Origin of the sequence: Pseudomonas sp. DY-1 (genome assembly GCF_003626975.1) — a bacterium.
Lineage (GTDB): Bacteria > Pseudomonadota > Gammaproteobacteria > Pseudomonadales > Pseudomonadaceae > Metapseudomonas.
On the sequence record NZ_CP032616.1, the window covers coordinates 952,850 to 1,065,678 of the forward strand.

Below are 112,829 nucleotides of genomic sequence, written 5' to 3' on the forward strand. Positions count from 1 at the left end.
GAGAACCCGGTCTACCAGGCCGCCTACAGCGAAATGACCGTGCCTGCCGGCCCGGCCTGGGTCGAGGAACACCTCAAGCGCCTGATGGCCAACGGCATCCAGCCGCACTTCCAGCTCACCGGCATGCATGCTCTGGAAACCCTCGAGCGCCTGGTGCGCAAGGGTGTCTACAAGGGTCCGCTGAACCTGACCTGGATCGGCATTGGTGGCGGCTTCGATGGCCCCAACCCGTTCAACTTCTTCAACTTCATTCACCGCGCCCCGAACGGTGGCACCCTCACCGCCGAGTCGCTGCTGAAGAACGTCCTGCCGTTCAACACCATGGCGCTCGCGATGGGCCTGCACCCGCGTGTCGGCATCGAGGACACCATCATCGACCAGCACGGCAAGCGCTTCTCGTCCGTGCAGCAGATCCAGCAGACCGTGCGCATCGCCCACGAACTGGGTCGCGAAATCGCGTCCGGCAAGGAAGCGCGCGAGATCTACAAGATCGGCGTCGAGTACAAGGACGTGGAAGAGACCCTGCGCATGAACGGTATGGCACCGAACCGCCAGCCGGGTCAGAAACACGTGCCCATGCGTACCTGACCGGCGTAGCCAGAAGGGCCGGCCCACAAAGTCGGCCCCGGCGGGGCGCTAACCGCGCTTCCGCCAGCTAGCGTGACAAAAACAACTACACGCACAGATTCAAGGTAACCGCGATGGCCTTTCATTCCGCTGCCACCGCCGATTTCGATCAATCGGCCGTGCACGTCCCCCGCACCTACGCCTGGGTAGTCTTCGCCCTGACGTTCGGCCTGCTGATTTCCGACTACATGTCGCGGCAGGTGCTCAACGCAGTATTCCCGCTGCTCAAATCCGAATGGACGCTCACCGATTCCCAGCTTGGCCTGCTCAGCGGCATCGTCGCGCTGATGGTGGGGCTGCTGACTTTCCCGCTATCGCTTCTGGCGGACCGCTGGGGGCGAGTGAAGAGCCTGGTGTTGATGGCCATGCTCTGGAGCCTGGCAACTCTGGGTTGCGGCCTGGCGAAGAACTACGAGCATATGTTCATCGCCCGCTTCCTGGTGGGCGTGGGCGAGGCGGCCTATGGCAGTGTCGGCATCGCAGTGGTGCTGTCGGTGTTCCCCCGCGAGATGCGCGCCACCATCACTGGCGCCTTCATGGCCGGTGGCATGTTCGGCTCGGTACTGGGCATGGCCCTGGGCGGCGTCCTGGCACAACACCTGGGTTGGCGCTGGTCCTTCGCCGGCATGGCGGTCTTCGGCCTGGCGCTGGCGCTGGTCTATCCGCTGGTGGTCAAGCAGTCGCGCATCGGTAGTCCGCTGCCGGCGCCGAGCGCAACGGACGAGTTCCCTTGCCGCCGCCCACTGAAAACCCTGTTCGCCAGCCGCTCGGTGATCGCCGCCTACGTCGGCAGCGGCTTGCAGCTGTTCGTCGGTGCAGCGGTGATGGTGTGGTTCCCCAGCTACCTCAATCGCTACTACCAGATGGGCACCGACAAGGCCGGTGCTGTCGCGGCCATCATCGTGCTCACCGGCGGTGCCGGCATGATCGTCTGCGGCATTCTCAGTGATCGCCTGTGCCGCAATGCCCCGGACCGCAAGATCGCCCTGGCCATCGCCTACTGCCTGATCAGTTGCGTGCTGCTGTCGGTGGCCTTCCAGATGGCACCCGGCGTACCACAGTTGGTAACCATCGCCCTGGCCATGCTGGTGGCGACCGGCACGTCCGGCCCAGCCGGCGCCATGGTCGCCAACCTGACCCACTACTCGATCCATGGCACCGCGTTCGCCACCCTGACTTTGGCCAACAACCTGCTTGGCCTGGCGCCCGGACCCTATGTCACTGGCGTACTGGCCGACCACTTCGGCCTGGATCGCGCCTTCCAGTTGATTCCGTTGATCAGCATCGCAGCGGCCCTGGTGTTCTGGTACGGCAAGCGCCACTACCAGAAGGACATTCAGAAGCTCTCGCCGCTGATGGCAAGTGAGGAACGTTAATGAAACCGCTGTTGGTCGAAATGACTTTCGACTTTATCTGTCCCTGGTGCCTGATCGGCAAGCGCAACCTGGAGAAGGCTCTGGGCCAACTCTCCGCGACGCGGCTGGATGTCGCCGTCGAGCTTCGCTGGAAAGGCGTACAACTGCTGCCTGACCTGCCGGCCCAGGGTGTGCCCTTCATGGAGTTCTACCTGCAGCGGCTCGGCAGTGAGGAGATGGTGCGCGCGCGCCAGGAACAGGTACGGGAAGCCGCCTACCACGCTGACGTGGATGTGGATCTGCAACGCATCGCGACCATGCCCAACACCGCCAACGCGCACCGCCTGCTGGCGCTGGCCACGGAGCAGGGCAGTGCGCGTCAGGTCGACGCATTGCTGGAGCGCCTGTTCGCCAGCTACTTCCAGAACGGCGAGGACATTGGCAGCAGCGAGCTGTTGCTGCGCCTGGCCAGGCAATGCGGCTTCGATCCGCGTCGCCTCGAAGCGGTGCTGTTCGACGATGGTCGTCCCTTTGTCGGGCGTGAGGTGGTTCCGGCGAACCAGGCCGTGCCGTCCTTCACGATCGACGAGCGCCCGTCCCTGGCCGGTGCCCAGCCGCCATGGTTGATGCTGGCCCAGTTGCAACGGGCACTGGAGCTGCGTCCGCTGGCGGAGGCCCGTCGGGCATGAGCCAGTGTGTGGAAGTACCCGCGGAAAAGTTGCCGCCCGTGGGTGGGCGCAGTCTGTTTCGCCATGACGGCAAGTCGCTGGTGCTGTTCAACCAGAACGGCGAGATCTACGCCATCGACGAAGGCTGCCCACACAACGGCGCCTCGTTGTTCAGCGGTCGGCTGGAGGGGCGTCTGCTGCGCTGCCCGGCCCACGGCCTGCGCTTTGACCTGGCCACCGGGTGCGTCCCTGGCGTGAGCGGTTTTGGTGTTGCCACCTATGCGGTGGAGCTGCAGCAGGGCCGTTGTTTCATCGATCTATCGCGGCCGCGTCCGCAGGAATCAATCGTATGTCTGCAACAGCAATAACCGCGCTGGGATCGCGCACACGGGTTCTGATGCCCGGTGTGATCGTCAGCGCCGTGGTCGCCGCGGCGGCCACCTTCCTTTCCGAGCACTACGGTGCTCCGGTGATGCTCTTCGCCCTCTTGCTGGGTCTCGCGGTGAACTTCCTGGCGACCGACGGCGCATGCAAGCCCGGCATCGAGTTCACCGCCCGCGAAGTACTGCGGGTTGGCGTGGCACTGTTGGGCATCCGCATCACCCTGGAACAGATCGCGTCGCTCGGCTGGCAACCAGTCGCCATGGTGGTGGCACTGGTGGTGGTTACCATCCTCGTGTCAGTCGCAGTGGCGCGTCTGCTTGGCTTCAATAGCCTGTTCGGCCTGCTCACCGGCGGCGCCACTGCCATCTGTGGCGCTTCGGCAGCCCTGGCCCTGGCGGCGGCACTGCCCAGCCACCCGCAGAAGGAACGCGCGACGCTGTTCACCGTGATTGGCGTATCGGCACTGTCCACCCTGGCGATGATCCTCTACCCGATGATTGCCGAGGTCCTTGGGCTCTCGCCATTGCATGCCGGTTTCTTCATCGGCGGCACCATTCACGACGTGGCCCAGGTAGTGGGCGCTGGCTACAGCATGTCCCACGAAACCGGCGACAGCGCCACCGTGGTCAAGCTGATGCGCGTAGCGATGCTGCTGCCGGTGATTGTCTGCGCCGCCATGATCACTCGCATGCGCGGCGCCGAGCCGGGCAGCAAGCGGCCGCCGCTGCTGCCCTGGTTCGCGGTGGGTTTCGTGATCCTGGCCGCGATCAACAGCACGGGTGTGATTCCGCCGATGGTGCAAGAAGCCGGCAACGAACTGTCGCGCTGGTGCCTGGTGATCGCCATCAGTGCCCTGGGCATGAAAACCCAACTCAAGGACCTGGCCTCGGTAGGCATCAAGCCAATCCTGCTGATGGTCGGGGAAACCGCGTTCCTCGCCGCCCTGGTGCTGGCAATGCTGCACTGGGGGTTCTGAAGCTTTACTCCTGCTCCCGTGAGGGGGTCATCGATGCCTGCCACAGCGGGCTTTCACCGCGCCGAAGTCTTTTGCGACGGACTTCGTAGCGCGGTTTTTTTTTGGCGTGAAGGGGTGAATGCAGGGAGGCATTCGCCCCTTTTTTTCATTGGGCGGCTGGGGCAGTTGGCGTGGGAGCGAGCGCCGCTCGCGAAGTCCAATACGGGGCTCTCGGGAAACGTTGGGCTTCGCTGCGCTCTGCGCCAACCTACAGAAGCGGACTACTCCTCCGCCTTCACCTGATGCTCACGCCGCCACGCCGCCGGTGCCATGCCGAACTGGGTGGTGAACCAGCGGGTAAAGGAGCTGGCCACCGAGTAGCCGAGCAAGTCGGCGATGCGTGAGAGGGAATAGCGCGGATTCTCCATGTAGCGCAGCACCAGGTCGCGGCGCACTTCGTTGATCAGGTCGGAGAAGGTTACTTCGCTGTCTTCCAGGCGACGCTGGAGCGTACGCACGTTCATCCCCAGCGATTGGGCGATCTGTTCGATGGTGGCGCGGCCCATCGGCAGCAGCAGATAGATGGCCTTGCGCACGTCGTTCAGGGTCGATTGCTGGGCCGCGCCGGGCAGGGTTTCCACCAGGCGCCGGGCGTGGCGGGCCATGGCCGGGTCTGCCAGGGGGTTGGCTTTGTCGAGGTCGGCGGCCTGGCAGACGATGCCATTGAACTCGCTGCCGAACTCCAGCTTGCAGCCGAACACCCGTCGATGCAGCTGCAGGTCCGGCGGGGCGTCGTGGCTGAAGTTCACCGCCAGCGGGCGCCAGCCCGAGCCGAGCAGGGCGCTGCACATGCGGAACAGCACGCCGATGGCCAGCTCCATGCCCTGGCGGATGGGCACCGGCGGGTCGGTGATGATCTCTTCGCGCAGCACCACCGTCTTGCCGACCTCGTCTACGAACAGGGCCAGTGATTCGTTGAGCAGGTGACGGTACTGCACGATGGTTTCCAGGGCGTCGCGCAGGGTCGGCTGGTGGGATAGCAGCAGGCTGATGACGCCAAAGTCCGAGAGCTGGCGGGACTCGGCCATGCGCAGGCCGAAGGTAGGGCAATTGCAGGCGCGAGCGGATGCTTCCAGCAGGTTGGCAACGGCCGCAGTAGGCAAGCGTTGTTCGGGGTTGTCCACCAGCGCCTGGCTCAGGCCGACCTGGCGCAACATCTGTTGCGGGTTGAGGCCCAGGTGCTGGGCAACTTCGATGTAGTTGGTCAGGGCCGCTGCGCGAACCATTGGGGTCATGTCGATCGCCACGCTGTCGTTGTGCCAGGGCTGCGCTGGTAGGCGCGCGCCAGCTGTTCTTGTCGTTTAAAGCGAAGTGAGTCTGTCGTCGACGATGGTCTTCGAATTTCTCTTTGATGACAACGCCGGTCCCGTTCCTCGTTTGCGGCAGATGAAAGTAAAGCCAATTCCTGGAAAACAGCGCGCGCCACGGATGACGGGCGTGGCCGCCGGGCGGGACAGCAAAGGGGGTAGGGCGGCCCTGTCATGAAATGCGAAGAGGCTGACGTTCTATGAGAAGCGACCACCCCCCCGCATCTCTACTGTTTGCATCACCAAGTTCCTCCAGTCGCGATTGCGGCAACAGGGTGATGACGTGAATAACAACGACAGCGCAACCATCCTTATCGTCCCCGGCCTGCGGGATCACGTGCCAGAACACTGGCAGACCCTGCTGGCCGCACAACTGCCCAAAGTTCGCAGCGTACCTCCACTGGAGCAGGACAAGCTGAGCCTGTCGGCCCGCGTCGAAGCCATCCAGCGTGAGCTGGAGCAGATCGACGGCCCTGTGATCCTTGTGGCCCACAGTGCCGGCGTGCTCATGGTGGCGCACTGGGCGGCTCGCTACAGCCGACCGATCAAGGGTGCCCTGCTGGCCACGCCGCCGGACCTCGACGCCACCTGGCCGGCGAACTACCCGAGCCCCGAGTCCCTGCACGCCAATGGCTGGACCCCGCTGCCGCGTCAGCCGCTGCCGTTCCCCACCCTTGTGTGTGCCAGTGACGACGACCACCTGGCCAGCCTGGACGCCGTCCGCGAGCTGGCCAGCGACTGGGAAGCCAGCCTGGTCGAACTGGGCAAGGTCGGCCATCTCAATCCTGCCACCGGTTACGGCGAATGGCCTGATGCCCATGAGCTGATCGAGATACTGGATCGCTGATACGCAAACCAGATGAGTTCGGCCGGGGAGTCCGGCGAAAGCGGCGCGCGGCCATGCAACCGGCTGCGCACTGACCAGGCAAGGAGCACAGCAGCGGTTGCGGTAGCCATTACAACAAAAAGCGGAGCCAACGCATGAAAGACAAGAACAATCACAACCTGAACCTGCGCAGGTGCCTGCTCGCGTCGGCGATCGCCGCCGGAATCGGCGCGCCAGCCGCGGTACAGGCCATGGAAGTCGACACCGGCAATCCGGACTGGTCGGTGCGTTTCGACAACACCGTGAAGTACAACTACGGCGTTCGCACCGAAAGCGCAGACAAGCGCATGCTGGCTACGCCGAACAACAACGACGGCGACTACAACTTCCGTCGTTCCGGCACCAACATCACCAACCGCGTCGACCTGTTGACCGAACTGGACGTGATCCACCAAGGCAACAAGGGCTTCCGCGTCAGTGCCGCCAGCTGGTACGACAAGGCCTACGACAACACCGGTTCCAACTCCAACCCGTTCGTCAACGGCAACGAGGCGTTCTCTCGCATCGCCGGCCAGCCTGGCACTAACAATGCCGTGCTCGGTAGCCCGCACCTGTCCAACTACGCCCAGCGTTACTACAGCGGCCCGTCTGGCGAAATCCTCGACGCCTTCGTGTTCTACAGCACCGAAATCGGCGACGAGTCGATGTTCAGCGTCAAGGCCGGTCAGCACAACGTGTACTGGGGCGAAACCATCCTCAACCCGGTGCATGCCATCAGCTACGGCCAGTCCGGCCTGGACCTGGCGAAGCTCGCCGCCGCGCCGGGCACGGAGGCGAAGGAACTGTTCGTTCCGCGCAACCAGATTTCCGCGTCCTTCACCATCAACCCCGAACTGACCGTCGCTGCCCAGTATTTCCTCGATTGGGACGCCGCACGCCTGCCTGAGGCCGGCACCTACTACGGCAGTTCCGACGTGGTGGGTTTCGGCGCCCAGTCCTTCATCCTCGGCCACACGGGCGGCCCAGGCCTGGCCGGAGCGAATGGCACCCTGACCAACATTCGCCGTGGCCACGACATCACCCCGGATAAACGCGGTGACTGGGGCCTGATGCTCAAGTGGTCCCCTGAATGGCTGGACGGTACGGTCGGCGCCTATTACCGCCAGACCGCGGAAATCCTGCCGCAGGCTGTACTCGACGGCACCGGTCTGACCGCCAGGGGCACGGCTGGCCCCATCGCCAACGTGCAGCGGTCCATCAGCACCACCAACTACAAGCTCGCATACGGCGACGACATCGACATCTTTGGCCTGAGCCTGTCCAAGGAGTTCGGCGGCATCAGCGTCGCCAGCGACCTGAACATCCGCCACAACATGCCGTTGGCGAGCATCCCGGCCATTGTCAGTGCCTCCGGCCCCGGCGGCCTCGCAGCGGGCCTCGGCCTGCTGCCGGCGCGTATTCCGGGCTCCGGCGTGGTCACTGATCTGCCGAGCAGCGGCGACAGCATGAGCGCCACCGGCGACACGCTGCACTGGACCCTGAACGGCTTGATGACCATCGGTGACACGCCGCTGTTCGACGCGGCCAGCCTGCTGGGCGAGCTCTACTACAGCAACCTGCTGAAACTCGATAGCCACAACGAGGCGCTCTACAAGGGCAAGGACACCTACCGTGGCATCGACAAACCAACCCGCGACAACTGGGGCGTCGCAGTGAACTTCACGCCCACCTGGTACCAGGTGTTCCCGGGCGTGGACATGACCGCGCCGATGTCGGTGAACGTCGGCCTGGACGGCGTCTCTCCGGTCCAGGGTGGTGGTGCCGAAGACACCGGCAACTACTCCGTGGGGATCGGCGCGGCTATCTACAACCAGTACTTCGTCGACCTGAAGTACGTGGACTCATTCGGCGATGCCAAGAAGTGCACCAACGGTGCCACCGACGGCTCGACTCCTAACGCATTGGATGCCACGCAGCGCTACACCTGCTATGCCGGGGGTTACTCCTCCTTCTCCGGCGGCGGAGCTACCACGGAAGACCGTGGCGCGGTTTACCTGACTTTGAAGACCACCTTCTGACATTCCGCACCGCTCGTGACCCGAGCAGGAGAACAACGAGATGAAATTCGTGAAAACTCTGATGGCGGCTTCCCTCGCGGTGGCCTTCTCCAGCACTTCCCTTGCCGCCGTATCGCCTGATGAAGCGGCCAAGCTGGGCAACAACCTGACCCTGGTCGGCGCCGAAAAGGCCGCCAGCGCCGATGGCTCGATCCCGGCCTATGAGGGTGGCCTGACCACCGCGCCGGCCGGCTTCAAGGCTGGCGACAGCATGCGTCCGGATCCCTTCGCCAGCGAGAAACCGCTGCTGGTGATCGATGGCAAGAACGTCGACCAGTACAAGAACCAGCTCAGTGCCACCACCGTGGAACTGGCCAAGCGCTACCCGGATTTCCGCGTGGATGTCTACCCGACCCACCGGACCGTGGCCATGCCCCAGGCGGTGCTGGACAACGCGGTCAAGAATGCCACCGGCGCCAAGACCGGCAATGGCGGCCTGGCCCTCGACAACGTACTCCCGGGCGTACCCTTCCCGATTCCGCAGTCGGGCGCTGAAGCCATGTGGAACCACCTGCTGCGCTACCAGGGTGTGACCATCAACTCCAAGTACGATTCCTGGAACGTCGACTCTGCCGGCGTGGCGACCCTCGCCACCACCGGCCAGGCCTTCATCAACTACCCGATCTACGAAAACCTGAACAAGCCCATCGCCAACACCGACGTCTATTACCAGATGAAGCTGTATTACTCGGGCCCGGCACGCCGCGCTGGCGAGGCGATCATGCTCAAGGACGCCGCCAACGCTGTCGAGCAACCGCGCCGCGCCTGGCAGTACCTGCCCGGTCAGCGCCGCGTGAAGCTGGCACCGAGCCTGGCCTACGACACCCCGAACCCGGGTACCGCCGGTGCTGGCACCTACGACGACGTGTTCGTCTTCAACGGTGCGCTGGACCGCTATGACTGGAAACTGGTGGGCAAGCAGGAACTGATCGTTCCCTACAACACCTACAAGCTGACCTACGCCCAGGACCCGAAGACCCTGACCACCCCCAACCACCTGGCACCTGACTACGTGCGCTGGGAGAAGCACCGCGTCTGGGTCGTCGAAGGCACGCTGAAGGACGGCGCCCGCCATATCTATGCCAAGCGCCGCTTCTACCTCGACGAAGACAGCTGGGTGGCCCTGGCCTCCGACCAGTACGACGCCCGTGGGCAGATCTACCGTGGCTCCTTCGCCTTCCTCAGCCAGAGCTACGACAAGCAAGTACCGGATACCACGCCGTTCGTGATCTACGACCTGGTGGGTAACTCCTACAACATCAACGGCATCGTTGGCCCGTACGGCGGCATCCGTTATATCGACCCGCTGACCAAGGCTCAGTGGGCAGCCGAGTCCCTGGCTGGCGCTGGCATTCGCTAAGCCAGGCTGGTTGTCGCTCCCTTTGAGTGTGGGGGAGCGACAACCCCTTTTTTTCAGAGGACGTCCCGATGATTTCTTTCAAGTTCATCGCCCTGGGCATAGCCCTGATGGCGGGTAATGCCCACGCCGCATCTTTGGTGGATGTGCTCGAACTGCCGGCGCAGCACAGCGAACTGGCGCTACGCAGTCCCTTGCTCGACCTGGTGCAGGCCGGCCAGCGCCTGGTCGCGGTAGGCCAGCGTGGTCACATTCTCTACTCCGATGACCAGGGCCAAAGCTGGACCCAGGCCAGCGTGCCGGTCAGCTCCGACCTTAATGCCGTGCAGTTCCCCACGGAGAAGCAGGGCTGGGCCGTAGGCCATGACGGCGTCGTACTGCACAGCAGCGATGGTGGTGCCAGTTGGGTAAAGCAGCTCGATGGTCGCCAGCTCGGTCGCCTCATGCAGGACTACTACAGCGCCCGGCCTGATGCCGGGCAATGGCTGGAAGAGGGCAAGCGCATCGAGACCGAAGGCGCCGACAAGCCCTTCCTCGATCTCTGGTTCAGCGATGAACGCAATGGTTTCGTCGTGGGTGCCTTCAACCTGATCTTCCGCACCCGCGATGGCGGGCAGAGCTGGGAGCCCTGGACCGACCGTACCGACAACCCGTCCGGCTACCACCTCAACGCCATCACCAGCGACGGCGAGCATCTCTACATTGTCGGGGAGCAAGGCCTGCTGTTGCGCCTCGACGACGGTGGTGAGCGCTTCCAGGCCCTGCAGTCGCCCTATCAGGGCAGCTTCTTCGGTATCAGCGCCCAGCCTGGCGCGGTACTGGCGTACGGCCTGCGCGGACACGCCTACCGAAGCACCGATGCCGGCGCCAGCTGGACAGCGGTGAAGACCGGGCTGAACAGCAGCATCACCGCGTCCACGCGCGACGCCCAAGGCACGCTCTACCTGTTCGGCCAGACTGGTCAGGCCTTGGCCAGCAGTGATCAGGGCGCCAGCTTCCAGCCCCTGGACATCGGCCAGCCAGTGCCTGTCTACGGCGCCCTGGCGTCAAGCGACAACGGCCTGCTGCTGGTTGGCGCGCGCGGCATCAGCCAGCGCCCCGTGGTTTCTGGAAAACAAGAATAAATGCGAGGCATACCCACATGGGTGGCATGAAACAAGAGGCGATGCCGGTTATCCGGGATCTGAAAGACTTCGATGCGCGCGGCGGCAATCTGCTGGAGCGCATGGTGTTCAACCACCGTTTGCCGTTCGTGATCGGCATTCTGCTGGTGACAGTGCTGCTGGGCTACATGGCTTTCACGCGGCTGGAACTCAAGCCCAGCTTCGAGAAGATGATTCCCCAGGGCCATCCCTACATCCAGAACTTCCTGGAAAACCGCAAGGCCCTGCGCGGGCTGGGCAACAGTGTGCGTATCGTGGTGGAGAACACCGAGGGCGACATCTATGACCCGGCTTACCTCGACGCGCTGAAAAAGGTGCATGACGAGCTGTTCCTCACTGCCGGTGTCGATCGCGCCTGGATGAAATCCCTTTGGGCACCCGGCGTACGCTGGACCGAAGTGACCGAGGAAGGCTTCCAGGGTGGTCCGGTCATGCCTGATGGCTATGACGGCTCGCCTGCGAGCATCGAGCAACTGCGGCAGAACATCGCCCGCGCCGGCATCGTCGGCAGCCTGGTGGCCAATGATTTCAAGTCCACCATGCTGGTGGTGCCGTTGCTGGACCAGGCTACCGCTGGCAGCCAGGGTGTGGACTATCACCAGTTCTCGCGCAACCTGGAAGAAAAGCTGCGGCTGCACTTCGAATACGGAGGCGACCGCAAGGCGCAAGCTTCGGGTGAAGAAGGGCAGGGCCCGATCAAGGTCCGCGTGATCGGCTTCGCCAAGCTGGTGGGCGACCTGATCGATGGCCTGATGCGAGTCATGGCCTTCTTCGGCCTGGCCGTGGTTACCACCTTCTTCATCATCCTGGCTTACACCCGCTGCCTGCGCAGCAGCCTGCTGGTGATCGTCTGCTCACTGCTGGCCGTGGTCTGGCAGCTTGGGATCGTGGCCTGGCTGGGTTACGCGCTGGACCCGTACTCGATTCTGGTGCCGTTCCTGATCTTCGCCATCGGCGTGTCCCACGCGGCGCAGAAGATGAACGGGATCATGCAGGACATCGCCCTCGGTACTCACCGCCTGGTGGCGGCGCGCTACACCTTCCGCCGGCTGTTCCTTGCCGGGGTCACCGCGCTGCTGGCCGACGCCGTCGGCTTTGCCGTGCTGATGCTGATCGATATCCCGGTGATCCAGGACCTGGCGATCACCGCGAGCATCGGCGTTGCGGTGCTGATCCTCACCACCTTGCTGATGATGCCGGTGGCGCTGTCCTACGTTGGTGTGGGCAAGAAGGCCGCCGAACGTGCACTGCGTATCGACACCAATGCCGCAGCGCACAAAGGCTTCGGCCATATCTGGGACTTCCTGGACCGTTTCACCGAGAAGCGCTGGGCCCTGACCACCATTTGTCTCGCCTTCGCCCTGGGCGTAGGCGGCTTCATGGTCAGCCAGCACCTGCAGATCGGCGACCTGGACGCCGGCGCACCGGAATTGCGCCCGGAGTCGCGATACAACCGCGACAACGCCTACATCACCAGCCATTACGCGCTGTCCAGCGACCTGTTCGCGGTGATGGTGAAGACGGCGCCGGAAGGTTGCCTGAACTACCAGACCCTGATCCAGGCGGACCGCATGGCCTGGGCCCTGCAGCAACATCCGAACGTGCAGGCGACCTCTTCGCTGGCCAACGCGGTACGGCAGATCACCGCCGGCACCTATGAGGGCAACCCGAAGTTCCTCAGCCTGCAACGCAATCAGGATGTGCTGAACTACGCCGCCCAGCAGGCTTCGGTGAACACGCCTGAGCTGTTCAATACCGACTGCTCGCTGATGCCGGTAATCGCCTTCCTCAAGGACCACAAGGCTCAGACCCTGGATGAAGTGGTGGCGATCGCCGAACGCTTTGCCACCGAGAACAGCACCGAGGATCGCCAGTTCCTGCTGGCGGCGGGCAGTGCGGGCATCGAAGCGGCGACCAACATCGTCGTGCGCGAAGCCAACCGCACCATGCTGTTCTATGTCTACCTGGCTGTGACGCTGTTCTGCCTGATCACCTTCCGCAGCTGGCGCGCGACCCTGGTGGCGCTGCTGCCGCTGGTACTCACCTCGGTGCTCTGCGAGGCACTGATGGTGTGGATGGGCATAGGCGTGAAGGTTGCCACGCTGCCGGTCATCGCCCTGGGGGTTGGCATCGGCGTCGACTACGCGCTGTATCTACTCAGCGTGCAGCTGCAATTCCAACGCCAGGGCCTGTCGCTGTCGGCCTCGTACAAGAAGGCAGTGTCCTTTACCGGACGAGTGGTGGCGCTGGTGGGAATCACCCTGGCCGCTGGTGTGGTGTGCTGGGCCTGGTCGCCCATCAAGTTCCAGGCCGATATGGGCATCCTGCTGACCTTCATGTTCCTCTGGAACATGATCGGCGCCCTGATCCTGATCCCGGCGTTGTCCTACTTCCTGCTGCGCGAGCACGGCGAAGCGGCACGGCCGGTGAGCCCGGTCGACGAGCCGGTCGCGCGCCCCGTCAGCGAGACGGTGCAGAGCGGCCAGATGGAGTCCGTGCAGCCCTGACCATCAAGCGAAGGAAGTTGGACTAATCTGGAAACGGGGGATCGCCGCCCGCCGCTTTGCGGCCGGCGGCGATGCCGTTTCGGATTTACCGACGCCCTGTTTCCATGTTGTAAGGGGCGTCATTCAGGACACAACAACATGCTTGATTACTTCGCGCTGGGCATTCTCTTCTTCGTGGGGATCGTGCTGTTCTACGGCATCATCGTTCTCCACGACATTCCCTATGAAATTGCCGTACACCGTAACCATCCGCACCAGGACGCCATCCACGCCGCCGGCTGGGTGAGTCTGTTCACCCTCCACGCGCTGTGGCCGTTCCTGTGGATCTGGGCCATGTTGTACCGCGAGGACCGTGGCTGGGGCTTCGACCACGGCAAGTCGGGCTCCTCCCAGGATGTCGACCTGGCGAAGGAACTGGCGGATTTGCGTCAGCGCATCGAGCATCTCGAAGGACGCGCCCCGGCCCCGCAAGCCGAGCGGAAGGAGGGCTGAGCCATGGATCTGTTGCTGATTCTCACCTACACGGCGTTCTGCGTTGCCATCTTCAAGATATTCAAGATTCCTCTGAACAAGTGGAGCGTGCCCACCGCCGTGCTGGGTGGCATCGTGCTGATAGGCGCGCTGATCTTCCTGATGAACTACAACCACCCCTATTCGGAGGTGGCGCGGACCTACTTCGTTTCGGTGCCCATCGTGCCCGAGGTGTCCGGCCTGGTAACCGAAGTGCCGGTGAGGGCCAACCAGCCACTGGAGAAGGGTGATGTGCTGTTTCGCATCGACCCGACGCCATTCGAGAACAAGGTCAAATCCATCCAGGCGCAGCTGGTGTCGGCCCGTGCCGACCAGTCCCGCGCCCGTGAGCTGGCCGCGCGCAATGTCGGCAACCGCCGCGACGTGGATCTCACCACGGCACGCGTGGATGACCTGCAGGCCCAACTCAATATCGCCAAATTCAACCTTGAAAGCACCGTGGTCCGGGCGCCGAGCAAGGGCTTCGTCACCCACGTGTCATTGCGGGCGGGTGTGCGTGCGGTGAAGTTACCGCTGCGTCCGTCAATGGTCTTCATCCCGGACGAAGGCTTCTACTTCATCGCCTGGATGCGCCAGAACAGCCAGTTGCGCCTGAGTGTGGGTGACGAGGCGGAAGTCGCCTTCGACGGCATCCCCGGAAAGGTGTTCTCGGGCACGGTGAAGCAGGTGATCGGGGTGATCGGCGAAGGTCAGGTGCAACCATCCGGGACCCTGATCAGCTACACCGGTTCGCCACCTCCGGGCAGGGTGCCGGTATTCATCGAGATCACCGATCCGGCCTACGCCGAGTACGCTGCGCAGATGCCCGGTGGCGCCTATGGCCAGGCTGCGCTCTACAGCAAGCACTTCCACCATGTGGCGATCATGCGCAAGATCCTCCTGCGCATGGCGGCCTGGATGAACTACATCTTCCCGTTCCACTGATGCGCTATGGCGGGCTGCCCCCGGGGCTTCCCGCCTGATAGCCATGCTCGGCGATCCAGTGCCTGGCGATGTCTTCCCGCCGACATACCCAGACCCCGTCATGTCCCTGCACATGCTCAAGAAAGCGCGCCAGGGCCATGGCACGGGCCGGGTGGCCGCTGATCCGGCCATGCAGGCCGATGCTCATCAGCTTTGGCTGCCGCGCACCTTCCCGCCACAGGCAGTCGAAGGCGTCCTTGAGCAATTGGAAGAAGTCCTGCCCCGAAGCGAAGCCGTGGGGCATCAGGTAACGGGCGTCGTTGTTGACCAGCGTGTAGGGGATCACCAGGTGCGGCGGCGAGCCGGGCAGCCAGTAGGGCAGGTCGTCGTTGTAGGCGTCGGAGCTGTAAAGGAAGCCGCCTTCCTCGCGCAGCAGCCGGCGGGTGTTGGCGCTCACGCGGCCGGTGTACCAGCCCAGCGGGCGTCGGCCGCAAATGCGCTCGATCAGTTCGATGGTGCGCTGGATGTGACGGCGTTCCTCGTCTTCAGCGACCTCGCGATAGTCCAGCCAGCGATAGCCGTGTCCGGCCACCTCGTGGCCGCCGTTGTGCAAGGCATGGCCGATCTGTGGCACCAGTTCCAGGGCGCGACCGACGGCAAAGGCAGTCAGCGGCAACCCGCGCTCGTTGAACAGGTCGAGGATGCGCCAAACACCCGCGCGGGAGCCGTACTCGTAAAGGCCTTCGACGCTGAGGTCGCGCTCGCCGACGCGCACGGGGCGGCCCGGCAGTTCGTGCAGGTAGGCCTCCGACTGGACATCGCCGTTGAGCATGCAGGATTCGGCACCTTCTTCGACGTTCAGGACGAACTGTACCGCCACCCGCGCATTACCCGGCCAATGCGGATGAGGCGGCTTGCCGCCGTAGCCGAGCAGATCGCGCTCCACCGTCAGCCCAGCTCGAAGGTGGTGACGCCGAAAACCCGTTCCTGGGCAACCGAAGGAAGCGGGCCGAGGTACATCCGGGCGCAACCGAAGACTTCCTCCATGCCATGCCGTTGCACCAGGGCCATGGCGTCTGGATTGTTTTCCGGCGCATCCAGGAACAGCGGACCGTCTATGGCGAATCCAGCCAGTTGCGCGTAGAGCGCTTCGGCTGCGTTAGTGTCATTGGCAAACAGCGGGCCGATCTTGCAGCCTTGCTGACAACGCCTGACGACCCCGAAACCGGCCAGGCGGCCATTGCGCCGGCAGCCCAGGGCCAGGGCGTCGGGTTGGGCGATCCAGTCCTGCAGGAAACGGGGGCGAGGTGCCGGAAAGCAGAGGCGGTCGTAAGCCAGAACTTCCTCCAGCTTGAAGTCGGCCAGTGGCAGGATTTCTTCGTCGGGCGCCCATTCCGGTGGTTCGGCGACCTCTGTCCGGAAACGCAGGTTTCGATGGGAAAAGACGAAGCCGCCCTTGGCGTAGTAATTCTGCATGGCGAACACGCCGTCCATGCCGATGACCGCACCGGGATGCAGTCGGGCGAGCAGTCGGTCACGGCGTGCGTGCCAAAGGATGTCGCCGAGACCGCGCCCACGGAACTCCGGGCGGATGATGAAAAAGCCCATGAAACCGAATTCGCCCGCGTAAGAGGTGATGGCGCCACCACCGATCAGCTCGCCGTCCAGGTCCGCGGCTATGTAGGCCTCGGGGTCATTCAGCCAGAACAGCTCGGCGTCGTGCAGGCCGGGGTTCCAGCCTTCGCGCGCGGCCCAGCTGACCAGCTCGTCCAGCTCTGGGCGGAGCATGTTGCGGATGACCAACGGGATGGGCATGACGGGAACTCCTCGCCGACGGGGACGCTTTCGGTATAGCGCCAAGCGGGGAGGGCGGCCAGGCCGCCGGGCGGACGTCAGGCGTCACGCAGCAGGTCGTGGGAGTCCAGCAGGCGGTAGGCAATTTCCGGGTGCAGCTCCAGGCCCCGGCGAATGGCCGCCGGAATCGACTGGCGGGTCTTGCGGCAGAGGCCGGGCAGCTCGTCGATGAGGATCTCGATGCCACGCATGCTGCGTACTTCGTTGAAGCCGGGGGCGATATGCAGTCGCACGCCGAGCTGCTCGTAAATGCGCCGTTGCATATGCTCGAGGTCTTCCAGGCTGCGGATGTTCTCCAGCCGCTCCAGCAGGCGCTTCTCCTCCTGGCGGGTCAGCAGCAGGATGCGTACATCGGCGCCGGGCAAATCCAGCAACTCCTCACGCCCGCAGTTGCAGGCGCCAGGAGGGCAGGGTTGGCGAGTCGGGAGAGTAGGCGTCATGGCTTCCGATCATAGTCAGCCGATTGCCGGGGTGCCAACAGCGCCCCGAGCCGGTTCAACGCAGCAGTCCGGCAACGGCCTGGAGCACTGTCTCCGGTTTTTCGCGATGGGGAACATGGCCGCAGTTTTCGATGAGCAGCACCCGCGACGGGCCGTCGGTCAGGTGCGCGATCTGCTGAGGATGCAGGTCGGAGCCGAACTCGTCCTGGTCGCCATGGATGGCCAGCACGGGGCAGTCCAGCCGTTCGACTTCGGCTTCCAGTGTCCAGTCGGCGAATTCAGGCGAGAGCCAGGTTTCGGTCCAGGCGTCGAGCACCCAGCGTGCTTTGGCGCCGTGGTACTTCGCCAGTCGCTCGATCTGCCCATCCTGCTGGAAACCGGCCTTGGCTTCGCGGATGCCTTGCAGGGTGCGGTCCTCGACGAAGGCCTGGGCCGATTCGGTGATCAGCGCCAGGCAGTCTTCGCGGTGGCGCGCGGCGCAGTGGGTTGCCATGCCGCCGCCGACACTATGGCCGAAGGCAATGAACTGGCCGATGCCGAGGTGATCCTTCAGGGTGGGGAAGGCCTGGTCGGCTTCGTCGCCAACGAAACCGAGCGACAGTTCGCGCGGATTCGCATCCGAACGACCGAAACCCAGCCGGTCGTAAGCCACTACCGTCTTGCCGGTAATGGCGGCCAGCTTGGTGGGGAACTCGCGCCATAGCTCGACGCAGCCGAGGGAATCATGGAACAGGACAATAGGCGGCTCGTCGAAGGACGGGCTGAGGTGGGCGGGACTCCAGATGCGAACGAACAGACGGCCGTGCAGGCTGTCGATGTGCAGGTCCTGTGTGTGGTGGCTGGGGCTTGGCACGGGTGACTCCAACGCAAGGGACAGGCTACAGGCTGCCAGAAAATTCCGTGGTCGTAACGAGCTAGGGTGCGCTGTGCGCATGGCGCACCCTACGACGAGTGCGTGAGGCGGGTTGACGGGCCAGCCGCTGGTATCGATTGCCGCCCCGTCTTAAGCTTCGTCTTTCACCTCTGCAGGGACCGCTGCCCATGAAAACCGCTCTCCTGATCATCGACGTCCAGCGCGCCATCAGCGTCGGCCAGTACGCTGCTTTCGAAATCGACCGTGTGATCCCCACCATCAACGGCCTGAGCGCCAAGGTCCGAGCCGCGGGACTGCCCGTGGTGGTGATCCAGCATGAAGAGCTCGAAGCCTATTTCCTCTACGGCAGCGAGACCTGGCAACTGGCGGACGACCTGGTCGTGGCAGCCAGCGACATCCGCGTCCGCAAGACTACTCCCGACTCCTTCCACCGGACCGAACTGCAGGAAGTACTTCAGCAACGTGGTATCCAGCGCCTGATCATCTGTGGCCTGCAGACGGACTATTGCGTGGATACCACCGTGCGGCGCGCCCTTTCGCTGGGCTACGAGGTGGTTTTGCCGGCGGATGCCCACTCCACCCTGGACAACGCCGCCATCAGCGCCGCGCAGATCATCGCCCACCACAACGCAGTGCTCGGCAGCATGTCGAGCTTTGGCGTACGGGCAACTGTGGTTCCCGCAGAAACCGTGCAAATCGAGGGCTGAAACCTTCGCCGGGGCGCTATTGCCTACTGGCCGTCGACGATGCGCGGCAGATGCAACGGATTGGCCTCGCGCAGAGCTTCGGGCAGCAGTTCGTCCGGGAAGCCCTGGTAGCACACCGGCCTCAGGAAGCGTTCGATCGCCGTCATGCCCACCGACGTGAAACGACTGTCGGATGTGGCCGGGAACGGGCCGCCATGCACGGAAGCGAAGGACACTTCCTGAGGATGCGCAAAAGCGTTGACCACGATGCGCCCGGTGCGTCTTTCCAGGATGGGGAGCAAACGGCGGGCCAGCATCGTGTCGCTGTCTTCGAGGTGCATGGTGGCCGAGAGCTGACCGCGAAGCGAACGAGCCACGGCAAGCATTTCGTCGGAATCGCCAACCTTCACCAGCAGCGCCACTGGCCCGAATACCTCTCCCGCGAGCCGAGGCTCGGCGAGAAACTCCTGGCCATCGACCTCAAAGAGGGTGGCGCGGCCATCCAGGTCGGCTTTGGCTGCCGTCCCTTCGGCAAGGCGTTGGGCGCCGACGGCTATCAGCTCGGCGAGGCCGCTGACGTAAGCAGCATGGATGGCCGGAGTGAGCAGGGTGCGCGCAGGGGCCGTGCCGAGGCGATCCAGCATGGCCTGGCGCAGCGAGGTGAAGCCCGCGCCGTCGATGGCGATGAGAATCGCCGGTTTCAGGCAAGCCTGGCCCACATTGGCCAGCATGCGCTCGATGAAACCATCGCCGATCGCGCCGCCGCGTTCGGCCATAGCGCCCGGCAGGATGAAGGTCGGGTTGACGCTGGTCATCTCGGTGAAGACAGGGATGGGGTCAGGGCGCTGCTGCGCGCGACGATAAAGCGCCATGCCGCCTGCTTCCGATCCGGTGAAAGTCACGGCCTTGATCAGGGGGTGATCCACCAGGGCCTCACCAATGGTGTTGCCGCTGCCGCGCAGCATCGAGAAGACACCTTCGTGCAGGCCGCTCTCACGCACCGCCTTGCGAACGGCCCGAGCCATGATTTCGGAGGCTCCGGGGTGGGCGTTGTGGGCCTTCACGACGACCGTTGCACCGGCCGCCAGCGCCGAGGCGGTATCGCCACCGGCGACCGAGTACGAAATGGGGAAGTTGCTCGCGCCGAAAATGGCAACCGGACCTGTCGCGATTTTCTGCAGCCGGTGATCCATGCGCGGGCGGGGTTGGCGCTCCGGCTGAGCTGGATCGATCGACAGCTGAAGGAAGCGCCCTTTGCGTACCACATCGGCGAACTGGCGGAACTGCGTTGAGGCCCTGCTAGCCTCGCCTTGCAGCTGGGCTTCGGGCAAACCGGTTTCCAGTGCGGCACGGGCAGCGAGGTCCTCGCGGACCTGATCCAGGTTGTCGGCGATGCGTTCGAGGAAGGCCGCCCGCACGGCAAGGGAACTGTGGCTGTAACTGTCGAATGCTTCGTCGGCCAAGGTCGCTGCCTTGTCCACCTCCAGCGCGCCGCCGAAGGCGAAGTCCGGCTCGATGAGCTGGTTGGAGGCGGGGTTGAGTGCCTTCATGGTCCCCCGGCGGGCGGGGACGTCACTGGCGCCGATGATGAGGTTTCCGGTCAATTCCATCTCTTTGTCACCTGAGTAAGCGGGGAGTGGCGTCGTTTCGACGCACGGGGCCGCCACCTGGAACGGCGGCGACCAGGCTGGACGGTCAGTTGGCGAGATTCGCGATGAGCTCGCTCGTCGTCACGATGGAGTGAGCGAAGGTGGGGCCGTTCAGCTCGTGGGCGGCGTGCATCATGTCGTGTCGGAAGGCGGCGGTCGCATCACGCACCAGCGTGACGTGGTAGCCGAGTTCCGACGCGAAGCGGGCGGTTGCCTCGATGCAGGTGTTGGCCAACAGGCCGACGATGATCACGTGGCTGATGCCGCGCTGCTTGAGGCGGAAGTCCAGGTCGGTGTTGGCGAACCCGCTGGAGCCCCAGTGCTCGGCGATGATGGTGTCGCCTTCGCGGGGTGCGAAGTCAGGGTGCCACTCGCCACCCCATTCGCCGCGGGCGAAGTGGTGGCCGTGCATGATCTTGCACTGGGTGGGCGTCGGGTGGTCCCAGCTCTCGTAGTCGCCCGGTTCCCAGCGCCGGTGCGGCACGATGAAGACGGGGATACCGCGCTCGCGAATCGCACGATCAAGCGTACGCAGGTTGTCCAGCAACCCGACTTCCGAGGCGATGGGTTCGATCAGGGGGTAGATGCGCCCGCCTTCAGAGAGAAAGTCGTTGTACGGGTCGACTAGCAGGTAGGCCGTTCTGGCGATGGGATAGGGGGTGTTCGACATCAGTGATTCCTCGCGGTTAGGGGATGTCCATTGCTTCCCGAATTGACTTTGTTCGTTGTTACTATGTAAATCATATTTACAAAATCAGCCTCGGGAGACGCCATGTCAAGCCCCAAAAAAACTGCTGAGACCCTGTGCCCGGTTTCCCGCGCCGAAGACCTTGTGGGCGACCGTTGGACGGTGTTGGTCCTGCGTGAACTGTTCATGGGAAACTGCCGATTCGACGAAATCCAGGCGCAGACGGGCGGTACGCCACAGATGGTTGCCACGCGCCTGAAACAGATGGAAGCGGATGATCTGGTACTGCGCACGCGCTACAACGAGCGTCCGGTGCGCTACGAGTACCAGCTCACCGCCAAGGGAGAGGCCTTCTATCCGGTGATCCTCGCCCTGCGCGCCTGGGGCGAGCAGTGGTGCAAGGCGCCGGAGGAGGGCATTGCCGTGCACTTCACGCACCGGACCTGCGGGCAGGCCGCCGGACTTGGGCCGTTGTGTGATGGCTGTGGGGAGGTCCTGCGGCGCGAAGACCTGATAGGCGAGCAGAACCCCGTCTATGCCGAGGAGCGCAATGGCCGACGCGAGTCCTTCCGGGCTGCGCGGGGCGCGGCGTCGAAGGACGACTGACGATCAGACCCGCTGCCGCTTCGCCAGAAGGAGCACCGCCAGTACGCCACACAGCAAGCCAAGGGACACTGGCATCCCCGGATGTCCCATCAGTTGCATCACCAGTCCGGTAGCGGGCGAACCCAGCATGCCCCCCACACCCCACACCAAGGCGAAGGCCGCGTTACCCGCCATCAGGGTTCGACCGCTGAAGCGCTCGCCGAGCTGGATCAACGACATGGTGTAGATCCCGAACGCGAATCCGCCCCAGACGAACACGAACGGCCAGATGAGCCACGTGTTCAGGGCCCATGGCAGCAGTACGCAACCGATGAGCGAAGCCAGGGCGCAGACCAGCATGGTTCGTTTCGAACCGGCCTTTTCAGCCACGCGGCCGAGCACGACCTGCAGACCGGCATTGCCCGCGATGTAGCAGGTGATGAGCGACGCGATTCGCTCCTCGGAGCTACCGAGCGCGGCGCCGTAGACTGCGAACAGGGAAAGCAGGATCTGCTCGAAGGCGGCCGCAGCGAACACCGCGAACAACAGGAGCGGCGCCAATGCGATGAATCCGCCAACCGATTTTGCCTCGCCTTCTTGGGGCATCTTTGGCAGGCGCGGCACGACCGCCAGCACGATCATCCCGCAGATGAGAAAGGCCGTGATGCCGATCAGGAAGGGCGGCCAACCCTGGGTGCCGACAATCCCAAGGGACAGCGGGCCGAGGGCGAAACCGGCCGAAACGATCGATGAATAAAGACCCAGGATGCGGCCACGGCGGGATGCGGGCGTGATCGCCATCAGCCAGGTTTCGCTGATCACGTAGAGCGGATTGGCGAAGAAACCGAGCAGAAAACGCAGCGGCATCCAGGCCCAGATGTGCTGCGTCCAGGCGATTGCGATCAAGGCGAACGCGGCGAGTATCGAACACAGGATCGCCAGCCGCCCTCCGCCCATGCGCTGTACCAGGGCCGGAATGAAGGGCGAGGACACGATGAAACCCAATGGGGTCATCGCCGCCGACAAGCCGATCAGGACGGGCGCCGTGCCCTGTCGTTCGAGAATGAAGCTGAGCAGCGGATAGGTCAGCCCTTGCGCCATTGCGAACACTGAGACGGTTGCGATGATGCCGGCCAACGCGGCCCATGGAATCCGGCCCTTTGGTGCTGATGCCGCACTTTCAGCCGTCATGCGGACCTCGTAATGGGACGATCCGGTGTCATTGCAGCTTTCACCTCATTCCTGCCAGAAGGGTTTGGCGATTTCTCTCTCGGCCTGACGCCGGGTCAGGCCGATATCCTCGATCAGATGGGGATTGGCCTTCGCCATTCGCTCAAGCTCAAGCCGAAAGCGTTTCCGCTCGCTCCAGGTCGCGATCATGCGGCGAGGGTGCGCCAGGTTGTAGCGCCGGTGCCACACTTCCGCCGGCCACGGGTGGGGAGTATCGTTCATGGCAGCCTCCTTGGGGTGTGAGGACCCGGAGGCCCTCGACCTGTCAGAGGTTGAATTCTGCGAAATGCGCGCAGCAGCGTAATTAAGCTCTTCCTAATAGTTCTCAAATCTTCCAAATGGGGTGCAGGTGCGTCGTATGCAGGGATCGCGCTTTGCATTTGGTCCGTTCGTTCTGGATTCCGCCGCGGGAACGCTTCTGCGGAATGAGGTTCCCGTTGCCATTGGCTACCGCGCGCTGCAACTGCTGGCAGCGCTCGTCGCGCGCCCCGGTGAAATCCTCGGCAAGGCCGAGTTGATGGATGCGGCGTGGCCCGGCGCGGTCGTCGAGGAAGGCAATCTCACCGTCCAGATCGCGCTGCTGCGTAAGTTGCTCGGTCCGGCCGCCGACGGTAGTCAGTGGATCGCCACCGTGCCGCGTGTCGGCTACCGCTTCGTCGGGGCTGTCCAGCAGCTTGGCAGCGCACGAAGACCCTTGCCCCTGCCCGACAAGCCATCGATCGCCGTGCTGCCATTCATCAATCTCAGCAACGATCCCGAGCAGGAAACCTTTGCGGATGGGCTGACCGAGGACCTGATCACTGATCTGTCCAGAAATTCCGGCCTGTTCGTCATCGCGCGCAACTCGGCCTTTGTCTACAAGGGCAAGGCCATGGATGTGCGCGGGATTGCCCAGGACCTTGGCGTGCGCTACCTGCTGGAGGGGAGCGCAAGGCGCGCCGCAGGGCGTGTGCGCATCAATGCACAGCTGGTGGATGCGACCAATGGCGATCATCTCTGGGCGGAGCGCTTCGACCGCAGCCTGGAAGACATCTTCGCCGTACAGGACGAGGTCACCGGCAAGATCGTGCAAGCATTGCTCGGTCGGCTACGCGAACCCGCTTCGCGCCGGCGGCCGGCGAATATCGAGGCTTATGACCTCTGCGTGCGGGCGCGCAAGCTGATGGATGACTCACCGCAGACGGCGCAGGAAGCGCACCTGATGCTCACGCGCGCCGTCGCACTCGATCCGGGGTATGCCGAGGCCTATCGCTGGCTCGCCATGAACCACTGGATGGGCTGGGTGCATAGCGGCGGACCTACGGAACCAGACCGAGATGCCGCCCTGGAGCTGGCGCGCAAGGCGGTCTCACTCGACCCCGACGATGCCGGTTGTCGCTGGGTCCTGGCCTACCTGCTGGCCTATGGACGCAGCTTCACCGAGGCGGATGCCGAATTCGCCAGGGCGATCGCGCTGGACCCCAACGAGGCCGACACCTGGGCGGCGCTGTCCGATATCGCGGTCCTGGCCGGGCGGATCGAGGAGGGCCTTGAGTACATCCGCAAGGCATTCCGCCTCAACCCCTTCCCGGCGAGCTGGTACTACCTGGCGCTCGGCCAGGCGCAATACGCCGCCGGCGATTACGAAGCCGCCATCGAGACTCTGCGCCGGGATGAGACCTATCGCACCAGCTCACGCCGCTTCCTGGCCGCAAGCCTTGCCCAACTCGGCCGGCTCGACGAGGCGCGCGCGGAGGTCGAGCTGTTCCTCGTCGGCAACCCGCTTTTCACCATTGGCCACTGGGCCTCGAGCGAGCCATTACGTGATGCTGCGACGCTCGAGCATTTCGTTGACGGCTACCGCAAGGCCGGCCTTCCGGAGTGACCGGTCCTCAGCGCCCGCCAGCGCCGCCGCGAGAGCGCTCGGAACTTTCCACCAGCACCGCTTCAGCGAGGCTGTTGAGGCGTTGCCAGAGCGCTGGAGAAATCTCCATGCCGTTTTCCAGGGCCTGTTCGCGGGCGAGGGCGAAGTTATCAGGGCTGACGAACCGCTCGCTCCGTTTGGCCACGACCTCACCGACCGGCTGCGGCTGGGCAGCCGTACCGAGCATCAGGCTCAGCGATTGCCGTGTCGCCTGAGGTGAGTGTTCCGAAAGCGTGCAAGTCAGGTAGCTAGGGTGAGAGGCGCCAGCTTCGATCCAGGCGAGGTGGCGCTGCACCGGTGAGTGGCCGTTGTCCCAACTGGCCTGGGCCCAGAGGCCCCTTTGGGCGCAATCCGCCAGCAGTTTGAGCACGAACTTACGGTTATGGCAGTTCTGCACCTCAACGCGAAAAGCGGGCTGCTCCACAGCCTGGACGTAGGCCAGTTCCAACAGTGCCGGCAAGCAGTTCAAGGCGCTGCGTCCGTGGCAGTCAGCGTTCAGGCTACCCGGTTCGTCGGTAACGAGTTCGGTCGCGGCGCGATCACGGTCGGCGACCAGTTCCAGTGCTCGCTCCAGTTCGCCCAGACCATCCTCGCCGTGCAATTGCAGCCAACCAACCAGGGCGGCCGCGTCTTCATAGTGGCCCGGCGTATAACCCATGCCCTCGAACACCCGCTTGAGCAGGGAAGTCAGTTCATTGGCGGAAATCAGCATGGATTTTTCTCCTGGGTAGGGGCCAGTGGCAGGAACCAGTCATCGTCGAACGGCTGGCCGATGTCTTCCAGCACGGGAGCACCCTGGAACATGGTGTTGCGGACCCACAGGCGCGAACGTGGGTCGAACTTGCTCACTCCGAAGAACGACAGCTTGCAGCGCAGCAGGTGCATGGGCAGGACGTCTCGGTCCAACAGGTTGGCGCGGATTTCGCCGTAGTGGGTGATGGCCATGCCCTGGATGCGGCGGACGATGCTGCGTTGTTCCGGGTGGCAGAGCAGGAAGCGCGCGACCTTGTGCTGCGGGTATTGCGCGAGGTAATTCGTCAGTTGCCGATGGCATTGCTGGACCAGGTAACCGATACCCAGCGGCATCTGCTTTTCCCGGCCCTCGTCGAGGCTGCAATTGCCCAGGCGCGGTTCCTGCTTTTCCTCGGAGCGGTACCAGAAGGTTTCCTGTGCACCGTCTGCGTCGAAGTCGATGGCCAGGGCCCAGTCGTATTTCGTCTCGATCAGCGCTTGCAACTGCTGTGCGGACATCTCCGGTTGCAACTGGAATTGCTCGGGCAAGGCGAGGCGATCTTCCAGCTCATCCACGAGCTCAGGGTACAGTTCCAGCAAAATGCAGTTGATCAGCTCCTGCCCCTGCAGGCTGGCGTGGCCAAGGGCCCAGTCCTGCAACACTTGCCAGTTCTCCAGCGGATGCGCGCCGAGCCAATCGTGGAGGGCGCGCAGATCCGCCAGTACGCGCTGGTTGTTGCCGGTCTGCCACTCGTCCTCCGTAAAGGTTTCCTCGATATGGCGGATGGCCCGGTCAACCAGTTTCGGGACGCGCGCCAGCTCTGCCGGTGCCGCCGGGCTGGCGAGAATACGGGCCAGCGCCAGTTCGCGCATTTCGATCCAGCGGCTGATCAGTTGCGGGTGGTTGATCAGGTAGGGTGCCATGCCGAGGCCCGTGGAGTTGCCGATGCCGAAGTAGCGCTTGATCGTCGGCTCGAAGGGTACGGCGGTGGTTGGCGAGCGGCGCCGGGCAATGTGCTCGGCCTGTTGCAGGCTGAAGTTGCGCAGCATGAAGCAGGTGAACATCTCGGCTGAAAAAGGACGGGCAAAATCCGGGTGTTTGCGGCGGACCTTCTCCCAATCGGCCATGCCCAGTTTGCCGCTGCCGTAGACGGCGGTTGTGCGATACAGGTAGCCGACCTGGGCAATCCTGGCGATTTCCGGCTGCTCGCCACGGGCCAGGGCATCCACCACGCTGTCAAAGTTGCGCATGCTGCGGTTGGCGCGGGACAGCACCATCACCTTGGCGTCGAGCCGGCCTGCCTCTTGCAGTGGCACGTTCTGGCGCAAGTAGTCGACGTAGGCGTTATCCACGTCGCCCTCGCAGAGGGCCATGGTCAGGTCCCATTCGCTGGCGATGACGCGGTCATTGCGTTTCTCCGGGGCCAGGTACTGCGAGAACAGAACAAAGCTGAACAGGTCGCCGCGGGTGCGGATGCGGTAGATCACCGTGCCGTAGCCGTCGGCATCCAGTTCGAAGCGTTGCGCCTCGATCTGCCAGCGCTCACGCATGATCCGGCGGACCAGGCTGCGCATGAAGCTCAAGCGGCTCTGATGCAGGCTGCCAAGCCGTTCCAGGTCCATGACCAGGCTGGCAGGGCGCATCTGCAGGATCGCGGCTTCGGGCAAGCCCGATTCCATCATTGAAGGGGTGCTCATTCTGGGGCCCTCAACTGGCGTGTCCGCATTCCCGGGCCAGTTGGCAACCGGAAGCGGCTTGTTATTGATCTGCCGTCGATGGTGGGACAGGAGGCTCCCCGGAGCAATTCAGATCGCCCTATCGTCCGATAAGGAATCCTTATTCAAATGGCATGCTCGATCAGCATGGCTATCGCCACTCGTCCGGGTCGAGTTCGTTGTCCCGCAGGATGAATTCGTACAGGGCCTGGGCCGCTACCGGCAACGACCGGTTGGCCAGGCGGACGATTCCGATGTCGCGGGTTACCAGCGGGTCCGCCAGGGGGATGAAGCACAGTTGGCCGGGTTCGGCGGGGAAGGCGAAACGGGGCAGGGTGGTGATGCCCATGCCTGCTTCGATCATGGCCAGCAGGGAGATCATGTTGGAGATGTAGAACTGCGAATCGGCCACCAGCTCCTCGGCGCGGGTTCCGCTGAGCAGGCGCGAGGTGCCGTTGGCGATCAGGCGTTCGCCGCGCAATTGTTGCCAGCCGACCTCTGTTTCGGCAGCCAGCGCATGGTCCTGATGGCAGACCACGCCGATGCTGTCTTCCCAGATGGGGATGAAGCGAATGTCGCTCTCGGTTTCCCAGAGGCTGGAGATGCCGAAGTCCACCTGCTGGTTCTCCACCATGGTCAGGACCGCCTCGGAGTTGTCGTCGAACAGGCTGACATGCAGGTCGGTGGCGTCGCCTATGAAGCGCGCGAGGATGTCCGGCAGAAGTCGACTGGCAATCGACGGTACGGACGCGATGCGCAAGTGGCCGGACTTGTACTGCGCGATCAGGTTCATGTCGCGCACCACGCGGTCGTGGTGTTCGATCAGTTCCTTGGCGTAGGCGAGGAACTGGATGCCAAAGGGCGTCAGCTCCGGCTTTGTGACCCGCGCATTGCGTTTCTCGAACACGGGTTGGCCCAGCTTGCCTTCGAGGTCGCGGATGGACAGCGAAATGGCTGGCTGGGTTCGGTGTGCCCGCTCGGCCGCCGCATGGAACCCCTGGAGCTCGGCAACCCAGACGAAGTGACGCAGTTGCACGATCTTCAGGTCCGGCAGCATGGTAAGTTTTCCTTATCAACCAATATTCACAACTAATTTTAGTTTATCTGAGACGGCACCTACCATGCGCTCAAAGCGAGAACGGAGGTGCACATGTCCAGCAAGATTTTCAGCAACTACATCGGCGGCGTCTGGGTTGAAGGCGGCTCGAGTATTGCGAACCGAAGCCCTGCCAATGTCGAGGACGTCGTGGGTCACTACGCCCAGGCCAATGCCTCGCAGGTGGATCAGGCGATTCGCGCCGCCACCGCCGCTCAGCAGGTCTGGGCACGCAGCGGACTGGAGGAGCGTTACCAGGTGCTCATGGCGATCGGCAACGAGCTGATCGCACGCAAGGCCGAACTCGGCGAACAGCTGTCGAGGGAGGAGGGCAAGACCCTCGCCGAGGGCGTCGGCGAGGTCTATCGCTCCGGGCAGTTCTTCCACTATTACGCCGCCGAGGTGTTGCGGCAGCTGGGCGAGACAGCGGATTCCGTTCGTCCTGGCGTGGAGATCGAAGTCCGTCGTGAGCCGGTTGGCGTGGTCGCCATCATCACCCCGTGGAATTTCCCGATGGCCACGGCCGCCTGGAAGATCGCCCCGGCCCTGGCCTTCGGCAACGCAGTAGTGTTCAAACCGGCCAATGCAGTGCCGGCGAGCGCCTGGGCGCTGACCGAAATCATCGCCCGCCAGGCCCTGCCGGCCGGGACCTTCAACCTGGTCATGGGCAGCGGAGCCGAGGTCGGCGAGCGCCTGATCCAGTCCACCGGGATCAATGCCCTGAGTTTCACCGGCTCGGTGGAAACCGGGCGCCGGGTCGCCGCCGCCACAGCCGCCAATTTCGTGCGCTGCCAGCTGGAAATGGGCAGCAAGAACGCCTTGGTAGTGCTCGATGACGCGGACCTGGCGCTGGCCGTGGAATGCGCGGTGAACGGCGCCTTCTTCGGCACCGGACAGAAGTGCACGGCATCGTCCCGACTCATCGTCACCGAAGGCGTGCACGACCGCTTCGTCGAAGCGCTGATCGAACGCATGGGACAGCTCAAGGTCGGCCATCCGATGCGTGAAGGCGTGCAGATCGGCCCGGTGATCGACGAGCGCCAGCTCGCGCAGAACCTCCGTTACATCGAGGACGCCAAGGCCGAAGGCGCGCGCCTGGTCTGCGGTGGCGAGCGCATTACCGAGGAGCATGAGGGCTACTACCTGCGCCCGGCGCTGTTCGTCGACACCCGAAACGATATGCGCATCAACCGCGATGAGGTCTTCGGCCCAATCGCCTGTGTCATCAAGGCGCGGGATTACGAGGAGGCGCTGGCCATCCTCAACGACACGCGCTTCGGGCTCACGGCCGGGATCATGACCCAGTCGCTCAAGCACGCCAGCGACTTCAAGCGCCGCGCCAACACCGGCTGCGTGATGGTCAACCTGCCCACCGCCGGCACCGACTATCACGTGCCCTTCGGCGGTCGCAAGGATTCCAGCTTCGGCCCCCGCGAGCAGGGGCAGTACGCCCGCGACTTCTACACCGTGGTCAAGACCGTCTACGTGCGTCCCTGAGGGAGAGAGCGCCATGCAAGAGCTTTTGATGATCGACGGCCTGCAGTATTCCAACTGGAGCCCCGAGCTGTTCCGGCAGATGCAGGAGGGCGGGCTGAGTGCCGTCCACGCCACCATCGCCTACCACGAGACCGCCCGTGAAACCCTGTCGCGCATTGGCGAATGGAATCGCCGCTTCGAGGCCTTCCCGGAACTGATCCGTCCGGTGCGGCAGGCTTCGGATATCCGCCTGGCCCACCAGGAAGGACGGGTCGGGATCTTCTTCGGCTTCCAGAATTGCTCGCCCATCGAGGATGACATCGACCTGGTGGAAATCTTCCGCCAGCTCGGCGTCTTCATCATGCAGCTGACCTACAACAACCAGAGCCTGCTGGCCTCGGGATGCTACGAGAGAGAAGACAACGGCATCAGTCGCTTCGGCCGCCAGGTGATCGAGGAAATGAACCGTGTCGGCATGATCATCGACATGTCCCACAGTGCCGAGCGCAGCACCCTGGAGGCCATAGAACTGTCGACGCGGCCGGTGATCATCTCCCATGCCAACCCCACCAGCTTCCATGCAGCCAAGCGCAACAAATCCGACGCGGTGCTGCGCGGAATCGCCGAGTCGGGCGGCCTGCTCGGCTTCAGCACCTATCCCTTCCACCTGCGCGGCGGCTCGGCGTGCCGGCTTGAAGACTTCTGCGACATGGTCGCGCGCACGGCAGACCTGATGGGTGTGGAGCACATCGGCATTGGTACCGACCTCTGCCAGCAGCAGCCGCTGCAGGTGCTGGAGTGGATGCGTAACGGCCGCTGGAGCAAAGCCAAGGACTACGGCGAAGGTTCCGCAGATAACGCCGACTGGCCAGCGCCACTGCAATGGTTCCGCGACAGCCGTGACTTTCCCGTCATCGCCCGCGGGCTGCGCGAGCGCGGCTTCGTCGAGGACGAGGTGCGCAAGATCATGGGCCTGAACTGGCTCGACCTGCTGGAGCGCGGTACCGCGCCGCAGCAGTGATTTCCTGACTCCCCCCAACGTGAGGACGCCATGAACAAGAACAAGAAAAGAGCCTCGACCTTCTCCCACCCTGGAGTTGGCCTGCGCCTGACGACACATCACCTTGATCCGTTGCCTCCGGAAGGCAGGAGCGAAACGCGTCCACCGTGCTGACGTTGAGTTCCGCTCCATTCCTGAACCCATGGTCATTCGCTCTGCCGAGTTCGATTCGGTAGAGCCAGCGCAACAACCTGGAGGCATCATGAAATTGTTCCCGACCCAGACCGTAGGCAGCGAACCGATGAAGTGCACGGCACTGCAAGGCGTCGATTTGCCCCTGTTCGTCATCACTGGCGGCTTCCTGCTCGCCTTCCTGATTGCGGCCCTGGTGGATATCGACGCGGTTTCCGCAATGGTCAACACGCTGTTCGCCTGGTCGACGAAAGCCTTCGGGCTCTATTGGCAGGTGCTGATGCTGGCAACGTTCCTGGTCAGCCTGGGCATTGGCTTCAGCAAATGTGGCCGCGTCCGCCTGGGTGGCATCAACCACAAGCCTGAGACCAGTACGTTCAATTGGATCGCCGTGATCATGTGCGCGCTGCTCGCCGGTGGTGGTGCCTTCTGGGCCGCCGCCGAGCCCCTGATGCATTTCGCCAGCCCGCCGCCCCTGTTCGCTGGCGTTCAGCCGAACACTGAGCAGGCGGCCCATGTGGCCCTGGCGCAGTCGTTCGTGCACTGGGGGTTCCTGGCCTGGGCTGTGCTCGGCAGCCTGCTGGCGATCGTCCTGATGCACCTGCACTACGACAAGGGCCTGCCGCTGGCGCCCCGTACGCTGCTGTACCCGTTGCTGGGTGAGCGTGCGCTTAAAGGACCGATCGGCAACCTGGCCGACGCCACCTCGATCATCGCGGTGGTTGCCGGCACCATCGGCCCGATCGGTTTCCTCGGCCTGCAGATCAGCAACGCGCTGAATGCTGTGTGGGGTCTGCCGAATGACCTGCTGACCCAGTCCATCACCATCATCCTGGTGACGGTCATGTACACCACGTCCTGCCTGGTGGGGCTAAATGGCATCCGCATGGTCAGCGAAATCAACGTCTGGCTGATGATCGGCCTGGCTTTGTTCATGATCGTGGCGGGGCCGACCCTGTTCATCCTGTCCGGTTTCCCGGTGGCTTTCGGCCTGCAACTGGAACACTTCCTGCCGATGACCCTGTACCGTGCCGATCCGAAATGGCTCGACTGGTGGACGGTCTTCTACTGGGGCTGGTTCATCGGTTATGCGCCGATGATGGGGCTGTACGTGGCCAAGATTTCCCGAGGCCGCAGTATCCGCCAGATCATCCTGACCCTTTCGATCATCGCTCCGCTGGTCACCATGTTCTGGTTCACCGTGGTCGGTGGCACCGGTATCGGCCTGGAGTTGCAGACCCCCGGTATCGTCACCAGCCACGGCACCCAGCCGGAGGCCATGCTGCTGGGCGTTACCCAGAGCCTGCCGCTGGCGGGACTGGTCTCGGCGCTGTTCCTGTTCCTCAGCTTCATCTCGGTGGCCACCAACGGCGATGCCATGGCCTACACCGTGGCCATGGCGATGACCGGCAACGATTCGCCGAAGAAGTGGCTGCGTGCCTTCTGGTGCATCGGTATGGGGCTGGCGGCGGTGGTGCTGATCACCATCGGCTCGGGCGGAGTCTCGGCGCTGCAATCCTTCATCGTCATCACCGCTGTTCCCGTCTCCCTGCTGATCCTCCCTGCGCTCTGGAACGCCCCGCAGATCGCCCGTCGACTGGCCCGGGAACAGCAGGTCTAGTCCCTTGGGAGGGCGCGATGCCCGTCGCCCCTCCATTTTTTCTTCCCATGCTGGAGAGCTAAATGAAACAGTCCGTGAGTACCCGTTTGTTCCCGTCCAACGCCCCACTGGAGTGGGCCGTGATCGGCAACGGGACTTTGTACACGGCGCAGATCCCCATTGATGTCGAAGGGCGCGTGGTGGATGGGGGGATCGAAGCCCAGACACGACAGACCCTGGACAACCTCAAGCACACCCTGGCCTGCGCCGGGCTTGGTCTGGATGCCGTGACCCAGGTGCTGATCTACGTGACCGACCGCAGCTACCTGGCGACCGTGAATGCGGTCTATGCCGAGTATTTCTCTGCTCCCTATCCGAACCGTGCCGCCATGGTGGTGGCCGGGTTGGCCCGTGAGGAAATGCTCGTGGAGCTGGTGGTCTACGCGGTGGCCTGAGCGGCCGCAGTCTCCAGTCCGCTCTGGTGATCCCGGACGACTGGTTTTCCGCTCGCCGATTGTCCCGGCGGCGACTCCAACTACGCTTGAACCTTGTACGTGCGCTTTTCCGTCACAAGCGGACAGGCGCCCGTACCCTTTTCGCCGTATGGCCTGACCTGGGAGCTTGGGATGGAATGGTTGCTCGACCCGGAAATATGGGTGGCCTTCTTTACGTTGACCGCACTGGAAATCGTCCTCGGTATCGACAACATCATCATGATCGCCATCCTCGTGGGTCGAATGCCGCCCCACATGCAGGCGCGCACCCGCTTCTTCGGCCTGGCCCTGGCGATGGTGACGCGCATCCTGTTGCTGCTTTCCATTTCCTGGATCATGCGGCTCACCGCCGACCTGTTCCAGGTGGCTGGGCAGGGGATATCCGGGCGTGATCTGATTCTCTTCTTCGGCGGCCTGTTCCTCCTCTGGAAGAGCAGCTCCGAGATGTACCAGGGCCTGGAGGGCGACGAGGAAGACTTCGACGAACCCAGGAGCCTTGCCGGCGGGCTCGTCGGCACCATCATCCAGATCGCCCTGATCGACATCGTCTTCTCGCTGGACTCGGTGATTACCGCTGTCGGCATGGTTTCCAACGTGCCGGTGATGGTTGCTGCCATCGTGGTCGCCGTGTTGGTGATGATGCTCGCTGCCGGAACCATCAGCGCCTTCATCGACAGGCACCCGAGCCTGAAGATGCTGGCGCTCTCGTTCCTGGTGGTGGTCGGCACGGTGCTGATTGCCGAGTCGTTCGATGTTCATGTGCCCAAGGGCTACGTCTACTTCGCCATGGCCTTCTCCCTGGCCGTGGAAGCACTCAACATCCGTGCCCGCACGGCCCGCGGCCGCAAGGCGGCGGAACCGGTGAAGCTGCACAGGGAGATGAAGGGGGAGTGAGTGTTGGCCGTCTTGAGTCGAGTGCGTCTCGTGCACTAGGGGCCTTACGGCTGCCGAGTCCTACTGTGGGGCGTGCAGCGAGGGCAAAGGCAAGTCGCGAATAAAAAAGCCCGCCAAAACAGGTGTTGGCGGGCGAATCAGGCGGGAACTAGAGCCAGCGTCCCCGCCCGGGGAGTATTCAGCTGAGCAACATCCCCGTACTTGCCTTGAGGCGGTATTGCGCCTGCAGGCGCAGTACGTAGCCGAGCTTGATCGAGGTCGGTCCGAGGATGGTCAGCAAGTGCGCCAGTACCAGCCAGCCCATGGACAGGTAGGCGTCGAAGCCATAGGCCAGCAGGGCCCCGATCACCAGCATGGCCATGCCACTGATCAGCAAGTGGCTGGAAAGCTTGTGGACGCGTTGGGGGGATTCGAAAAAGGCGAACATATCCATTGCTCCAGCAGAGGTTGCGGTCTGCTTGGCAGGCGTCCGTGACGGGGTCACGGACGCCTGGTCCATTCAGGGTGCTTAGGCCACCGGAATCATTGGGTCGGCTGCGGCCAGGGCGGTTGCTCGATCAGCTGCCGGGGGATAGATCCAGATGGTGTTGATCTGGGTCTTGAGCTGCTTGGCTTCATCCTTCACCAGCTTCAGCTGACGGTCCCAGCCCTCGGTGAACACCGCTCCCCAGGCACCGAGGTCCAGGCAGGTCACGTACTTGGGCTGGCTGTAGGGAATGGGCTGCACGCCCAGCAAGTCGGCGGCTACGTTGTTACCCGCATGGCGACCCAGTCCATCGCGCACGCTGGTCAGTTGCTCGGTCAGCGGGCTGGCACGGAAGCCGACCGTCCAGATCACCGTGTTGCTCTCGATATGGCGACCGTCGGAGAGGGTCACACCATTGGCGTCCACGGCCGCCACGCTGGTACCGAGTACCCACTCGATGCCGAGGTGATCGGATGCTTCGACGATCGACGGGCGGATTCCGTCGCCCAGGGCAGCGCCGATCTGTGGAGCACGGTCGATGACGATCACGCGAATATCCTGGTCTTCGCCGAGCACCTCGCGCAGACGCGCCGGCATCTCGGTGGCAGTTTCGATGCCGGTGAAGCCGCCGCCGGCGACCACCACAGTGTTGCGGGCAAGGCTGTACGGGCGGTCCTTGAGCGACTTCAGGTGGTTCTCCAGACGCGCCGCGGATTCGATCTGGTCGACGTCGAAGGCATGGGCCTCCAGGCCGCCCTCCGGCTGGAGGACACCCGACTGGCCAGCAGGCTGCTGGTGGCCAGGGTGCGTCATGTGCTGGCGCCGTAGGTGTCGCACGTCATGCCGCAGTGCGGCCAATTCAGGCACGTCGTCTCGTTTGGGCGCACCAGGGCCGAAGGTTGGCGCAGCGTGCAACGAGGTCCGACAGGGTGTCGGGATCAAACCGCACGCTCAGCGCCATCATGCGAAAACGCTCAGCCCTTGGCTGCGATTGCAGTGACTTCCACACGCATGCCTTCCACCGCCAGCGCAGCCACGCCAACGGCGGCGCGAACCGGCCAGGGCTTGGCGAAGAAGCGCTGGTAGACCTCGTTGAAGGCGGGGCGGTCGGCCATATCGGTGAGATAGATGGTCAGGTGCATGACGCGGTCCATGGAGCTGCCGGCGCGCTCCAGCGCGACCTTCAGTGCCTGTAGGGTGCATTCGCTTTGCGCGACGATGTCGCCCAGCTCCAGGCTGCCGTCGGCGCGGGTAGGGATCTGGGTGGACACCAGCAAGCCGCCGAAGCTGGCGACGTCCGAAGAAATGGATTCCGGGTCTGGATCTGGGAGGAAAGTGAGGTCGTGGTTTGCCATGGCAGCTCTGCTCGAGTGGTAGGAAGGCGGCTTGTACATCACCCCCGGTGGCTCGGCCAGCCGGGGCGTCCGCTGGGGCGACGCCGTTTTCGCGGCCAGTTTATAGCGCCATGGGTGGCTCCAGAAGCCGCAAGTCAGAATCGGTCGAGCCGATAGGCTTCCAATGCCGCTAACCCGTGCTGGCCATCGGTTGTTGCCGGCAAGGCCGCCAACTGGGCGATGTGTTCTGCAGTCACCGCAGCCTGGGTCAAGCCGAGATGCTGGTGGCCGAAGGCGAGCAGTACCTTGCCGTCGCACACCCGGTCGATGATCGGCAGGGAGTCCGGCAGGGATGGACGAAAGCCCATCCATGGCGTGGCTGCTTCGACACTCAGGTCACGGCGGAACAGGCCTTTGCTCAGTCGATGCAGCTGCCAGGCGCGCTCCATGTTCGGCGGCTGCTCGAGGCCGGCGAACTCGACGGTACCCGCCAACCTCAAGCCGTCAGCCATTGGCGTCATGATGAACTTGCGCTCCAGCGAGGTGACTGCGAATGGCAGGCGCTCATGCTCATTGGGCAGCATCAGGTGATAGCCGCGTTCGGTATCCAGTGGCACCTTCCTGCCGGTTAGCGCCGCGGTGATCCTGGCCGAGTGGGCGCCGCAGGCGATCAGCACCTGGCGGGCATGCAGGCCGCCGTCATGGGTGGTCAGCACGATGCCGTCCTGGCGCAAATGGCCACCCTGAACGCTTTGCCTGCGGAACTGCACACCCAGGGATTTCGCAGCTGCAACCAGTTCACAGACCACCCGGTAGGGATCGAGGAAATGCCCGGTGCGCGGAAAGAACAGCCCACCCTGAATCCACTCGCTCAACTGCGGAGCCGCTGCATGGACGGCCTCGGCCCGCCAGAAATCGACCGCCACGTCCTGGCCGCGCATCCGTGCCTGCAGGGCTTCGAGCGCCCGGCGCGATTCGGCGCGTTCGAACACCAGCAATGAGCCGTCTTCCTTCAGCAGGCCCGGCCGGTCAATCGTCTTCAGCAGCCGCTGCCAGGCACCGAGGCTGCCTTCGTTGAGCGCGCGTATGCCGGCGACGGTTCGCCGGAACGGCGTTGGGTGCAGGTTCAGCAGTAGCCGCGTGAACCAGGGCAGGGCGCGTGGCATGTATTTCCAGTCCAGGCGCAACGGACCCATGGGATCCATGAGCATGGACGGCAGTCGTTTCAGGATCGACAGGTCCGCAATCGGGAACACCTGTTCGGTGGCCAGGTGCCCGGCATTGCCGAACGAGGCGCCCTGGCCAGGGTCATGCCGGTCGATGACCACTACACGCTTGCCCTGGCGCGCCAGCTGCAGGGCGCAGGCCACGCCGACGATACCGGCGCCGACCACGGCGATGTCCGCGTGAGTCTGTGGCGCGTTTGATGGATTGGCGTTGACCATGTTCCTAGGCCTCTCTCTGGCCATCGAGCAGGCGGCGCAGCCGCAAAGGGTTGCTGTGCCGGAGTGCGGACGGCAGCAGGCCGTCGGGGAAGTCCTGGTAGCAGACCGGCCGCAGGAAACGCAGGATTGCGGCGGTGCCGACCGATGTCGTGCGTGCATCCGACGTGGCCGGGAACGGACCGCCGTGGACCATCGCATCGCAGACTTCGACGCCAGTTGGCCAGCCATTGACCAGCAAGCGGCCAGCCTTGCGCTCCAACGTGGGCAGCAATGCCCGGGATTGCTCCAGATCGGCCTCGTCCAGATGCAGGGTCGCGGTCAACTGGCCTTCCAGGTGTTCGGCAACCTCGCGGACCTGCTCATCGTCGGCACACTGCACGATCAACGACGCAGCGCCAAATACCTCGCCCTGCAGGGCCGAATCGGCAAGGAACGCCTCTGCCCGGGTCACGAACAGGCGAGCCTGGCATTGGTTGGGGCCTTCGCCCGGCAGACCGGTCGCCGCTGTTTGCGCTTGGCTGTGCTCGGCCAGCTTGGCAACGCCGGCGGCGAAGGCCTGGAAGATCCCCGGGGTGAGCATGGTCTGCGCCGGGCTACGCCCGACGTGCTCGCTAGCCGCGACGATGAAGCGATCCAGTGCCGGGCCCTGACGGGCAATCACCAGGCCGGGGTTGGTGCAGAACTGACCTGCGCCCTGGGTCAGTGAGGCGACGAAGCCTTGTGCCAGCGCCTCGCTGCGTGCCTGCAGGGCTGCGGGGAAGAGGAACACCGGATTGATCGAACTCATTTCGGCGTACACCGGGATTGGCTCGGGGCGCGCTTGCGCGGCATTGCACAAGGCGACTCCGCCGCTGCGCGACCCGGTGAAACCTACCGCCTTGATACGCCTGTCGCTGACCAGGGCGATGCCCACTTCGCGACCGGAGCCATACAGCAGCGAAAACACGCCTTGCGGCAGCGCGCATTTTTCCACGGCGCGGGCGACGGCCCGACCTACCAGCTCGCTGGTGCCAGGGTGGGCACTGTGGGCCTTGACCACCACAGGGCAGCCGGCCGCCAACGCCGAAGCGGTGTCGCCACCGGCCACCGAGAAGGCCAGGGGGAAATTGCTGGCGCCGAACACGGCCACCGGGCCGAGCGGCACCTGGCGCTGGCGCAGGTCCGGGCGCGCAATGGGATTGCGCTCCGGCAGAGCCGTATCGATCCGCGCATCGAGCCATCCACCGGCACGCACGGTGCGGGCGAAGAGTCGCAGTTGCTGGCAGGTGCGACCCCGTTCGCCCTGAATGCGCGCGCGCGGCAGGCCGGTCTCGGCCATGGCCCGTTCGACCAGCGCATCGCCAAGGCTTTCGATCTCGTCGGCAATGGATTCGAGGAATTCGGCGCGTGCCGCCAGTGGCGTCTCGCGATAAGTGTCGAAAGCTGCCCAGGCCAGGGCACACGCCTGGTCCACATGCTCGCCTGTGCCGCCCGGATAGGGCGGGTCGAGCGGTATGTCAGTGGCCGGGTCGATAGCCCGGATCGCTTCCCGGCTGCCAGTCACGCTGTGCCGGCCTATGAGCATGTTGCCTGTCAGGGTCATGGTGCTTCCTGGAGAATTGAGTGGGTCCGTCTGCGGAACAGCGATGTTCCGCAGGGGCGCGATTAGCAGCGGGTCGTCAGGCGACATTCTGCTCGGCTGACCAGTTGGCGTACCACTGGCGGAACAGCGCGTACTGGTTCTCGGCATAGCGACGCTGGGCATCGCTGAGCGCATCGCTCTCGTTGAAGTGCAGGGTGTATTCCGTGTCGCCGTTGAGCACCATCAGGTGTTTGTAGTAGAGCACCAGGTCGCAGCCTTCGTCGAAGGAGGAGAGCACCGCCAGCGCGGACTCCAGCTCCCGTGCCAGTCGGCGCGCCCTGGCATCGCCCTTGGCTGCCTGCTTGCTCAGCGCCACCAGGTGCAGCACTTCGCGGGGCAGGGCATTGCCGATACCGGTGATGGCGCCCGTGGCGTTGCAATTGACGAAACCGTGGACCACCTGGGTATCGACACCGACCATGAGGGTGACCTCATCGTCCTTGGAGGTGATGTTCTCGGCCGCGTAGCGCAGGTCGGCGGCGCCACCGAACTCCTTGAAGCCGATCAGGTTCGGGTAGTCGCGGCGCAGTTCGAAGAACAGGTCGGCGCGGGTGGCGAAGCCGTAGTAAGGGCTGTTGTAGATCACCGCCGGCAGGCCCGGAGCCGCCGTGAGGATGGCGGCGAAGTGTGCCTTCTGCGCAGCAGGGGAGGCACCGCGGGAGAGAACGCGAGGGATCACCATCAACCCGTGGGCGCCAACCTTGGCGGCGTGTGCAGCGTGGGAGACCGCCTCGCGGGTGTTGACCGCACCGGTGCCGACGATGGTCGGGATGCCAGCGGCCACCAGGCGCGCCACGCCTTCCTGGCGTTCGGCTTCGGTGAGCAACGGCCAGTCGCCCATGGACCCGCAATACACCACGGCACTCATGCCGATATCGATCAGCTCGCGGCCCTTGGCCACCAGGGCGTCGTAATCCGGCTTGCGTTCGGCGGTGCAGGGGGTCATCAGGGCGGGGATGCAGCCGGTGAAGATGTTGTCGCTCATTGTTTTAACTCCTTGAAGCAGTCATGCAGGTGTTTGGGGGAAGAGAGGGTCGAAGTGGTATCCGTCGCGATGGCTCAGATACCCCATGCGAAGGGGTCCTGTTCATCGATCAGCAGGGTGCTGTCGGCGGTCATGTAGGCGCGGCCGGTTATGAAGGGGCGGATGCGCTCGCCATCCCATTCGTAGCGGCCTTCGAACTGGCTTCCGGTGATGCTCGCCTGAATCCAGGATTGGCCTGCGGCGAGCTTTCCATCGGCCGCCAGGCACGCCAGCTTGGCGCTGGTGCCGGTCCCGCAGGGCGAGCGGTCGTAGGCCTTGCCCGGACACATGACGAAGTTGCGGCTGTCGGCCTCGTCGTCATCGGCGAACAGCTCGACATGGTCGATCAGGGCGCCGTCTGCGCCGTGGATGCACTGGGCCTGCAAGGCCTTGAGCATCGACCAGGTGAACTCGGTCAGGACCTCGACGTTGTCGAGGTGCAAGCTCTGGCCATGTTCTGAAACCAGGAAAAACCAGTTGCCGCCCCAGGCGATGTCGCCGAATACGAGGCCGTGGCCAGGGACCTCGACCGGAACCTGCTGGCGGTAGCGGTAGGCCGGCACGTTGCCGACGGTCACTGCGCCGTCTTCATGCAGGGTGGCGCTGACCTGGCCGACCGGGGTATCGATCTTGTGCACGCCGGGGCCGATCAGCCCCAGGTGGTGCAATGAGGCGACCAGGCCGATGGTGCCGTGGCCGCACATGTTGAGGTAGCCGGCGTTGTTGAAGAAAATCACGCCGCACGTGGCATCCGGGGACACCGGTTCGCAGTACAGCGCACCTACCAGCACGTCGTTTCCGCGTGGTTCCAGCAGGCAGGCGCGGCGCCATTGGTCATGCTGCTGGCGCAGCGCATCACGCTTCTCGGCCATGCTGGTGCCGGTCAGTTCGGGGAACCCCTTCATCACCAGGCGAGTGGGTTCGCCGCCGGTGTGGGAATCGATGATGTGTACGCGTTTCATATTCCTGTCCCTTGAGAAAGCACGGAGGCGACGTCAGGAGGACGCCTGGGGATGAGTGCCGATGGGGTAACGGGCAGAAGTGGCGTCGACGCCTGCTTCGCTTTCATCGTCGCCGGTCAGACGCACCAGATGAGCGGGCAGGCCGGTTACGGCGCCCCAGTAGTAGATGCCCATGGCGCATGCCGCCACGACCAGGGTGTCGAACGGATGGCCGAGCACACCCAGGCCACCGAAACTGCCGAGCCCGGAGAGCACGATGGTGAGGGCGTAGAAGCCGATCAGCCACGCCGATGACCGCACTTGCTGGCGCAGGTCGATGTGTTGGGTCGGCACGAAGCGGCCGCACAGCAGGTACACGACGAACATCAGGATCTGCAGGCCGAGCAGCCAGGACACGGTGCTCCAGCCCGACCAGTAGACGATCAGGGCGGCGATGATGAACGACAGCGGGCCAAGCAGGCTCATGGCCTTGACGCGGAACGGGCGTGGCATGCCGGGTGCATTGTGGCGCAAGGCGGCCACGGTGACCGGTGCGACGGCGTAGCTCAGTACCAGCGCGGCGGAGACCACGTTGATCAGGGCTTCCCAGGACGGGAAAGGCAGGGTCCAGAACACCGACAGGGCGAAGGTCAGCCACAGTGCCGGGCGCGGGATGCCGGACTTCTCGTCGATGCGGGTGAAGACCTTGAAGAAGGTGCCGGTTTGCGCCCAGCCATAGACGACCCGAGGCGTAGCATTCATGTAGATGTTGCCGCAGCCGCTGGGGGAGATCACCGCATCGGCGACCACCAGATAGGCCAGCCAACCCACGCCCAGCGCCAGGGCGATATCACGATAGGGCAGGGCGAGTTCCTTGGAGACGCCGCCCCAACCGTTGACCAGCATTTCGGTGGGCACGCCGCCGAGGAAAGCCACTTGCAGCAACACATAGATGGCGGTGGAGAGCAGCACCGACAGGATCAGCGCAATCGGAATGGTCCGTTGCGGGTTCTTCACTTCGCTGGCCACCGAGATGATCGGCGTGAGCCCGAGGTACGCGAAGATGATGCCGCCAGCGGATACCGCCATCTCGATGCCGGAAAGGCCGAAGGGCGCGAAGCCCTGGGTCTCGAAGTTCTCCGGTTTGAAGAAGCTGAACAGCACGCCGATGACCAGCAGCGGCACGATGAACTTGAACACGCTCACCAGGTTATTGGCCTTGGCGAAGGTCTTCACGCTGCGGTAGTTGAGCATGAAGAAGAGGCAGAGCAGGCCGAACTGCACGAGCCAGCCGATGACCGTGGGATCGCTGGAGCCAGCCTTGGTCAGCTCGGGGAACCAGGCGGCCGCGTATTGGCGAGAGGCGACCACTTCGATCGCCACCAGGCTCGAGAAGGCGATCAGGGTGATGAAGCCCATCAGGTAGCCGAGCAAGGGACCGTGGGAGTACACCGGGTAGCGCACCACGCCGCCGGCACGCGGTAACGCGGCCCCCAGTTCGCAGTAGACGATACCCAGCAACAGCACGGCGAAGCCGCCCAGCAACCAGGAAAAGATGCCTGCAGGACCTGCGATGGATGAAACGTGACTGGCCGCGAACAGCCAGCCCGAGCCGAAAATGGCCCCCAGGCCGATGAAGGTAAGGTCTATCAATGAAAGTTGTTTCTTGAACTTGCCTGACATGGCGTCGCCTTCTTGTGAGTTGTTGGATAGGCAAAGGTGGTGTCACTGGAAGTTGCGATCGGCAGTGCGCCAGGAATGGGTCGTTGGTGACCGTTTCCTGTTGTTTTCTGGCTGCACGCGATGGCCATAGAGTGGACCGGCCGATGCCCCTGCGCTTGATGGTTTTCTTCAGATCGAATGACGAAATCAGCACAATTAAATAATTGCAGTGGCACTCGCAGTGCTGCATCCGAGCCTGCTCGACAGGCTGTGTGCCTTGCGTCAATCTGCCCGCCACGTCCTGGCCGGTCGGCCTTTGAGGGGGAAGAGTCATGACCCAGAACGCGCTTGCGATGCTGTGCCAGGGAGCAGATCAGCAGCGTCCCGAAACCATGGAGCAACTGTTGGCGGGTGTGGCCCTGCTGTTGCCCATGCTGGATGTGATTCCGAATGCCGCGATCTTCATCAAGGATGATCAGGCCCGCTACGTAATGGCCAATCGCACACTGGTGCAGCGGTGCGGCCTGAAGCAGTTGCAACCGCTACTGGGCAAGACCAGCGCCGAGGTTTTTCCCGCGCAGCTGGGGCCCGGTTACACCGAACAGGATCGACGGGTCCTGGAACATGGCCACGTGTTGGAAGACCAGTTGGAACTGCATCTGTACGGGAGCCGCGAACCGGGTTGGTGCCTGACGCACAAACGACCGCTGTACAGCCGCAGTGGTGAAATCATCGGTCTGGTGGGCATCTCGGTGGACCTGCAGTCGGCCAGTGATACGCACCCGGCCTACCAGCGCCTCGCTGCCGTGGACGAATACATCCGCACGCATTTCGATCAACCCATCACCCTGGGCGAGTTGACGCGCATTGCCGGCATTTCCGTGGCTCAGCTGGAGCGCTACTGCAAACGGGTGTTCCACCTGACACCGCGGCAGTTGATCCACAAGGTGCGGCTGGAGCACGCGCATCGGCTATTGCACACCGACCTGCCGATTACCGAGGTTGCCCTGCAATGCGGCTACACCGACCACAGTGCATTCAGCCGGCAGTTCAAGATGCTGACCGGGTTTACCCCGCGACAGTACCGACAGGCGACTGGCATCGAGTGGTGAGGTCGCGGATATCGGTCCTCCCCGATTGTTTGCTCGATACCTGCCCGGACCCCACATGAGTTCGCTGGCTGGCATTGCGGTTTGCTCGATAGGCGGTAGCGCTAGCCGGTAGTCCCTTGACTCAGGTCCATGAACGGCCCGACTTGCGTTGTCTGGTGATCTCGCATCCGCCAGAATCTGCTTTTTCCCGTCCTGTCAGAGGTTCGCAAGCATGCGCAAATCATTATCCGCACTGGCACTCAGCATCCTGGCGTCGCAGTACGTAGTCGCCGGCGAAACCACTAATACAGCAATCGGCGGTGGCGTCGGTGGGGCTTTGGGCAGCGTCGTTGGCCAGGCGGTCGGCGGCAGCACTGGCGCTGCGATTGGAGCCGGCCTGGGCGGTGCGGCGGGCGGCGCGGTGAGCGCGAAAGATGGCAAGAAGACAGAAGCGGCGATTGGCGGTGGCCTTGGCGCGGCTGGCGGCCAGGTGATCGGCAACAGCGTAGGTGGCTCCACCGGTGGTGCAATCGGCGCCGGCCTGGGCGGGGCGGCCGGTAGTGCTATCGGCAACAATCTGGCCGATGACGACGACCACCACGACCACTACGACAACCGCAAAGCCAGCCACAAACATAAACACAAGCACAAACACAACGACTGATCCCCGCTGTCGTTGCACGAAAGCCCGCCTCTCTGGCGGGCTTTCGCGTTTCATTACCCGGATGATTCACCTTCAGCCCTGAGGTGCCTGCAGTCAGGCCAGCCTGGCTTCAGAGCTTGTCAGCATCGATGACAGCCTTGGCGAACGCCTGCGGATCTTCCTGTGGCAGGTTGTGGCCGATGCCGCCGGTGATCAGCCGGTACTCATATTTGCCGGTGAAGCGCTTGGCGTAGTCCTCGGCTTTCGGATGCGGCGCGCCGTTGGCGTCACCTTCGAGCGTAATGGTCGGCACGCTGATGGATGGCGTGGTGGCCAGCTTCTGCTCCAGGGCCTGGTACTGACTCTCGCCCGGCTCCAGGCCCAGGCGCCAGCGATAGTTGTAGATGGTGATGTCGGCGTGGTCAGGGTTGTTGAGAGCGGCTGCGCTGCGATCGAATGTGGCGTCATCGAACGCCCATTTCGGAGAGGCCAGTTGCCAGATCAACTTGGCGAAGTCGTGGGTGTTCTGTTTGTAGCCCTCACGGCCGCGGTCGGTGGCGAAGTAGAACTGGTACCACCACTGCAATTCAGCCTTGGGTGGCAACGGCTTTTTGCCGGCAGCCTGGTTGCCAATCAGATAGCCGCTGACCGACACCAGCGCTTTGACGCGCTCTGGCCAGAGCGCGGAGACGATGCCAGCCGAGCGCGCGCCCCAATCGTAACCGCCGAGTACGGCCTGTTTGATCTTGAGCGCGTCCATGAAATCGATCACGTCACTGGCCAGTGCGGCGGGTTGCCCATTGCGAAGGGTTTTCCCGGAGAGGAAATGTGTGTCGCCGAAGCCTCGTGCGTAGGGCATCAGCACCCGATAGCCCTTGGCGGCCAGCAATGGTGCGACCTCGTCATAGCTGTGGATGTCGTATGGCCAGCCGTGCAGCAGGATGACCACCGCCCCGTCAGCCGGGCCGACTTCGGCATAGGCCACGTTCAGCAGCCCGGCCTTCACATGTTTCAGCGGGCCGAGCGGGGAGGGGGCTACCTGGTGAGTACGCGCCCCGGTCGCGGCGGGCGCCATGCTGGCGGTGGTTTGCGCGTGGGCTGCGCCGAGTTGCAAGAGCGCCAAAGCGAGGATCGAGGCGCTGACGAGGTGACGGCGATTCTTGTCGGACGCGTTGTTCCGCTGTGCCATCGACATGGTGATGTCTCCGTTGCTGGCGATTGGTTGAGGGCCGGGTAGTCCCCTTCGGGCCACGCAAACAGTTGAATGCCACGGCGTATCTGGCCTGTGTCGAATCTACGGCCGGACTGGTAGGCGTGTATCCCGACCTCCTTCAGAGACACTTTGATACACGGCAACTCGACAGGACGACGCCCGGCCTGCCGCGCAATGGCTGCATCTGGCCGGCATCTTCTTCAATCCGCGAACAGCTCGAACATCAGTTGCCTGATCCAGCGATTCGCGGGGTCACGGTGGTACTTCGCGTGCCAGAACAGGTTGATGTCGATCTCCGGCAACTCGACCGGGTGGGGCAGGGCGACCAGGCCGAAGGGTTCGACGCAGGAGTCGGCAAAGCGCTCAGGCACGGTGGCGAGCAGGTCGGTGCGCTGGAGGATATGACCGACGGCGACGAAGTGCGGCACTTCCAGGCGTATATCCCGCTCTATGCCCAGGCGCGCCATGTGGGCGTCCACCTCACCGTGACCGGTGGTGGCGGCGAACACCCGTACATGACCGTAGCGACTGAACCGCTCCAGGGTCAGCGGTTCGCGGGTGGCCGGGTGGTCCTTGCGGCACATGCACACGTAGCGATGCTGGAACAGGCGGCGTTTGTAGAAACCCGCCTGCAGGTGCGGCAGCAGCCCCACGGCGAGGTCGACGGTTCCGTTCTGCAGCGCCTCGATCAGCGTGACCGAGGTATTGCGCACGGTGCTGATTCGGCATTTGGGCGCCAGCCGGGCCAGCGCGTCCATCAGGCGCGGGGTGAAGTAGATTTCGCCGATGTCGGTCATGGCGAGGGTGAAGGTGCGCTCGCTAGCCAAGGGATCGAAGTTGTCCTGCCGGCTCAGGGCATCTCGCAGGGTGTGTATGGCCAGTGACACGGGCTCTGCCAGTTGGTCCGCGTAGGGCGTGGGCTCCATGCCCTGGTAGGTGCGCACGAACAGGTCGTCCTGCAGGGCGGTGCGCAGTCGCTTGAGGGCGTTGCTGACGGCCGGCTGGGTCAGCCCCAGGTTGTCGGCGGCCGTCGATACGCGCCGGTCGATGAGCAATTGGTTGAAGACCACCAACAGGTTCAGGTCCAGATCGCGCAGGTCCATGGGGCGTCCCGTGAAGTGGAGGGTTCGATAGGAATATTCATAGCTGAAATAGTCTGTATGCGAGTTGGTGCATTTATCAATATTTCTCGGGTCGCCATGATGGTTCCACTCCAACAACAACACCATCATGGGTACGAACATGAGCAAGAAGCCTGCTTTGCGCGTCGGCATCATCGGCGGCGGTATCTCCGGCGTCGCCCTGGCACTGGACCTTTGCCGTCACTCCCATCTCGACGTCCAGCTCTTCGAGTCCGCCCCTGCCTTCGGTGAAGTGGGCGCCGGCGTCTCCTTTGGCGCCAACGCAGTCCGGGCCATCGCCGGTCTTGGGCTCGCGGAGCCATACGGGCAACTGGCCGACCGTACCCCTGAGCCCTGGCAGGACGTGTGGTTCGAATGGCGCCGCAGCAGCGATGCCGGCTACATCGGCGCCAGTGTGGCGCCGGGCGTGGGGCAGTCCTCGGTGCACCGGGCAGACTTCCTGGATGTGCTGGCCAGCCGCTTGCCCGAAGGCGTGGCGCGTTTCAGGAAGCGCGCCGTCGGCGTGGAGCAACAGGGCAATGAGGCACGGGTGCTGTTCACCGATGGCAGTGAGTACCGGGGCGATCTGCTGATTGCCGCAGACGGTATCAAGTCCGCCATGCGCAGCCATGTGCTGGAGGGGATCGGCGCCGCGCCGGTCGCTCCGCGCTTCACTGGCACCTGCGCCTATCGCGGCCTGATTGATAGTCAGCGCCTGCGCGAGGCCTATCGCGCTGCCGGGGTCGACGAGCATCTGGTGGATGTACCGCAGATGTATCTCGGCCTCGACGGCCACATCCTCACCTTCCCGGTGAAGCAGGGCCGCATCATCAATGTGGTGGCGTTCGTTTCCGACCGCAGCAAGCCCAACCCCGAATGGCCCGAGGATGCCTCCTGGGTGCGCGAGGCCAGCCAGCGCGAAATGCTCGAAGCATTCGAAGGTTGGGGCGATGCCGCGCGCATCCTGCTCGAATGCATTCCGGCGCCCAGCCATTGGGCGCTGCATGACCTGGCCGAACTGCCCGGCTACGTGCACGGCCGCGTGGCGCTGATCGGTGATGCCGCGCACGCCATGCTGCCGCACCAGGGGGCCGGGGCAGGGCAAGGACTTGAAGATGCCTACTTCCTGGCGCGCCTGCTGGGTGATCCGAACGTGAGTCAGGGCAACCTGGACGGATTGCTGGCGGCCTACGACGCATTGCGCCGGCCGCGTGCGTGTCGCGTGCAGCGCACTTCCTGGGAGGCGGGCGAGTTGTACGAGCTGCGCGACCCGGTCGTCGGTGACGACGAGCAGGCCCTGGGACCGACCCTGGCCAGTCGCTTCGACTGGCTGTGGAACCATGACCTGGACGCAGACGTCGCCCAGGCCCGCGCCCGACTGGGCTGGGAGGCCGTCAGCCGCTGCGCCTGATTCCGCCTCGTCCTACCGGGGCGGGCCTGCAGGCCGCTCCGGCTCTATAACAACGACAAGAAGAGCCATGCCATGCGTACCATCGACGTTTCCGCCCTGCTCGACGGGGCTCGCTTCAATGCCTTTCACGCACGCGTGCTGTTCTGGTGCGCGCTGATCATCATTTTCGACGGCTATGACCTGGTCATCTACGGCGTGGTGCTACCCGCGCTCATGCAGACCTGGAACCTGACTGCGCTCCAGGCCGGCCTGCTCGGCAGCTGCGCGCTGGTCGGGATGATGTTCGGCGCGCTGTTCTTCGGCCCGCTGTCCGACCGCATCGGACGCCGCAAGACCATCATGACCTGTGTGGTCCTGTTCAGTGGCTTCACCGTGGTCAACGGCTTCGCCCGCACCCCTGAGGAGTTCGCCATCTGCCGCTTCATAGCGGGGCTCGGCATCGGCGGCGTCATGCCGAATGTCGTCGCGCTGATGAACGAATACGCGCCGAAGAAGATTCGCAGCACCCTGGTGGCGGTCATGTTCAGTGGCTATTCGGTAGGGGGCATGCTGTCCGCCGGCCTGGGCATGGTGCTGATACCGCACTGGGGTTGGCAGGCGGTGTTCTTCGTCGCCGTTGTGCCCTTGCTGGTATTGCCGTTGCTGGTGCGCCAGCTGCCCGAATCGATCAACTTCCTGGTTCGCCAGGGCAAGGTCGGAATGGCCAGTGAGCTACTGGAAAAGGCCGCCCCGGAATACCGGCCCGGCGCTGGTGATCAACTTGCACTGGCCAAGGGGCAGGCTGGCAAGGCCGCCATTGGCCAGCTCTTCCACGATGGGCGCTCGCTGAGCACCCTGATGCTCTGGGTGGCGTTCTTCTGCTGCCTGCTGATGGTCTACGCCCTGAGCTCCTGGCTGCCGAAACTGATGAATGCTGCCGGCTACGGGCTCAACTCCAGTCTTGCGTTCCTTCTGGTGCTGAACTTCGGGGCCATCTTCGGTGCCATTGGCGGCGGTTGGCTCGGGGACCGGATCGGTCTCGGTCGGGTGTTGTTCGCCTTCTTCACTCTCGGCGCGCTGTCCCTCAGCCTGTTGGCGCTGAAGTCCCCGCTGCCGGTGCTGTACCTGCTGATCGGTGTGGCTGGTGCCTGCACCATCGGCACGCAAATCCTCGCCAACGCCTGCGCGGTGCAGTTCTATCCGGCGCATATCCGTTCCACCGGACTTGGCTGGGCCATGGGTATCGGCCGCATCGGCGCGATCATCGGCCCGCTGCTGGGCGGTGCGCTGCATGCCGCGCAACTGCCGATTCAGGCGAGCTTCCTGGCCTTCGCCCTGCCGGGCCTGATCGGTGCCGCCGCTATCCTGGTGTTTCTCTGGCACCGTCCTGGCAATGGAGCGCTGGTCAGCGATGCGATCGACAAGCCGCTGGAGTCCGTCTCCGGTTGAGCAAGTAAAGCCGAGACCGCCCCGGATACTGCCGGGGCGGGATTCGTCTGAAGTGAACTACTGGGTGCATGTCTGGACTCGCCCGTCCCTGACCGTAGTGAGCGGGATTGGGACTCGCCGCCCCAATCCCGCCCGTTACATCGTCAGCCGCGCGGCAATGGCGGGGTGCGCGGGGGGATCAGACGCTTCGAGCCGGTCGATTCGAATGCCGAGGCGAAGCGCAGCAGGGCCGAGTCATCGTATGCGCGACCCGCGAAGGTCAGCCCGATGGGCATGCCGATGTCCGGCATCACGCCCATCGGCACGGTGACCGTGGGAACGCCCAAATGGCGGATGGCGAGATTGCCGTTGGCAACCCAGATGCCATTGCTCCAGGCGATATCCGCGGACTGCGGATTCACATCGGCATCCGCCGGGCCAACGTCGGCCACCGTCGGAAAGAGCACCGCGTCCAGGCCCAACTGGTCCATCCAGTCTTCGAGGTCCATTCGACGCGTCTTTTCGAGACCGCGCAGACCATCCGGAAGGGTGGGGATCTGGTCCCACTGCTTGATGCCGCGTTCGGCCATGCGCACGTATTCGTCCATGCCGGCGGCCAGGTCGCCTTCACGGTTCGGCAGGGTGCCCTGGTCGTGGGGGAAGATCTGCGGTCCGTCGACGTCGACGAGGCGGTTCAGCTTGGGATCGCCGTTGGCGCGCAGGAAGTCATCGAAGCCCCAGGCCGACAGGTCCCAGAGCTCGTCATGCAGGAACTCCTTGGATACCACACCGCGGTTGAACACAGTCGGCGCGCCGGGGCGATCGCCCTCGCAGTTGGACACCAGTGGGAAATCGACCTCGACCACTTCGGCCCCGGCCGCTTCGAGTGCCTTGCGCGCCTCTTCCCAGAGACCGATGACGGAAGGGCGGGTATTGATTCGTTGCCCCGTCGGGCCGCCAATACCCGGTGCTTCGCTGGTGCCGGCTTCCAGATCCTTGTTGATGAACATGCGTGGAACGCCGAAGCGTTTGCCCGCCAGGGCCTCGGGCGTGGCAGCGAGATCAAGGTAGGACGCGGGGCGCACCGAAGCGACGCTGGGGATCGGCACCCACGGCTGCAGGCGCCACAGGTCGCCACGTTTGTCCGGGTCCTCGGCTACGACCACATCCAGTACTTCCAGCAGGTCGGCCATGGTCCTTGCGTACGGCACCACGACGTCCATGGTCGGCGTCAACGGCCAGTTGCCGCGTACCGAGATCACCCCGCGCGAAGGCGTGTAGGCGCACAGGCCGTTGTTGGACGCCGGCCCGCGCCCGCTCGACCAGGTTTCCTCGGCCAGGCCGAATGCCGAGTAACTGGCTGCGGTCGCGGTGCCCGCACCATTGGACGAGCCCGAGGCGAACGGCGCGGTGAGGTAGTTCGCGTTGTATGGACTCTCCGCACGACCGTAGACGCCGCGCTGCATGCCACCGTTGGCCATGGGCGGCATGTTGGTCTTGCCCAGACAGATGGCACCGGCGGCGCGAAGCCGTTCGATGGTGAACGCATCGCGATAGGCGATCAGGTCCTTGAAAGCCGGGCTGCCGGATGCCGCGGTCAGCCCTTTCACCAGGTAGCTGTCCTTGGCCGTATAGGGAATGCCATCCAGTGGTCCGAGCGTTTCGCCTCGCGCGCGGCGCGCATCGGATGCTTCGGCTTCCTTGAGCGCCTCGGGGTTGCGAACCACGACTGCGTTCAGAGCGGTTGGGGTGTCGGGACCATCGTAGGCATCGATCCTGGCGAGATAGGCCTGGACCAGCTCGACAGCTGTCGTGCGGCCGGACTCGAGCGCGGCGCGCAGTTGGGCAATGGAAACCTCGGTTACCTCGATCATGCTGTCACCGCCGGTGGTTGTTGGGTTATGCATTGAATCTCTCCATCACGCTGAACGCGGGGTCCAGGAACATCAACTTGCTAGAACCAGTACTCATTTCGGCCCTCGTTTCAGCGCAACACGGCTCAGGGCTCGGCTGAAACCAGGGCCAGGGTATTCAGCGCACTATTTTGCACCAAGCGCGATGTGGATGAGTCGCTGACATGCATCGACTGTCGATGGCAAGCATCCCGGCCGCCAGGGTTGCGCATGCGTGTGGAGGCGGCCCGTCTTCAGGTCGAAGACGGGCGGCACGCCCCGGGAGTTTCGCCGAAGCGCACGCAAGGCTGAACCATCGCGGTCAGCGATCAGTGCTGGCAGAAGCGGGCCCGGTTGCCGAAACGACCAGGCATTTGCAGGTTGAACGAGGCCCAATAGGGAACTTGCCAAGGAACACCGCTTGGCGGCTCCACCGCATGGGCCGGGATAATCGGTTGTAATGAAAGAGCCGGGAATCCTGGCCAGAGGAGGGCATGTCATGCCTATTAGTCGATTTTCTGTGTGGGTGGTTGCGATGTTCCTGACGGTTTCGGCAGGTGCGTCCTGGGCCACTGAGCAGGCCGAACAACGCCGGGCCGCACGCGAAGTGCGGCAGGAAACACGGCAGGACTCACGCCAGATCAAGCAGGACTGCCGCGCCGCTGACCAGCAGTACAACGCACAGTGTCGGCAGGACAAGCGCGAGACCAAGCAGCAGGGGCGAGAGAGGGCAAGGGACATCAAGTACTGAGCACGCTTTGCAGACCTGGCTTTGTGTAGGAGCGAGCGTGCTCGCGAAAGTCGAGCTCAGCAGGTTCGCGAGCAAGCTCGCTCCTACATGCCACGCTCCGAGCACAATGGGTGCTTGGAGGACTCAGTTCTCCGCCATCGACCGTTCGTGGACGTACTGCTTGAACTGTTCGGCCGGAAGAGGGCGGGAGAACAGGTTGCCCTGGTAGGTGTGACAACCGTGGCTGACGAGGAAGGCGCGTTGGGCCTCGGTTTCCACGCCTTCGGCAATCACCGAGAGCCCGAGGATCTGGCTCAAACTCACGATGGCGCAGGCGATGGCTGCGTCATTGGGGTCGACCAGCACGTCGCGGATGAACGACTTGTCGATCTTCAGCTGGTCCAGCGGCAGGCTCTTCAGGTAGGAGAGCGACGAGTAGCCGGTGCCGAAATCGTCCAGTGACAGGCCAATACCGATCTCCTTCAGTTCGATCATCTTGGCGACGGTATTTTCCATGTCTTCCACCAGCAGCCCCTCGGTCAGCTCGAGCTTGAGCCTCCTCGGGTCGGCACCCGTGTAGCGCAGCACGGTCAGTACCTCTTCCACGAAGTCGGGGTGGTGGAACTGGCGGGCGCTGACGTTCACCGCGACGACCAGTCGGGCGGTTTCCGGGTGCTTGGCCCAGGTCGTCAGCTGAGCGCACGCGGTTTGCAGTGCCCAGCGACCGAGCGGCAGGATGAGTCCGGTTTCCTCCGCCAGCGGGATGAAATCGGCCGGCAACACATTGCCGCGTTCGGGGTGCTGCCAGCGCATGAGTGCCTCTGCACCCACGATGCGGCCCTGGCTGTTCACCTGAGGCTGGAAGTGCAGCGATAGTTCCTTGCTTTGCAGGCCTTGTCTCAGGTCGGACTCCAGTCTGGCGCGGGCAGTGGCGACGGCCTGCATCTCCGGGTCGAAGAAACGCATGGTGTTGCGTCCGGCGGCCTTGGCGCGATACATCGCGAGGTCCGCGCGCTTCATGATGTCGTCGACGGTATTGAGCTGCCCTTGGAACAGGGCGATGCCCAGGCTGGGCGTGCTGTGGTGTTCGTAGCCGTCCAGCGGGTAGGACAGGTTCAGCGAGCTGAGGATCTTCTCGCAGATGGTCTTGGCCTGGATGGCGGCATCCGGGGGGTTCTCGCTGAGTCCTTCCAGCAGGACCACGAACTCGTCGCCGCCAAGGCGGGCGACGGTATCGCTTTCGCGAATGCAGGCGGACAGACGATGGGCGACCTGTTGCAGCAGCATGTCGCCCCGGTCGTGCCCCAGGGTGTCGTTGAGGGCCTTGAAGTTGTCCAGGTCGATCAGGATGACTGCGCTCGTGTGCTGGCTGCGGGCGCTGCTGGCCAGCGCGTGCTGCAGGCGATCCAGCATGAGTCGCCGGTTGGCCAGGCCAGTGAGTTGGTCGTAGAAGGCCAGGCGCTTGACCTCCTGCTCCGCGGCTTTGCGGTGGGAAATGTCGGTGTTGATCGACAGCACGGACTGCGGCAGGCCGTTGTCGTCGCGTACAAGGGTGCGGTGGCTCTCGAAGTTGATGGTGCTGCCATCCCTGCGTCGCAACGTTACCTCTCCCGACCAGTCGCCCAGTTCGATCAGGCTATGGGTGGCCGTGTCGATGGGGGCATGGCTAGGGTAAATGAGCCCCTGGGCCGACATGCCCAGCGCCTCGTCCCTGGTCAGTCCGTAAAGTCGCTCGGCGCTCCTGTTCCAGTAGAGGATGCGGTGATCCATGTCGTGTACGACGATGGCGTCCTGGGCCTTGTCCAGCAGCGATGCCTGCTGGCGGAACTGCCGTTCACTCTCGCGCAGTACGCTCAGGTAGCCTTCGCGCTCTGCAGCGTGGGACTCCATTTCACGTCGGATACGGCGCCCGTAGAAGACGGCTGCGGTAACCATCAGCAGCACGAAGACCATGATGGCGTATTCGATCCGGCGCAGTTCCTCGACCGATTCCAGTTCCTCCTCCAGGAGCTTGCTTTGGATCAGGCCGACGCGTTCGCGCACGGCGGCAAGGGAGGCGAGCAACTTGGCGTACTTGCGGTCCATGGTCGCCATGCGCTTGCCGGCTTCGTCCGACTTGCCTTCACGGAAGAACGAGAAGATGAGCGTGGCCTCTTTCACCATTTCGACCATGGCCGAGTCGACCTCTGCCACTTCACCCTTCAGGGCGAGCGTGAAAGCCTGGATGTCCGCGCTGTGTTCGGCCTGATTGGCGATTCGCACTTCCAATTGCTGCTTGGCGTTCGCCAGATGCTCGTCGAAGGCACGCAAGGCGGCAGTCATGTTCTGCGATTCGGCTTCGACATCATGGGTGTCGAACACGTTGTTGCCCGGCGCGTTCACTTCCGAGGCCAGGCTTCCAAGGGTCGAATAAGCGGAAAGCTGCTGGACCCAGGACTGGTTGGCCTTGATGGAGCGGTGGTAGGTATCGACGATCAGGTGGTTCAGGAGAACGCTCAGCACCACGACCAGCACGTCGAAGCCCGCAAGGAAGAAGTACATGCGGTGCCAGCGGGTCGTGGGTTGATTGTTCGAGTGGGCAGATATGACTTGGTTGGCAGCGCTTTCGCTCTCGAACGAATCCATTTCACGATCTCCAACCAACGTCCCTATGTATGGACCTGATAAGCGCCGTTCAAAAAGCAAGACATCCTGTTCGTTCAACCCCGGCACCGGATCCCCCGGAACTGGCGCCAGATACCGATTTCCATTCGGTGTGGTGACACTCAAAGCATAGCCATGGATTTGCCATTATTTCGCGGGCCGACTGCTGGTCCGCAGGTGGCGACGGGCTGTCGAGATGAGCGCGGCAATTCCAGCGGCCGTATCCATGGTTAGGCTATTTCCCGCGCGATCACCGTGCAGTCCGGCAGGCTCAGACGCTGCGGTTCGCCATCAGCGGGAAATCGCGCTGAGTGGGTGGGCACTCCAGGACGGGTCCCTCCGATTTTGTGCAGGCACCGGGGCTGGGCAATAAGAAGTGCCCGGTCGTTAGATTGAATATTCACTAGGGTTATTTGCTAATTCCTGAAACGCATATCCATTGCGCCGATAAAGCCGCTATCGATTCATGCCTGTTCGTGATCGCGGGCAATTCGCTGTGATCACGAAAGCAGCCACTGCAATCCATGGCGAAAACGCCGGCCGGGCATGTCCGGCCGACGCTGCCTCGTCACCTTGTCCGACAGATTCGCACCCCTAGAATCGGCCCCATTCCGGTTACACATTCCATCCTTTGAGGGAGCGCCACCATGATGAATGCCATGCAGATGCAAATGCCGATGTCCGCCAACACCATGATGCCGATGATGGGCATGCCCATGATGATGGCCACCATGCAGTGCGACATGCAGGACGACGGCATGATGTGCAAGATGATGCCGGCCATGGGCATGGACATGACGATGTTCCGCAACAGCGCGGAAATGATGGCGATGATGATGAACTGCGGCATGCCGATGATGATGCACTGCGGCAACATGTCGATGATGTGCATGTCCCAGGCCGGCATGGCCATGATGCCGATGCTGAACATGATGCCGATGATGGGGATGGGCATGCCCATGCCCATGCCGTCCATGAAGTGCATGATGGAGTGCTCGACGCAGGGCGACGCCATGATGTGCAAGATGATGCCGATGCAGGGCATGAACATGGAAATGTTCAAGAACTGCTGCGCCCTGATGATGAAAATGACAGAGTGCGGCATGCCCATGATGATGAGCTGCAACGGCATGCCGATGATGTGCTGCACCTGCTGATTGGCAGGATGTGAAAAAGCCCGGCCGGGAATCCCGCCGGGCTTTTTTTTTTTGTGCCTGCTCGTCAGGTCTTGGCGCGACGCAGGGCAGTCGTAGGGCGGACATCGCTCTTCATGTCCACCATCGCGGTTCGGCATGGCACTGATGGTGGATCGGTGAAGCGTGATCCACCTTTGTGGGGGTGTGTGGGGAAGAAGGGCGGCTCAGTCGAGCCGCTCGGCGTAGGTGGTAACCAGGTAGGCCACCGCTTCGCTGTTGGAGGGGTTGCGGTAGGCGTGGGGTTGGTCGGCGTAGAACAGGATCGAATCGCCGGTGGCGAGCAGGAAGCGTTCCTCGTTCACGCTGATCTCCAGCACGCCCTGGGCGACGACCAGGTTTTCCTGGGTGCCGGGGGCATGGCCGGGAGAGTCCTCGGTGGCCAGTCCCGCCAGGCGCAACTCATAGAATTCCACCTGGCGCGAACAATCGAAGGGAAACAACGCGCGGCTGACGAAGCTGCCGTCGCTGCTCACCAGGCGCTTGCTCTGGCGTGCCGGTAGTACGGCGACGCCGTCGAATGCGCGGTCATCCAGGAATGCGGCCACAGAGACCTTCAGACCCTGGGCAATCTTGCACAGCACCTTGATCGAGGGAACGCTGCGCCCGGATTCGATTTGCGCCAGCATGGCGCGGCTCACGCCGGAAACGCGGGCCAGACCGTCCAGCGAGAGGTTGCGCTTGGCGCGCAGGCGCAACAGGTTGCTGGCGACGCGCTGGCTGATTGGGTCGTCCACGGCAGTGGCCGAGAGCAACACCTGGTCAACGGCGTCGAGAGGTAGCGAATGACCCATGACTCACGCCTCGCGAATGCCATTTTCCCTCTGTTGCTGGATGAGCTGGAAAGCCCCGTAACCAGCCCGGCATGCGTACATCGTCCACATCAGCTCGGCCATGCGGCGCGCTTGACGGCGCGTGCGATAGCGGGCGAGGTCGATGACGTTGTCGGTGCGGTCCATGATGCAGCTCCTTGGGGAGTCCTGAGGGTTACGGGAGCAAGACTAGCTTTTGTCTTCTTAGATCAATAAATACTTAATTATTATTTGGTAATTCGTTTTGGATATTTAAAGGCGAACGCTCGTTTGGCGCGTGCGGCGCCCCAGGGGCTGTGACTGCTTGATCCGAAAAGAAGAAGCCAGGGCGTGGGCCCTGGCTTCCAGTCGTTTCAGTGAATCGTGGTTTCGACGAGTCAGAAGTGAGTCACCTCGACGATGACGCCTGCACTGAAGGGGCCGATCTGGGGTCGGTTTTCCCGCCAGAGCAGGTCGGCCCGGAAGGGAACCCTGACGACTTCCCGATAGGAGCCGCTGTGCAGGCTGAACCATTTGTTGAGGGGGGCGGTGGTTCTGTGATCGGGCCTTACCAGGGAGATGCCGACCGAGGGGTTGTCGTCGGGAACGAGCATGCCGGCGGCATCGGTGGCGGTGACCGGTGTGAATTTGGCTTCACTGGAAAATATGTCCTTGCTGCACGTCCTGGATATTTCAAGGTTGAAGTCGACGGCGCTGGCGACCTTGCCCCGTTGTGCGTCCCGGGCGTGGACCATGGGGAAGGTGATGTGATCGGGAACGAGGCTGAGTGTGGGAGTACAGGCAGAAGAGCGCACAAGCTGCAAGTTGTAGATAGTAGGAATGAACAACTGTCTGGCTGACAGGGAAGTATCACGGTCAACAGTGAATACAGTGTATGTCCCCACTTGGGTGGCCATGCCCGACGGCGGAAAGACGCCTCGCTTGAGCACGACAAGGCTGAAATCGAGGGTGAAATTGGCATGTCGCCCACACATCCCCGGTTTTCCATCGATTCCGCACACCATTTCTGTTTGAACGCCGGTAGGGATCTTCTCTCCCGTGCGCGTGTATATCTTTCCGCCAAAACGCATACCTACTTCAATGCCGCCATCGATTTTGTGGCTTTTCGGATTCACATAGATGGAAATGGGGATCTGGTCGCCGAGGCCCCCAGGGTCAAAGGCGTCCGCCCGACAGGACACTTTTCGGCTGAGTGGTTCGGATTCCCAGACGATGGTTCCATCCTCCAGGTCGGCGCCTACGGCCAGTCCGCGGGGCAGCGTAAAACTTCCACCGTTTCCCTGACAAAGCATTGCGAGGCTGGTTGAAGGGTGAAGGAGTATCAACAGTAGCGTTGGAAGAATGAGTTTGCTGATGTAGCGCATGGGCCGGTTGTCCTGAATCCATTTCTCGATCATCGATGGCCGCACGCGAACACATGAGGGCGAACGGCCGTGAGTAACGCCAGATTTCCGGGGCATCACTTTCTGTGTTACGGGAAATGAGGACAAGGCGAGGACGTGTGCGCTGTCTGTGCAAATTGTCCGAACACACTGTAGGCAGTCGGGCAGCCTTTAATTGGCCTTGAGCGTCGAAGCGCCTGGCGAGGCGAAGTGGAAAAGGCTCGACCTGTTGCGGGCCAAGCCTATGGGACTGGATGGAACCGGGGCGCCGGAGGGAGCGGTGGCGCCAGCCGGGGGTCAGATCTCGACCTGGGTGCCCAGTTCGATCACGCGGTTCACGGGCAGCTGGAAGTAGCGCAGGCTGCTGTTGGCGTTCTTGTGCAGGAAGGCGAACAACCCTTCCCGCCAGAGCGACATGCCCAGGCCCTTGGTGGGAATTACCGTCTCGCGGCTGAGGAAGTAGGTCGTGCGCATGGGCGTGAAATCCAGGCCTTCCAGGCGACAGGTGCTCAGCGCTTCCGGGACGTTGGGCTCTTCCATGAAGCCGAAATGCAGCAGCACCCGGTAGAAGCCGCCGTCGTAGCGGGTGACTTCGAAGCGTTGACCATCCTCGATACGCGGCGTGTCGCGAGTCACGACGGTCAGCAGCACCACTTGCTGATGCAGGACCTGGTTATGCAGCAGGTTGTGCAGCAGTGCATGGGGCACGGCGTCGGGGCTGGCACTGAGGAACACTGCAGTACCTTCGACGCGGTGCGGCGGCTGCAGGCAGATGCTGTCGATGAAGCCACGCAGGGGCAGGGCGGTTTCGTCGAGGCGCTCGATGAGGATGCGCTTGCCGCTTTTCCAGGTGGTCATCAGGAGGAAGAGGATCACCCCGGCGATCACCGGGAAGGCGCCGCCCTGGAAGATCTTCGGCACGTTGGCGCTGAAGAACAGCGAGTCGACGATCAGGAAACCCAGTAGCAAAGGCACTGCCAGCCAGCGTGGCACGCGCCAGAGCAGCAGCATCACCGCCGAAACCAGCAGGGTGTCGATCAGCATGGTAGTGGTCACGGCCACGCCATAGGCTGCCGCGAGGGCGCCGGATGAGCCGAAGCCGATCACCAGCAACACCACGCAGGTCATCAGCGCCCAGTTCACCACGCCGATATAGATCTGTCCCTGCGCTGCGCTCGAGGTGTGCTGGATCTGCATGCGTGGGATGTAGCCGAGCTGGATGGCTTGCTGGCTCAGCGAGAAGGCGCCGGAGATCACGGCCTGAGAAGCGATGACGGTGGCCAGGGTGGCGAGGCCGATCATGGGCAGCAGCGCCCATTCGGGGGCCAGCAGGTAGAAGGGGTTGCGGGCGGCCGCCGGGTTGGCGAGCAACAGGGCGCCCTGGCCGAAGTAATTCAGCACCAGGCCGGGCAGTACCAGGCTGAACCAGGCGCGGGCAATCGGCTTGCGGCCGAAATGCCCCATGTCGGCGTACAGGGCTTCGGCGCCGGTCAGGGCCAGTACCACCGCACCGAGGATGGTCACGCCAATGCCGGGATGGGCCAGGAAGAAGTTCAAGGCCCACCAGGGATTCATCGCCTGGAGCACTTCGGGGTGTTGGACGATGCCGTAGACGCCCAGTACGCCCAGCACTACGAACCAGGCCACCATTACCGGGCCGAAGAGAATGCCGATGCGGGCCGTACCGTGCTTCTGGATCAGGAACAGGCCAATCAGCAGTACAACGGTCACCGGCACCACCCAATGGTTCAGGCCCGGCAGGGCGACATCCAGACCTTCGACTGCGGATAACACGGAGATGGCCGGGGTGATCATGCTGTCGCCGTAGAACAGTGCCGTACCGAACAGGCCCAGCAGCACCAGCAATTTGCTCAGTCTCGGGTAGGCCGCCGTGGCGCGGCGGGCCAGTGCGGTCAGGGCCATCACGCCGCCTTCGCCGCCATTGTCGGCGCGCAACATGAACATCACGTACTTCAGCGACACCACCCAGAGCAGCGACCAGAGTACGAGGGACAGGATGCCGTACACCCCCTCGGGATTGACCTGTACGCCGTAATGGCCGGCGAATACTTCTTTCAGGGTGTACAGCGGGCTGGTGCCGATGTCGCCGTAGACCACACCGGCTGCGGCCACGAGCAGGCCGAACGAGGAATGAGGGCGAGCATGGGTGTGCTGCTCCAGGACGTTGGAACTCATGGAATCACTCCTGGGGGCTCGGTGCGGAGGGCGTCGGGGTCACGGCGTTGGTGCGGATCGGGTATGGCGGCGAACTGCCAAAAAGGGGCGGCAAGTATCCGTTGTGGGCGCAGCCGGCGGCGTAAAAAATGCGTAAAAAAGTCAGCGCCCGACCGGCTGGCGCCCGTCACTTGTGAGTGATCCCGGGGCTTATATGCTGAATGCTGTAGTCGGTCGAATGATGCGGAGGTGTGCGATGAGCGTTAATGCACTGGGTCTGATCGTCATCGGTTGCCTGTTCTTCGGCTGCATCGGCATGGTGCTGTGGGGCAACCGTCCTCTGGTCAAGGATTGGTTCGATCACCACCACTGGCACTGGCCACGGTTCCACTGATGCGGCGAATCAGCCCCTCTTTGGAGGGGCTGTGCTTTTGGGGGACGCGTCGCTCAGGGGAAGCTCAAAAAGGACCGCCACGGTGCCAAGGCGCAAACAGGCACTTCATCCCGTGACGGCCAAGCTCAAGAACGATGAGCAGCTTTAAAATGCATCGTTTTTGCATCTGGCGGTGTGCCATTAGCGCCGGCCATTTGACCGTACAGGCCGAAAGCAGCGCCCGGATTCCGATGGTCCGTGTTTGCCGGGCATACGGCGCACCCCAATGTGACGCTCCGGGCGAAGGTCAGTGACCTTCGCCCTGCTCGACGGGTACTGCCGCACTAATCCAGTGGGCTGACTCCAGGCGATTTCGGCCGCGTTGCTTTGCCTTGTAGAGCAACCGGTCGACGGCCTGGATGAAGGGCAGGGGCTGTTCATCGTGGCGGGGCACAACGGTGCCGACCCCCAGGCTGATGGTGAGCAGTGAGGCGATGCTGGATTTCTCGTGGGGTATGCACTGCTCGCGGATCAGCTTGCGGCAGCGCTCGGCCACCTGGCGAGCGGCGGGTTCATCGGTCCCCGGGAGGATCAGCACGAACTCTTCTCCGCCGAAGCGGGCGACGAAGTCACGAGGGCGGATGGCGGCGTTCATCAGCGCACGGCCGACGCTCTTCAGGCAGTCATCGCCCTGGATATGGCCATAGTGGTCGTTGTACTGCTTGAAGTAGTCGATATCGAGGAGGATCAGCGACAACGGCTCGCCGGTGCGTTGGGCACTTGCCCACTCCACGTCGAGCATCGAATCGAACATGCGCCGGTTGGCCACGCCGGTAAGGCCATCCTTGTAGGAATACTCTTCGAGCTGCTTCTGCAGGTCGATCAGCTGTTGCTCTGCCTTCTTCCGCTCGCTGATGTCGAACATGAAGCCGATCAGTGCTTCCACTTCACCGTCGGCGTCGCGCATGACATGCACCACGTCGCGAATCCATACGTAGTCGCCAGTGGTCGTCAGCGCGCGGTAGTCAGCCTCGTGATCGGTGCCGGCCTGGGACTGTGAAACGCAGAAGGCGACGACCGCATCACGGTCGTCCGGGTGCATGCGTTCGGCCCAGTCATTGACCGAGACCCAACTCGACTGGCTCCAGCCCAACAGCGCTTCGATCTGCGGGCCGATGTAGGCGAAGGTCATGGTCTTCCAGTCGATCTTCCAGGGGATCGCCCGGGTGGACTCCAGCAAGGCCTTGTAGACCTCCTGGGTGGTGGATTCGATGTCGTCGCTCATGGCTGCCCCCGTACTGGCCGACTCGGTTGGCGCCTTCCCTTGCGCAAAGCCTTCTTATACCGAATCGGACGCCGGTCAGGCAGTGGCTTCGAAAGCCACGTGGTAGCTGACCTCACCTACTGGCCACTCACCGCTGAAGGACAGGGCCTGGAAGTACTCCGCCGGCACGCCGGGCAGTACCAGCCCCGGCCGTACGACGAAGCCGAAGCGACCGTAATAGGCAGGGTCGCCCAGCAGCACGCAGCCTTGCGCTCCCAGTTCGCGCAAGGCCGCCAGGGCCGCGCCCATGAGTCGCGAACCAATGCCAGTGCCTTGGCGCGCCGGCGCCACGGAGATCGGGCCCAGGCCGTACCAGTTTGGCGCGCCGGAAGAAATGCCTACCGGCGACAGGGCTACGTGGCCAACGATCTCTCCAGCGTCTTCCGCAACCAGGGAAATCGACAACTGCCCGGCACGACGCAAGGCGTTGACGATGAACTGCTCAGTACCGCTGCTGTGAGGGGCTGTGGCGAAAGCAGCGGCAGTCAGGGCCTCTATGGCCGGGATGTCGGCGGGTACTTCCGCGCGGATGCCGAGGCTCATGATTTGCCTCCCTGGACTTGTGGTGCGGGTGAACCGGGCAGAGGAATGCCCTTGGGCCAGAGCAACCAGATCTGGCCTTGTTGTTTCATGTTGCCGGCCAGTTCGCCGGCCTCCATGCCAGTGCCCCAGAACAGGTCTGCGCGCACTTCGCCAGCAATCGCGCCGCCGGTGTCCTGGGCGGCGACCGGACGGATCACCGGGCTGCCGTCGGGCCGGGTGGTGGAGAGCCAGAGCAGGCTGCCGAGCGGGATCACCTTACGGTCGATGGCCACGCTGTAGCCGGCGGTAAGCGGCACGTTGAGCGATCCGCGCGGGCCTTCGTTGCTGTCGGGGTTGAGGCCGAAGAACACGAAGCTCGGGTTACTCGCCAGCAGTTCCGGCACCCGCTGCGGGTTGGCTTTCGCCCAGTCGCGAATCCTGCCCATGCTGACTTCTTCCTGCTTCAACTGGCCTTGTTCCACCAGCCAGCGGCCCACCGGGCGATAGGGATGGCCATTCTGGTCGGCATAACCGATGCGCAGTTGGCGCCCGCTCTCCAGTTGGATGCGTCCGGAGCCCTGGATCTGCAGGAACTGCAGGTCCATCGGGTCGGTCAGCCAGGCCAGCACAGGCGCCTTGACGCCCTGGGTGCGGATGGTCGCGGCATCGTCATAGGGCTTGAGCACGCGGCCTTCCAGGCGGCCGCGCAGGCGCTTGCCCTTGAGTTCCGGGTAGAGGCTGTCGAGGGCGACCACGATCATGTCTTCGGGAATCCCGTAGACGGGAACGGGCGTCTTCTCGCTCTGCTCCAGGCTGCCGGCGTAGACCGGTTCGTAGTAGCCAGTGATCAGACCCTGCGGGCTGTTGCGCGAATTGCGCAGGCTGTAGACCTCCAGCTGCGTCTTCAGCCAGGCGCGAATAGCGGCTGGATCATCCGGCACCTGCGCGGCGCTGCTGCAGGTGGTGGACCAGACCGGGTCCTTGGCCAGACGTGCGCAGGCCGAACGCCAGGCGGTGAAACCGGCGATCACGTCGGCGTCGCTGCTGGCAGGGAGTTCTTCCCAACTGGCCTTGGTGTAGGTATCGACCTTGGGCGGTTCGGGCTTGGTGGGTTCCTTGTCGCAACCAGCGAGCAGGGAGAGCAGGGCGGCGACGCACAGCGCCAGCCGGCCCGGACGGTAGAGAGGGGCGATCACGTCGTGATGTTCCTGATGGGAGAATCGAGGCCGGTAGCTTGGTGAATGGCGATGGCAACGTCAAATTGGGCGGACCGAAGCATTGATCCAAGCCACTGAAATCAAAGAGAAATATTCATCTAATAGGGTGCATGCAGTTTTTCTGGAGCTCCTTGGCGTGACCCGTACCGTTAGAAACTTCCGCAAAACCCTGGACGCTGTGGCGATGAACAACGAGGACGCTGCCTTGGCCGTAATGCGCGCGGCCGATCGCATAGGTGACGCCGTGTTGAAAGAGCAGCTGTTCAATGTGATCCAGCGAATGAACCAGGACGCGGCGGAGCTGCGGATGGTTCGTGATCAAGTCTCCTGACTGTGCAGTTGTAGGAATCTTTCTTTTGCCCCGAGTGCATTTTCTGCTTGACCTGCAGGACCGCGGGCCTCTAGATTGCCCGCCATGACGCAATTCCCTTGGTTGTCCGGCCCCGCGATTATTACCGCCATTCCAGCAGTGGCGGGTTAGCCGACGACCAAACAAAAAACCCGCCCTCGAGGCGGGTTTTTTCCTTCTGTCTCCTGGGCGCCAAGATCGAAACCAGGAGCCCAGCATGACCACCTTCACCACCCAACCCGCCGAACGTCTCACCGAGCGTCCGCTGGATGCGCGCGAAAGCCTGCTCAAGCACTACGTGCGCAAGATCCTCGCCGCGCCGGTGTACGACGTGGCCATCGAAACGCCCCTGCAGCCCGCACGGCAACTGAGTGAGCGCCTCGGCAACCAGGTGCTGCTCAAGCGCGAAGACCTGCAGCCGGTGTATTCCTTCAAGATCCGTGGCGCCTACAACCGCGTGGTGCAGTTGAGCGATGAAGAGCGCGCGCGTGGTGTGATCGCAGCCTCGGCGGGCAACCATGCACAGGGCCTGGCCCTGGCGGCGCGGGAGCTGGGTGTGAAGGCGACCATTGTGATGCCGCGCACCACGCCCGAGCTGAAAGTGCAGGGTGTGCGCTCCCGTGGCGGCAAGGTCGTGCTGCATGGTGATGCCTTCCCCGACGCCCTTGCCCATGCGCTGAAGCTGGCGGAGGAGCAGGGTCTGACGTTCGTGCCGCCCTATGACGATCCGGACGTGATCGCCGGCCAGGGCACCGTCGCCATGGAAATCCTCCGCCAGCACGCCGGCCGCCTGGACGCCATCTTCGTGCCTGTCGGCGGCGGCAGTTTGATCGCCGGCATCGCCGCCTATGTGAAATACCTGCGACCCGAGGTGAAGGTGATTGGCGTCGAACCGGAGGATTCCAATTGCCTGCAGGCCGCCATGGCTGCCGGGGAGAGGGTCGTGCTCAACCAGGTGGGGCTGTTCGCCGATGGTGTGGCGGTGGCCCAGATCGGCGCGCATAACTTCGAGGTCTGCCGGCACTTCGTCGATGAGGTGCTGACGGTGAGCGCGGACGAGATCTGCGCGGCGATCAAGGACATCTACGATGACACCCGCTCCATCACCGAACCCGCCGGCGCGCTGGCCGTGGCCGGGATCAAGAAGTATGTGGAGCGCGAGGGCGCCAGCGGGCAGACCCTGGCGGCCATCGATTCGGGCGCCAACGTCAACTTCGACCGCCTGCGCCATGTGGCCGAACGCGCCGAGCTGGGGGAAAAGCGCGAAGCCATCATCGCCGTGACCCTGCCGGAGCGACCCGGTGCGTTCAAGGCGTTCTGCGAGGCACTGGGCAGGCGCCAGATCACCGAGTTCAACTATCGCTACAACTCGGGAGACGAGGCACACATCTTCGTCGGCGTGCAGACCCATCCGGTTTCCGATCCTCGCGCGGCACTCGTGGCGAGCCTGCAGGGCCAGGGCTTCCCGGTACTCGACCTCACAGAGAACGAAGTGGCAAAGATGCATGTGCGCCACATGGTTGGCGGCCGCGCCGCATACATCGGCGAAGAGCGGCTGTTCCGCTTCGAGTTCCCCGAGCGTCCGGGCGCCCTGTTCAACTTCCTCAATAAGCTGGGCGGGCGCTGGAACATCACGCTGTTCCACTACCGCAACCACGGCGCCGCCGACGGTCGTGTGCTGGCCGGTCTGCAAGTGCCGGAGGATGAGAACCACCTGATCTTCGAGGCGTTGGACGAGATCGGTTATCCGTACTGGGAAGAGAGCGACAACCCGGCCTGCAAGCTGTTCCTGGGCTGAGACCGCGGCTGATCCTGGTGTCTTTGTGGGAGCGATTTCATTCGCGAATGCCGGTCTCAGGCCCGCTGCATAGCTGCACGGCAGCGTCGCTGACCGATCGCGATTGAAATCGCTCCCACATGCGAATCAAACCCTCCCGTTCAACCTCGTCGGACAATTCCGACAAAAGCGATGTTAACGCTAACAATCTGGTGTTAGAGTGCGCCCCATTCGTTGACCGATCCTTTGGAGGACTGCCCATGTTGACCTGCGGAGAACTGCTGGTTGAGCTGCTGGAAGGCTTTGGCGTGGATACCGTGTTCGGTATCCCTGGCGTACACACGGTAGAGCTGTATCGCGGCCTGCCCAATACCGCTATCCGTCACGTGACCCCGCGCCACGAGCAGGGCGCAGGCTTCATGGCCGACGGTTACGCCCGCGTGTCCGGCAAGCCGGGCGTGTGCTTCATCATCACTGGCCCGGGGATGACCAACATCACCACTGCCATGGGCCAGGCCTACGCCGATTCCATCCCGATGCTGGTGATTTCCAGCGTCAACAACACCGAGCAGCTGGGCATGGGCGGCGGCCGTCTTCACGAGCTGCCGTCCCAGCGCAACCTGGTTTCTGGCGTTGCCGCCTTCAGCCACACCCTGATGCGCCCCGACGAGCTGCCGGACGTACTGACTCGCGCCTTCGCCGTATTCAATGGTGCGCGTCCGCGCCCTGTGCACATCGAGATTCCGATCGACGTGATCACGGCCCCAGCCGACCACGTACGCCGCAAGCTGGGCGCTCTGCCGAGCCGCCCCGGTCCTTGCCTGGACGCCATCGCCCGCGCAGCCGAAATGCTCAAGGGCGCCAAGCGTCCGCTGGTGCTGCTGGGTGGCGGTTGCGCCGACGCCGGCGCTGAAGCACAGCGCCTGGTCGAAGCACTGGATGCGCCTACCGCCTACACCATCAACGCCAAGGGCGTGCTGCCCAAGAGCCATCCGCTGGCGCTGGGCTGCAACCAGGCCTGGGTGCCGGTGCGCCAGATGGTGCTGGAGTCCGACGTGGTGCTGGCCATCGGCACCGAGCTTGGCGAGACCGACTATGACGTGGTGTTCGACGGTAACTTCCGGATCGAGAGCCAGCTGATTCGCATCGACATCGACGCCGAGCAACTGAACCGTAACTACCCGGCCGACATCGCCATCCTCAGCGACTCTCGCAAGGCAATGGCTGCCCTGGCCGATGCGCTGGGCGCGAAGGCTGCTTTCCATGCCGAGAGTGCCGGTTCGAAGCGTGCAGCTGCCGTGCGCGAGCAACTGGACGCGCAGTGGCCGGAAAGCTGGAACGGCCAGCGCAAGGTTCTGGAAACCCTGCAGCAGACCCTGCCGGACCTCATCGTGGCAGGCGACTCGACCCAGCCGGTCTACTCCGGCAACCACCTGTTCGAGGCGACCCGTCCGCGCAGCTGGTTCAACTCCGCCACTGGCTACGGCACGCTGGGCTACGGCCTGCCGGCGGCTGTCGGTGCCAAGCTGGCCGCTCCCGAGCGTCCGGTTATCGCGCTGATCGGCGACGGCGGCATCCAGTTCACCCTGCCGGAACTGGCCTCGGCCGTGGAGGCGGGCGCGCCGATCATCGTGCTGCTGTGGAACAACAGCGGCTACGGCGAGATCAAGCGCTACATGAAGAACCGCGACATTCCCACCATAGGCGTCGACATCTACACCCCGGACTTCCAGGGTCTGGCCCGTGCCTTCGGCTGCAATGCCGAGAAGGCCGAGAGCCTGGAGCATCTGGCCGAGCTGCTGAAGTCCGCCGCCAAGGCCGATCGCCCGACGGTGATCGAAGTGTGGGAGCACGCGGAGTTCCTGGCCTGATCCAGGACCGTTCCCGCTTTGTAGAGGGGCCGCGTTGTGGGAGCGAATTCATTCGCGAAAAAGGGCGACGTCGTCGCTCCGGATTTGTTGGGCAGGTCTTCGACCTGCTTCGCGATTGAAATCGCTCCCACACGGAATGTTCAGGGATAATGCGCCTCCCTGAACACGGCGCCAGAGGCCAGGATGTCGACCAAGAGCAAACCCACCCTGCACGACGTCGCCCAATTGGCCGGGGTATCCGGCATGACGGTGTCGCGGGCGCTGAGCAAGCCGGATATGGTTTCCGAGCGGACTCGGCAGAAGATCGAGCAGGCAGTACGCGAACTGGGTTACGTCCCCAACCTGGCTGCCAGCCAGTTGGTGACCCGACGCAGCGGCATTATCGGTGCGCTGATCACCACCATCACCAATCCCATCCTCGCTGCCACCATCGAGATCCTCCAGCAAGGGTTGGCACGGGCCGGTTACCACCTGCTGATCGGTGAAACCCGCTTCTCCCAGGAAGAAGAAGGCAAGCTGTTGCGCGCTTTCCTTGGGCGCCAGCTCGACGGGCTGATTCTCGCCTACGGCTACCACGCGCCGGAAACACTGGAGCTGCTCCAGTCCACCGATGTTCCGGTGATCGAACTCTGGGACCTGCCCGAGGGCGAAATGCCGCGCCAGCCCGTGGGCCAGGTGGTGGGCTTCTCCAACTGGACCGCCGGCGCTGCGGCGGGGCGTCACCTGGTGGAGTGCGGTTACCGCAAGCCGGCCTTTTTCGGGTACGACGATGAGCGCGAAAACCTGCGCTTCGCCGGTTTTCGCCAGGCCGTTCTTGACGGATTGGGCATCGAACCGCAGCGTTTCAAGACTTCGCCTGTGCCGCTTATCGATGACGGCGTGGAGGTGATCCAGCGCGTCGCCCGCAGCGAGATCAACTGCGACAGCGCTTTCTTTACCAACGACATGCCGGCCATTGGTGCGCTCTTCACCTGCCAGCGCCTGGGCATCCGGGTTCCTGACGAACTCGCCATTTGCGGCTTCGGCGACCTGCCCATTGCGCGGGTGGCGATGCCCTCGCTGACGACCGTGCGAATCCCGGCCGAGCGCGTGGCCAACGCCACCGTGGAGTTGCTCTGCCAGCGCATTCGCGGCGAGCAATCCTGGGACGCTCTGGTGGATGTGGGCAGTGAACTGGTGGCGCGGGAATCGACGGCGCTAAGGCGTTAAGGCGTCAACAACACGTGCACCGCGCGCGGCCCATGGGCGCCGTAGAGCAACTGGCCGCCAATGTCCGCCGTGCTGGACGGGCCGGTCACCAGATGCACTGCCTGGGTGTCGTGCGCCTTCAGCAACGGCCAGAGTTGCTCCAGGCGAGCCAGAAGCCGGCTGCGTGACAGCACCACCAGGTGATGCTCCGGCAGGAAGTTGAGCCGAGGCGGGTTGTCGGCATTGGCGAGCATCACCAGGCTACCCGTTGCGGCGATGCCGGCGAAGGCCTCGCCCACGGCGACAGTGTGATGGGGCAGGGCGCTGCCGACGTCCACCGGAAGGTCGCGCCAATCCAGGCTGGCCAGGGATGGGGCGAGGGCGACCGGTCCTTCCAGCCGCCGCCACGCCAGATACCCGGCGAGGGCGTCGGGCAGCGCCTGCATGCCTGGCAGGCATTCCATGGTCACGCCGGTGACGGCGAGCCGTTCGCGCAGGTGTTGTTCCAGGTCGCCGGCAGCGGCCAGGGCAATTGCGCTGGAGAATGGCCTGGGCGCCGGGGCATCACCCTGCTGACGCCCGACTGCTAGACGAACCTTGTCGAGGATCGCTGCGCGTGAGTCGCTCATGGTGCATCCCTCTTCTGTTGCTTTTCCCAGAGTTGCTGGAAGGTCGCGCCCTGTGGCGCCGGCATGTCGCGTTCGGCTGTCCAGGCACCTGCAAGGGGCAGGCGACGCAAGCGTCCTCGGCTGCCAGCAACCCGGCGCAGGATTTGCGCGAGCATCGCGCTGGCGAACCGGTAAAGGGCAGGGCGACGCGCCAGGGCGCCCCACAGGCGCAGGCCCCAGCGACTGCCGGTTGGCGTCAGGTGCCGTTGCCACTGCTGATGACGCAGCTCGCGCAGCATGTCTGGCAGAGGAATCTGCATCGGGCAGACTTCTTTGCAGCGGCCATTCAGGGTGCAGGCGTTGGGCAGGTGGCGCGTATCGTCGAGGCCGGCGAGGTTGGGCGTCCAGACCGATCCCATCGGGCCGGGATAGATCCAGCCGTAGGCATGCCCGCCGACCCAGTTGTACACCGGGCAGTTGTCCATGCACGCGGCGCAACGGATGCAGCGCAGCATGGGACGGAATGCGCCGGCGAGCATCTCGCTGCGGCCATTGTCCAGCAACACCACATGGCATTCCTCCGGACCATCATCGGCTGGGCCGCCGTAAATCGAGGTGTAGCTGGTCAGCGGCTGGCCGGTGGCGCTGAGGGCCAGTAGTTGTAGATGGGTGCCCGCGTCGGCCAGCGTCGGCAACACCTTCTCGATGCTCGCCAGGACGATGCGCACCCGTGGCAGCAGGCTGGTGAGGTCGCCGTTGCCCTCGTTGGTCACCAGCACGTGCGTGCCGTCCTCGGCTACGAGGAAGTTGGCGCCGGTGATGCCTACGTCCGCGTCGATGAACCGCTGGCGCAGCAGTCGACGGGCTTCCGCCAGCAGGTCAGCCGGGTCGAGCAGGTACTCGTCGCGGCCCAGCTCCTGGTGATGCTCATGGAACAGCGCCTGTACCTGCCTGAGCGTCTTGTGGATCGCCGGGCCGTTGATGTGGCTGGGCGGCTCGTCGGCCAACTGAAGGATGTACTCGCCCAGGTCGGTTTCGAAGCGCTGGATGCCGGCGCGGGCCAGGGCAGCGTTGATGCCCATTTCTTCGCCGATCATGGTCTTGCCTTTGATGACCTGACGCGCTCCGGCCTGCCGGCAGATGGCGAGGACTTGCGCTTGGGCCTCCTCCGGCGTGGCGGCCCAGTGGACCTGTACGCCGCGTTGGGCGGCAGCGGCTTCGTAGCGCTCCAGGTAATGGTCGAGGTGCGCCAGGGTGTGATCCTTGATGGCGCGTGCCTCGTCGCGCAGGGTCTGGAAACTGCCGGTGGCACCTACCTGGCGGCGAACGTGGGCGGCGAAATGGCGGTTGTCGGCCATCGCCTCTTGCAGCTCGGGGTCGAACAGCGCGACACGGGCCGCGGACTTGAAGCGCGCTGAACGCAATTCCATCAGTCGCTTCTCCCTTCGCCGATTGCGAGGCCGTCGGTCATGCCCGCCAGCACTTCGGCGGTGTGAAACACCCGTACCGGACTGCCCAGCCGGGTCAGGCGGCCGCTGATGTTGAGCAGGCAACCGAGGTCGCCGCCGAGCACGATGTCGGCGCCGCTGGCATGGATGTTCGCGACCTTCTGGCTGGCCATGCGGGCGGAGATATCGGGGTACTTCACGCAAAAGGTGCCGCCGAAGCCGCAGCAGGTTTCCGCTTCGTCCATTTCCACCTGTTCCAGCTCGTCGACCTCAGCCAACAGGCGCCGTGGTTGGTGCTTGATGCCCAGCTCACGCAGGCCGGAGCAGCTGTCGTGGTAGGTGGCGATGCCAGGCAGGCGTGCGGCGGGACGGAAGTTCATGACTTCGTCGAGGAAGCTCAACAGCTCATGGCTGCGGCCGGCCAGGTCGAGCGCACGTTGATGCCAGGCCGCGTCGTCTTCGAGCAGGTGCGGGTAGTGCAGCTTGAGAAGACTGACGCAAGAGCCGGAGGGGCCCACTACGTAGTCGTAGTCGTCGAACGCCTCGATCAGCTTCTGCGCGAGTTCACGCGCGAGTGCTGTGGCACCGCTGTTGAAGGCCGGCTGGCCGCAGCAGGTCTGGTTCGCGGGCACTTCCACCTGGCAGCCGGCCTGCTCCAACAGGCGAACGGCAGCGAAGCCGACACTGGGGCGGTAGAGGTCCACCAGGCAGGTGTGAAAGAGCGCCACGCGAGGTTTCGAGTTGGACATCGGGCACCGGCTGAGTCGAAGTTGGGTGTGGCGGACTCTATGTTAGCGATAACATTCGTGTCAACGCGATACCGGGCAGGGGGTGACCTGCGGTCCGGCGCTGGTGGAGAATGCAGCATTTTCCATACCCGAGTCGCGATGCCTTGAGTTACTCCGTCTTCGACCTTGCCCAGTGGCTACGACGGGAAGCCAGCCTGATCGATGCCATCGGCCAGCCGGAGTTTCCCGCGCGCCTGTTGCAGGCACTCTTCGCTGCGGTGCCCATCGACACGGCCTTCATCGTCGCCCATGCCCCGGGCCAACCCCCGCTCATGCTGGAGGAAGGGCGAGTGTTGCCCGCGCGGCGCGAGGAGGTTCATCGCTATCTGGCCGGTCCCTACCTGCTGGACCCGGTGCATCTGGCGTGTGTCGAGGGGCGTCGCCAGGGGTTGGTGCGGCTGGCGGATATCGCCCCCGACCAGTTCCAGGAGTCTGAGTACTACCGCAATTTCTACTCCTCCCACGGTCTGGCGGATGAAGTGAACATTCTCATCCGCCTGGAGGGCGCGGGCGGTATTGCCCTGTCGATGGGGCGAATCGCTTCTCACGGCGCCTTCGCGCCCGAGGAACTTTCCGTACTGGCTTCCATCGAGCCCATGGTGGCCGCTGTTGCCCGCAGGCACTGGGCTTCGGAAGCGGTCAGCGGCGATGGCGCAGGGCAGGCCCTGCACGCGCAGTTGGAACGCGCCTTCAACCGCTTCGGTGGTGACTGCCTGACTGATCGGGAGGCTGAAGTCGCGCGGCTGATCCTACGGGGGCACTCGTCGAAATCGGTGGCGCATGAACTGGCTATCAGCGCAGATACGGTGCGGGTCCATCGCAAGAACATCCATGCAAAGCTCGGCATAAGCTCCCAGGGCGAACTGTTCTCGCTGTTCCTGGCCGCCATCGCCACGCCGGGCGCGGCATGACCGGGCACTTACCCTAATCTGGGTATGGTTCCGTCCGATGGCCTTACCTAGGCTGTCCCCCATCGTCACCACCGGCCGCGCGCCGGTGGCCAACCGGGAGACAGCTGCATGGCCAACACACAAATCCATTCATTGCGTATCAGCGGCGAGCGCCTCTGGGGCCGCCTCATGGACATGGCGCGGATCGGTGCCACCGAGCAGGGCGGTTGCAACCGGCAGGCCCTGACCGACCTGGACAAGGCCGGTCGCGACCTTTTCGTGGGCTGGTGCCGCGAAGCGGGTTGTGAGATCAGCGTGGACCAGATGGGCAACGTCTTCGCCCGCCGCGCCGGCCTCGAAGACGACCTGCCGCCGGTGCTCACCGGCTCGCACCTGGATACCCAGCCTACCGGTGGCCGCTTCGACGGCGTCTATGGCGTGCTGGCGGGGCTGGAGGTGATCCAGACCCTGAATGACGCAGGCATTCGCACGCGTGCCCCGCTGGAGGTGGCGGTGTGGACCAACGAAGAGGGCGCGCGCTTCTCGCCGGCCATGATCGGCTCGGGTGTCTGGGCGGGCGCCTTCGACCTTGTCTATGGCCACGGCCGCACTGACAAGCAGGGCACGAGTATCGCCAGCGAACTGGCCCGCATCGGCTACCTGGGCGAGCGCCCCGCGCGGGCTCGCCCACTGGCGGCCTCCTTCGAAGTGCATATCGAGCAGGGGCCGATCCTCGAAACCGAGGGGCTGCAGGTGGGCGTGGTAACCGGGGTGCAAGGTATCCGTTGGTACGACCTGACCCTGGAAGGGCAGCCGGTGCATGCCGGCCCCACGCCGATGACGGTGCGTCGCGATCCATTCATGGGGCTTGGCGCCATCCTTCCGCGCCTTTACCAACTGGCCGAGGAACATGGGCCCTGGGCTCGCGTGACCTTTGGCGACATCCGCGCCGAGCCCGGCTCGCGCAACACGGTGCCGGAGCGCCTGGTGCTGGCGGTTGACCTGCGACACCCCGACCAGGCTGTGCTGGCGCGGCTGGACGCCGACTTTCGCCGCATCGTTGCCGAGGAGGCCAGTCGTCATCGGTTGCAGGCTGACATTCGCGAGGAATGGCATTCCCCGGCGGTGACATTCAATGGCGACTGCGTGGCGGCCGTGCAAGGCGCGGTGGATGCGCTCGGCTATACGCATCTGCGGATGTGCAGCGGCGCCGGCCATGATTCGGTGTACCTGTCGCGGGTCGCCCCCACCAGCATGATCTTCGTCCCCTGCGAAGGGGGCATCAGCCACAACGAGGCGGAAAACGCCGCACCTGCCGACCTTGAAGCCGGCGCCAACGTCCTGCTGCACGCCATGCTGCGCATGGCTCAAATTTGACCTGGAGAACCTGATGAGCGCATTCACCCTGAAACACCGCCTCGACGGTGGCGACACCCCTCGCCTGGAAAACTGGGGGGCCGATTCCGAATACGGCGTCCTGCGTGACGTCCTGCTCGGGCCGGTGGATCACTACCACTGGCTGGAAACCAGCTCCATCTCGCGCAAGAGCCTGCGCCTTGGCTATCGCTTCGACGCATCCGTGGCGCGTGCCCAGCATGCGGAGATGGTGGACGCGTATCGGGAGGCGGGCGTGACGGTGCACATGCTGCCGACGGACCCGAGTCTGAAGTATCAGGTGTTCGCCCGAGACTCCAGTGTGATGACGCCCTTCGGCCCCATCGTTACCCAGATGGCCCAGTGGTGGCGTCGTGGCGAGTACGCGCCGGTAATCCAGTTCTACAAGGACAACGACATCCCGATCTACGACATGGTCACCGCCGGGTCTTTCGAAGGCGGCGACTTCATGATGCTGCAGCCGGGCGTGATTCTGTGTGGCTATACCGGCGAGCGCTCCCAGGAGCCGGCGGTGCAGCAGATGAAGGGCTGGTTGGAGGCCGAAGGCTGGGAAGTGAAGCTCTACGGCATGGACCCCTTCTTCGTGCACATGGATGCGCTTTGCGTCATGTTGGCCGAGCGTCTGGCCGCCGTGTGCGTGGACGCCGTGGAGCCGGAACTGGTTGACTGGCTGAAGGCCAAGGGCATCGAGATCGTCGATATCCCCTTCAAGGATGCGATGGAGCTGGGCTGCAATGTGGTGGCACTGGGCGAGGGCAGGGTGCTGTTGCCTTCCACCAGCAAGACGCTCAAGGAGAAATGCCTGGCGCTGGGCCTCAAGGTCTATGACCCGGACATCAGCATGATCGCCAAAGGCGGTGGCGGCGTGCATTGCATGTGCCAGCCACTGCGCCGCGATCCGGTCTGACGGCAGCCTTGTCGGGGGAGGGCCGCGGGGCGAACCTGCGGCTCACTCTGCCCTTTAAATCATCCTCCTTCAGGCGCTATCCGCCGCCTGGACCTTCCGCCCATTGCAGCAGCCAGTCGGCAAAGCGCCTGAGTTTCGGGTCGCGGCTCTGCTTCGGTATCACCACGTAGTATTTGCCTGCCACCAGCGGTTGCTGGCAGGCGATCACCAAGTGGCCATCCTTGACCTCGCGATCGACGAAGAAGCGCGGCAGCACGGTCGCCCCGAGGCCGTGCAGGGCTGCGTCGAGCACGAACTGGAAATGTTCCAGGCGCTGGCCGGGCAGGGCCTCTATTTCCTTGGCGGAAAGGCCGGCACTGTGCAGCCAGAGCTGGGTAGAGGACTTGGTCAGGCTGGTGAGTGAGCTGTGGTGGAGCAGGGGATAGCGCAGGATGTCGCGCCGTTCTACGATGGGGCCGAAGCGCTCCAGCAGGTCCGGCGTGCAGACGGCGACCATCTCACCCTCCATCAGCAATCGCGCATCGAACTCCGGCCAGTCGCCGTCGCCGTACAGAATGCCCACGTCATAACCTTCGTGCCGATCATAGAGGCGGCGCAGGTCGTTCATGATTTCCAGTTCGACTTCGGGATGCTCGCGGGCGTACTCCTTGAGCTTGGGCAGCAGCCAGCGGGTGGTGAATGAGGGCTCGGCGCCGACCCGCAGTCGCCCCGAGTGGCTGCTGCGTACGCGCATGGTGGCGGCTTCCAACTGGTCCAGCAGCAGGCTGACTTCTTGCACGTACTCGCGGCCCTGGTCGGTCAGCAGCAGGCGCTGGCGCACCTTCTCCACCAGCGGACAGCCGAGCATGTCTTCCAGATTCTTTATCTGCCGGCTGACGGCGCTCTGGGTGAGGTTCAGCTCCTCGGCGGCGCGGGTCACGCTCATGTGTCGGGCGAAAGCGGCGAAGCAGCTGAGGGAGATCATACTGGGGAGCTGGCGGCGCATCGGAGTTCATTACATTTTGGAATGATTGTCAGCAAGATATATCGATATTCGCACCTGGGCAAGCGCTCTAATCTCAGCCCCGAGGGACCATTGAAGGGTAGGCGCATCCCCCCGGTGCGTAGGCTCACGGACGCGCCGAGCTGCCCAGCGATGTCGATACTTGACCGGCTGGAATGCTCCATGACAACAAGCAGCAATGAACAGATGCTCCGTACCGACCTCGCTGCCGCTTACCGGCTGCTGGAGGTCAATGGTTGGAGCGACCAGGTCTTCACCCATATCTCGGTCAGGCTGCCGACGGATGAGCCTGCTTTCCTGATCAACCAGTATGGCTTGCGCCCGGACGAGGTCACCGCCTCCAACCTGGTGGCCATCGACGTCAACGGCCGCAAGCTCGACGACCGCGCCCCCGAAGTTAACCCCGCCGGTTTCACCATCCACAGCGCCATTCACTTGCACCGCCATGATGCCGTCTGCGTGATGCATACGCACACCCTGGCCGGCATGGCCTTGGCAGCCCTGGAAGAAGGGCTGTTGCCGCTGAACCAGACCAACATGGCCTTCTACGAGCGGGTTGCCTACTACGACTACGAAGGCATTCCGCTGGACCTGGGAGTGCGCCAGCGCATCGTCGCCGCCCTGGGCGACAAGAAGGCCGCCATCCTGCGCAACCATGGACTGCTGACCGTCGGCCGCAGCGTGGCCGAGGCCTACTTCCTGATGTTCTACCTGAACAAGGCCTGCGAGATTCAGCTGGAGGCCATGAAAACTGGCCGCCCGCTGCGCATTCCGTCCCATGAGGATTGTGATTTCACGGCCCGCCAGTTCGACAACGAACGCTACCACCTGGAAAGCGTCGACCTGGTCTGGCAGGCCGAATTGCGTCGACTGGACCGCCTGGACGCAACCTTCAGGGCCTGATGCCCGTTCCGAACGCTTGAATCTGCCGTGCGAGCCGGGGCCACCAGCGACCGGTGCAACATCCACTACAAATACAAAAAGGTGTGACCATGCAAGAACAACCCGATGCCGGATCGGTACTTCCCCAGTCCGGAGGTCCCTTGAGCCAGTACAGCACCGCACAGCTGCTGCGCTTCCTGATCCCGTCGCTGATCGGCGTGATGCTGTTCCTGGTGCCGTTCGAGATCAACGGCAAGAGCAACATCCTCATTGCCTACGTGATCGACTACATCAACGACGTGGTCAAGCCGATGATGGTGCCGGTTACCGTCGGCGTCGCCACCATCCCCAGCCTGCTCACCCTGCTGGTCACCTTCAGCGCGCTGAAGAAGAACCCCAACCGCTTCATCCAGCTGTTCAACCCGGGGCTGGGGTGGACCGCCGTGCGCGTCATCGGCGCCGTTCTGATGGTGATGACCTATTGGAAGATCGGGCCGGAGTGGATCTGGCACCGCAACACCGGCGGCGTGATGCTCTATGACGTCGGCCCGGTCGTTTTGGCCATCTATTTCCTCTCGGCCATCCTGCTGCCGCTGCTCACCGACTATGGCCTGATGGAGTTCGTCGGCAGCCTGGTCAGCCGCGGATTCGAGAAGCTGTTCGGCCTGCCCGGCCGCGCCGCGGTGGACTGCATGGCCTCCTGGCTGGCGGCCTCCAGCGTGGGCATCATCCTCACCACCCAGCAGTATCGCCAGGGCTACTACACGAGCCGAGAGGCCTGTGTGATCGCCACCAACTTCTCCATTGTGTCGATCGCCTATTCCTACCTGCTGCTCAAACTGATCGGCATGGAGCACGTCTTCGTGCCCTGGTACATCGCAGTGGCCATCACCGGCCTGCTCTGTGCCCTGATCGTGCCCAAGTTGCCGCCGCTGCGTGGCAAGCCGAATGCCTATAACCCCGTCGTGGGCAAGCAACTGAAAACCGATCGTCGCGAAGGCGAAGGCCTGTTCGCCCTGGGCCTGCGCCGCGCCATTGAGCGTGCCGATACCGCGCCGTCGATCTTCGCCCAGGTGCGCCATGGCGTTCACGTGAGCATGGACATCGCCATCTCCGTCTACCCGGCGATGATGGTGATCGGCTGCCTGGGCCTGGCCCTGGTGGAGTTCACTCCGCTGTTCAAGTACATGGCGATCCCGCTGGTGCCCTACTTGGAGCTGCTGCAGTTGCCAGAAGCCGAGAAGGCCGCCCCCGCGCTGCTGGCCGGCATGGTCGACAGCATCATGCCGTCGATCCTGGGTGCCAGCATCCAGAGCGAGGTCACCCGCTTCGTGATGGTGGGCGTGGCGGTCAACCAGATCATCTTCTTCACCGAAGCGGCCATTCTGCTGATTCGTGCCGACATCGGCCTGAAGCTGCGTGACCTGCTGATGATCTACGTGCTGCGGGTTCTGGTTTCGCTGCCGATCCTGGCGCTGCTGGGCCACCTGATCGTTGGCTGACCGGCGCCCGGGGTGCCGCCAGGTACCCCGGCCCCAAGCCCATAACAAGATTCCCGATTCGGACTTCACTGCCATGGATAAACACACCGACTTCCGCTCGTCGAACCTGCCGGGGCCTTCCGGCGCCGCCGACCTCGTGCTGCTCAACGGCCGCATCTACACCGTGGACGAGTCCAACTCCTGGGCCGAAGCGGTGGCCATTCGCGGCGGGCGATTCGTCGCGGTCGGCTCCAGCGCCGAGATGGATGGCCTGATCGGCGCCCATACCCAGGTCCTCGACCTGAAAGGTCGCTTCGCCATGCCCGGCATCTACGACATGCATACCCATCCGGACCTGAAACTGGCGCCGGGCTACGCTGGGTATCTGGAAGTGGGTGTCGAGGACCCGACACCGGAGCAGGTCAAGCAGGCCATTCTCGACTACGCCGCTGCCCATCCTGGCGATGGCTGGGTCTACGGCCAGTATTTTGTCCGTTACACCTTCAAACAGGCCGGCCTGGTGCCGGATCGCGAATGGCTGGACAGCGTCCTGCCGGATCGTCCGGTGGCCATCCTCGATCGTTCCTGGGGCTGCATGATGGTCAACTCCAGAGCATTGGAGCTGGCCGGTATCGACGCCAATACCCTGGACCCGCGTCATGGCTACATCGAGCGCGACAGCGTGACGGGTGAGCCCACCGGCATCCTGGTCGACGGCGCCTACGCACTGATTCATGCCGCCATGCCGCCGACTCCCCAGCACGCGCTCAAGCGTGCGTACCGCGAAGGCGTCTGGTTCCAGAGCGGTCATGGCGTGGTCGGCACGAAGTACGTGCACGTCTGCGAACACCGCCTCAATGCGCTGAAATCCATCGACCAGGTCGGCGAGCTTTCAGTCCGCGTGGAAGCCGCCATCAGTTGGCAGGACGATATCTTCCCGGTGAAGCGCCGTTGGGAGCTACTGGCCGGCGAGCGCCACTTCTATAGAAGTGCGCGGCTCAATGCCAATGCGGTGAAGTTCCACTTCGACGGCACCCACGAGTCGCGCTCGTCCTACCTGTCCAGCGCCTGGCCGGGTGATGCCAGCTGGCGCGGTCACCTCAACCTGACCCCGGAACACATCACCGACATGGTGGTGGACATGGATCGCAAGGGCATCCGCGTCATTGCTCACTGCACCGGCGACGGCGCGTCGGACCTGTTCCTCGACGCCGTAGCCGAGGCGCGTCGGCGCAATGGCTACAGCGGCGTGCGCCACCAGTGCGCCCACAGCACCACGTTGCTGGATGCCAACCTGCCGCGCTTCGCCGAGCTCAACGTCACCGCCGAGTTCTCCCCGGTAGGCTGGTTCCCGTCCTCCTTCGCCAATGCCCGCGCGGTGTTCGGCGAAGACCGGATGCAGCGCGCGTATAACTTCAAGGGTGTACTGGAGCACGGCGGCGTTGCGGTCATGGGTACCGACTGGCCGGTGTCCAGCATCAACCCCTGGATCGGCTTCGAGGCCATGGTCACTCGCGAGAATCCCTACGGCGAGGAAGAGGGGCAGTTCTATGGCAGCCCCATCAGCCTGGAGCAGGCCATTCGCGTGATGACACTCAATGGTGCCTGGTGCATGGGGATCGAAAACAAGGCCGGCTCCATCGAGGTGGGCAAGTCCGCCGACCTCATCGTGCTCGATCGCAACCTGTTCGAGGTAACGCCCAAGGGCAACATCCACAACACCCAGGTGCAGCTGACTCTGCTGGAAGGCGAAGTGACCTGGGACCGACATGGCGAGTTCGACGAAACCAGCTACGCCGCCACCTGGCGTGGCGAGTTGCCGAATTTCTGATGTGCAAGGCCGGGAGAATCCCGGCCGACGGCCAAGAGGCAGGACGATGAGTAAACGCAATCCCATCCCCGTGACCATAGTTTCCGGCTTTCTCGGCGCCGGAAAGACCACCTTGCTGAACCGCATCCTCACCAGTGATCACGGTCTGCGCATGGCTGTGATGGTCAACGACTTCGGTGCCATCAATATCGATAGTCAACTGATCGTCAGTCAGACCCAGACCATGGTCAGCCTCGCCAACGGCTGTATCTGCTGCACCGTGGAAAGCGACTTGATCGAGCAGCTCGGGCGCCTGCTGGACGACCGCGCCAATCGGCCGGAGTACATCGTCATCGAGGCGAGCGGGGTATCCAATCCGAGCAAGATCGCCAATACGCTGCGTTACCCGCAGTTCCGCGAAGCGCTGGCCATCGACAGCATTCTGACGGTGGTCGATGCCGAGCAGTTCGGGCAGCTGGACGGCGCCATGGCCCAACTGGCAATGGAGCAGCTGGACGTGGCGGACATCATCGTGGTGAACAAGGTGGACCGGGTTGGTCGCGAGCAGATTGACGCGCTCAAAGCCCGCTGGTTTTACCCTAATGCCCGGGTGCTGGAGAGTCAGTACGGCGAAGTGCCGCTGGAACTGGTACTGGGGGTTGGGCGCTTCAAGGCAGGGTGGAGCTTCCGTCCAGCTGCCGTAGCTTCGGCCCCGGTGGTAGCGGCCGTGAAAGAAGAGGATCACTCGGTGATCTTCGAGACCTGGAGCTTCGCCAGCGAGCGGCCCATGTCGCTCAAAGCCTTGCGTCAGGCACTCTCGGCCCTGCCGGCGGATATCTACCGCGCCAAGGGGGTTTGTCAGATCGCCGAAGCGCCGGGCAAGCGTTGCATCCTGCATCTGGTGGGAAGCCGCAGCGAAATCCTGCCGGAATCGGGTTGGGAGGGCCGGGAGCCATACACGCAACTGGTCTTCATCGGTAAGCGAGGGAGCATCGACACGGCGTCGATGCAAGCGGCGTTCGGGAAGTGTGTGGCCTGACTTCATCCGTCATTGGGATGACCGTATGTGGGGTGAATTCATTTGAACTTGCGAGACCACGTCCTGTGGAGGTGGTCATGAGTCGTCGGCTCTTCCTGTGACGATTCGAATCCGCGGGCTAGAAGGATGATCCCAATCCGGTGGGGTGCTCCGTGCGCACCGTCGGTTTGACGTGGCGTCGAAGCTGATCCTGAAATCGGTGCGCTAAGCGCACCCTGCGGTCCAGACCGAGCTGAAGAGGTCAGCCTTGCGCGCGGGGTTGGATTCGCCCCTACAAGGGCGGCGGCGCTTACCTGAAAACAAGCTTTCCGCCCCCCAGAAAGACTGAAGGCGCCACATGTGGCGCCTTCTGCCTTTCGAGGAACTGCATACATCGTGATTGCCTGCCTCTGAACTGTGCTCCGGGATCAGCTGATGCGGTTGGCACCAGTGCGGTCGGCACCGCCTTCGGCTACGTCGAAGCCTTTGGTGCGGTCGGAGCCGCCTTCGGCAACGTCGAAGCCTTTGGTGCGGTCAGAGCCGCCTTCGGCTACGTCGAAACCTTTGGTGCGGTCAGAGCCACCTTCGGCTACGTCGAAGCCTTTGGTGCGGTCAGAGCCACCTTCGGCTACGTCGAAGCCTTTGGTGCGGTCGGAGCCGCCTTCGGCAACGTCGAAGCCCTTGGTGCGGTCGGAGCCGCCTTCGGCTACGTCGAAGCCCTTGGTGCGGTCGGAGCCGCCTTCGGCAACGTCGAAGCCTTTGGTGCGGTCAGAGCCGCCTTCGGCTACGTCGAAGCCCTTGGTGCGGTCGGAGCCGCCTTCGGCAACGTCGAAGCCCTTGGTGCGGTCGGAGCCGCCTTCGGCAACGTCGAAGCCTTTGGTGCGATCAGAGCCACCTTCAGCAACTCGCAGGGACTGGGAACGATCAGAACCGTTCTCCGCGATGCGGTTGGCACCAGTGCGATCAGCACCGCCTTCGGCTACACGGTTGATGGTGGTGCGGTCGGAACCCCCTTCAGCGACAACGGCACCCTGCGGCAGGGCAAAAGCAGTGGCGGACAGGCTGGCGATGAACAGGCTGGCGAGGATTTGCTTTTTCATTTTGGGCACCTTGGTGAGGAGGGGTTGGAATTCGTCTACGGGGCCCATGTTACTGATGTGATTTCGATGAAGAAGTGATCCTGCGTGATGGTTGCCATCGATGCTAATGATAGTTATGTGAGTACCATTAAAAACAATAAGTTAGGTGTTAATTAGGAGCGCAGTTGCGCAAGATGGAAAGGCGTTTTCTATGGGATGGAATAATCGATTAAATCGATTTATCTGCCCGATAGAGTCGCTCCATTGCAACCTCGGTCACGCGTTCTGCCTGATGGATACAGTCGAAGCTACGGCTGAAAGTGCCGCATTAGAGCGCTCGGAGCACTGTTCGCGTTTTGCAAACACTGTTGTCGCCCGGTCTGGAATTGTTGCCTGCGGGTGCCGCTCGTAACGTTCACTCATCCACTACAACAACAAACGGTGAATGAGATGAGCACTGCCGCGTTCCGTACCGTCTTCGGCTCGCTCGACGACCATCGCATGGGGTCGATCGAGATCATCCAGGGCGAAGCCCGCCACTACGCGTTCTCCAACATCTTCGACGTTGCCAGCCGCTCCGCCCCCTATGAAAAGGTGGTGGTCGGCCTGAACCTCGGCTACGTGATCGAAACCCTGCGCGCCGAAGGTGTCTCGCCCTGGTACACCGCCGCCCACGACGAATTTGCCATTTCCGTGGACAGCGAGGTGCGCGTGGACTTCCTCAAGCTCGACGAGCCCCTGGCGGATGGCGAAGGCACGCGTCTGGCCGGTGAGCAGCCCAAGGGTCGCCCGATGGGTTACGTCCTGCTCAAGCGCGGTCACCAGGCCCTGCTGCCGGCGGGCTGCGCCTACCGCTTCGAAAGCGCGCGTCCTGGCGTACTGCTGCTGCAGACAATCAAGGGACCGCTGTCGGTGGAGAAGTGGGCAGACATCTGCCTGAAGTGACCGCCTGACCTACAACCAGAACAAGAGGACATCCACCATGGCCATGCTCGAATCCCTCGACACTTCCGCCAGCTTCGCCGCCGATGAGGTGGAAGCCAGCCTGCCCGATGCAGTTACCGGCTACCGCGCATTCAAACTGGGCGCCTTCACCCTGTCCCGCGACGAGTATTTCGTACGCATCCAATGGCCGGCCAAAGGCCAGGAGCGCTCGCACCTGATTCCTGCCGATGCCTTCCTGCGCGCCACCATGCGCGATGTCGCCTGGGGCTTCTTCTACGGCTGGGTGAACTTCGATGAAGTGATCGGCACCCGCAACCACTACGGCAAAGTCGACCTCTACGCCGGCACCTTCAACGGCGTCCTGCGCGAGGCAGGCGTCGACTACACCGAACAGTTCGAGACGCCGAAGATCATGGCCACCTTCAAGGCCATCCTGCGCGACTGGACCAACGCCGGCTTCGACCCCTTCGCCGCACCGGAAGAAACCGGTAGCGCCTTCGGTCGCAAGAACGGCGACAACATCGAAGCCATCGAGCGTTTCCGTGTCGCCACACGCCGCATGCCGGGCCTGCCGGACGATTCGCCGCTGCGCAATGACCTGCCGGTGAACCGCCAGTTCGTCGACGTACCCCAGGATGAGCCGGAAATCCATGCCGCCGAAGGCTTCGAAGGTGAACTGCATGCCTTCAACCTCTACAAGTACCTGTCCCGCTCCGACGTGACCTGGAACCCGTCGGTCAGTTCGGTGTGCAAGGCGAGTCTGTTCTGCCCGACCACCGAGGAATTCATTCTCCCGGTATTCCACGGCAACGATCGCGTGGAGTGGTTCCTGCAGCTCTCCGACGAGATCATCTGGGACGTGGCCGACAAGGACGATGGCGCTCCGCGTGCGCGCATCACCATGCGCCCTGGCGACATCTGCGCCATGCCCGCGGACATCCGCCATCAGGGCTACTCGACCAAGCGCTCCATGTTGCTGGTTTGGGAGAACGCCACGCCGAACCTGCCGCAGCGCTACGAAAGCGGCGAGCTGCCGCCGTACCCGGTTGAGTTCTGATCCATACAGCTCCCTCTCCCGCCGGGAGAGGGTTGGGGTGAGGGTCGCCTCATCTCCTGAGCAAGCCCCGTAATTGTCCAATGCCGCCGCTGAATTCCCGCGGCGCCCGGAGAGCTTTACCCATGCAAAACCAACTCTTCATCGACGGCCGCTTCGTGCCGGCCCAGAAGGGCGGGACCATCGAAGTCCTGTCTCCCCACGACGGCTCGCTGATCACCCATATTGCCGCCGCTGAAGCCGAGGACGTGGACCTGGCGGTCGCAGCCGCCAAACGTGCCTTTCCAGCCTGGGCCGCGCTGTCCGGTGCGGAGCGTGGGCGTCTGCTGCTGAAGCTGGCGGACAAGATCGAGGAACACCACGAGGAGCTGGCGCAGCTGGAGTCCCTGGATACCGGCCACCCAATCCGCGACTCGCGCAGCCTGGATGTGCCCCGTACCGCGGCCTGCTTCCGCTATTTCGGTGGCATGGCGGACAAGATCGAAGGTGCGGTGATCCCGGTCGATACCGGCTTCCTCAACTATGTGCAGCGCAAGCCTGTCGGCGTGGTCGGTCAGATCGTGCCGTGGAACTTCCCGCTGATGTTCACCAGCTGGAAGATGGGCCCGGCGCTCGCCGCCGGCAACACGGTAGTCATCAAGCCGTCCGAGATCACTCCGCTGTCCACCCTGCGCATCGCCGAGCTGATGAAGGAAGTGGGCTTCCCTGATGGCGTGGTCAACGTAGTGCCGGGATACGGCCACACCGCCGGCCAGCGTCTGGCCGAGCACGAGGACGTGGGCAAGATCGCTTTCACCGGCTCCACCGCCACTGGCCGGCGCATAGTCGAAGCCTCCCAGGGCAATCTCAAGCGGGTGCAGCTGGAGCTGGGCGGGAAGGGCGCCAATATCGTTTTCGAAGATGCCAACCTGGACGCTGCCGTGAACGGCGCTGCCTGGGCGATCTTTCACAACCAGGGCCAGGCCTGCATCGCCGGCTCGCGGCTGATCCTCCATGAACGCATCGCCGACGAGTTCCTCGAGCGCTTCATCGGCTTGGCGCGTTCCATCCGCCTGGGCAGCCCGCTGGACCCGAACACCGAGATGGGTCCGCTGACCTCTGCCCAGCATCGCGACCGCGTGCTGGACTATGTGGACATCGCCCGCGCCCAGGGCGGGCGCATTCTCACGGGTGGCAAGGTGCCCAGCGATCCGGCGCTCGCCGCCGGCTACTACATCGAGCCGACTGTCGTCGAAGCCCACCCGGACCACCGCGTGGCCCAGGAAGAGGTGTTCGGTCCCTTCGTCACGGTTCTGCGCTTCTCCACGGATGAAGAAGCCTTGGCAATTGCCAACGGCACCCAGTACGGCCTCGGCAGCGGCCTCTGGACCCGCGACCTGCAGCGCGCGCACCGCATGGCGGCGAACATCCATGCTGGCATGTGCTGGATCAACTGCTACAAGCGGGTCAGTCCCGGCAGCCCGTTCGGTGGCGTCGGCCAGTCCGGCTATGGCCGTGAGATGGGCTTCGAGGCCATCCACGACTACACCGAGGCCCGCTCCGTGTGGGTCAACGTGGACGCGAAGATTCCGCCCCATTTCAAGCGTTGAGGTCCTGCATGAATCCCTTCATCTATCAAGGCCTGGCCTCTCGTGTGGTATTCGGTTGGGGCAAGCTGGAAACCCTGGCCGAGGAACTGGACAAGCTCGGCGCCCGCCGCGCACTGATCCTCACCACACCAGAACAGCGGCACCTCGGCGAGCGGGTGGCAGAGATCCTCGGTGAGCGTTCGGCCGGGGTCTATCCGCAGGCGGTGATGCATGTGCCGGTGGAAGTGGCCCGTGCCGCCCGCGACGAGGCGACCCGGCTCGGCGCCGATTGCTGCGTCGCCATCGGCGGTGGTTCCACCATCGGCCTGGGCAAGGCCATTGCGTTGGAGTCCGGCCTGCCGATCCTGGCGGTGCCGACGACCTATGCGGGGTCCGAGATGACCCCCATCTATGGCCTCACCGAAAACCGCCTGAAGAAAACCGGGCGCGATTTTCGCGTGCTGCCCAAGACGGTGGTCTATGACCCGCAACTGACCCTGAGCCTGCCGTCGGCAATCTCTGCCTGCTCGGGCATGAACGCCATGGCCCATGCGGTGGAAGCGCTCTACGCCCAGGATGCCAACCCCATCATCGCCCTGATGGCGGAAGAGTCGATCCGTGCGCTGGCCGAATCCCTGCCGGGCGTGGTTGCCAACCCGGAAGATGCCGACGCCCGCAGCCGCGCGCTCTACGGTGCCTGGCTGGCTGGCATCTGCCTGGGCTCGGTGGGCATGGCCATTCACCACAAGCTCTGCCACACCCTGGGCGGCACCTTCAATCTGCCCCACGCACAGGCCCATGCGGTGGTGCTGCCCCATGCGGCGCACTACAACCGCGAGGCTGCCGCCGAACCCCTGCGCCGTGCCGCGTGTGCGCTAGGGGGCAAGGAGGCGGAGGAGGTGGGGCCGCTGCTGTTCGCCCTCAACCGGAAGCTGGGCATTCCCGCATCGCTGGCCGAGATCGGCCTGCCCGAGGAAGGGCCAGCGGAAGCCGCTGCGATCGCCTGTTCCAGTCCCTACTACAACCCGCGCCCGTTCGAGCAGGACGCCATCGAAACCATGCTGCTGCGCGCCTGGAAGGGCTTGCCGCCGGAATAACTGCTCCGTGTAGGGCGCGCCGTGCGCACCTGAGGCCTGCACAGGCGTCCTGGTGCGCCCGGCGCAACCTGCAGACGACGAGAATTGAGACCCACGGGAACACAAGATGAACAACATCCCGGCCAATGAAGCCCGAATCTCCGCGCAGGCCGTCGCCGCCTTCGCCAACACGCCCAACCCGCGCCTGCGCCAATTGGTGCAGGGCCTGGTGCGCCATCTCCATGCCTTCGCCAGTGAAGTGGAACTGACCGAAGACGAGTGGCTGGAAGGCATCCGCTTCCTCACTGACACGGGCAAGAAGTGCGATGGCACTGTGCGTCAGGAGTTCATCCTGCTCTCGGATGTGATTGGCCTGTCCATGCTGGTGGACGCCATTAACCATCGCGCCAGTGAAGCCGCCACTGAAACCACGGTGTTCGGTCCCTTCTACATCGCCGGCATGCCCGAGCGCGGCCATGGCGAAAACATGGCCTTCACTCCGGGTGAGCCGGCCCTGGTGCTGGGCCGGGTGCTGGATGCAGCCGGCGAGCCCATCGCCAATGCCGTGCTGGATGTCTGGCAGACGGCCGAGAACGGCATGTACTCCGGACAGGACCCGGACCAGCCGCTGGCCAACCTGCGGGGACGCTACCGCACGGACGCCGAAGGCCGCTTCGCGATCCGCACCATCGTCCCTGTGAGCTACCCGATTCCCACCGATGGCCCGGTAGGGCGTCTGCTCCAGGCCAGCGACCGCCACCCCTGGCGCCCGGCGCACCTGCATTTCATGGTCATGGCCGAGGGGCAACGGACCCTGGTCACCCATCTGTTCAATCATGACGATCCCTACCTGGAGTCCGATGTGGTGTTCGGCGTGAAGGATTCGCTCAAGGTGGTCTACCAGCCGTGCCAGGCAGGTCATCCGTTGGCGGCCGAGCATGGCATCGATGGTGCATTCCGCCTGGCCAGCTACGACTTCGTGCTGGAGCGCGCATGAGCCAGTACTTTGCCGTCTTCGCTACAGACAAGCCTGACCAGTTGGCCCTGCGCAACCAGGTGCGTCCCGCCCATCGCGAACACTTGCGCAATCCCTATCCGCATCGGGTGGTGGTGCGCCTTGGTGGACCTACCCTGGACAGCGGCAACGGCCGCATGAACGGTACCCTGCTGGTGGTGGAAGCCATGAGCCTTGGTGAGGTCCAGGCATTCCTCGGGGACGACCCCTATGTCCGCGCCGGCCTGTTCGAGCACATCGAGATCCGCCCCTGGAACTGGGGCCTGGGTAACCCGGAGTTGCGCGGGTGAGCTTACTCTGCACGCTGGACGCCATCGTCGACGGCGGCGCCCTGGCCGTGGAGTGCATGCTCGAGGGCAGGGCCCATCCACTGGTGTTGGTCCGTCGTGGCGAAGAGGTGTGGGGGTACCGCAATCGCTGCCCGCATTTCTCGGTGCCGCTTGATTTCCGTCCGGGTGAGTTCAGCACCTATCGCGGCCAGGTCCTGATGTGCGCCCACCACAGCGCACTGTTCCGCTTTGAGGACGGCCACTGCATTGAAGGTCCCTGCGCAGGCAGCCGACTCGAAGCGGTGCCGGTGCGGGTGGTGCAGGGGGCTGTGGTGCTGCTGTAGGGGCGCCGCTCTTGTTGTAGGGGTGATTTCAATCGCCATGCGGACCGAAGGTTCGCCGTCACAGGTGCCAGTCCCGTGTTTTGGGCGTGTGGGCTTCGCTGCGCTCTGCGCCAACCTACGGGGCAGCTGCGCCGCCCTTGGCGAAGCAATTCGCCCCTACAGGGATTCGCAAGACTTCCGCGTCTTAACAAATGCCAATGCCCAAATCCACTAAACCTGTGATAACGGCCCCTCGTTCATCACAGGCGGCAAGCAATGAACCTGTTCGAAGACATGCGGGTATTCGTGGTAGTGGTCGAAACCGGCAGCTTTTCGGCGGCTGCGCAGCGGCTCAACATCGTCAAGTCGGTGGTCAGCCGGCGCATGAGCGCGCTGGAGCGGCACTTGGAGTGCCGGTTGTTCAACCGCACCACCCGACGCCTCAGCCTGACCGAAACCGGCCTGGACTATTTCGAGCGCGCACAGCGCATCCTGCGTGACCTGGCCGAAGCCGAGGAGGCGACCCGCAGTCTGCAGAGCGAGCTGCGCGGGCGCTTGCGCCTTGCCGCACCGATGTCTTTCGGGCTGAAACACCTGTCGCCGGCACTCAACGAGTTCATGCGTGTCCACCCCGGCCTGGACGTGGAGCTGGACCTCAACGACCGCTACGTGGACCTCGTCAACGAAGGCTACGACCTCACCTTGCGCATTGGTCGCCTGCCGGATTCCACCCTGGTGGCCCGTGAGCTGGGGCCCTGTCCCCATGCAGTCTGTGCCAGTCCCGAGTACCTCGCGGCCCATGGCGCCCCGGAAGTGCCGGATGATCTGCGCGAACACCAGTGCCTGGGCTACAAGAACCGCGCGAACAGCAGCCAGTGGCAGTTCCTCATGGGGAGCGAGTGGCGTTCGGTGGTGGTGCGGCCGCGTCTGATCGCCAACAACGGCGAGGTGCTGGTGCAGGCGGCGGTGGATGGCCTGGGGCTGGTGTCGCTGCCGCGCTTCCTGCTGGAGGAAAGCCTAGCCAATGGCAGGTTGGTGGAAGTGCTGCGGGACTTCCCGCTGCCCAGTTCGCAGATCTACGCCGTCTGCCCGCCGGGGCGGCGCTTGCCGGCCAAGGTGCGGGCGCTGATCGACTTCCTGGTGCAGCGGTTCGCCACCAATCGGTAGGGTGCGCCATGCACGCCGGTCGGGTTTAGGAGTGGCCTGGTCGACTGGTCATCGTGGGAGCGATTTCAATCGCGAATGAATTCGCTCCCACAGCAGTAGCCTGGACCACGCCTCACGAGCCAATTCGAAGCTCCCGAATTCGAATGGATAGACGTGATTTCCGTCCGATAACCGCCCATCCCGCAATCCCGATTTCCGCGCCGGCCGCTCTAGCGCGGCGTGTGCGGCATTGTTCGTGAAGCACGAACACTCATATCGCGGAAACCGGAATTGTTGGCGGGGAGGGGCGCTTGTAGCTTGCGACCCAACCGAGCAACCAGACCCGCACTGCCAGCGGTGCACGTCTCGGCTTCAGGCTGACTAATAACAACAAGGTAGCTGCCATGATCCCTCGCAAGCCCCTTTCCGTGTCATCGCTGTGCGCTCCGGTCCTGGCGGCCGCCGCGCTGTTTCCCGCACTCACCCAGGCTGCCGAGCCGGGGCCGTCCGGTTCGCTGTTTCGCAGCGCATTCGGCGACGGCCTGGAAAAGGACTACGGCATCAAGGTCCATGGTTGGGCACAGGCCGGCTGGATCTACAACGACAACGGCAGCGACGACGTGAGCAAGCAGGCCTTCTTCAACAATGACGAAGGCTTCAATCTCAACCAGTTCGCCCTGGCTATCGAAAAAACACCCAAGGGCAATGTGGTCGGTCGCGTGGGCCCGTTCCCCGGACCGATGCCGCAGGAAGCCGACTGGGGCTTCAATGTCACCGCCCTTTACGGCAAGGACGCGCGCTTCTTCAAGACCTACGGCTTCGACGAAGACCTGGGCGTCAACCGCAGCGCGGACGCTAACGACGAAAACTTCAACATCGCCCAGGCCTACCTGGATTTCTACTTCCCTGTGCTCGGCGGCTCCAACCTGATGCTCGGTGTGTTCCACACGCCGCTGGAGAACGAGATCGGCTTTGCCCTGCCGAGCCCGGCGCCGACGGACTTCTACAGTCACACCTATTCCTTCATGCACGGCCCGGCCAAGCACACGGGGGCGCTGTACTCGTTCAAGCTGCCGCAGGAGGAGGGCGGCAGCATGCTCGGCTTCGAGCTGGGCGTGGTGCAAGGCTGGAACAACATGCAGGACCCCAATGGCGATCCGGACGTGATCGCCAACCTGCGCTGGCGCTCTGCGGACTTCCGTACCTGGGTCGACTGGGAAAACATCTACGGCAATGGCGCTGGCGACAGCTTCGCCGAATGCGCCTGCGGCTCGCCGCTTCCTGCCGGGACCGATGACCAGGACCTGACCCGCTACGCCTCGTACCTGACCGTGTCCCACGTGCTGGATGAGCGCAACCGGGTCGCCGTGGAGTTCAACTACGGCCAGCAGGAGGACGCAGCTTTCGCCGCCTTTGCCGACAAAGGCAATGCCCACTGGTACGGCACCGACGTCAACTGGTACCACCGCCTGGACGACAACCTGATGTGGAACAGCCGCGCCGAGTGGTTCTACACCGATGCCCCGGTGCATGTGGTGATGGCCAATATCGACCCGCAAACCGGCATCCCCGATCCGAGCTGGGGCAGCTTCTACGGCTTCACCACCAACCTGGCATGGACACCGGTGCCGAACGTCCGCCTGCGCCCCGAGTTGCGCTACGACATCCACAGCGGCAACGGCCGCGACGCGTTCGGCGGCGGTGGCGAAGACAGCCAGCTGATCGGCTCCTTCGACGTCACTGTCTTCTTCTGATCCGGCTCCAAACCACTGCCATCCCGGCCGGGCCCCAACGCGCTCGCGCCGGGTCTCATCCTCCAGTCGAGGTAAGCGTCATGGACAACAACAAGAAACTCCTCGGTGCCGGGCTTTCCCGGCGTGATTTCCTGCGGGCCAGCGGCGTCGTGGCTGGCGGCTCGCTGCTCGCAGGCTTTTCTTCAGGACCGTTGCTGGCGGCGGAGAAGGTCATCCGCATCGGCTATGTCAGCCCGCAGACCGGGCCGCTTGCACCGTTTGCCGCGGCGGATGGTTACATCATCGAAAGCCTCGCTTCGGTGCTGAAGAGCAGCATCACGGTGGGCGGCCAGCGCTGCCGCCTGGAGGTGATCGTCAAGGACAGCCAGTCCAACCCCAACCGCGCCGCCGAAGTGGCCAACGAACTGATCCTCGAAGATGGTATCGACCTGATGCTGGTGTCTTCGACCCCGGAAACCACCAACCCGGTCTCGGACCAGTGTGAGATCAACGAAATTCCCTGCATCTCCACCGTCGCGCCCTGGCAGCCCTGGTTCTTCACCCGTGGCGGCAAGCCGGACGAAGGCTTCCAGTGGACCTACCACTTCTTCTGGGGCCTGGAAGACGTGATCGCCGCCTACACCGCCATGTGGGGTGGCATGGGCAGCAACAAGGTGATCGGCGGACTGTTCCCCAACGACGGCGATGGAAATGCCTGGGGCGACGGCAAGCTGGGCTTCCCGCCGGTGCTCGCGCAGAAGGGCTTCCAACTGGTGGACCCAGGCCGCTTCCAGAGCCTCACCGACGATTTCTCCGCACAGATTTCCGCGTTCAAGAAAGCCGAGGCCGAGATCGTCACGGGGGTGGTCATTCCGCCGGACCTCACCACCTTCTGGACCCAGGCACGCCAGCAGGGCTTCCAGCCCAAGGCCATGTCGGTGGGCAAGGCGCTGCTGTTCCCGTCGGCGGTCGAGGCACTGGGCAAGGCTGGGCACAACCTTTCCACGGAAATCTGGTGGAGCCCGAGCCATCCCTTCAGTTCGTCGCTCAATGGCCTCAGTGCCGGACAGCTGGCCGCGCGCTACACCCAGGCGACCGGCAAGCAGTGGACCCAGCCGCTGGGCTTCGTGCATGCGCTGTTCGAGTTGGCGGTGGACATCCTCCAACGCACCGAAGAGGTGGGTAACCCCGAAGCTACGCGCGACGCGCTGCTGAAGACCGAGCTGAACACCGTAGTCGGTCCCGTGAGTTGGAAAAACGGCCCGGTCAAGAACGTCGCCAAGACCCCGCTGGTATCCGGCCAATGGCGCCTGGGCGGGCCTTTCACCTACGACCTGGTAATCACCAGCAATCAGACCGCGCCGCAGATTCCTCTGGGTGGGGAGATGCAGGCAATCACCTACGGCGGTTGAGTTCGGGCGCGGGCCGGGTTCCCTCACCCCACCCCTCTTCCTTAGGGAGAGGGGGTTCGTCCGTGCTCACTTCGAACAGGTAACGACATATGCAACAACTCCTCGTAGTGGAGCAGGTGCACAAGAGCTACGGCTCGGTGAAAGTGACCGACGATCTCAGTCTGGCGCTGGCTCCGGGCGAAGCGCTGGGCATCATCGGGCCCAACGGCGCCGGCAAGAGCACGCTGTTCAACCTCATTGCAGGTGGTGTGGCCGCAGACAGCGGGCGCATCCACTTCCAGGGTGAAGACGTCACCCGCGAACCGGTGTTCAAGCGGTGCCAGCGGGGCATCGGCCGCTCCCACCAGATTCCCCATCCCTTCGTGAAGATGACGGTGTTCGAGAATCTGCTGGTGGGCGCCACCTTCGGTGCCGGCCAGACGGAGAAGGACAGCCATGCCTGGTGCGCGCACGTCCTTGAACTGACTGGCCTGATCAAGAAGGCCAATGCTCTGGCCGGCTCACTGACCCTGTTGGAGCGCAAACGCCTGGAAATGGCGCGCGCCCTGGCCACCCGGCCGCAACTCCTGCTGCTCGACGAGATCGCCGGCGGCCTCACCGAGCCGGAGTGCCTGGAACTGGTGGGCACCATCCAGGGCATCCACCGCTCCGGTACCGCGATCATCTGGATCGAGCACATCGTCCACGCACTACTGGCTGTGGTCGGCCGCCTGGCGGTGATCAACTTCGGTCGCAAGCTGGACGAAGGCGAGCCCCATGCGGTGATGGCCAACCCGAAGGTGCAGGAAATCTATATGGGTATCGGGAGCTGAAGTCATGCTGACGATCCGTAAACTGCGCGCCGGCTACGGCGACTTCCAGGCGTTGTTCGGCATCGACCTGGATCTGGCCGAAGGGGAAACCCTGGCCATCATCGGCTCCAATGGAGCCGGAAAATCCACCTTCCTGCGTTCGCTGGCCGGGCTGATCCGCAACGATCCCGGTTCCATTCGCTTCAAGGATGAGTACATCGGCAGCCTGCCTGCCAACCAGGTACTGGAGCGGGGCATCGCCCTGGTGCCGGAAGGCCGCAAGCTTTTCCCGTCGCTCAGCGTCGAGGAGAACCTGCTGATTGGCGGCTACAGCAAGCGCCAGGGTGCCTGGAACCTGGAGCGCATCTACAGCCTGTTCCCGGTGCTGGCCGACCTGCGCAAGCGCCCCGGTACCGCGCTCTCCGGTGGCCAGCAGCAGATGGTTGCCATCGGCCGCGCGCTGATGTCGAGCCCGAGCCTGCTGCTCTGCGACGAGATCAGTCTCGGTCTCGCGCCGACCACCATCAAGGACATCTATGCCGCACTGCCGTCGATCAAGGCCGACGGCACGGCGGTAATCCTGGTCGAGCAGGACATCAACCAGGCGCTGGCGGTCGCTGACCGTTTCTACTGCTTCCAGGAAGGTCGGGTGTCTCTCTCCGGCAAGCCGGGCGAGGCGAGCAAGGATCAGATCAAGGCGGCCTATTTCGGCCTGGCGGAGGCATGACGATGGAATGGCTCGATACCCTGGCGCAGGGCGTGCTGCTCGGCGGCCTATATGCACTGTTCGCGGTTGGCCTGTCGCTGATGTTCGGCATCATGCGTCTGGTCAACATCGCCCATGGCGATTTCATTGTGCTGGCGTCCTACCTGGCCCTGGTGGTGGTGGACACGCTGGGCATTTCACCCCTGGCCAGTCTGGTGCTGGTGGTGCCGGTGATGTTCGTGATCGGTTATGGCCTGCAGCGCCAAGTGCTCAATCGCACCCTCGGCAATGACATCCTGCCGCCGCTGCTGGTGACCTTCGGGATGTCGATCATCCTGCAAAACGTCCTGCTGGAATTCTTCAGCGCCGACAGCCGCAAGCTGTCCCAGGGCGATCTGGAAGTGGCCAGCGTCGCCGTCGGCGGGCTCAGCCTCGGCGTCATGCCGCTGATGGTGTTCGGCAGTGCTCTGCTGGTGATCGGCGGTTTGCAGCTGCTGTTCTACAAGACCAGCCTGGGGCGCGCCTTCCGCGCCACCTCGGATGACCAGCACACTGCCCAGCTGATGGGCATCGACAATCGCCACATCTTCGGCCTGGCCATGGCCCTGGCGATGGCGGTGGTGTCCATCGCCGGCGTGTTCCTCGCGGTGCGCACCAGCTTCGACCCCAGCGTTGGCCCAGCGCGCCTGCTCTACGGTTTCGAGGCCGTGATCATCGGGGGCCTCGGCAGCCTCTGGGGCACCCTGGCCGGCGGCGTGATCCTCGGCGTTGCCCAGGCGATCGGTGCGCGCATCGATCCGGGCTGGCAGATCCTTGCCGGCCACCTGGTGTTCCTGCTGATCCTGGTTTTCCGCCCCCGCGGCCTGTTCCCCCGGAGTGTCGACTGATGAATGCGATGAACAATGCCTACCTCGTCCAGCGCGCTACCCGCAGCAGTCAGGTGGGCCTGGCACTGCTGGGTGTGCTGGTGCTGGTTCTGGCGTCTCTGCCGTTCTGGGCCGATCGCGCGGTGCTGCGCCTGGTGGTGGAATTCTCCTACTACCTGGCCCTGGCACAGATGTGGAACCTGCTGGCGGGTTACGCCGGGATGGTTTCGGTGGGCCAACAGGCCTTCGTCGGCCTCGGCGGCTACCTGCTCTTCGTGCTGGCTTCGCAGCTGGGCGTGCCGCCGCTGGCAGCGGTGTTTCTCTCCGGGCTGGTGGTGGCGCTGCTGGCGGTGCCGACAGCTCTGGTGCTGTTCCGCCTGCGCGGCGCCTATTTCGCCATCGGTACCTGGGTGATGGCCGAGGTGTTCCGCTTAGGGCTGGCGCAGGTCGGTAGCCTTGGCGGCGGTTCCGGACAGAGCCTGCCTGCCTCCATTGTGCGGCAGATTGGCAGCAGCCGTGACGGCCGCGAGATGCTGATGTACTTCAGCGCCCTGGCCATTGCCATCGGTGCGGTGCTGGTGGTTTACCTGCTGTTGCGCTCGCGACAGGGACTGGCGTTGACCGCCATCCGCGACTCCGAACCGGCGTCCGGAAGTCTGGGTATCAACGTGTTCCGCACGAAGTTGATGGTCTACGTGTTGGCCGCCGGATGTACCGGTGTGGTGGGGGCATTGATCTTCCTGCAGAAACTGCGAATCTCGCCGGATGCCGCCTTCAGCGTGCAGGACTGGACCGCGGCGGTGATCTTCATCGTCATCATCGGCGGCATCGGGACCCTGGAAGGTCCCCTGATCGGCACCCTGATCTACTTCATCCTGCGTAGCTGTTTCGCCGAGTTCGGTGCGCTGTACATGATCATCCTCGGCGGCGTGGCTGTGCTGATGATGCTCAAGGCGCCCCAGGGTGTATGGGGAGTGGTGAGCGAGCGTTTCGGCTGGCAGCTGTTCCCGATGCAGCGCAAGTTGATCGGTGGTTGAGGCATGGGGAGTTGCCCTTCTTGTAGGGGCGAATTCATTCGCCAAGGGCGGCGCAGCTGCCCCGCTCGAATGCGAAGGGAAGACCTTTGGCCTTCTTGGCGATTGAAATCGCCCCTACAGTTAGAGCATCGCTATAACCGGGTACACCTATGGATCGCCTTCTCAGCATCGAAGCCTTCGTTCGCGTCGCGGAAACCGGCAACTTCGCCAAGGCTGCCCAGCAACTGGGCGTGACCCGCTCGGTCATCAGCCACCGCATCCAGCAGTTGGAGGAATACATCAGTGCGCCGCTGTTCCACCGCAGTACGCGCCATGTTCGCCTCTCGGAAGTAGGGGAGACCTACTACAAGGAATGCGCCGACATGGTGGCCAGCTTCAACAGCCTAACGGAGCAGATGCGCGATCTGCGGGCCAAGCCCACCGGCAAGTTGCGCATCCAGATGCTGCCGGGCTTCGCCCTCGGCCACTTCGGCGGCCTGCTGGCTGAGTTCACTGATCTGTACCCGGACATCGAGGTGGATGTAATCGTCAACGACCGCGTGGTGGACCCCATCGAGGAGGGCTTTGACGTGGCCTTCCAGATGTTCCCGCCGCTTGCCGAGTCGCTGATCGAGCGCAAGCTGTTCTCGGTGCGGAGGCTGTTCTGCGCTTCTCCGGATTACCTGGAGCGGCATGGCGCGCCCACCGTCCCGGCGGACCTCCAGGCGCACAAGGTGGCGTTGTACGAGGGCTACCCGTCGCGCAACAAGTGGGTGTTCAACGGTGATGAGCAGGTGGAGCTCAACCTCACGGGTCAGGTGCGCTCCAATTCGGTCCATCTGCTACGGGACTACGCCGTCACCGGCACCTGCGTAGTGTGCCTGCCTACCCTGGTGGCCAGCGATGACTTGCTGGCCGGGCGTCTGGTGCCAGTACTTACCGACTACTCCCTGACGTCCTTCAACTTCTCTGCTGTCTATCCGGCGACCCAGCGCCGAGCACTGAAGGTGCGCACCTTGATCGACTTCCTCGTGGAGCGCATCAGCGATGCACCAGCCTGGGACCGACCGCTGCTGGAGCGTGGCTGGGTGCAGCCCTGATCAAGTGCTGTGCCGTGATCTTCGCCAGCCCCAAAAAGACTGAAGGCGCCACAAGTGGCGCCTTCTGCCTTTGGAGGAATTGCATACATCGTGATTGCCTGCCTCTGAACTGCTCCGGGATCAGCTGATGCGATTGGCACCAGTACGGTCGGCACCACCTTCGGCTACGCGGAAGGCATTGGTACGGTCGGAACCCCCTTCAGCAACATCAAAGGCCTTGGTGCGGTCGGAGCCACCTTCGGCAACACGCAGGGATTGGGAACGCTCGGAGCCGTTTTCAGCGACGTCGAAGGCCTTGGTACGGTCGGAGCCACCTTCGGCAACGCGCAGGGATTGCGAACGCTCGGAGCCGCTTTCGGCAACACGGTGAACGTTGGTGCGATCAGCGCCACCCTCGGCAACCGAGAGGGCGAAAGCGGAAGCGGACAGGCTGGCGAAGAACAGGCTGGCAAGAATTTGCTTTTTCATTTTCGGGCACCTCGTGGAGGGTTGGAATTTGTCTACGGGGCCCATGTTACTGATGTGATTTCGATGAAGAAGTGATCCTGTGTAATGGTTACCATCGACGTTAATGATAGTTGTTGAGATATCACTAAAAACAATGGCTTAAGAGATTTTTCAGGGAGTAGTTGCGCAAAGTGGAAAGGCTTTTTCCTGAAATTGGTATAATCGATTAATTAGATGTATTTGAGCGGGAAAAGAATCGTTGAGTGGCAACGCGACGATGGAAGTGCCGATTTAGAGCGCTGGATGCTCTAGTGGCATGTGTTCAGCGGGAACTGGCGGCGGATCGAGGAATGGCATCGAAGGCAATGCCCCCATTGCGGGGGCGGCGCCGGGATCAGCGTTTGCCCATGGAGCGGCGCGAGCCGCGCGGTGCGGGACCGGGACGCTGGCCGCGGTCGTGGCCCTTGAGGGTGAGGTAATAGGGGACGTTCTGCTTCTTCGGCTTGGCCGGAGCGGTTTCGGCGGTCGGGGTTTCCACCGGTTGAGTGTCGACCTGGTCGATGTCTTGGCTGGTCATGGTGTTCTGCTGCTATCAGGCTTTGGCCCGTGGCTGGGCTGGAGGCGCGCATCATACACCAGCCGGCCTCCGGGTGCTCCCGAAGGCCTCTGGACGGCTCAGGACGGTTGCTGCATCCCCCAACCGGTCAGTTCTACGCGATGGTCCACATGGTTGATGGCCGAGAGAATGTGCTCCGGGTCGGTCAGCGCCGGCGCCATGGTCCACCGGCCGATGGGCTCATTACCGATCCGCACCATGCCGGTATGGGTCAGCTGGTTGCCATCCACGATTGGATCTACGTCATAGAAGCCCAGGGCGTAGCGCAACTCGAGGATGTCTTGAGGATCGCCGGTGAGGTACTCCCAGCCTGGACCGATGTGGAACTTGTCTACGTATTCCTGCAGGTGGTGCGGTTGGTCCAGCTCGGGTTGCAGGGTGATCGAGTACATGAAAATTTCCCGTCCTACCCGATCGCCCAGCATCTGTTGCACCTTGCGCAGGTTGGCGGTGGCGGTGGGGCAGTTACGGCCACAGCTGGCGTACATCATGTTCAGCACAACCACCTTTCCGCGCAGCAGGTCCCGGTAGAACTCCACCTTCCGACCCTGGTGGGTGAACAGCGTTGGGTTGGGAAAGCGCCCATCGCCCTGACGAGGTTGCGGCTGGCGATCCGCGGCGATACCCAGTGAGCCCAGGGCAGCCAGCCCCAGCACACCGGCGCCGAGGCCGCCGATCAGATTTCTGCGAGTGTTCATGGAAATTCCTCCCGCGGCCGTTATACGAGGTCGAAGCGCAGCATCATCGCGTGGTCTTCGTGGATCAGGTTGTGGCAATGCATCACGTACTTGCCGACGTAGTCACGGAAGCGGATGAACACGCGAATGGTCTCGTTCTTGTTGATCACGTAAACGTCCTTGCGCCCTAGTTCATGGGCCGGGATGGGTTGTGAAACGCCATTCCTGATGCGCGCGATGATGCGGCCTTCCTCCAGGTGGATGTGGATCGGGTGCGACCAGCCGTTGTCGATGTTGACCAGCTCCCAGATTTCCCCGCGCCCCCTGGGCACGTTGAAGCGTGGCGCGTTGACGTTGACGAACTGGCCATTGATCGCCCACATGTTGTTGGCGCGCTCGAAGACGAACCGGCGCACCGGAGCGGCGGCCACCTCGGCCGGATTCAGCGGCGGCAGTGGCCGCAGGTTGGCCGGTACCTGGCTGAGGTCCTGGGAGGTTGGCCAGCGGTCGACCACTATCTTCAGTACGCGTACCCCAGGCTCCTTGATGTCTTTCGGCCCACGGGTTTCTTCCTGGCGCATGCGGTTGACCAGATAGAGGGTAGTGCCCACCACGTACTTGGAAAAATCGACCACGATGTCGGCGCGCTCGGCCATGCCGAGAGTGACCGATTGCTGGTTGAACAGGGGCTTTGGCAGCAGGTTGCCGTCGTTGGCGATGTAGGTGAAGTTCTGCTTGACGTTGTTCGGGTTCACCAGCGAGAAGGCATAGAACAGGCTCGGGCCGGCATTCAGCAGGCGGAAACGATAACGTCGCGCGGCCACCTTGAGCACCGGCTCGATCATGCCGTTGACCAGCACCTTGTCGCCGAGCACGCCTTCGGGGTTGATCTCGTCGTAGTAGAGCTTGCCGGCGGCGTCGAAGCGGCGGTCGGCGAACTGCAGCGGGTAGTCATAGGCGCCGCTCGGCAGGCGCAGAGCCCCGGGCGTGGGGTCGGCTTCGTTGCCTGAATCCAGCGAGTCATAGAGTAGGTAGAAGCCCGAGAGTCCGCGGTAGAGATTGGGTGATGTGAAATCCAGGGTGTGGTCGTGATAGAAGAGCGTGCCCAAGGCCTCAGTGGGGTCGCCGACGTTGTCCTGGTGATCTTCGAAGCCGGCACAGCAGTTGGGGTAGAAGTGATCCTTGAATTTGCCTTTGGCGGTCAGGGTCGGGCCTGCCTTGGTTGCGCTGTAGTAGTCACCGGGGAATCCGTCACTCTCCGAACCGCAATGCAGATTGTGCAGGTGAGTGGAGATTTCCGGCGTACCGAAGCCAGTGTGATTGGCGGGCAGGTCGTTGTAGATGCGGCAGATCATCGGTGAACCGTAGCGCGAGGCTACGGTGGCGCTGAATTCCTTCGGCGGAGTATTGGCGGCGCGGTAATTCCAGACTTTCTGGATCGGATAGGCCGGGTTGAACTGCCAGTCGCGCTCGACCGCGCGAAGCTCATAGTAGTTAGCGTTGGGGCGGAACTTGTTCCAGAACTGATGTCGCGCCCGTCCGGCTTCGCCGCCGGCGGTGTTGGCCAGTTCGGTAGGACTCGGAGTCAAGTAGGGAACGGAGGCGGCGCGCACGATCTCGGTGGGCAACTCCATGACCCATGGAGTAGTCGGTGGGCTGGGCGGCAGTACCGGAGGGATGCTCGATGCTTCGCTGGCCGGGGCGCGCAGCAGCGCTGGCGCCGCTACCGCGGCGGCTGACAGCTTGAGGAAGTCGCGCCGGGTTTCGTCCACCAACCTGTCTTTTTTGTTTTTCGGTTGTCGCGGGTCTTTGCCTTTCATGGATGCACTCCACCTCCCCACCACGAATTCGCGCGAACGGCCTGCCATGGATGCAGTGCTCCAGGGCTCTTTTTCCCCATCCATTCCCACGAAGGTGCAGGCCGCAAAGGGTGAATCTGTTTGCACGGCCAATGCGCCAATAAGCCGACTAAAGACCTCTCATTTGCGGTGCGCAATCCGCGTTCCGGCAGTATTTTGTCGCTTTTGGTGGCCAGTGGCTTCTGGCTCTAGGTGTGGCGCAGATTGTTTCTAAATGTTTCTGGAAGACGGGCGGCGGGGATTGGAGGGCAGGCGGTAGAGCGGTTGGCGCGGGGTGAAGGCGACCGGAAAAGGAGCGATTCCGGTCGCGTGCGGCGGGTTATTTGTACTTATCGTGGAACAGTGCGATCTGCTTAACCGGCTTGGGCTCTTCCTTGGCCAGTACATAGACCACGCGCTGACCTTCAGGCCCGCCGCCGATGTCGACGTAGCTGAAGGTGGGTTCGCCGATGCGGTACATGTCCATCATGTCGCCGTAGCGGCTGAATACGTAAATGATGCCTTCCTCATCACGCATTTCGCCGTAGAAGGGCTGCGCTGGCGGCAGGCTGATGTCGAGGAAGCGCTTAGCGGAAAGGGTCTTTACGTCCTTGCCCTGATCGGCGGCTTTCAGTACCAGGATGATGTCGCGGCCGAACCCGTCCTGCTTGCCGGCGCTCTGCTTGATCGGAGCAGTGCCGCTCTTCACGAATTCGCGGTAGGTGGCGTAGTCGTCGAAGACGAACAGTTCCTTCTCGGTGCGGATCTGGTACCAGTCCTCGTTGTCCAGGGCTACCGGCTTGGCGGGGGCCGGGGCTTGTACGGCGCAGGCGCCAAGGGTGGCGGCCAGCAGCGCCGCAGCCAAGGGCTTGATCAGGTTCTTCTTGTGGTTCATCGGAGGTCCTCCCCAGGAAAGTTGAGCAGAGAATCTGCCTGCGCTGGATGACCGGTTGATGACGGCTTTGTGTCGCTGTGATGAAAAGGAGAAGGCTTTGTTTTTCAGCGGGTTGGATCGATTTCTTGAGAGCTGATCTGCGCTCGTAGTGTTGGCAAGAAAAAAGGGTGAAGGCCTGCGCCATCACCCTTCAAGGCCCCGCCGTGACGGGGCGTTGGGGACTCTGTATCAGCCGCGGTAGTAACGCTGCGGCACGAAGGGCGTCTTGGCCACTTTCATCGCCACGCGCTTGCCGCGCACCAGGGCCCAGACCTCGCTGTCCACGGCGGCATGGCTGGTGCTCACGTAGCCCATGGCGACCGGGGCGCCCAGGCTGGGGCCGAAGCCACCGCTGGAAACGCGGCCGATCACCGTGCCGTCGGCGTCGACGATCTCGGCGCCTTCGCGCACCGGCACACGTTCCTGCGGCAGCAGACCGACGCGCTTGCTCGGCACGCCATCGCGCTGCTGGGCGAAGACCCGACCGGCGCCAGGGAAATTGCCGGCGCGCAGGCCGTCGGCGCGGCGGGCCTTGGAGATGGCCCAGAGCAGGCTGGCTTCCACCGGGGTGGTGGCGGGGCTCATGTCATGGCCGTAGAGGCACAGGCCGGCTTCCAGGCGCAGCGAGTCGCGCGCGCCAAGGCCGATCGGCTGGACTTCCGGCTGGGCCAGCAGGGTGCGTGCCAGGGCTTCGGCCTGGGCCACGGGCACGGAAATCTCGTAGCCGTCCTCGCCGGTGTAGCCGGAGCGGCTGACGTAGCACTCGACGCCCTCCAGGCGCACGCTGCCGAACTGCATGAAGGTCATCTTCTGCACTTCCGGGGCGAGGCGGCCGAGTACCGCGGCGGCCGCCGGACCTTGCAGGGCGAGCAGGGCGCGGGAGTCGAACAGCGATTCGATTTCGCACTGCTCGGCGAGGTGTTGCTTGAGGTGCGCCAGGTCCTGTTCCTTGCAGGCGGCGTTGACCACCAGGAACAGGGTGTCGTCCGCCAGGCGGGAGACCATCAGGTCGTCGAGGACGCCGCCGTTCTCGTCGGTGAACATCGCGTAGCGCTGGGTGCCCACCGGCAGGTCGAGGATGTCCACCGGCACCAGGCTCTCCAGGGCGCGGGCGGCGTTGTCGCCACGCAGGATGACCTGGCCCATGTGCGAGACGTCGAACAGGCCGGCCTGCTCGCGGGTGTGCAGGTGTTCCTTGAGCACGCCGAGGGGGTATTGCACCGGCATGTCGTAGCCGGCGAAGGGCACCATGCGGGCGCCGAGTTCGAGGTGCAGGGCGTGCAGCGGGGTCTTGGCGAGGTCGGTCATGTAAGGCTCCAAAGCAAAAGTCGGTGCGGGTTGGGGCAGCCCTCTCCCCCGGCCCCTCTCCCTGAAGGGCGAGGGGAGACAAGCGCCCTCTCCCGCGTGCGGGAGAGGGCTGGGGAGAAGGTGCTCTTCAGCATTCGATGATGTTCACGGCGAGGCCGCCGCGGGCGGTTTCCTTGTACTTGCTCTTCATGTCGGCACCGGTCTGGCGCATGGTGCGGATCACCTTGTCGAGCGAAATGAAGTGCTGGCCGTCACCGCGCAAGGCCATGCGCGCGGCGTTGATGGCCTTCACCGAACCCATGGCGTTGCGTTCGATGCAGGGCACCTGGACCAGGCCGCCGACCGGGTCGCAGGTCAGCCCGAGGTTGTGCTCCATGCCGATCTCGGCGGCGTTCTCCACCTGCTGCGGGGTGCCGCCGAGGACTTCGCAGAGGGCGCCGGCGGCCATCGAGCAGGCCACGCCGACCTCGCCCTGGCAGCCGACTTCGGCACCGGAGATGGAGGCGTTCTCCTTGTAGAGGATGCCGATGGCGGCGGCGGTGAGCAGGAAGCGCTCGACGCCGTCGTCGTTGGCGCCGGGCACGAAGCGGCTGTAGTAGTGCAGCACCGCCGGGACGATGCCGGCCGCGCCGTTGGTGGGCGCGGTGACCACGCGGCCGCCGGTGGCGTTTTCCTCGTTCACCGCGAGGGCATAGAGGTTGACCCAGTCGAGCACCGAGAGGCTGTCCTTGAGGCTGGCCTCCGGGTGTTCGCTGAGCTGGCGGTAGAGCGCGGCGGCGCGGCGCTTGACCTTGAGTCCGCCGGGCATGATGCCTTCCTTGCGGCAGCCGGTGGTGACGCAGTCCTGCATCACCTGCCAGATCTTCATCAGCCCGGCGCTGGTTTCCTCGGGGGTGCGCCAGGCCTTCTCGTTCTCGCGCATCAGGCCACTGACGGCGAGCCCACTGGCGCTGCACTGGGCGAGCATGTCGCGCCCGGTCTTGAACGGGTAGGGCAGCGGCGTGCGGTCCTCGACGATGCGATCCAGGCCGGCGGCTTCCTCATCGACGACGAAGCCGCCGCCCACCGAGTAGTACTCGCGGGCGCGGATCTGGATGCCGGCGGCATCGAAGGCGCGGAAGATCATGCCGTTGGGGTGGTAGGGGAGCGGCTTGCGGATCAGCGCCAGGTGTTCCTTTTCCACGAAGTGGATGGGTTTCTCGCCCCCCAGACGCAGTTCGCCGCGCTGGCGAATGGCCGCGAGGCGCTCGTCCACTCGTTCGGTATCGACGGTGTCCGGCTGTTCGCCTTCCAGGCCGAGCAGCACGGCCTTGTCGCTGCCGTGGCCCTTGCCGGTGGCGCCGAGGGAGCCGTACAGCTCGACTTTCAGGCTGTGGGTGTCGACCAGCAGGTTCTCACGGCGCAGGCCATCGACGAATCGCGCGGCGGCGCGCATCGGGCCTACGGTGTGGGAGCTGGAGGGGCCAATGCCAATCTTGAACATGTCGAAGACGCTGAGGGACATGTGGCACTCCTGAGCGATTGCTCGGCTTTTCTTATTAGTCAGCGTAGACAGCCCGGCGGATCGGACCCGAGGGCCCGACCGCCGTGCTCCTTGTCTTGTGTCCGGTCGCTGTAGGAGCGAGCTTGCTCGCGAATGGCTCCGGCAGAGCGCTTCGCCAGCAAGCTGGCTCCTGCAGAGGAGCGCGGTCAGGCGTCCTGGTAGGCCTCGATGGACGGGCAGGCGCAGACCAGGTTGCGGTCGCCGTAGACGTTGTCCACGCGGCCCACCGGCGGCCAGTACTTGCCGTCCACCAGGCTGGCGCTGGGGTACACGGCGAGTTCGCGGCTGTAGCGGTGGGTCCACTCGCCGACCAGTTCCTGGGCGGTGTGCGGGGCGTTCTTCAGCGGGTTGTCGTCCTTGTCCAGTTCGCCGTTCTCCACCGCGCGGATTTCCTCGCGGATGCGGATCATGGCCTCGCAGAAGCGGTCCAGCTCTTCCTTCGACTCGCTTTCGGTGGGCTCGATCATCAGGGTGCCCGGCACCGGGAAGGACATGGTCGGGGCGTGGAAGCCGTAGTCGATCAGGCGCTTGGCGACGTCGTCGACGCTGATGCCGCTGGTTTCCTTGAGCGGACGCAGGTCGAGGATGCACTCGTGGGCCACCAGGCCGTTGCTGCCGGTGTAGAGCACCGGGTAGTGCTCTTCCAGGCGACGGGCGATGTAGTTGGCGTTGAGGATCGCCATCTGGGTGGCGCGGCGCAGGCCTTCGCCGCCCATCATGCGGATGTACATCCAGGTGATCGGCAGGATGCTGGCGCTGCCGAACGGCGCCGCGCTGACCGCGCCTTCCTTGCGGGCCATGTGCGCGTGGCCAGGCAGGAAGGGCGCCAGGTGGGCTTTCACGCCGATCGGGCCGACACCTGGGCCGCCGCCGCCATGGGGGATGCAGAAGGTCTTGTGCAGGTTCAGGTGCGAGACGTCGCCGCCGAACTGGCCCGGGGCGCAGAGGCCGACCATGGCGTTCATGTTGGCGCCGTCGATGTACACCTGGCCGCCGTTGGCGTGGATGATCGCGCAGATTTCGCGGATGCCTTCCTCGAACACGCCGTGGGTGGACGGGTAGGTGATCATCAGCGCGGCGAGGCGCTCCTGGTGCTCCTCGGCCTTGGCCTTGAGGTCGGCGATATCGACGTTGCCGCGGGCGTCGCAGGCGGTCACCACCACGCGCATGCCGACCATGCTGGCGGTGGCCGGGTTGGTGCCGTGGGCCGACTGCGGGATCAGGCAGATGTCGCGCTGGTCGTCGCCACGGCTGAGGTGGTAGGCGCGGATCGCCAGCAGGCCGGCGTACTCGCCCTGGGAGCCGGCGTTGGGCTGCAGGGACACGGCGTCATAGCCGGTGGCCTGGCAGAGCATGGCTTCCAGCTCGCGGGTCAGTTCCAGGTAGCCCTGGGACTGTTCGGCCGGGGCGAAGGGGTGCAGGGCGCCGAACTCGGCCCAGGTCACCGGGATCATTTCGCTGGCGGCGTTCAGCTTCATGGTGCAGGAGCCCAGCGGGATCATGCTGCGGTCCAGCGCCAGGTCCTTGTCGGCGAGCTTGCGCAGGTAGCGCATCAGCTCGGTTTCCGAGTGGTAGCGGTTGAATACCGGGTGGCTGAGGATCGCGCTCTGGCGCAGCAGGGCGGCCGGCAGGCGGCTGGCGACCGTGGCGGCCAGTTCGGCGAAGACCGGCAGGGCCTGGCCGTCGGCGAAGAGTGCCCAGAGCTGCTCGACGTCGGCCTGGGTGGTGGTCTCGTCAAGGGACAGGCCGAGGCGCGCGGCATCCACTTCACGCAGGTTGAGGTGCTGGGCGCGGGCCTGGGCGTGCCGGTCGGCGGTCTTGGCGCCGGTGGCCAGGGTCAGGGTGTCGAAGAAGGCTTCCTGCTCGACGACAAGCCCCAGCTGGGTCAGGCCGGCGGCGAGGATGGCGGTCAGCTGGTGCACGCGCCGGGCGATGCGGGTCAGGCCCTGCGGACCGTGGTAGACGGCGTACATGCTGGCGATGTTGGCCAGCAGCACCTGCGCGGTGCAGATGTTGCTGGTGGCCTTCTCGCGGCGGATGTGTTGCTCGCGGGTCTGCATGGCCAGGCGCAGGGCCGGCTTGCCGTGGCGGTCGATGGAGACGCCGACCAGGCGGCCCGGCATGTCGCGCTTGAAGTTGTCGCGGGTGGCGAAGTAGGCCGCGTGCGGGCCGCCGAAGCCCAGCGGCACGCCGAAGCGCTGGGCGCTGCCGAGGGCGACGTCGGCACCGAACTCGCCGGGCGGGGTGAGCAGGGTCAGGGCCAGCAGGTCGGCGGCGACGGCGACCAGGGCGCCGGCGGCGTGGAAGCGCGCCACCAGCTCGCGGTAGTCGAAGAGGTCGCCGTTGGCGGCGGGGTACTGCAGCAGGGCGCCGAAGTAGGCGCTGGCGTCGCTGAGCTCACGCTCGTCGCCGATCACCACTTCGATGCCCAGCGGCTCGGCGCGGGTGCGCAGCACGTCGAGGGTCTGCGGGTGGCAGTGCTGGGAGGCGAAGAAGGCGTTGCTGGCCTTGTTCTTCGCCAGGCGCTTGCAGAAGGTCATGGCTTCGGCGGCGGCGGTGCCTTCGTCGAGCAAGGAGGCGTTGGCCACCGGCAGGCCGGCGAGGTCGCTGACCAGGGTCTGGAAGTTCAGCAGGGCTTCCAGGCGGCCCTGGGAGATTTCCGGCTGGTAGGGGGTGTAGGCGGTGTACCAGGCGGGGTTTTCCAGCAGGTTGCGGAGGATCGGGCTGGGGGTGTGGCAAGGGTAGTAGCCCTGGCCGATGTAGCTCTTGAACAGCTGGTTCTTCGCGGCGATGGCCTTGATCGCGGCGAGCGCTTCGGCCTCGCCCTGGCCGGCCGGCAGGTCGAGCACGCTGGTGCCCTTGATGCTGTCGGGGATGACGCTTGCGGTCAGCCCTTCGATGTCTTCATAACCGAGCAGAGCCAGCATGGCCTTGGTATCGGCGTCGCGCGGGCCGATGTGGCGGGCGATGAATTCGTTGGTGGTGCCGAGGGCAGGGGTTTCGATGGTCATGGTCGCTCCTCAGCCGTTGGCTTTCAGCAGGTTTTCGTAGCCGGCCTGGTCGAGGAGGCCGTCGAGGATGCTGGCGTCGGCCAGCTGCATGCGGAAGAACCAGCCTTTACCGAGGGGTTCTTCGTTGACCAGTTCCGGGCTGTCGGCCAATTGCTGGTTCACTTCGATCACTTCACCGTCGAGAGGCATGACGATGTTGCTGGCGGCTTTCACCGATTCCAGTACGGCGACTTCTTCGCCTTGGGTGTAAGCCTGCAGTTCCGGGAGTTGAACGAAGACCACGTCGCCCAGCGCGTCTTGCGCGTACTCGGTAATGCCGACGGTAACGCTGCCGTCTTCTTCAAGGCGCAGCCATTCGTGGTCGGCGGTGAAACGCAAATCGCTCATTCTTGGTCCTCAACTCGTATGACGCGCCTGTTTCTGATGCCAGGCGCTTAGCCCCGCACGCGGTCATGGCCGCGCGCTGTTGCCCGGCCTTTAGCAAGGGCAGTGCCAGAAGGTGTAAAGCCTTTAAAATCAATGCTTTGAATGGTTTATATGAGGATTTACGCGAATCTGGCTGTAGCGAAATCGCTACGGTGAAGAAAGGGATTTTCATGAGGGCTGAGCCGAAGCCAGAGATGACGGGGGTTGTGATGTCTTGTTGCGGAATCGTTACGCTGTAGCGATATCGCTACAGGTGTGTTTTGGTGTCTATCTAACAGCTTATAAATCAATAAGATAGGTAGTTTTTATGATGCTTTGGATTAATTTTTTATTCTCTGTAGCAGCGAATTCATTCGCGAATGCCCTTGCAGCGCGCTCTGAGAGTTGCCGGTCAGGCTAATCGGCCTGCGTCGCGAATGAATTCGTCTCTGCATCTTCGCATGAAAAATTTATCTATTAATCAATAAGATAGATTGTCTATCTAGAAAATTGATTAAGATTTTCCGGGAATGCCGTACTTGCGCAGCCGGTGGGCAATGGCGGTGTGGGAGGTTTGTAGCCGGGCAGCCAGTTGGCGCGTAGAGGGGTAAGTGACGAAGAGCTTTTCCAGCAGCGCCCGTTCGAAGTTCTCCACGGCTTCTTCCAGGCTGTTCACCTCGCCATCGCTCGCCCGCGCCACGGCGGTGCCGGCAATATCCAGGTCGCCGATTTCCACCAGGCTGCTTTCGCAGATGGCTGCGGCTCGGAAGATCACGTTCTGCAGCTGGCGCACGTTGCCCGGCCAGCGGTTGCCGAGTAGTGCCTGGAACGTACCCGGTGCCAGGCGGCAAGCCGGGCGTTGGATCTGGGTGCAGGCCTGCTGCATGAAGAAGCGCGCCAGCAGCAGGATGTCCTGCCCGCGTTCCCGCAGCGGAGGCACTTCCAGGTTGAGCACATTGAGGCGGTAGAAGAGGTCTTCGCGGAATGTGCCTTCGCTGACCATCTTTTCCAGGTTCCGGTGAGTGGCGCTGAGAATGCGCACGTCCACCTTGATCTCGCGATCGCCGCCCACCCGGCGGAAGGTGCCGTCGCTGAGGAAGCGCAGCAGCTTGGCCTGCAGGTAAGGCGACATTTCGCCGATCTCGTCGAGGAACACCGTGCCCTGGTGGGCCAGCTCCAGCAGACCGGGCTTGCCGCCGCGCTGGGCGCCGGTGAAGGCGCCTGGGGCATAGCCGAACAGCTCGCTTTCCGCCAGGTTTTCCGGTAGCGCCGCGCAATTCAGTGCCAGGAAGGGTTGGTTTCGACGGGTGCTCGCGGCATGGCAGGCGCGGGCCACCAGTTCCTTGCCGGTACCGGTTTCACCATGGATCAGCAGCGGCGCGTCGAGCGATGCCACGCGCTGGGCGCGAGTCTTGAGGGTGGCCATGGGTGCCGAGTCGCCCAGCAGCGCATCGAAGCCTTCCGCGGCATGGTCGTGGTGCAGCGCCGAGAGGCGCTCGCCGATGCGATTGGGCTGGTAGAGCGTCAGTAGGGCGCCAGTCAGGTGGTCACCCTCGGTAATGGGGACTGCGTCCAGCAGCAGTGCCTGGCCCTTGAGCGTGATTTCCCGCAGGGGGAGCCGGAAGCTGTGCTCCAGCAGTGCACTGTGCAGGCTGTCGTCACCAAACAGCTGCGCCAGTGGCCGGCCCTCCGGTTCGTCACCATAAAGGGCGATCAGTGCCGGGTTGGCCAGTAGGATGCGGCCCGCGCCATCCACGGCAAGTACCGGGTCGGTCATCGCCGCCAGCAGTGCATCGAGCTGCAGGCGCCGGCGCTGACCGGGAAGGATGTCCACCACCGTCACTTCCTGCACACCTTGCACCGCATGCAGGGCCTCGCGCAGCTCGTCGAGCACTTCGGGGCTGAGGGTGGGGGCGTCGATGTAGACGTTGGGCGGAACCATCTCGACCGCATCCAGGTTGAGATTACGGCCGCCGAGCAGGGCCAGGACCTCCTGGGTGATGCCGACGCGGTCGATGAAGGTGACGTGAATTCGCATGGAAACGCTGGGCTGGCGATTTGAAGGGGCGAATTATGCCCGGTCTGTCGTCCTTAGGTAACAGGCCGTCGTGGTTGTAGTAGTCCGGTATTACCCGTCGCGTAGGTGGTTCTGGTCGAATGGCGCCTCGCATTCGAGGAGTAGCGCGATGACCTTCAACACCGAAGTCCAGCCCGGCGTTTGCCTGGAGCCGGACACCGTGACCCAGGACTACGCCTTCAACCACAGCATGCTCAGGGTGAAGGACCCTCAGCGCTCCCTGGACTTCTACACCCGTGTGCTGGGTATGCGCCTGTTGCGTCGACTGGACTTCGAGCAGGGGCGCTTCTCTCTTTATTTTCTGGCCATGACTCGGGGTGACGACGTGCCGGAAGACGTTGCGGATCGCCAGGCCTATGCCTTCAGCCGTTCAGGGGTTCTGGAGCTGACGCACAACTGGGGCACCGAGAGCGATGACAGCGCGTACCACAACGGCAATAGCGAGCCGCGCGGCTTTGGCCACATCTGCTTCGCCGTGCCCGACATCAAGGCCGCCTGTGCGCGCTTCGAGGCGCTGGGCGTGAGCTTCGTCAAGCCGCTGGACAGGGGCATGGCAAACATCGCCTTCATCGGCGACCCGGATGGTTACTGGATCGAGATCGTCCAGCCTGGGTTGGTCTGAGAGCGGCACAGGGGGCAACTACCCACGAAGAGGGCCCCGTTGCCCATGAAAAAGCCCCGCATTTGCGGGGCTTTTCATTTTTGGCTGTTTCATCAGCAGGTCAGGGCTCTCTGTGCCCGGTCGATCACGTTCTTCAAGTGATCGGCGTCGCCATAATGCTCCGGGTACAAACGTTCGCTGTGACGGGCAACACCAAACTCGTTGACGATGGTGAAGCTGAAATTGCCATTGCGAGCGGCAGTGATATGGCAAGTGAACGGCGCAAATGCGTGGGTCAGGGTGCTGATTGCAGCTTGTGCTTGATGATGGATAGTCATCGTGTTGCTTCCTTCGTTTTGCGGCCATGGGCCGCCAGACAATGGCTCCGAATCCGCCGAGCAACAGACTCTGGTCGGATGATCCTTATCGGAGCAAGGGTGCCGGCATGAAGTTCCCCGATCGGGATCAAGCTCTGGCAGCTGGTACTTGGGATGCCAGGTGCTGCGCCGGGCAAGGGTCTGGCTCGGCTGGCAGTCCTGGTCAATCTACCGTGCGTTCATGACAGCTTTGCTGCATCGCTTCAGGGCGGGAGCTGCTGTCTTACAGGCGGCGGGGGTGGCCATGTCCCTTTGGCAAGGCTCGTTCGGAATCGAATGAGCGAGGGATCGGAGGGCCGGATTGACTTACAACTTGGTACTAACGGCGGCGACCGTAATGGATCTCTTCGCAAAAATCAAGCCATTTTAGTGGCTCTGCGGCAATTGGCTGATGTTGATTTCGGTGACGAGGGACGTCCGTGCCGGTGGCGTGCGGGCGAGCAGGGGGCAGAAACGGTCCAGCGACTGGATCAGGTCCCACTGCAGTTCCAGGTCATGGCCAAGGCCGGTTACCTGGTCGAGCAGGCCCACGGAGGCTGCTTGCAGGTTGTTGTCGGTGGAGCCGGCCATGCTGGCGGTGACTTTGGCCAGCAGTGTGGTGATTGCCGTCATGTTACGTGTGGTGAGGGCCAGGATATTGGCCAGCAAGGCAATTTCGCTTTGCGGTATTTGTTGTTCGGGAATCTGGTCCATGAATGCTCCGCTAGGGCCATCAGTCCATATGGCGATGCGCCATTATCGATCTGAGATAGTTGTCACAACGATGGAGTCACGTTGACAACTGATGCTGGGAAATCTCTGAACAGCTTGTAGGAGAATGGCTATCTCTCTCGGGGATATGACGCAGACTCATCGGTCTAGTTCCAAAGCAGCATTGCCACGACTTTGGTCGGGTTCGAATCTAGGATCGTTCCCCTCTGGTATCCGGCCTGTCATGCCCCGTCATATTGAATCCACCGCGCAGCAGCGATCACAGGATGTGCACCTGGCAAACGGCCTTCAGGGGCGCCTGGTGTACCGGCCCGGTACAGCAATGTGTGCTGTTCTGGTGGATATAGAGGGCGGTAGCCACGACGAACCGGCCGAGTACCCCGGACTTGCACACTTTCTCGAACATCTCGTGTTTCTCGGCAGCCGCGATTTTCCGCCGGAGCAGAGCCTGATTCCCTTCGTCCAGCGCCTGGGCGGGCGGGTCAATGCCAGTACCCAGGCGCGCCAGACACGCTTCTTTTGCGAAGTACCGGCAACGCACCTTGACCAGGCACTGGCGCGGCTGATGGACATGCTCGCGAATCCCTTGTTGGCGACGGAGGCCGTATGGCGCGAGCGTGACGTGCTGCAAGCCGAGTACAGCGCCCGTACGCAGGACCGACAGACCCTTTGCGAAGCGGCACTGGCATGGGCCCTGGCGCCCGGTCACCCGCTGGCGGACTTCCACGCGGGCCATGCTGCCAGCCTGGACCTGCAATCGCCTGCATTCTTGCCGACGCTCCGGCGATTCCACCGGGAACACTACCTGCCTGGTCACATGCGCCTGACATTAGTGGCGCCGCAGTCGTTGGAGCAGCAACTCGAGCTCGCTCGGCGCCATGGTGAATCGCTGCTGGCGGGAAAGCATCTGCCCGTACCGGGCGCGCCATCCCTGCTGCCCTTGCGTGAGAAACGGCTTCGCCTCGGGCTGCCAGGTGGCTCTGAAAATCTGCTTTTGGCCTTTGCGCTGGAACAGCAGGGGGCCGCTCTGGAAGCCGCCGTTGCCTTTCTCGACAGCCTGATTCAGGACGAGGCGCCTGGTGGATTGCAGGCAAGGCTCGGCTTTCTCGAACTGAGCGACGGCGTGAAGGTGCGCCTTTCTTACGCCCATCGCGGGCAGGGCCTGTTGCTGATGGACTTCGATCGGGTGCCGGGCGCGGATTGTGCTCGACTGGAGTCGGAAGTGCTGGGCTGGCTGGCCTTCCTGCGCGCCGCAGCGC

The 112,829-nt window shown here is 63.7% G+C and carries 102 protein-coding genes and 1 pseudogene (2 of these 103 running past the window's edge); 55 read left to right on the plus strand and 48 right to left on the minus strand.

All coding sequences use genetic code 11. The annotated features are described in order from the left end of the window. The 5 genes from D6Z43_RS04800 to D6Z43_RS04820 all read left to right on the plus strand — a co-directional run. Positions 1-588, plus strand: the 3' portion of a protein-coding gene (locus tag D6Z43_RS04800; RefSeq protein WP_120650853.1) for a 3-keto-5-aminohexanoate cleavage protein. 465 nt of this gene lie to the left of the window's left edge; 588 of the gene's 1,053 nt are visible here — the last part of the coding sequence; the start codon falls outside the window, past its left edge; its stop codon occupies positions 586-588. A gap of 113 nt (positions 589-701) precedes the next feature. After that, positions 702-2,003, plus strand: a complete 1,302-nt coding sequence (locus D6Z43_RS04805; RefSeq protein ID WP_120650854.1) for an MFS transporter — start codon at positions 702-704, stop codon at positions 2,001-2,003. Continuing rightward, positions 2,003-2,671: a DsbA family oxidoreductase gene (locus D6Z43_RS04810; RefSeq protein ID WP_120650855.1), complete on the plus strand. Its 669-nt coding sequence runs from the start codon at positions 2,003-2,005 to the stop codon at positions 2,669-2,671. Before D6Z43_RS04805 ends, D6Z43_RS04810 begins: the two co-directional genes overlap by 1 nt. Continuing rightward, positions 2,668-3,018 carry a Rieske 2Fe-2S domain-containing protein gene (locus D6Z43_RS04815; protein ID WP_120650856.1) on the plus strand — a complete coding sequence of 117 codons (351 nt, stop codon included), beginning with the start codon at positions 2,668-2,670 and terminating at the stop codon, positions 3,016-3,018. Before D6Z43_RS04810 ends, D6Z43_RS04815 begins: the two co-directional genes overlap by 4 nt. Then, on the plus strand, positions 3,000-4,010 hold the full coding sequence (locus D6Z43_RS04820) for a YeiH family protein (protein WP_120650857.1): 1,011 nt from the start codon (positions 3,000-3,002) through the stop codon (positions 4,008-4,010). Before D6Z43_RS04815 ends, D6Z43_RS04820 begins: the two co-directional genes overlap by 19 nt. A 260-nt stretch (positions 4,011-4,270) precedes the next feature. On the opposite strand, the gene D6Z43_RS04825 is transcribed toward D6Z43_RS04820, so the two are convergent. After that, the gene (locus tag D6Z43_RS04825; protein WP_120650858.1) at positions 4,271-5,275 is read right to left on the minus strand and encodes an AraC family transcriptional regulator; all 1,005 of its coding nucleotides are present in this window, start codon (positions 5,273-5,275) and stop codon (positions 4,271-4,273) included. Between the two features lie 364 nt (positions 5,276-5,639). Here D6Z43_RS04825 and D6Z43_RS04830 point away from each other — a divergent pair, with 364 nt between their 5' ends. From D6Z43_RS04830 to D6Z43_RS04860, 7 genes are all read left to right on the plus strand, one after another. Further along, a complete protein-coding gene (locus D6Z43_RS04830; protein ID WP_120650859.1) occupies positions 5,640-6,203 on the plus strand; it encodes an alpha/beta hydrolase in 564 nt (187 codons plus the stop codon). Positions 6,204-6,337: 134 nt separating this feature from the next. After that, positions 6,338-8,260 (plus strand): DUF1302 domain-containing protein, encoded by a 1,923-nt coding sequence (locus tag D6Z43_RS04835; protein ID WP_120650860.1) that lies wholly within the window; start codon positions 6,338-6,340, stop codon positions 8,258-8,260. Between the two features lie 40 nt (positions 8,261-8,300). Further along, positions 8,301-9,659: a DUF1329 domain-containing protein gene (locus D6Z43_RS04840; RefSeq protein ID WP_120650861.1), complete on the plus strand. Its 1,359-nt coding sequence runs from the start codon at positions 8,301-8,303 to the stop codon at positions 9,657-9,659. Positions 9,660-9,727: 68 nt separating this feature from the next. Continuing rightward, positions 9,728-10,780, plus strand: a complete 1,053-nt coding sequence (locus tag D6Z43_RS04845; RefSeq protein ID WP_120650862.1) for a YCF48-related protein — start codon at positions 9,728-9,730, stop codon at positions 10,778-10,780. Positions 10,781-10,797: 17 nt separating this feature from the next. Next, entirely contained in the window at positions 10,798-13,326 is a 2,529-nt protein-coding gene (locus D6Z43_RS04850) for an RND family transporter (RefSeq protein ID WP_120650863.1), read from the plus strand. Between the two features lie 138 nt (positions 13,327-13,464). Beyond that, on the plus strand, positions 13,465-13,818 hold the full coding sequence (locus D6Z43_RS04855) for a DUF3302 domain-containing protein (RefSeq protein WP_120650864.1): 354 nt from the start codon (positions 13,465-13,467) through the stop codon (positions 13,816-13,818). Between the two features lie 3 nt (positions 13,819-13,821). Then, on the plus strand, positions 13,822-14,781 hold the full coding sequence (locus tag D6Z43_RS04860; RefSeq protein ID WP_120650865.1) for an HlyD family secretion protein: 960 nt from the start codon (positions 13,822-13,824) through the stop codon (positions 14,779-14,781). Between the two features lie 4 nt (positions 14,782-14,785). Here the strand turns inward: D6Z43_RS04860 and D6Z43_RS04865 are convergent, their stop codons facing one another. The 4 genes from D6Z43_RS04865 to D6Z43_RS04880 all read right to left on the minus strand — a co-directional run bounded on the left by D6Z43_RS04865 (position 14,786) and on the right by D6Z43_RS04880 (position 17,907). After that, the gene (locus D6Z43_RS04865; RefSeq protein ID WP_120650866.1) at positions 14,786-15,706 is read right to left on the minus strand and encodes a polysaccharide deacetylase family protein; all 921 of its coding nucleotides are present in this window, start codon (positions 15,704-15,706) and stop codon (positions 14,786-14,788) included. Between the two features lie 2 nt (positions 15,707-15,708). Next, the gene (locus D6Z43_RS04870; protein WP_120650867.1) at positions 15,709-16,575 is read right to left on the minus strand and encodes a GNAT family N-acetyltransferase; all 867 of its coding nucleotides are present in this window, start codon (positions 16,573-16,575) and stop codon (positions 15,709-15,711) included. 77 nt (positions 16,576-16,652) lie between these two features. Further along, positions 16,653-17,054, minus strand: coding sequence for a hypothetical protein (locus D6Z43_RS04875; protein ID WP_120650868.1), 402 nt, complete (start codon positions 17,052-17,054; stop codon positions 16,653-16,655). Between the two features lie 55 nt (positions 17,055-17,109). Then, positions 17,110-17,907, minus strand: coding sequence for an alpha/beta fold hydrolase (locus D6Z43_RS04880; protein WP_120650869.1), 798 nt, complete (start codon positions 17,905-17,907; stop codon positions 17,110-17,112). Between the two features lie 188 nt (positions 17,908-18,095). Between D6Z43_RS04880 and D6Z43_RS04885 the strand changes: the two genes are divergently transcribed. Then, on the plus strand, positions 18,096-18,635 hold the full coding sequence (locus tag D6Z43_RS04885; RefSeq protein WP_120650870.1) for a cysteine hydrolase family protein: 540 nt from the start codon (positions 18,096-18,098) through the stop codon (positions 18,633-18,635). A 23-nt stretch (positions 18,636-18,658) separates the two neighbouring features. Here the strand turns inward: D6Z43_RS04885 and D6Z43_RS04890 are convergent, their stop codons facing one another. Then, the gene (locus D6Z43_RS04890) at positions 18,659-20,224 is read right to left on the minus strand and encodes an aldehyde dehydrogenase (NADP(+)) (RefSeq protein ID WP_120650871.1); all 1,566 of its coding nucleotides are present in this window, start codon (positions 20,222-20,224) and stop codon (positions 18,659-18,661) included. Between the two features lie 85 nt (positions 20,225-20,309). Next, positions 20,310-20,933 carry an isochorismatase family cysteine hydrolase gene (locus D6Z43_RS04895; RefSeq protein ID WP_120650872.1) on the minus strand — a complete coding sequence of 208 codons (624 nt, stop codon included), beginning with the start codon at positions 20,931-20,933 and terminating at the stop codon, positions 20,310-20,312. A gap of 102 nt (positions 20,934-21,035) precedes the next feature. On the opposite strand from D6Z43_RS04895, the gene D6Z43_RS04900 reads away from it, so the two are divergent. After that, positions 21,036-21,557 (plus strand): helix-turn-helix domain-containing protein, encoded by a 522-nt coding sequence (locus D6Z43_RS04900; RefSeq protein ID WP_120650873.1) that lies wholly within the window; start codon positions 21,036-21,038, stop codon positions 21,555-21,557. Positions 21,558-21,560: 3 nt separating this feature from the next. On the opposite strand, the gene D6Z43_RS04905 is transcribed toward D6Z43_RS04900, so the two are convergent. Both D6Z43_RS04905 and D6Z43_RS04910 read right to left on the minus strand, forming a co-directional pair. Continuing rightward, a complete protein-coding gene (locus D6Z43_RS04905; RefSeq protein ID WP_120650874.1) occupies positions 21,561-22,727 on the minus strand; it encodes an MFS transporter in 1,167 nt (388 codons plus the stop codon). Between the two features lie 45 nt (positions 22,728-22,772). Next, positions 22,773-22,988: a DUF1127 domain-containing protein gene (locus D6Z43_RS04910; RefSeq protein WP_120650875.1), complete on the minus strand. Its 216-nt coding sequence runs from the start codon at positions 22,986-22,988 to the stop codon at positions 22,773-22,775. 136 nt (positions 22,989-23,124) lie between these two features. Between D6Z43_RS04910 and D6Z43_RS04915 the strand changes: the two genes are divergently transcribed. Beyond that, complete coding sequence (locus D6Z43_RS04915) at positions 23,125-24,630, plus strand: winged helix-turn-helix domain-containing tetratricopeptide repeat protein (protein WP_120650876.1); 1,506 nt, start codon at positions 23,125-23,127, stop codon at positions 24,628-24,630. Between the two features lie 7 nt (positions 24,631-24,637). On the opposite strand, the gene D6Z43_RS04920 is transcribed toward D6Z43_RS04915, so the two are convergent. From D6Z43_RS04920 to D6Z43_RS04930, 3 genes are all read right to left on the minus strand, one after another. After that, the gene (locus D6Z43_RS04920; RefSeq protein ID WP_120650877.1) at positions 24,638-25,381 is read right to left on the minus strand and encodes a DUF3726 domain-containing protein; all 744 of its coding nucleotides are present in this window, start codon (positions 25,379-25,381) and stop codon (positions 24,638-24,640) included. Then, positions 25,375-27,099 (minus strand): hypothetical protein, encoded by a 1,725-nt coding sequence (locus tag D6Z43_RS04925; RefSeq protein ID WP_120650878.1) that lies wholly within the window; start codon positions 27,097-27,099, stop codon positions 25,375-25,377. Before D6Z43_RS04925 ends, D6Z43_RS04920 begins: the two co-directional genes overlap by 7 nt. 169 nt (positions 27,100-27,268) lie before the next feature. Beyond that, a complete protein-coding gene (locus D6Z43_RS04930; protein ID WP_120650879.1) occupies positions 27,269-28,174 on the minus strand; it encodes a LysR family transcriptional regulator in 906 nt (301 codons plus the stop codon). 93 nt (positions 28,175-28,267) lie between these two features. Here D6Z43_RS04930 and D6Z43_RS04935 point away from each other — a divergent pair, with 93 nt between their 5' ends. The 5 genes from D6Z43_RS04935 to D6Z43_RS04955 all read left to right on the plus strand — a co-directional run bounded on the left by D6Z43_RS04935 (position 28,268) and on the right by D6Z43_RS04955 (position 33,869). Further along, positions 28,268-29,710, plus strand: a complete 1,443-nt coding sequence (locus D6Z43_RS04935) for an aldehyde dehydrogenase family protein (RefSeq protein ID WP_120650880.1) — start codon at positions 28,268-28,270, stop codon at positions 29,708-29,710. 13 nt (positions 29,711-29,723) lie between these two features. Next, positions 29,724-30,710, plus strand: a complete 987-nt coding sequence (locus D6Z43_RS04940) for a dipeptidase (protein ID WP_120650881.1) — start codon at positions 29,724-29,726, stop codon at positions 30,708-30,710. 280 nt (positions 30,711-30,990) lie between these two features. Continuing rightward, a complete protein-coding gene (locus D6Z43_RS04945; RefSeq protein ID WP_305955724.1) occupies positions 30,991-32,502 on the plus strand; it encodes a BCCT family transporter in 1,512 nt (503 codons plus the stop codon). A 62-nt stretch (positions 32,503-32,564) separates the two neighbouring features. Further along, entirely contained in the window at positions 32,565-32,936 is a 372-nt protein-coding gene (locus D6Z43_RS04950; protein WP_120650883.1) for a RidA family protein, read from the plus strand. A 171-nt stretch (positions 32,937-33,107) separates the two neighbouring features. After that, positions 33,108-33,869: a TerC family protein gene (locus tag D6Z43_RS04955; RefSeq protein ID WP_120650884.1), complete on the plus strand. Its 762-nt coding sequence runs from the start codon at positions 33,108-33,110 to the stop codon at positions 33,867-33,869. 178 nt (positions 33,870-34,047) lie between these two features. Here D6Z43_RS04955 and D6Z43_RS04960 read toward each other — a convergent pair whose 3' ends face one another. The 8 genes and pseudogenes from D6Z43_RS04960 to D6Z43_RS04995 form a co-directional block, all read right to left on the minus strand. Beyond that, complete coding sequence (locus D6Z43_RS04960; protein WP_120650885.1) at positions 34,048-34,296, minus strand: transmembrane sensor/regulator PpyR; 249 nt, start codon at positions 34,294-34,296, stop codon at positions 34,048-34,050. Positions 34,297-34,377: 81 nt separating this feature from the next. Further along, a pseudogene (locus tag D6Z43_RS04965) lies at positions 34,378-35,121 on the minus strand (FAD-dependent oxidoreductase); the annotation flags it as partial. A 188-nt stretch (positions 35,122-35,309) separates the two neighbouring features. Next, positions 35,310-35,690 (minus strand): RidA family protein, encoded by a 381-nt coding sequence (locus tag D6Z43_RS04970; RefSeq protein ID WP_120650886.1) that lies wholly within the window; start codon positions 35,688-35,690, stop codon positions 35,310-35,312. 134 nt (positions 35,691-35,824) lie between these two features. After that, entirely contained in the window at positions 35,825-37,114 is a 1,290-nt protein-coding gene (locus D6Z43_RS04975) for an FAD-dependent oxidoreductase (protein WP_120650887.1), read from the minus strand. Positions 37,115-37,118: 4 nt separating this feature from the next. Next, positions 37,119-38,696 carry an aldehyde dehydrogenase (NADP(+)) gene (locus D6Z43_RS04980; RefSeq protein ID WP_120650888.1) on the minus strand — a complete coding sequence of 526 codons (1,578 nt, stop codon included), beginning with the start codon at positions 38,694-38,696 and terminating at the stop codon, positions 37,119-37,121. A gap of 76 nt (positions 38,697-38,772) precedes the next feature. After that, positions 38,773-39,720: a dihydrodipicolinate synthase family protein gene (locus D6Z43_RS04985; protein WP_120650889.1), complete on the minus strand. Its 948-nt coding sequence runs from the start codon at positions 39,718-39,720 to the stop codon at positions 38,773-38,775. 74 nt (positions 39,721-39,794) lie between these two features. Next, complete coding sequence (locus D6Z43_RS04990; RefSeq protein WP_120650890.1) at positions 39,795-40,721, minus strand: 4-hydroxyproline epimerase; 927 nt, start codon at positions 40,719-40,721, stop codon at positions 39,795-39,797. Between the two features lie 33 nt (positions 40,722-40,754). Continuing rightward, positions 40,755-42,383: an APC family permease gene (locus D6Z43_RS04995; protein ID WP_120650891.1), complete on the minus strand. Its 1,629-nt coding sequence runs from the start codon at positions 42,381-42,383 to the stop codon at positions 40,755-40,757. A gap of 311 nt (positions 42,384-42,694) precedes the next feature. On the opposite strand from D6Z43_RS04995, the gene D6Z43_RS05000 reads away from it, so the two are divergent. Next, a complete protein-coding gene (locus D6Z43_RS05000; protein ID WP_120650892.1) occupies positions 42,695-43,474 on the plus strand; it encodes an AraC family transcriptional regulator in 780 nt (259 codons plus the stop codon). Between the two features lie 211 nt (positions 43,475-43,685). After that, positions 43,686-44,117, plus strand: a complete 432-nt coding sequence (locus D6Z43_RS05005) for a glycine zipper domain-containing protein (protein WP_120650893.1) — start codon at positions 43,686-43,688, stop codon at positions 44,115-44,117. A 109-nt stretch (positions 44,118-44,226) separates the two neighbouring features. On the opposite strand, the gene D6Z43_RS05010 is transcribed toward D6Z43_RS05005, so the two are convergent. After that, positions 44,227-45,291: an alpha/beta fold hydrolase gene (locus tag D6Z43_RS05010; RefSeq protein ID WP_120650894.1), complete on the minus strand. Its 1,065-nt coding sequence runs from the start codon at positions 45,289-45,291 to the stop codon at positions 44,227-44,229. Between the two features lie 218 nt (positions 45,292-45,509). Then, positions 45,510-46,412: a LysR family transcriptional regulator gene (locus tag D6Z43_RS05015; RefSeq protein ID WP_120650895.1), complete on the minus strand. Its 903-nt coding sequence runs from the start codon at positions 46,410-46,412 to the stop codon at positions 45,510-45,512. 139 nt (positions 46,413-46,551) lie between these two features. Here D6Z43_RS05015 and salA point away from each other — a divergent pair, with 139 nt between their 5' ends. Continuing rightward, positions 46,552-47,841, plus strand: a complete 1,290-nt coding sequence (salA, locus tag D6Z43_RS05020) for a salicylate 1-monooxygenase (RefSeq protein ID WP_256660948.1) — start codon at positions 46,552-46,554, stop codon at positions 47,839-47,841. 72 nt (positions 47,842-47,913) lie between these two features. Then, positions 47,914-49,269, plus strand: a complete 1,356-nt coding sequence (locus D6Z43_RS05025) for an aromatic acid/H+ symport family MFS transporter (protein WP_120650897.1) — start codon at positions 47,914-47,916, stop codon at positions 49,267-49,269. Between the two features lie 143 nt (positions 49,270-49,412). On the opposite strand, the gene D6Z43_RS05030 is transcribed toward D6Z43_RS05025, so the two are convergent. Beyond that, positions 49,413-51,122 carry an amidase gene (locus D6Z43_RS05030; protein WP_120655189.1) on the minus strand — a complete coding sequence of 570 codons (1,710 nt, stop codon included), beginning with the start codon at positions 51,120-51,122 and terminating at the stop codon, positions 49,413-49,415. 517 nt (positions 51,123-51,639) lie between these two features. On the opposite strand from D6Z43_RS05030, the gene D6Z43_RS05035 reads away from it, so the two are divergent. Beyond that, the gene (locus tag D6Z43_RS05035; protein WP_120650898.1) at positions 51,640-51,891 is read left to right on the plus strand and encodes a hypothetical protein; all 252 of its coding nucleotides are present in this window, start codon (positions 51,640-51,642) and stop codon (positions 51,889-51,891) included. 123 nt (positions 51,892-52,014) lie between these two features. Here D6Z43_RS05035 and D6Z43_RS05040 read toward each other — a convergent pair whose 3' ends face one another. Next, positions 52,015-54,495 (minus strand): bifunctional diguanylate cyclase/phosphodiesterase, encoded by a 2,481-nt coding sequence (locus D6Z43_RS05040; RefSeq protein WP_120650899.1) that lies wholly within the window; start codon positions 54,493-54,495, stop codon positions 52,015-52,017. 665 nt (positions 54,496-55,160) lie between these two features. On the opposite strand from D6Z43_RS05040, the gene D6Z43_RS05045 reads away from it, so the two are divergent. Continuing rightward, on the plus strand, positions 55,161-55,670 hold the full coding sequence (locus tag D6Z43_RS05045; protein WP_120650900.1) for a hypothetical protein: 510 nt from the start codon (positions 55,161-55,163) through the stop codon (positions 55,668-55,670). A gap of 203 nt (positions 55,671-55,873) precedes the next feature. On the opposite strand, the gene D6Z43_RS05050 is transcribed toward D6Z43_RS05045, so the two are convergent. The 4 genes from D6Z43_RS05050 to D6Z43_RS05060 all read right to left on the minus strand — a co-directional run bounded on the left by D6Z43_RS05050 (position 55,874) and on the right by D6Z43_RS05060 (position 60,096). After that, positions 55,874-56,500 carry a helix-turn-helix domain-containing protein gene (locus tag D6Z43_RS05050; protein ID WP_120650901.1) on the minus strand — a complete coding sequence of 209 codons (627 nt, stop codon included), beginning with the start codon at positions 56,498-56,500 and terminating at the stop codon, positions 55,874-55,876. Between the two features lie 3 nt (positions 56,501-56,503). Next, the gene (locus D6Z43_RS27785; protein WP_162945807.1) at positions 56,504-56,665 is read right to left on the minus strand and encodes a hypothetical protein; all 162 of its coding nucleotides are present in this window, start codon (positions 56,663-56,665) and stop codon (positions 56,504-56,506) included. 230 nt (positions 56,666-56,895) lie between these two features. Continuing rightward, positions 56,896-57,882 carry a fimbrial protein gene (locus D6Z43_RS05055; RefSeq protein ID WP_162945808.1) on the minus strand — a complete coding sequence of 329 codons (987 nt, stop codon included), beginning with the start codon at positions 57,880-57,882 and terminating at the stop codon, positions 56,896-56,898. A 315-nt stretch (positions 57,883-58,197) separates the two neighbouring features. Continuing rightward, a complete protein-coding gene (locus D6Z43_RS05060) occupies positions 58,198-60,096 on the minus strand; it encodes a potassium transporter Kup (protein ID WP_120650903.1) in 1,899 nt (632 codons plus the stop codon). Between the two features lie 235 nt (positions 60,097-60,331). On the opposite strand from D6Z43_RS05060, the gene D6Z43_RS27790 reads away from it, so the two are divergent. Further along, positions 60,332-60,469 carry a hypothetical protein gene (locus D6Z43_RS27790; RefSeq protein WP_153921951.1) on the plus strand — a complete coding sequence of 46 codons (138 nt, stop codon included), beginning with the start codon at positions 60,332-60,334 and terminating at the stop codon, positions 60,467-60,469. A gap of 286 nt (positions 60,470-60,755) precedes the next feature. Here the strand turns inward: D6Z43_RS27790 and D6Z43_RS05065 are convergent, their stop codons facing one another. The 3 genes from D6Z43_RS05065 to D6Z43_RS05075 all read right to left on the minus strand — a co-directional run bounded on the left by D6Z43_RS05065 (position 60,756) and on the right by D6Z43_RS05075 (position 63,490). Next, positions 60,756-61,733 (minus strand): sensor domain-containing diguanylate cyclase, encoded by a 978-nt coding sequence (locus D6Z43_RS05065; protein ID WP_120650904.1) that lies wholly within the window; start codon positions 61,731-61,733, stop codon positions 60,756-60,758. A gap of 75 nt (positions 61,734-61,808) precedes the next feature. Beyond that, positions 61,809-62,315 (minus strand): GNAT family N-acetyltransferase, encoded by a 507-nt coding sequence (locus D6Z43_RS05070; RefSeq protein ID WP_120650905.1) that lies wholly within the window; start codon positions 62,313-62,315, stop codon positions 61,809-61,811. Next, positions 62,312-63,490, minus strand: coding sequence for a murein transglycosylase A (locus D6Z43_RS05075; protein WP_120650906.1), 1,179 nt, complete (start codon positions 63,488-63,490; stop codon positions 62,312-62,314). The genes D6Z43_RS05070 and D6Z43_RS05075 overlap by 4 nt, the downstream gene beginning before the upstream one ends. A 157-nt stretch (positions 63,491-63,647) precedes the next feature. Here D6Z43_RS05075 and D6Z43_RS05080 point away from each other — a divergent pair, with 157 nt between their 5' ends. From D6Z43_RS05080 to D6Z43_RS05095, 4 genes are all read left to right on the plus strand, one after another. Beyond that, positions 63,648-63,842, plus strand: a complete 195-nt coding sequence (locus tag D6Z43_RS05080) for a hypothetical protein (protein ID WP_120650907.1) — start codon at positions 63,648-63,650, stop codon at positions 63,840-63,842. A 235-nt stretch (positions 63,843-64,077) separates the two neighbouring features. Then, positions 64,078-65,658 carry a threonine ammonia-lyase, biosynthetic gene (gene ilvA, locus D6Z43_RS05085; RefSeq protein WP_120650908.1) on the plus strand — a complete coding sequence of 527 codons (1,581 nt, stop codon included), beginning with the start codon at positions 64,078-64,080 and terminating at the stop codon, positions 65,656-65,658. A gap of 239 nt (positions 65,659-65,897) precedes the next feature. Further along, on the plus strand, positions 65,898-67,508 hold the full coding sequence (locus D6Z43_RS05090) for a 5-guanidino-2-oxopentanoate decarboxylase (protein ID WP_120650909.1): 1,611 nt from the start codon (positions 65,898-65,900) through the stop codon (positions 67,506-67,508). Between the two features lie 183 nt (positions 67,509-67,691). Next, positions 67,692-68,717, plus strand: coding sequence for a LacI family DNA-binding transcriptional regulator (locus D6Z43_RS05095; RefSeq protein WP_120650910.1), 1,026 nt, complete (start codon positions 67,692-67,694; stop codon positions 68,715-68,717). Here the strand turns inward: D6Z43_RS05095 and D6Z43_RS05100 are convergent. From D6Z43_RS05100 to D6Z43_RS05110, 3 genes are read right to left on the minus strand one after another with little or no spacing between them, the layout of a single operon-like run. After that, positions 68,714-69,325 (minus strand): LUD domain-containing protein, encoded by a 612-nt coding sequence (locus D6Z43_RS05100; protein ID WP_120650911.1) that lies wholly within the window; start codon positions 69,323-69,325, stop codon positions 68,714-68,716. The genes D6Z43_RS05095 and D6Z43_RS05100 overlap by 4 nt on opposite strands. Further along, complete coding sequence (locus D6Z43_RS05105) at positions 69,322-70,734, minus strand: lactate utilization protein B (protein WP_120650912.1); 1,413 nt, start codon at positions 70,732-70,734, stop codon at positions 69,322-69,324. Before D6Z43_RS05105 ends, D6Z43_RS05100 begins: the two co-directional genes overlap by 4 nt. Further along, on the minus strand, positions 70,734-71,501 hold the full coding sequence (locus D6Z43_RS05110) for a (Fe-S)-binding protein (RefSeq protein ID WP_120650913.1): 768 nt from the start codon (positions 71,499-71,501) through the stop codon (positions 70,734-70,736). Before D6Z43_RS05110 ends, D6Z43_RS05105 begins: the two co-directional genes overlap by 1 nt. 110 nt (positions 71,502-71,611) lie before the next feature. Between D6Z43_RS05110 and D6Z43_RS05115 the strand changes: the two genes are divergently transcribed. From D6Z43_RS05115 to D6Z43_RS05125, 3 genes are all read left to right on the plus strand, one after another. Beyond that, on the plus strand, positions 71,612-72,451 hold the full coding sequence (locus tag D6Z43_RS05115; protein WP_120650914.1) for a helix-turn-helix transcriptional regulator: 840 nt from the start codon (positions 71,612-71,614) through the stop codon (positions 72,449-72,451). Between the two features lie 108 nt (positions 72,452-72,559). Beyond that, complete coding sequence (locus tag D6Z43_RS05120; protein WP_120650915.1) at positions 72,560-73,807, plus strand: Zn-dependent hydrolase; 1,248 nt, start codon at positions 72,560-72,562, stop codon at positions 73,805-73,807. 13 nt (positions 73,808-73,820) lie between these two features. Next, the gene (locus D6Z43_RS05125) at positions 73,821-74,732 is read left to right on the plus strand and encodes a dimethylarginine dimethylaminohydrolase family protein (protein ID WP_120650916.1); all 912 of its coding nucleotides are present in this window, start codon (positions 73,821-73,823) and stop codon (positions 74,730-74,732) included. Positions 74,733-74,808: 76 nt separating this feature from the next. On the opposite strand, the gene D6Z43_RS05130 is transcribed toward D6Z43_RS05125, so the two are convergent. Beyond that, positions 74,809-75,717: a LysR substrate-binding domain-containing protein gene (locus D6Z43_RS05130; RefSeq protein WP_256660949.1), complete on the minus strand. Its 909-nt coding sequence runs from the start codon at positions 75,715-75,717 to the stop codon at positions 74,809-74,811. A 180-nt stretch (positions 75,718-75,897) separates the two neighbouring features. Between D6Z43_RS05130 and D6Z43_RS05135 the strand changes: the two genes are divergently transcribed. From D6Z43_RS05135 to D6Z43_RS05150, 4 genes are all read left to right on the plus strand, one after another. Further along, positions 75,898-76,638, plus strand: coding sequence for a class II aldolase/adducin family protein (locus D6Z43_RS05135; RefSeq protein ID WP_120650917.1), 741 nt, complete (start codon positions 75,898-75,900; stop codon positions 76,636-76,638). 89 nt (positions 76,639-76,727) lie between these two features. Next, on the plus strand, positions 76,728-78,119 hold the full coding sequence (locus D6Z43_RS05140) for a YjiH family protein (protein ID WP_120650918.1): 1,392 nt from the start codon (positions 76,728-76,730) through the stop codon (positions 78,117-78,119). Positions 78,120-78,192: 73 nt separating this feature from the next. Beyond that, positions 78,193-79,929 carry an amidohydrolase gene (locus tag D6Z43_RS05145; RefSeq protein ID WP_120650919.1) on the plus strand — a complete coding sequence of 579 codons (1,737 nt, stop codon included), beginning with the start codon at positions 78,193-78,195 and terminating at the stop codon, positions 79,927-79,929. Positions 79,930-79,975: 46 nt separating this feature from the next. Beyond that, positions 79,976-80,947 carry a GTP-binding protein gene (locus tag D6Z43_RS05150; RefSeq protein ID WP_120650920.1) on the plus strand — a complete coding sequence of 324 codons (972 nt, stop codon included), beginning with the start codon at positions 79,976-79,978 and terminating at the stop codon, positions 80,945-80,947. A gap of 407 nt (positions 80,948-81,354) precedes the next feature. Here the strand turns inward: D6Z43_RS05150 and D6Z43_RS05155 are convergent, their stop codons facing one another. Continuing rightward, the gene (locus tag D6Z43_RS05155; RefSeq protein WP_305955703.1) at positions 81,355-82,026 is read right to left on the minus strand and encodes a hypothetical protein; all 672 of its coding nucleotides are present in this window, start codon (positions 82,024-82,026) and stop codon (positions 81,355-81,357) included. 429 nt (positions 82,027-82,455) lie between these two features. Between D6Z43_RS05155 and D6Z43_RS05160 the strand changes: the two genes are divergently transcribed. The 15 genes from D6Z43_RS05160 (at position 82,456) to D6Z43_RS05230 (ending at position 97,025) form a co-directional block, all read left to right on the plus strand. Further along, positions 82,456-82,950: a hydroxyquinol 1,2-dioxygenase gene (locus D6Z43_RS05160; protein ID WP_120650921.1), complete on the plus strand. Its 495-nt coding sequence runs from the start codon at positions 82,456-82,458 to the stop codon at positions 82,948-82,950. 37 nt (positions 82,951-82,987) lie between these two features. Then, complete coding sequence (locus D6Z43_RS05165; RefSeq protein WP_120650922.1) at positions 82,988-84,007, plus strand: hydroxyquinol 1,2-dioxygenase; 1,020 nt, start codon at positions 82,988-82,990, stop codon at positions 84,005-84,007. A gap of 122 nt (positions 84,008-84,129) precedes the next feature. Further along, on the plus strand, positions 84,130-85,593 hold the full coding sequence (locus D6Z43_RS05170) for an aldehyde dehydrogenase family protein (protein WP_120650923.1): 1,464 nt from the start codon (positions 84,130-84,132) through the stop codon (positions 85,591-85,593). An 8-nt stretch (positions 85,594-85,601) separates the two neighbouring features. Next, the gene (locus D6Z43_RS05175; protein WP_120650924.1) at positions 85,602-86,669 is read left to right on the plus strand and encodes a maleylacetate reductase; all 1,068 of its coding nucleotides are present in this window, start codon (positions 85,602-85,604) and stop codon (positions 86,667-86,669) included. A gap of 106 nt (positions 86,670-86,775) precedes the next feature. Next, positions 86,776-87,645, plus strand: a complete 870-nt coding sequence (locus D6Z43_RS05180; protein WP_120650925.1) for an intradiol ring-cleavage dioxygenase — start codon at positions 86,776-86,778, stop codon at positions 87,643-87,645. After that, positions 87,642-87,953, plus strand: a complete 312-nt coding sequence (locus tag D6Z43_RS05185; RefSeq protein WP_120650926.1) for a YciI family protein — start codon at positions 87,642-87,644, stop codon at positions 87,951-87,953. The genes D6Z43_RS05180 and D6Z43_RS05185 overlap by 4 nt, the downstream gene beginning before the upstream one ends. Continuing rightward, complete coding sequence (locus tag D6Z43_RS05190) at positions 87,950-88,276, plus strand: Rieske 2Fe-2S domain-containing protein (protein ID WP_256660950.1); 327 nt, start codon at positions 87,950-87,952, stop codon at positions 88,274-88,276. Before D6Z43_RS05185 ends, D6Z43_RS05190 begins: the two co-directional genes overlap by 4 nt. A 255-nt stretch (positions 88,277-88,531) precedes the next feature. Then, complete coding sequence (locus tag D6Z43_RS05195) at positions 88,532-89,422, plus strand: LysR family transcriptional regulator (RefSeq protein ID WP_120650927.1); 891 nt, start codon at positions 88,532-88,534, stop codon at positions 89,420-89,422. A 383-nt stretch (positions 89,423-89,805) separates the two neighbouring features. Beyond that, positions 89,806-91,155, plus strand: coding sequence for an outer membrane beta-barrel protein (locus D6Z43_RS05200; RefSeq protein WP_120650928.1), 1,350 nt, complete (start codon positions 89,806-89,808; stop codon positions 91,153-91,155). Positions 91,156-91,235: 80 nt separating this feature from the next. Beyond that, a complete protein-coding gene (locus tag D6Z43_RS05205) occupies positions 91,236-92,546 on the plus strand; it encodes an ABC transporter substrate-binding protein (RefSeq protein WP_120650929.1) in 1,311 nt (436 codons plus the stop codon). Positions 92,547-92,635: 89 nt separating this feature from the next. Then, positions 92,636-93,358, plus strand: coding sequence for an ABC transporter ATP-binding protein (locus D6Z43_RS05210; RefSeq protein ID WP_120650930.1), 723 nt, complete (start codon positions 92,636-92,638; stop codon positions 93,356-93,358). A 4-nt stretch (positions 93,359-93,362) separates the two neighbouring features. Then, a complete protein-coding gene (locus D6Z43_RS05215; protein ID WP_120650931.1) occupies positions 93,363-94,064 on the plus strand; it encodes an ABC transporter ATP-binding protein in 702 nt (233 codons plus the stop codon). 2 nt (positions 94,065-94,066) lie between these two features. Continuing rightward, entirely contained in the window at positions 94,067-94,930 is an 864-nt protein-coding gene (locus D6Z43_RS05220; protein WP_120650932.1) for a branched-chain amino acid ABC transporter permease, read from the plus strand. Next, positions 94,930-95,946: a branched-chain amino acid ABC transporter permease gene (locus tag D6Z43_RS05225; protein WP_120650933.1), complete on the plus strand. Its 1,017-nt coding sequence runs from the start codon at positions 94,930-94,932 to the stop codon at positions 95,944-95,946. Before D6Z43_RS05220 ends, D6Z43_RS05225 begins: the two co-directional genes overlap by 1 nt. A 149-nt stretch (positions 95,947-96,095) precedes the next feature. Continuing rightward, positions 96,096-97,025 (plus strand): LysR family transcriptional regulator, encoded by a 930-nt coding sequence (locus D6Z43_RS05230; protein ID WP_120650934.1) that lies wholly within the window; start codon positions 96,096-96,098, stop codon positions 97,023-97,025. Positions 97,026-97,145: 120 nt separating this feature from the next. Here the strand turns inward: D6Z43_RS05230 and D6Z43_RS05235 are convergent, their stop codons facing one another. The 10 genes from D6Z43_RS05235 to D6Z43_RS05280 form a co-directional block, all read right to left on the minus strand. Next, a complete protein-coding gene (locus D6Z43_RS05235) occupies positions 97,146-97,493 on the minus strand; it encodes a phage infection protein (RefSeq protein WP_120650935.1) in 348 nt (115 codons plus the stop codon). A 373-nt stretch (positions 97,494-97,866) separates the two neighbouring features. Beyond that, on the minus strand, positions 97,867-98,049 hold the full coding sequence (locus D6Z43_RS05240) for a hypothetical protein (RefSeq protein ID WP_120650936.1): 183 nt from the start codon (positions 98,047-98,049) through the stop codon (positions 97,867-97,869). 98 nt (positions 98,050-98,147) lie between these two features. Beyond that, entirely contained in the window at positions 98,148-98,786 is a 639-nt protein-coding gene (locus D6Z43_RS05245) for an SCO family protein (protein WP_120650937.1), read from the minus strand. A 20-nt stretch (positions 98,787-98,806) separates the two neighbouring features. Next, complete coding sequence (locus tag D6Z43_RS05250) at positions 98,807-100,585, minus strand: multicopper oxidase family protein (RefSeq protein WP_120650938.1); 1,779 nt, start codon at positions 100,583-100,585, stop codon at positions 98,807-98,809. A 358-nt stretch (positions 100,586-100,943) separates the two neighbouring features. Next, positions 100,944-101,498, minus strand: coding sequence for a hypothetical protein (locus D6Z43_RS05255; protein WP_120650939.1), 555 nt, complete (start codon positions 101,496-101,498; stop codon positions 100,944-100,946). 228 nt (positions 101,499-101,726) lie between these two features. Then, positions 101,727-102,845 carry a glycine cleavage system aminomethyltransferase GcvT gene (gene gcvT, locus D6Z43_RS05260; protein WP_120650940.1) on the minus strand — a complete coding sequence of 373 codons (1,119 nt, stop codon included), beginning with the start codon at positions 102,843-102,845 and terminating at the stop codon, positions 101,727-101,729. Between the two features lie 127 nt (positions 102,846-102,972). Further along, on the minus strand, positions 102,973-104,349 hold the full coding sequence (locus tag D6Z43_RS05265) for an L-serine ammonia-lyase (protein ID WP_120650941.1): 1,377 nt from the start codon (positions 104,347-104,349) through the stop codon (positions 102,973-102,975). Between the two features lie 185 nt (positions 104,350-104,534). Continuing rightward, positions 104,535-107,399 (minus strand): aminomethyl-transferring glycine dehydrogenase, encoded by a 2,865-nt coding sequence (gene gcvP / locus D6Z43_RS05270; RefSeq protein ID WP_120650942.1) that lies wholly within the window; start codon positions 107,397-107,399, stop codon positions 104,535-104,537. Positions 107,400-107,408: 9 nt separating this feature from the next. Then, positions 107,409-107,786: a glycine cleavage system protein GcvH gene (gene gcvH / locus D6Z43_RS05275; RefSeq protein WP_120650943.1), complete on the minus strand. Its 378-nt coding sequence runs from the start codon at positions 107,784-107,786 to the stop codon at positions 107,409-107,411. 532 nt (positions 107,787-108,318) lie between these two features. Further along, on the minus strand, positions 108,319-109,842 hold the full coding sequence (locus D6Z43_RS05280; protein ID WP_120650944.1) for a sigma-54-dependent transcriptional regulator: 1,524 nt from the start codon (positions 109,840-109,842) through the stop codon (positions 108,319-108,321). A 148-nt stretch (positions 109,843-109,990) separates the two neighbouring features. Between D6Z43_RS05280 and gloA the strand changes: the two genes are divergently transcribed. Further along, positions 109,991-110,503: a lactoylglutathione lyase gene (gene gloA, locus D6Z43_RS05285; protein ID WP_120650945.1), complete on the plus strand. Its 513-nt coding sequence runs from the start codon at positions 109,991-109,993 to the stop codon at positions 110,501-110,503. Positions 110,504-110,595: 92 nt separating this feature from the next. Here gloA and D6Z43_RS05290 read toward each other — a convergent pair whose 3' ends face one another. Together D6Z43_RS05290 and D6Z43_RS05295 are read right to left on the minus strand one after the other, a co-directional pair. Beyond that, positions 110,596-110,820 carry a hypothetical protein gene (locus tag D6Z43_RS05290; RefSeq protein ID WP_120650946.1) on the minus strand — a complete coding sequence of 75 codons (225 nt, stop codon included), beginning with the start codon at positions 110,818-110,820 and terminating at the stop codon, positions 110,596-110,598. Positions 110,821-111,225: 405 nt separating this feature from the next. Then, complete coding sequence (locus D6Z43_RS05295; protein WP_120650947.1) at positions 111,226-111,552, minus strand: hypothetical protein; 327 nt, start codon at positions 111,550-111,552, stop codon at positions 111,226-111,228. A 241-nt stretch (positions 111,553-111,793) separates the two neighbouring features. Here D6Z43_RS05295 and pqqF point away from each other — a divergent pair, with 241 nt between their 5' ends. After that, positions 111,794-112,829, plus strand: the start of a protein-coding gene (gene pqqF, locus D6Z43_RS05300; RefSeq protein WP_162945809.1) for a pyrroloquinoline quinone biosynthesis protein PqqF. The gene runs 1,415 nt beyond the window's last position; the window shows 1,036 of its 2,451 coding nt (coding positions 1-1,036); its start codon is at positions 111,794-111,796; its stop codon lies beyond the right edge, outside the window.

Excerpts from the sequence above, each read along its gene's own strand:
- D6Z43_RS05245 (WP_120650937.1), bottom strand. The coding sequence starts at position 98,786 with ATGAACACTCGCAGAAATCTGATCGGCGGCCTCGGCGCCGGTGTGCTG.
- D6Z43_RS04910 (WP_120650875.1), bottom strand. The coding sequence starts at position 22,988 with ATGAACGATACTCCCCACCCGTGGCCGGCGGAAGTGTGGCACCGGCGC.
- D6Z43_RS04820 (WP_120650857.1), top strand. The coding sequence starts at position 3,000 with ATGTCTGCAACAGCAATAACCGCGCTGGGATCGCGCACACGGGTTCTG.
- gcvH (WP_120650943.1), bottom strand. The coding sequence starts at position 107,786 with ATGAGCGATTTGCGTTTCACCGCCGACCACGAATGGCTGCGCCTTGAA.
- D6Z43_RS04825 (WP_120650858.1), bottom strand. The coding sequence starts at position 5,275 with ATGGTTCGCGCAGCGGCCCTGACCAACTACATCGAAGTTGCCCAGCAC.
- D6Z43_RS05065 (WP_120650904.1), bottom strand. The coding sequence starts at position 61,733 with ATGAGCGACGACATCGAATCCACCACCCAGGAGGTCTACAAGGCCTTG.
- D6Z43_RS05155 (WP_305955703.1), bottom strand. The coding sequence starts at position 82,026 with ATGAAAAAGCAAATCCTCGCCAGCCTGTTCATCGCCAGCCTGTCCGCC.
- D6Z43_RS05220 (WP_120650932.1), top strand. The coding sequence starts at position 94,067 with ATGGAATGGCTCGATACCCTGGCGCAGGGCGTGCTGCTCGGCGGCCTA.
- D6Z43_RS04930 (WP_120650879.1), bottom strand. The coding sequence starts at position 28,174 with ATGCTGCCGGACCTGAAGATCGTGCAACTGCGTCACTTCGTCTGGGTT.
- D6Z43_RS05185 (WP_120650926.1), top strand. The coding sequence starts at position 87,642 with ATGAGCCAGTACTTTGCCGTCTTCGCTACAGACAAGCCTGACCAGTTG.
- D6Z43_RS04805 (WP_120650854.1), top strand. The coding sequence starts at position 702 with ATGGCCTTTCATTCCGCTGCCACCGCCGATTTCGATCAATCGGCCGTG.
- D6Z43_RS05040 (WP_120650899.1), bottom strand. The coding sequence starts at position 54,495 with ATGGATTCGTTCGAGAGCGAAAGCGCTGCCAACCAAGTCATATCTGCC.
- D6Z43_RS05150 (WP_120650920.1), top strand. The coding sequence starts at position 79,976 with ATGAGTAAACGCAATCCCATCCCCGTGACCATAGTTTCCGGCTTTCTC.
- D6Z43_RS05175 (WP_120650924.1), top strand. The coding sequence starts at position 85,602 with ATGAATCCCTTCATCTATCAAGGCCTGGCCTCTCGTGTGGTATTCGGT.
- D6Z43_RS05045 (WP_120650900.1), top strand. The coding sequence starts at position 55,161 with ATGATGAATGCCATGCAGATGCAAATGCCGATGTCCGCCAACACCATG.
- D6Z43_RS05100 (WP_120650911.1), bottom strand. The coding sequence starts at position 69,325 with ATGAGCGACTCACGCGCAGCGATCCTCGACAAGGTTCGTCTAGCAGTC.
- D6Z43_RS05120 (WP_120650915.1), top strand. The coding sequence starts at position 72,560 with ATGGCCAACACACAAATCCATTCATTGCGTATCAGCGGCGAGCGCCTC.
- D6Z43_RS05135 (WP_120650917.1), top strand. The coding sequence starts at position 75,898 with ATGACAACAAGCAGCAATGAACAGATGCTCCGTACCGACCTCGCTGCC.
- D6Z43_RS05110 (WP_120650913.1), bottom strand. The coding sequence starts at position 71,501 with ATGTCCAACTCGAAACCTCGCGTGGCGCTCTTTCACACCTGCCTGGTG.
- D6Z43_RS05055 (WP_162945808.1), bottom strand. The coding sequence starts at position 57,882 with ATGCGCTACATCAGCAAACTCATTCTTCCAACGCTACTGTTGATACTC.
- D6Z43_RS05265 (WP_120650941.1), bottom strand. The coding sequence starts at position 104,349 with ATGTCCCTCAGCGTCTTCGACATGTTCAAGATTGGCATTGGCCCCTCC.
- D6Z43_RS04945 (WP_305955724.1), top strand. The coding sequence starts at position 30,991 with ATGAAGTGCACGGCACTGCAAGGCGTCGATTTGCCCCTGTTCGTCATC.
- D6Z43_RS05025 (WP_120650897.1), top strand. The coding sequence starts at position 47,914 with ATGCGTACCATCGACGTTTCCGCCCTGCTCGACGGGGCTCGCTTCAAT.
- D6Z43_RS05115 (WP_120650914.1), top strand. The coding sequence starts at position 71,612 with ATGCAGCATTTTCCATACCCGAGTCGCGATGCCTTGAGTTACTCCGTC.
- D6Z43_RS04940 (WP_120650881.1), top strand. The coding sequence starts at position 29,724 with ATGCAAGAGCTTTTGATGATCGACGGCCTGCAGTATTCCAACTGGAGC.
- D6Z43_RS05215 (WP_120650931.1), top strand. The coding sequence starts at position 93,363 with ATGCTGACGATCCGTAAACTGCGCGCCGGCTACGGCGACTTCCAGGCG.
- D6Z43_RS04925 (WP_120650878.1), bottom strand. The coding sequence starts at position 27,099 with ATGAGCACCCCTTCAATGATGGAATCGGGCTTGCCCGAAGCCGCGATC.
- D6Z43_RS04990 (WP_120650890.1), bottom strand. The coding sequence starts at position 40,721 with ATGAAACGCGTACACATCATCGATTCCCACACCGGCGGCGAACCCACT.
- D6Z43_RS04875 (WP_120650868.1), bottom strand. The coding sequence starts at position 17,054 with ATGACGCCTACTCTCCCGACTCGCCAACCCTGCCCTCCTGGCGCCTGC.
- D6Z43_RS04955 (WP_120650884.1), top strand. The coding sequence starts at position 33,108 with ATGGAATGGTTGCTCGACCCGGAAATATGGGTGGCCTTCTTTACGTTG.
- D6Z43_RS04950 (WP_120650883.1), top strand. The coding sequence starts at position 32,565 with ATGAAACAGTCCGTGAGTACCCGTTTGTTCCCGTCCAACGCCCCACTG.
- D6Z43_RS05235 (WP_120650935.1), bottom strand. The coding sequence starts at position 97,493 with ATGAAAAAGCAAATTCTTGCCAGCCTGTTCTTCGCCAGCCTGTCCGCT.
- D6Z43_RS05205 (WP_120650929.1), top strand. The coding sequence starts at position 91,236 with ATGGACAACAACAAGAAACTCCTCGGTGCCGGGCTTTCCCGGCGTGAT.
- D6Z43_RS05255 (WP_120650939.1), bottom strand. The coding sequence starts at position 101,498 with ATGAACCACAAGAAGAACCTGATCAAGCCCTTGGCTGCGGCGCTGCTG.
- D6Z43_RS05225 (WP_120650933.1), top strand. The coding sequence starts at position 94,930 with ATGAATGCGATGAACAATGCCTACCTCGTCCAGCGCGCTACCCGCAGC.
- D6Z43_RS04980 (WP_120650888.1), bottom strand. The coding sequence starts at position 38,696 with ATGACCCTGACAGGCAACATGCTCATAGGCCGGCACAGCGTGACTGGC.
- D6Z43_RS04960 (WP_120650885.1), bottom strand. The coding sequence starts at position 34,296 with ATGTTCGCCTTTTTCGAATCCCCCCAACGCGTCCACAAGCTTTCCAGC.
- gloA (WP_120650945.1), top strand. The coding sequence starts at position 109,991 with ATGACCTTCAACACCGAAGTCCAGCCCGGCGTTTGCCTGGAGCCGGAC.
- D6Z43_RS04885 (WP_120650870.1), top strand. The coding sequence starts at position 18,096 with ATGAAAACCGCTCTCCTGATCATCGACGTCCAGCGCGCCATCAGCGTC.
- D6Z43_RS05030 (WP_120655189.1), bottom strand. The coding sequence starts at position 51,122 with ATGATCGAGGTAACCGAGGTTTCCATTGCCCAACTGCGCGCCGCGCTC.
- D6Z43_RS05170 (WP_120650923.1), top strand. The coding sequence starts at position 84,130 with ATGCAAAACCAACTCTTCATCGACGGCCGCTTCGTGCCGGCCCAGAAG.
- D6Z43_RS05145 (WP_120650919.1), top strand. The coding sequence starts at position 78,193 with ATGGATAAACACACCGACTTCCGCTCGTCGAACCTGCCGGGGCCTTCC.
- gcvT (WP_120650940.1), bottom strand. The coding sequence starts at position 102,845 with ATGACCGACCTCGCCAAGACCCCGCTGCACGCCCTGCACCTCGAACTC.
- D6Z43_RS04975 (WP_120650887.1), bottom strand. The coding sequence starts at position 37,114 with ATGGTCAACGCCAATCCATCAAACGCGCCACAGACTCACGCGGACATC.
- D6Z43_RS05180 (WP_120650925.1), top strand. The coding sequence starts at position 86,776 with ATGAACAACATCCCGGCCAATGAAGCCCGAATCTCCGCGCAGGCCGTC.
- D6Z43_RS05200 (WP_120650928.1), top strand. The coding sequence starts at position 89,806 with ATGATCCCTCGCAAGCCCCTTTCCGTGTCATCGCTGTGCGCTCCGGTC.
- D6Z43_RS04850 (WP_120650863.1), top strand. The coding sequence starts at position 10,798 with ATGGGTGGCATGAAACAAGAGGCGATGCCGGTTATCCGGGATCTGAAA.
- D6Z43_RS05015 (WP_120650895.1), bottom strand. The coding sequence starts at position 46,412 with ATGGACCTGCGCGATCTGGACCTGAACCTGTTGGTGGTCTTCAACCAA.
- ilvA (WP_120650908.1), top strand. The coding sequence starts at position 64,078 with ATGACCACCTTCACCACCCAACCCGCCGAACGTCTCACCGAGCGTCCG.
- D6Z43_RS05250 (WP_120650938.1), bottom strand. The coding sequence starts at position 100,585 with ATGAAAGGCAAAGACCCGCGACAACCGAAAAACAAAAAAGACAGGTTG.
- D6Z43_RS05050 (WP_120650901.1), bottom strand. The coding sequence starts at position 56,500 with ATGGGTCATTCGCTACCTCTCGACGCCGTTGACCAGGTGTTGCTCTCG.
- D6Z43_RS04855 (WP_120650864.1), top strand. The coding sequence starts at position 13,465 with ATGCTTGATTACTTCGCGCTGGGCATTCTCTTCTTCGTGGGGATCGTG.
- D6Z43_RS04970 (WP_120650886.1), bottom strand. The coding sequence starts at position 35,690 with ATGGCAAACCACGACCTCACTTTCCTCCCAGATCCAGACCCGGAATCC.
- D6Z43_RS05035 (WP_120650898.1), top strand. The coding sequence starts at position 51,640 with ATGCCTATTAGTCGATTTTCTGTGTGGGTGGTTGCGATGTTCCTGACG.
- gcvP (WP_120650942.1), bottom strand. The coding sequence starts at position 107,399 with ATGACCATCGAAACCCCTGCCCTCGGCACCACCAACGAATTCATCGCC.
- D6Z43_RS05090 (WP_120650909.1), top strand. The coding sequence starts at position 65,898 with ATGTTGACCTGCGGAGAACTGCTGGTTGAGCTGCTGGAAGGCTTTGGC.
- salA (WP_256660948.1), top strand. The coding sequence starts at position 46,552 with ATGAGCAAGAAGCCTGCTTTGCGCGTCGGCATCATCGGCGGCGGTATC.
- D6Z43_RS05095 (WP_120650910.1), top strand. The coding sequence starts at position 67,692 with ATGTCGACCAAGAGCAAACCCACCCTGCACGACGTCGCCCAATTGGCC.
- D6Z43_RS04900 (WP_120650873.1), top strand. The coding sequence starts at position 21,036 with ATGTCAAGCCCCAAAAAAACTGCTGAGACCCTGTGCCCGGTTTCCCGC.
- D6Z43_RS05130 (WP_256660949.1), bottom strand. The coding sequence starts at position 75,717 with ATGCGCCGCCAGCTCCCCAGTATGATCTCCCTCAGCTGCTTCGCCGCT.
- D6Z43_RS05000 (WP_120650892.1), top strand. The coding sequence starts at position 42,695 with ATGACCCAGAACGCGCTTGCGATGCTGTGCCAGGGAGCAGATCAGCAG.
- D6Z43_RS04835 (WP_120650860.1), top strand. The coding sequence starts at position 6,338 with ATGAAAGACAAGAACAATCACAACCTGAACCTGCGCAGGTGCCTGCTC.
- D6Z43_RS05165 (WP_120650922.1), top strand. The coding sequence starts at position 82,988 with ATGGCCATGCTCGAATCCCTCGACACTTCCGCCAGCTTCGCCGCCGAT.
- D6Z43_RS04915 (WP_120650876.1), top strand. The coding sequence starts at position 23,125 with ATGCAGGGATCGCGCTTTGCATTTGGTCCGTTCGTTCTGGATTCCGCC.
- D6Z43_RS04895 (WP_120650872.1), bottom strand. The coding sequence starts at position 20,933 with ATGTCGAACACCCCCTATCCCATCGCCAGAACGGCCTACCTGCTAGTC.
- D6Z43_RS05060 (WP_120650903.1), bottom strand. The coding sequence starts at position 60,096 with ATGAGTTCCAACGTCCTGGAGCAGCACACCCATGCTCGCCCTCATTCC.
- D6Z43_RS04845 (WP_120650862.1), top strand. The coding sequence starts at position 9,728 with ATGATTTCTTTCAAGTTCATCGCCCTGGGCATAGCCCTGATGGCGGGT.
- D6Z43_RS04935 (WP_120650880.1), top strand. The coding sequence starts at position 28,268 with ATGTCCAGCAAGATTTTCAGCAACTACATCGGCGGCGTCTGGGTTGAA.
- D6Z43_RS05210 (WP_120650930.1), top strand. The coding sequence starts at position 92,636 with ATGCAACAACTCCTCGTAGTGGAGCAGGTGCACAAGAGCTACGGCTCG.
- D6Z43_RS05240 (WP_120650936.1), bottom strand. The coding sequence starts at position 98,049 with ATGACCAGCCAAGACATCGACCAGGTCGACACTCAACCGGTGGAAACC.
- D6Z43_RS27785 (WP_162945807.1), bottom strand. The coding sequence starts at position 56,665 with ATGGACCGCACCGACAACGTCATCGACCTCGCCCGCTATCGCACGCGC.
- D6Z43_RS04840 (WP_120650861.1), top strand. The coding sequence starts at position 8,301 with ATGAAATTCGTGAAAACTCTGATGGCGGCTTCCCTCGCGGTGGCCTTC.
- D6Z43_RS05295 (WP_120650947.1), bottom strand. The coding sequence starts at position 111,552 with ATGGACCAGATTCCCGAACAACAAATACCGCAAAGCGAAATTGCCTTG.
- D6Z43_RS05125 (WP_120650916.1), top strand. The coding sequence starts at position 73,821 with ATGAGCGCATTCACCCTGAAACACCGCCTCGACGGTGGCGACACCCCT.
- D6Z43_RS04920 (WP_120650877.1), bottom strand. The coding sequence starts at position 25,381 with ATGCTGATTTCCGCCAATGAACTGACTTCCCTGCTCAAGCGGGTGTTC.
- D6Z43_RS04905 (WP_120650874.1), bottom strand. The coding sequence starts at position 22,727 with ATGACGGCTGAAAGTGCGGCATCAGCACCAAAGGGCCGGATTCCATGG.
- D6Z43_RS05105 (WP_120650912.1), bottom strand. The coding sequence starts at position 70,734 with ATGGAATTGCGTTCAGCGCGCTTCAAGTCCGCGGCCCGTGTCGCGCTG.
- D6Z43_RS04860 (WP_120650865.1), top strand. The coding sequence starts at position 13,822 with ATGGATCTGTTGCTGATTCTCACCTACACGGCGTTCTGCGTTGCCATC.
- D6Z43_RS04810 (WP_120650855.1), top strand. The coding sequence starts at position 2,003 with ATGAAACCGCTGTTGGTCGAAATGACTTTCGACTTTATCTGTCCCTGG.
- D6Z43_RS27790 (WP_153921951.1), top strand. The coding sequence starts at position 60,332 with ATGAGCGTTAATGCACTGGGTCTGATCGTCATCGGTTGCCTGTTCTTC.
- D6Z43_RS05280 (WP_120650944.1), bottom strand. The coding sequence starts at position 109,842 with ATGCGAATTCACGTCACCTTCATCGACCGCGTCGGCATCACCCAGGAG.
- D6Z43_RS04870 (WP_120650867.1), bottom strand. The coding sequence starts at position 16,575 with ATGCCCATCCCGTTGGTCATCCGCAACATGCTCCGCCCAGAGCTGGAC.
- D6Z43_RS05160 (WP_120650921.1), top strand. The coding sequence starts at position 82,456 with ATGAGCACTGCCGCGTTCCGTACCGTCTTCGGCTCGCTCGACGACCAT.
- D6Z43_RS05230 (WP_120650934.1), top strand. The coding sequence starts at position 96,096 with ATGGATCGCCTTCTCAGCATCGAAGCCTTCGTTCGCGTCGCGGAAACC.
- D6Z43_RS05195 (WP_120650927.1), top strand. The coding sequence starts at position 88,532 with ATGAACCTGTTCGAAGACATGCGGGTATTCGTGGTAGTGGTCGAAACC.
- D6Z43_RS05290 (WP_120650946.1), bottom strand. The coding sequence starts at position 110,820 with ATGACTATCCATCATCAAGCACAAGCTGCAATCAGCACCCTGACCCAC.
- D6Z43_RS04815 (WP_120650856.1), top strand. The coding sequence starts at position 2,668 with ATGAGCCAGTGTGTGGAAGTACCCGCGGAAAAGTTGCCGCCCGTGGGT.
- D6Z43_RS04890 (WP_120650871.1), bottom strand. The coding sequence starts at position 20,224 with ATGGAATTGACCGGAAACCTCATCATCGGCGCCAGTGACGTCCCCGCC.
- D6Z43_RS05010 (WP_120650894.1), bottom strand. The coding sequence starts at position 45,291 with ATGTCGATGGCACAGCGGAACAACGCGTCCGACAAGAATCGCCGTCAC.
- D6Z43_RS05070 (WP_120650905.1), bottom strand. The coding sequence starts at position 62,315 with ATGAGCCTCGGCATCCGCGCGGAAGTACCCGCCGACATCCCGGCCATA.
- D6Z43_RS05005 (WP_120650893.1), top strand. The coding sequence starts at position 43,686 with ATGCGCAAATCATTATCCGCACTGGCACTCAGCATCCTGGCGTCGCAG.
- D6Z43_RS04995 (WP_120650891.1), bottom strand. The coding sequence starts at position 42,383 with ATGTCAGGCAAGTTCAAGAAACAACTTTCATTGATAGACCTTACCTTC.
- D6Z43_RS05140 (WP_120650918.1), top strand. The coding sequence starts at position 76,728 with ATGCAAGAACAACCCGATGCCGGATCGGTACTTCCCCAGTCCGGAGGT.
- D6Z43_RS04985 (WP_120650889.1), bottom strand. The coding sequence starts at position 39,720 with ATGAGCGACAACATCTTCACCGGCTGCATCCCCGCCCTGATGACCCCC.